The sequence below is a fragment of the Serratia ureilytica genome (assembly GCF_013375155.1).
Lineage (GTDB): Bacteria > Pseudomonadota > Gammaproteobacteria > Enterobacterales > Enterobacteriaceae > Serratia > Serratia ureilytica.
The window spans coordinates 57,240-167,364 of record NZ_JABXOF010000013.1 but is presented as its reverse complement, the minus strand read 5'-3'; the positions used below and the strand labels follow the sequence as shown (position 1 = coordinate 167,364).

The 110,125-nt window shown below is 59.9% G+C and carries 114 protein-coding genes and 1 tRNA gene (2 of these 115 only partly in view); 81 read left to right on the top strand and 34 right to left on the bottom strand.

The features are described 5' to 3' along the window. Positions 1-107 carry the 5' portion of an ion channel protein gene (locus HWW83_RS22485; protein ID WP_101453272.1) on the bottom strand. It extends 1,141 nt beyond the left edge of the window, so the window shows 107 of its 1,248 coding nt (coding positions 1-107); its start codon is at positions 105-107; its stop codon lies beyond the left edge, outside the window. A 310-nt stretch (positions 108-417) separates the two neighbouring features. On the opposite strand from HWW83_RS22485, the gene glk reads away from it, so the two are divergent. Further along, positions 418-1,380, top strand: a complete 963-nt coding sequence (gene glk / locus HWW83_RS22480; RefSeq protein ID WP_042785139.1) for a glucokinase — start codon at positions 418-420, stop codon at positions 1,378-1,380. Between the two features lie 70 nt (positions 1,381-1,450). Here glk and HWW83_RS22475 read toward each other — a convergent pair whose 3' ends face one another. Next, the gene (locus HWW83_RS22475; RefSeq protein ID WP_033643939.1) at positions 1,451-2,680 is read right to left on the bottom strand and encodes an L-lactate MFS transporter; all 1,230 of its coding nucleotides are present in this window, start codon (positions 2,678-2,680) and stop codon (positions 1,451-1,453) included. A gap of 396 nt (positions 2,681-3,076) precedes the next feature. Between HWW83_RS22475 and HWW83_RS22470 the strand changes: the two genes are divergently transcribed. Next, positions 3,077-3,409: a DUF2502 domain-containing protein gene (locus tag HWW83_RS22470; RefSeq protein ID WP_033643938.1), complete on the top strand. Its 333-nt coding sequence runs from the start codon at positions 3,077-3,079 to the stop codon at positions 3,407-3,409. 4 nt (positions 3,410-3,413) lie between these two features. Here the strand turns inward: HWW83_RS22470 and HWW83_RS22465 are convergent, their stop codons facing one another. From HWW83_RS22465 to HWW83_RS22455, 3 genes are all read right to left on the bottom strand, one after another. Beyond that, positions 3,414-4,148, bottom strand: a complete 735-nt coding sequence (locus HWW83_RS22465; RefSeq protein ID WP_025303751.1) for a LytR/AlgR family response regulator transcription factor — start codon at positions 4,146-4,148, stop codon at positions 3,414-3,416. Continuing rightward, on the bottom strand, positions 4,145-5,836 hold the full coding sequence (locus HWW83_RS22460; RefSeq protein WP_025303750.1) for a sensor histidine kinase: 1,692 nt from the start codon (positions 5,834-5,836) through the stop codon (positions 4,145-4,147). Before HWW83_RS22460 ends, HWW83_RS22465 begins: the two co-directional genes overlap by 4 nt. A 92-nt stretch (positions 5,837-5,928) precedes the next feature. After that, the gene (locus HWW83_RS22455; protein ID WP_042785138.1) at positions 5,929-7,173 is read right to left on the bottom strand and encodes a DUF1479 domain-containing protein; all 1,245 of its coding nucleotides are present in this window, start codon (positions 7,171-7,173) and stop codon (positions 5,929-5,931) included. Between the two features lie 168 nt (positions 7,174-7,341). Here HWW83_RS22455 and HWW83_RS22450 point away from each other — a divergent pair, with 168 nt between their 5' ends. From HWW83_RS22450 to HWW83_RS22440, 3 genes are all read left to right on the top strand, one after another. Continuing rightward, a complete protein-coding gene (locus HWW83_RS22450) occupies positions 7,342-7,881 on the top strand; it encodes a GNAT family N-acetyltransferase (protein WP_033643935.1) in 540 nt (179 codons plus the stop codon). A gap of 119 nt (positions 7,882-8,000) precedes the next feature. Then, positions 8,001-9,230 (top strand): alanine transaminase, encoded by a 1,230-nt coding sequence (gene alaC, locus HWW83_RS22445; protein WP_033643934.1) that lies wholly within the window; start codon positions 8,001-8,003, stop codon positions 9,228-9,230. Between the two features lie 111 nt (positions 9,231-9,341). After that, complete coding sequence (locus HWW83_RS22440; RefSeq protein WP_033643933.1) at positions 9,342-9,866, top strand: cytochrome b; 525 nt, start codon at positions 9,342-9,344, stop codon at positions 9,864-9,866. A 58-nt stretch (positions 9,867-9,924) separates the two neighbouring features. Here HWW83_RS22440 and ypdK read toward each other — a convergent pair whose 3' ends face one another. From ypdK to HWW83_RS22425, 3 genes are all read right to left on the bottom strand, one after another. After that, positions 9,925-9,999, bottom strand: coding sequence for a membrane protein YpdK (gene ypdK / locus HWW83_RS22435; protein WP_099782600.1), 75 nt, complete (start codon positions 9,997-9,999; stop codon positions 9,925-9,927). A 558-nt stretch (positions 10,000-10,557) separates the two neighbouring features. Then, the gene (locus HWW83_RS22430) at positions 10,558-10,995 is read right to left on the bottom strand and encodes a type II toxin-antitoxin system HicB family antitoxin (RefSeq protein WP_033651988.1); all 438 of its coding nucleotides are present in this window, start codon (positions 10,993-10,995) and stop codon (positions 10,558-10,560) included. Positions 10,996-11,078: 83 nt separating this feature from the next. Continuing rightward, positions 11,079-11,531 carry a DUF805 domain-containing protein gene (locus HWW83_RS22425; protein WP_033643931.1) on the bottom strand — a complete coding sequence of 151 codons (453 nt, stop codon included), beginning with the start codon at positions 11,529-11,531 and terminating at the stop codon, positions 11,079-11,081. A gap of 279 nt (positions 11,532-11,810) precedes the next feature. Between HWW83_RS22425 and mltB the strand changes: the two genes are divergently transcribed. Beyond that, the gene (gene mltB / locus HWW83_RS22420; RefSeq protein ID WP_046687577.1) at positions 11,811-12,899 is read left to right on the top strand and encodes a lytic murein transglycosylase B; all 1,089 of its coding nucleotides are present in this window, start codon (positions 11,811-11,813) and stop codon (positions 12,897-12,899) included. Between the two features lie 57 nt (positions 12,900-12,956). Here the strand turns inward: mltB and HWW83_RS22415 are convergent, their stop codons facing one another. Beyond that, positions 12,957-14,108, bottom strand: a complete 1,152-nt coding sequence (locus HWW83_RS22415; protein ID WP_033632458.1) for a porin — start codon at positions 14,106-14,108, stop codon at positions 12,957-12,959. 397 nt (positions 14,109-14,505) lie between these two features. Here HWW83_RS22415 and HWW83_RS22410 point away from each other — a divergent pair, with 397 nt between their 5' ends. Genes HWW83_RS22410 through HWW83_RS22400 form a run of 3 tightly spaced genes read left to right on the top strand, consistent with a single transcriptional unit; the run spans position 14,506 to position 16,072 of the window. After that, on the top strand, positions 14,506-14,796 hold the full coding sequence (locus tag HWW83_RS22410) for a hypothetical protein (protein WP_033643929.1): 291 nt from the start codon (positions 14,506-14,508) through the stop codon (positions 14,794-14,796). A 46-nt stretch (positions 14,797-14,842) separates the two neighbouring features. Further along, positions 14,843-15,766, top strand: coding sequence for a DMT family transporter (locus HWW83_RS22405; RefSeq protein WP_046687576.1), 924 nt, complete (start codon positions 14,843-14,845; stop codon positions 15,764-15,766). Between the two features lie 3 nt (positions 15,767-15,769). Continuing rightward, positions 15,770-16,072: a hypothetical protein gene (locus HWW83_RS22400; protein ID WP_042785132.1), complete on the top strand. Its 303-nt coding sequence runs from the start codon at positions 15,770-15,772 to the stop codon at positions 16,070-16,072. A gap of 11 nt (positions 16,073-16,083) precedes the next feature. Here the strand turns inward: HWW83_RS22400 and dsdC are convergent, their stop codons facing one another. From dsdC to HWW83_RS22385, 3 genes are all read right to left on the bottom strand, one after another. Then, the gene (gene dsdC, locus HWW83_RS22395) at positions 16,084-17,013 is read right to left on the bottom strand and encodes a DNA-binding transcriptional regulator DsdC (RefSeq protein ID WP_033651984.1); all 930 of its coding nucleotides are present in this window, start codon (positions 17,011-17,013) and stop codon (positions 16,084-16,086) included. A gap of 451 nt (positions 17,014-17,464) precedes the next feature. Continuing rightward, entirely contained in the window at positions 17,465-17,716 is a 252-nt protein-coding gene (locus tag HWW83_RS22390) for a CsbD family protein (protein WP_033643925.1), read from the bottom strand. Between the two features lie 134 nt (positions 17,717-17,850). Continuing rightward, the gene (locus HWW83_RS22385; protein WP_046687575.1) at positions 17,851-19,347 is read right to left on the bottom strand and encodes a PAS domain S-box protein; all 1,497 of its coding nucleotides are present in this window, start codon (positions 19,345-19,347) and stop codon (positions 17,851-17,853) included. Positions 19,348-19,574: 227 nt separating this feature from the next. On the opposite strand from HWW83_RS22385, the gene HWW83_RS22380 reads away from it, so the two are divergent. The 4 genes from HWW83_RS22380 to HWW83_RS22365 all read left to right on the top strand — a co-directional run bounded on the left by HWW83_RS22380 (position 19,575) and on the right by HWW83_RS22365 (position 22,533). After that, positions 19,575-20,546, top strand: a complete 972-nt coding sequence (locus tag HWW83_RS22380) for a YrzE family protein (RefSeq protein ID WP_046687574.1) — start codon at positions 19,575-19,577, stop codon at positions 20,544-20,546. A 1-nt stretch (position 20,547) separates the two neighbouring features. Beyond that, positions 20,548-20,769: a hypothetical protein gene (locus HWW83_RS22375; protein WP_033643922.1), complete on the top strand. Its 222-nt coding sequence runs from the start codon at positions 20,548-20,550 to the stop codon at positions 20,767-20,769. A gap of 701 nt (positions 20,770-21,470) precedes the next feature. After that, a complete protein-coding gene (locus HWW83_RS22370) occupies positions 21,471-22,271 on the top strand; it encodes a helix-turn-helix domain-containing protein (RefSeq protein ID WP_089197288.1) in 801 nt (266 codons plus the stop codon). A gap of 19 nt (positions 22,272-22,290) precedes the next feature. Then, a complete protein-coding gene (locus HWW83_RS22365) occupies positions 22,291-22,533 on the top strand; it encodes a hypothetical protein (protein ID WP_089192084.1) in 243 nt (80 codons plus the stop codon). Between the two features lie 71 nt (positions 22,534-22,604). Here the strand turns inward: HWW83_RS22365 and HWW83_RS22360 are convergent. Both HWW83_RS22360 and HWW83_RS22355 read right to left on the bottom strand, forming a co-directional pair. After that, positions 22,605-22,679: transfer RNA gene (locus tag HWW83_RS22360), tRNA-Arg, on the bottom strand. A gap of 129 nt (positions 22,680-22,808) precedes the next feature. Continuing rightward, on the bottom strand, positions 22,809-23,735 hold the full coding sequence (locus HWW83_RS22355) for a formate/nitrite transporter family protein (RefSeq protein ID WP_046687571.1): 927 nt from the start codon (positions 23,733-23,735) through the stop codon (positions 22,809-22,811). A 229-nt stretch (positions 23,736-23,964) separates the two neighbouring features. Between HWW83_RS22355 and ccmA the strand changes: the two genes are divergently transcribed. The 10 genes from ccmA (at position 23,965) to mlaA (ending at position 31,818) form a co-directional block, all read left to right on the top strand. Further along, on the top strand, positions 23,965-24,597 hold the full coding sequence (ccmA, locus tag HWW83_RS22350; protein WP_047574213.1) for a cytochrome c biogenesis heme-transporting ATPase CcmA: 633 nt from the start codon (positions 23,965-23,967) through the stop codon (positions 24,595-24,597). Beyond that, positions 24,597-25,256 (top strand): heme exporter protein CcmB, encoded by a 660-nt coding sequence (ccmB, locus tag HWW83_RS22345; protein WP_025303731.1) that lies wholly within the window; start codon positions 24,597-24,599, stop codon positions 25,254-25,256. Before ccmA ends, ccmB begins: the two co-directional genes overlap by 1 nt. 120 nt (positions 25,257-25,376) lie before the next feature. Further along, positions 25,377-26,114, top strand: coding sequence for a heme ABC transporter permease (locus tag HWW83_RS22340; RefSeq protein ID WP_042785127.1), 738 nt, complete (start codon positions 25,377-25,379; stop codon positions 26,112-26,114). Next, the gene (ccmD, locus tag HWW83_RS22335) at positions 26,111-26,347 is read left to right on the top strand and encodes a heme exporter protein CcmD (protein WP_033651976.1); all 237 of its coding nucleotides are present in this window, start codon (positions 26,111-26,113) and stop codon (positions 26,345-26,347) included. The genes HWW83_RS22340 and ccmD overlap by 4 nt, the downstream gene beginning before the upstream one ends. Beyond that, on the top strand, positions 26,344-26,838 hold the full coding sequence (gene ccmE / locus HWW83_RS22330; protein ID WP_004936264.1) for a cytochrome c maturation protein CcmE: 495 nt from the start codon (positions 26,344-26,346) through the stop codon (positions 26,836-26,838). Before ccmD ends, ccmE begins: the two co-directional genes overlap by 4 nt. After that, positions 26,835-28,805: a heme lyase CcmF/NrfE family subunit gene (locus HWW83_RS22325; protein WP_033632468.1), complete on the top strand. Its 1,971-nt coding sequence runs from the start codon at positions 26,835-26,837 to the stop codon at positions 28,803-28,805. The genes ccmE and HWW83_RS22325 overlap by 4 nt, the downstream gene beginning before the upstream one ends. Beyond that, on the top strand, positions 28,802-29,353 hold the full coding sequence (locus HWW83_RS22320) for a DsbE family thiol:disulfide interchange protein (protein ID WP_015378623.1): 552 nt from the start codon (positions 28,802-28,804) through the stop codon (positions 29,351-29,353). The genes HWW83_RS22325 and HWW83_RS22320 overlap by 4 nt, the downstream gene beginning before the upstream one ends. After that, the gene (locus HWW83_RS22315; protein WP_176589559.1) at positions 29,350-29,817 is read left to right on the top strand and encodes a cytochrome c-type biogenesis protein; all 468 of its coding nucleotides are present in this window, start codon (positions 29,350-29,352) and stop codon (positions 29,815-29,817) included. Before HWW83_RS22320 ends, HWW83_RS22315 begins: the two co-directional genes overlap by 4 nt. Next, a complete protein-coding gene (gene ccmI, locus HWW83_RS22310; protein ID WP_176589558.1) occupies positions 29,817-31,031 on the top strand; it encodes a c-type cytochrome biogenesis protein CcmI in 1,215 nt (404 codons plus the stop codon). The genes HWW83_RS22315 and ccmI overlap by 1 nt, the downstream gene beginning before the upstream one ends. Positions 31,032-31,059: 28 nt before the next feature. After that, the gene (mlaA, locus tag HWW83_RS22305; protein WP_033643913.1) at positions 31,060-31,818 is read left to right on the top strand and encodes a phospholipid-binding lipoprotein MlaA; all 759 of its coding nucleotides are present in this window, start codon (positions 31,060-31,062) and stop codon (positions 31,816-31,818) included. Positions 31,819-31,933: 115 nt separating this feature from the next. Here the strand turns inward: mlaA and fadL are convergent, their stop codons facing one another. Beyond that, positions 31,934-33,256, bottom strand: coding sequence for a long-chain fatty acid transporter FadL (gene fadL / locus HWW83_RS22300; RefSeq protein WP_129992807.1), 1,323 nt, complete (start codon positions 33,254-33,256; stop codon positions 31,934-31,936). Positions 33,257-33,661: 405 nt separating this feature from the next. Here fadL and HWW83_RS22295 point away from each other — a divergent pair, with 405 nt between their 5' ends. The 4 genes from HWW83_RS22295 (at position 33,662) to sixA (ending at position 38,501) form a co-directional block, all read left to right on the top strand. Then, the gene (locus HWW83_RS22295) at positions 33,662-33,958 is read left to right on the top strand and encodes a YfcZ/YiiS family protein (RefSeq protein ID WP_072145088.1); all 297 of its coding nucleotides are present in this window, start codon (positions 33,662-33,664) and stop codon (positions 33,956-33,958) included. A 195-nt stretch (positions 33,959-34,153) separates the two neighbouring features. Continuing rightward, positions 34,154-35,464: an acetyl-CoA C-acyltransferase FadI gene (gene fadI / locus HWW83_RS22290; protein WP_176589557.1), complete on the top strand. Its 1,311-nt coding sequence runs from the start codon at positions 34,154-34,156 to the stop codon at positions 35,462-35,464. After that, complete coding sequence (gene fadJ / locus HWW83_RS22285) at positions 35,464-37,629, top strand: fatty acid oxidation complex subunit alpha FadJ (protein WP_176589562.1); 2,166 nt, start codon at positions 35,464-35,466, stop codon at positions 37,627-37,629. The genes fadI and fadJ overlap by 1 nt, the downstream gene beginning before the upstream one ends. Positions 37,630-38,018: 389 nt before the next feature. Beyond that, positions 38,019-38,501, top strand: coding sequence for a phosphohistidine phosphatase SixA (gene sixA, locus HWW83_RS22280; protein WP_004936230.1), 483 nt, complete (start codon positions 38,019-38,021; stop codon positions 38,499-38,501). 69 nt (positions 38,502-38,570) lie between these two features. Here the strand turns inward: sixA and smrB are convergent, their stop codons facing one another. Further along, positions 38,571-39,101 (bottom strand): endonuclease SmrB, encoded by a 531-nt coding sequence (gene smrB / locus HWW83_RS22275; RefSeq protein WP_025303720.1) that lies wholly within the window; start codon positions 39,099-39,101, stop codon positions 38,571-38,573. A 170-nt stretch (positions 39,102-39,271) separates the two neighbouring features. Between smrB and prmB the strand changes: the two genes are divergently transcribed. From prmB to HWW83_RS22245, 6 genes are all read left to right on the top strand, one after another. Further along, positions 39,272-40,204 carry a 50S ribosomal protein L3 N(5)-glutamine methyltransferase gene (gene prmB / locus HWW83_RS22270; RefSeq protein ID WP_025160157.1) on the top strand — a complete coding sequence of 311 codons (933 nt, stop codon included), beginning with the start codon at positions 39,272-39,274 and terminating at the stop codon, positions 40,202-40,204. 65 nt (positions 40,205-40,269) lie between these two features. Beyond that, positions 40,270-41,355, top strand: coding sequence for a chorismate synthase (aroC, locus tag HWW83_RS22265; RefSeq protein ID WP_033643909.1), 1,086 nt, complete (start codon positions 40,270-40,272; stop codon positions 41,353-41,355). Between the two features lie 5 nt (positions 41,356-41,360). Continuing rightward, entirely contained in the window at positions 41,361-42,188 is an 828-nt protein-coding gene (gene mepA, locus HWW83_RS22260; RefSeq protein ID WP_025303719.1) for a penicillin-insensitive murein endopeptidase, read from the top strand. 3 nt (positions 42,189-42,191) lie between these two features. After that, on the top strand, positions 42,192-42,998 hold the full coding sequence (locus HWW83_RS22255) for a sulfite exporter TauE/SafE family protein (protein ID WP_047025284.1): 807 nt from the start codon (positions 42,192-42,194) through the stop codon (positions 42,996-42,998). Between the two features lie 91 nt (positions 42,999-43,089). Beyond that, positions 43,090-43,647 carry an elongation factor P hydroxylase gene (locus tag HWW83_RS22250; protein WP_033651970.1) on the top strand — a complete coding sequence of 186 codons (558 nt, stop codon included), beginning with the start codon at positions 43,090-43,092 and terminating at the stop codon, positions 43,645-43,647. A 32-nt stretch (positions 43,648-43,679) separates the two neighbouring features. Further along, entirely contained in the window at positions 43,680-43,961 is a 282-nt protein-coding gene (locus HWW83_RS22245) for a YfcL family protein (protein WP_033643907.1), read from the top strand. 40 nt (positions 43,962-44,001) lie between these two features. Here HWW83_RS22245 and mnmC read toward each other — a convergent pair whose 3' ends face one another. After that, a complete protein-coding gene (gene mnmC / locus HWW83_RS22240) occupies positions 44,002-46,023 on the bottom strand; it encodes a bifunctional tRNA (5-methylaminomethyl-2-thiouridine)(34)-methyltransferase MnmC2/FAD-dependent 5-carboxymethylaminomethyl-2-thiouridine(34) oxidoreductase MnmC1 (RefSeq protein ID WP_069100406.1) in 2,022 nt (673 codons plus the stop codon). Positions 46,024-46,193: 170 nt separating this feature from the next. Here mnmC and fabB point away from each other — a divergent pair, with 170 nt between their 5' ends. Both fabB and HWW83_RS22230 read left to right on the top strand, forming a co-directional pair. After that, positions 46,194-47,414, top strand: a complete 1,221-nt coding sequence (gene fabB, locus HWW83_RS22235) for a beta-ketoacyl-ACP synthase I (protein WP_016926857.1) — start codon at positions 46,194-46,196, stop codon at positions 47,412-47,414. Between the two features lie 212 nt (positions 47,415-47,626). After that, a complete protein-coding gene (locus HWW83_RS22230; protein ID WP_004936201.1) occupies positions 47,627-47,848 on the top strand; it encodes a putative periplasmic lipoprotein in 222 nt (73 codons plus the stop codon). A gap of 51 nt (positions 47,849-47,899) precedes the next feature. Here the strand turns inward: HWW83_RS22230 and apbE are convergent, their stop codons facing one another. Continuing rightward, positions 47,900-48,931 (bottom strand): FAD:protein FMN transferase ApbE, encoded by a 1,032-nt coding sequence (apbE, locus tag HWW83_RS22225; RefSeq protein ID WP_042785119.1) that lies wholly within the window; start codon positions 48,929-48,931, stop codon positions 47,900-47,902. Positions 48,932-49,083: 152 nt separating this feature from the next. Between apbE and HWW83_RS22220 the strand changes: the two genes are divergently transcribed. Next, positions 49,084-50,196 (top strand): SLC13 family permease, encoded by a 1,113-nt coding sequence (locus tag HWW83_RS22220; RefSeq protein ID WP_033643905.1) that lies wholly within the window; start codon positions 49,084-49,086, stop codon positions 50,194-50,196. On the opposite strand, the gene pepT is transcribed toward HWW83_RS22220, so the two are convergent. Then, positions 50,193-51,440, bottom strand: coding sequence for a peptidase T (gene pepT, locus HWW83_RS22215; RefSeq protein WP_042785118.1), 1,248 nt, complete (start codon positions 51,438-51,440; stop codon positions 50,193-50,195). The two genes, HWW83_RS22220 and pepT, sit on opposite strands and share 4 nt — an antisense overlap. A 217-nt stretch (positions 51,441-51,657) precedes the next feature. Here pepT and HWW83_RS22210 point away from each other — a divergent pair, with 217 nt between their 5' ends. Continuing rightward, complete coding sequence (locus tag HWW83_RS22210; RefSeq protein WP_170852918.1) at positions 51,658-52,554, top strand: endonuclease/exonuclease/phosphatase family protein; 897 nt, start codon at positions 51,658-51,660, stop codon at positions 52,552-52,554. 27 nt (positions 52,555-52,581) lie between these two features. Here the strand turns inward: HWW83_RS22210 and pdxR (HWW83_RS22205) are convergent, their stop codons facing one another. Next, a complete protein-coding gene (gene pdxR, locus HWW83_RS22205; protein ID WP_170852917.1) occupies positions 52,582-54,015 on the bottom strand; it encodes a MocR-like pyridoxine biosynthesis transcription factor PdxR in 1,434 nt (477 codons plus the stop codon). Between the two features lie 93 nt (positions 54,016-54,108). Here pdxR (HWW83_RS22205) and HWW83_RS22200 point away from each other — a divergent pair, with 93 nt between their 5' ends. Then, positions 54,109-54,564 carry a rhodanese-like domain-containing protein gene (locus tag HWW83_RS22200; RefSeq protein WP_176589556.1) on the top strand — a complete coding sequence of 152 codons (456 nt, stop codon included), beginning with the start codon at positions 54,109-54,111 and terminating at the stop codon, positions 54,562-54,564. Positions 54,565-54,568: 4 nt separating this feature from the next. On the opposite strand, the gene flk is transcribed toward HWW83_RS22200, so the two are convergent. Then, complete coding sequence (gene flk, locus HWW83_RS22195) at positions 54,569-55,597, bottom strand: flagella biosynthesis regulator Flk (protein ID WP_089197272.1); 1,029 nt, start codon at positions 55,595-55,597, stop codon at positions 54,569-54,571. A 205-nt stretch (positions 55,598-55,802) separates the two neighbouring features. Here flk and HWW83_RS22190 point away from each other — a divergent pair, with 205 nt between their 5' ends. The 4 genes from HWW83_RS22190 to HWW83_RS22175 are packed head-to-tail and all read left to right on the top strand — an operon-like array spanning position 55,803 to position 59,457. Further along, positions 55,803-56,165, top strand: a complete 363-nt coding sequence (locus HWW83_RS22190; protein ID WP_033639760.1) for a hypothetical protein — start codon at positions 55,803-55,805, stop codon at positions 56,163-56,165. A 49-nt stretch (positions 56,166-56,214) separates the two neighbouring features. Beyond that, positions 56,215-58,251 carry a protein-disulfide reductase DsbD family protein gene (locus tag HWW83_RS22185; RefSeq protein ID WP_033643900.1) on the top strand — a complete coding sequence of 679 codons (2,037 nt, stop codon included), beginning with the start codon at positions 56,215-56,217 and terminating at the stop codon, positions 58,249-58,251. Beyond that, complete coding sequence (locus HWW83_RS22180) at positions 58,248-58,964, top strand: DsbA family protein (protein WP_116286719.1); 717 nt, start codon at positions 58,248-58,250, stop codon at positions 58,962-58,964. Before HWW83_RS22185 ends, HWW83_RS22180 begins: the two co-directional genes overlap by 4 nt. Further along, positions 58,957-59,457, top strand: coding sequence for a protein disulfide oxidoreductase (locus HWW83_RS22175; RefSeq protein WP_176589555.1), 501 nt, complete (start codon positions 58,957-58,959; stop codon positions 59,455-59,457). Before HWW83_RS22180 ends, HWW83_RS22175 begins: the two co-directional genes overlap by 8 nt. On the opposite strand, the gene pdxR (HWW83_RS22170) is transcribed toward HWW83_RS22175, so the two are convergent. Continuing rightward, positions 59,454-60,920: a MocR-like pyridoxine biosynthesis transcription factor PdxR gene (gene pdxR, locus HWW83_RS22170; RefSeq protein ID WP_176589554.1), complete on the bottom strand. Its 1,467-nt coding sequence runs from the start codon at positions 60,918-60,920 to the stop codon at positions 59,454-59,456. The genes HWW83_RS22175 and pdxR (HWW83_RS22170) overlap by 4 nt on opposite strands. A gap of 172 nt (positions 60,921-61,092) precedes the next feature. Between pdxR (HWW83_RS22170) and HWW83_RS22165 the strand changes: the two genes are divergently transcribed. Then, a complete protein-coding gene (locus HWW83_RS22165) occupies positions 61,093-62,088 on the top strand; it encodes a DMT family transporter (protein WP_176589553.1) in 996 nt (331 codons plus the stop codon). Positions 62,089-62,244: 156 nt separating this feature from the next. Further along, entirely contained in the window at positions 62,245-62,874 is a 630-nt protein-coding gene (locus tag HWW83_RS22160) for a CatB-related O-acetyltransferase (protein WP_176589552.1), read from the top strand. Between the two features lie 34 nt (positions 62,875-62,908). On the opposite strand, the gene HWW83_RS22155 is transcribed toward HWW83_RS22160, so the two are convergent. The 3 genes from HWW83_RS22155 to HWW83_RS22145 are packed head-to-tail and all read right to left on the bottom strand — an operon-like array spanning position 62,909 to position 65,865. Continuing rightward, positions 62,909-64,426, bottom strand: coding sequence for a tripartite tricarboxylate transporter permease (locus HWW83_RS22155; protein ID WP_033643892.1), 1,518 nt, complete (start codon positions 64,424-64,426; stop codon positions 62,909-62,911). Positions 64,427-64,437: 11 nt separating this feature from the next. After that, positions 64,438-64,869, bottom strand: a complete 432-nt coding sequence (locus HWW83_RS22150) for a tripartite tricarboxylate transporter TctB family protein (RefSeq protein ID WP_122016661.1) — start codon at positions 64,867-64,869, stop codon at positions 64,438-64,440. A 15-nt stretch (positions 64,870-64,884) separates the two neighbouring features. Further along, positions 64,885-65,865: a Bug family tripartite tricarboxylate transporter substrate binding protein gene (locus HWW83_RS22145; protein ID WP_122016662.1), complete on the bottom strand. Its 981-nt coding sequence runs from the start codon at positions 65,863-65,865 to the stop codon at positions 64,885-64,887. Between the two features lie 274 nt (positions 65,866-66,139). Here HWW83_RS22145 and HWW83_RS22140 point away from each other — a divergent pair, with 274 nt between their 5' ends. The 3 genes from HWW83_RS22140 (at position 66,140) to HWW83_RS22130 (ending at position 68,716) form a co-directional block, all read left to right on the top strand. Continuing rightward, entirely contained in the window at positions 66,140-66,469 is a 330-nt protein-coding gene (locus tag HWW83_RS22140; protein WP_046687556.1) for a hypothetical protein, read from the top strand. Positions 66,470-66,636: 167 nt separating this feature from the next. After that, the gene (gene tctD / locus HWW83_RS22135) at positions 66,637-67,311 is read left to right on the top strand and encodes a transcriptional regulator TctD (RefSeq protein WP_033643888.1); all 675 of its coding nucleotides are present in this window, start codon (positions 66,637-66,639) and stop codon (positions 67,309-67,311) included. Beyond that, positions 67,298-68,716 (top strand): sensor histidine kinase, encoded by a 1,419-nt coding sequence (locus HWW83_RS22130; protein WP_033651954.1) that lies wholly within the window; start codon positions 67,298-67,300, stop codon positions 68,714-68,716. The genes tctD and HWW83_RS22130 overlap by 14 nt, the downstream gene beginning before the upstream one ends. Here HWW83_RS22130 and HWW83_RS22125 read toward each other — a convergent pair. Further along, positions 68,713-69,633, bottom strand: coding sequence for a DMT family transporter (locus HWW83_RS22125; protein WP_033651953.1), 921 nt, complete (start codon positions 69,631-69,633; stop codon positions 68,713-68,715). The two genes, HWW83_RS22130 and HWW83_RS22125, sit on opposite strands and share 4 nt — an antisense overlap. Positions 69,634-69,750: 117 nt before the next feature. Between HWW83_RS22125 and HWW83_RS22120 the strand changes: the two genes are divergently transcribed. The 15 genes from HWW83_RS22120 to hisP all read left to right on the top strand — a co-directional run bounded on the left by HWW83_RS22120 (position 69,751) and on the right by hisP (position 84,071). After that, complete coding sequence (locus tag HWW83_RS22120) at positions 69,751-70,524, top strand: AraC family transcriptional regulator (RefSeq protein WP_033643885.1); 774 nt, start codon at positions 69,751-69,753, stop codon at positions 70,522-70,524. 53 nt (positions 70,525-70,577) lie between these two features. Continuing rightward, positions 70,578-71,699, top strand: coding sequence for a 4-phosphoerythronate dehydrogenase PdxB (gene pdxB / locus HWW83_RS22115; RefSeq protein WP_033651952.1), 1,122 nt, complete (start codon positions 70,578-70,580; stop codon positions 71,697-71,699). Positions 71,700-71,809: 110 nt separating this feature from the next. After that, positions 71,810-72,820: an aspartate-semialdehyde dehydrogenase gene (locus tag HWW83_RS22110; RefSeq protein WP_033643883.1), complete on the top strand. Its 1,011-nt coding sequence runs from the start codon at positions 71,810-71,812 to the stop codon at positions 72,818-72,820. Further along, entirely contained in the window at positions 72,820-73,641 is an 822-nt protein-coding gene (truA, locus tag HWW83_RS22105) for a tRNA pseudouridine(38-40) synthase TruA (protein ID WP_046687554.1), read from the top strand. The genes HWW83_RS22110 and truA overlap by 1 nt, the downstream gene beginning before the upstream one ends. 78 nt (positions 73,642-73,719) lie before the next feature. After that, the gene (locus HWW83_RS22100) at positions 73,720-74,382 is read left to right on the top strand and encodes a DedA family protein (protein WP_004936130.1); all 663 of its coding nucleotides are present in this window, start codon (positions 73,720-73,722) and stop codon (positions 74,380-74,382) included. 232 nt (positions 74,383-74,614) lie between these two features. Then, positions 74,615-75,523, top strand: coding sequence for an acetyl-CoA carboxylase, carboxyltransferase subunit beta (accD, locus tag HWW83_RS22095; protein WP_033643880.1), 909 nt, complete (start codon positions 74,615-74,617; stop codon positions 75,521-75,523). 191 nt (positions 75,524-75,714) lie between these two features. Then, positions 75,715-76,980 (top strand): bifunctional tetrahydrofolate synthase/dihydrofolate synthase, encoded by a 1,266-nt coding sequence (gene folC, locus HWW83_RS22090; RefSeq protein WP_060660430.1) that lies wholly within the window; start codon positions 75,715-75,717, stop codon positions 76,978-76,980. After that, entirely contained in the window at positions 76,981-77,733 is a 753-nt protein-coding gene (gene dedD / locus HWW83_RS22085; protein ID WP_033643878.1) for a cell division protein DedD, read from the top strand. It abuts the gene before it with no gap. Positions 77,734-77,967: 234 nt separating this feature from the next. After that, positions 77,968-78,468, top strand: a complete 501-nt coding sequence (cvpA, locus tag HWW83_RS22080) for a colicin V production protein (RefSeq protein WP_004936119.1) — start codon at positions 77,968-77,970, stop codon at positions 78,466-78,468. 21 nt (positions 78,469-78,489) lie between these two features. Further along, positions 78,490-80,007 (top strand): amidophosphoribosyltransferase, encoded by a 1,518-nt coding sequence (gene purF / locus HWW83_RS22075; RefSeq protein ID WP_033632500.1) that lies wholly within the window; start codon positions 78,490-78,492, stop codon positions 80,005-80,007. Between the two features lie 139 nt (positions 80,008-80,146). After that, entirely contained in the window at positions 80,147-80,719 is a 573-nt protein-coding gene (locus tag HWW83_RS22070) for a UbiX family flavin prenyltransferase (RefSeq protein WP_033643877.1), read from the top strand. 304 nt (positions 80,720-81,023) lie between these two features. Then, the gene (gene hisJ / locus HWW83_RS22065; protein WP_033643876.1) at positions 81,024-81,806 is read left to right on the top strand and encodes a histidine ABC transporter substrate-binding protein HisJ; all 783 of its coding nucleotides are present in this window, start codon (positions 81,024-81,026) and stop codon (positions 81,804-81,806) included. An 82-nt stretch (positions 81,807-81,888) separates the two neighbouring features. After that, positions 81,889-82,575, top strand: coding sequence for a histidine ABC transporter permease HisQ (locus HWW83_RS22060; protein WP_033635345.1), 687 nt, complete (start codon positions 81,889-81,891; stop codon positions 82,573-82,575). Further along, positions 82,572-83,276, top strand: a complete 705-nt coding sequence (locus HWW83_RS22055) for an ABC transporter permease (RefSeq protein ID WP_033643875.1) — start codon at positions 82,572-82,574, stop codon at positions 83,274-83,276. Before HWW83_RS22060 ends, HWW83_RS22055 begins: the two co-directional genes overlap by 4 nt. Positions 83,277-83,297: 21 nt before the next feature. After that, a complete protein-coding gene (gene hisP / locus HWW83_RS22050; RefSeq protein WP_004936098.1) occupies positions 83,298-84,071 on the top strand; it encodes a histidine ABC transporter ATP-binding protein HisP in 774 nt (257 codons plus the stop codon). 7 nt (positions 84,072-84,078) lie between these two features. Here the strand turns inward: hisP and HWW83_RS22045 are convergent, their stop codons facing one another. From HWW83_RS22045 to yfcG, 3 genes are all read right to left on the bottom strand, one after another. Next, positions 84,079-84,993 carry a TIGR01777 family oxidoreductase gene (locus HWW83_RS22045; RefSeq protein ID WP_176589551.1) on the bottom strand — a complete coding sequence of 305 codons (915 nt, stop codon included), beginning with the start codon at positions 84,991-84,993 and terminating at the stop codon, positions 84,079-84,081. A 16-nt stretch (positions 84,994-85,009) separates the two neighbouring features. Continuing rightward, positions 85,010-85,381, bottom strand: a complete 372-nt coding sequence (folX, locus tag HWW83_RS22040; protein ID WP_025303682.1) for a dihydroneopterin triphosphate 2'-epimerase — start codon at positions 85,379-85,381, stop codon at positions 85,010-85,012. 111 nt (positions 85,382-85,492) lie between these two features. Continuing rightward, a complete protein-coding gene (yfcG, locus tag HWW83_RS22035; RefSeq protein WP_016926886.1) occupies positions 85,493-86,122 on the bottom strand; it encodes a GSH-dependent disulfide bond oxidoreductase in 630 nt (209 codons plus the stop codon). A gap of 233 nt (positions 86,123-86,355) precedes the next feature. Between yfcG and yfcE the strand changes: the two genes are divergently transcribed. After that, positions 86,356-86,907 carry a phosphodiesterase gene (gene yfcE / locus HWW83_RS22030; protein ID WP_122004445.1) on the top strand — a complete coding sequence of 184 codons (552 nt, stop codon included), beginning with the start codon at positions 86,356-86,358 and terminating at the stop codon, positions 86,905-86,907. A 100-nt stretch (positions 86,908-87,007) separates the two neighbouring features. Beyond that, positions 87,008-87,553, top strand: coding sequence for an NUDIX hydrolase YfcD (yfcD, locus tag HWW83_RS22025; RefSeq protein WP_004936086.1), 546 nt, complete (start codon positions 87,008-87,010; stop codon positions 87,551-87,553). A gap of 53 nt (positions 87,554-87,606) precedes the next feature. Here yfcD and HWW83_RS22020 read toward each other — a convergent pair whose 3' ends face one another. Beyond that, positions 87,607-88,626, bottom strand: a complete 1,020-nt coding sequence (locus HWW83_RS22020; protein ID WP_176589550.1) for a LacI family DNA-binding transcriptional regulator — start codon at positions 88,624-88,626, stop codon at positions 87,607-87,609. Positions 88,627-88,936: 310 nt separating this feature from the next. Here HWW83_RS22020 and HWW83_RS22015 point away from each other — a divergent pair, with 310 nt between their 5' ends. The 7 genes from HWW83_RS22015 to HWW83_RS21985 all read left to right on the top strand — a co-directional run bounded on the left by HWW83_RS22015 (position 88,937) and on the right by HWW83_RS21985 (position 94,209). After that, positions 88,937-89,380, top strand: a complete 444-nt coding sequence (locus tag HWW83_RS22015) for a PTS sugar transporter subunit IIA (RefSeq protein WP_099782589.1) — start codon at positions 88,937-88,939, stop codon at positions 89,378-89,380. A gap of 92 nt (positions 89,381-89,472) precedes the next feature. Further along, positions 89,473-89,754, top strand: coding sequence for a PTS sugar transporter subunit IIB (locus HWW83_RS22010; protein ID WP_025303676.1), 282 nt, complete (start codon positions 89,473-89,475; stop codon positions 89,752-89,754). 23 nt (positions 89,755-89,777) lie between these two features. Then, on the top strand, positions 89,778-91,157 hold the full coding sequence (locus HWW83_RS22005; protein WP_163966032.1) for a PTS ascorbate transporter subunit IIC: 1,380 nt from the start codon (positions 89,778-89,780) through the stop codon (positions 91,155-91,157). Positions 91,158-91,170: 13 nt separating this feature from the next. Next, a complete protein-coding gene (locus HWW83_RS22000; RefSeq protein ID WP_033643868.1) occupies positions 91,171-92,022 on the top strand; it encodes a transketolase in 852 nt (283 codons plus the stop codon). After that, on the top strand, positions 92,015-92,974 hold the full coding sequence (locus tag HWW83_RS21995; RefSeq protein ID WP_042785104.1) for a transketolase family protein: 960 nt from the start codon (positions 92,015-92,017) through the stop codon (positions 92,972-92,974). Before HWW83_RS22000 ends, HWW83_RS21995 begins: the two co-directional genes overlap by 8 nt. A 222-nt stretch (positions 92,975-93,196) precedes the next feature. Next, positions 93,197-93,673 (top strand): putative T6SS immunity periplasmic lipoprotein, encoded by a 477-nt coding sequence (locus tag HWW83_RS21990; protein WP_332108119.1) that lies wholly within the window; start codon positions 93,197-93,199, stop codon positions 93,671-93,673. A gap of 89 nt (positions 93,674-93,762) precedes the next feature. Continuing rightward, on the top strand, positions 93,763-94,209 hold the full coding sequence (locus HWW83_RS21985) for a hypothetical protein (protein ID WP_046687549.1): 447 nt from the start codon (positions 93,763-93,765) through the stop codon (positions 94,207-94,209). A 111-nt stretch (positions 94,210-94,320) separates the two neighbouring features. Here the strand turns inward: HWW83_RS21985 and pta are convergent, their stop codons facing one another. Together pta and ackA are read right to left on the bottom strand one after the other, a co-directional pair. Further along, positions 94,321-96,480, bottom strand: a complete 2,160-nt coding sequence (pta, locus tag HWW83_RS21980) for a phosphate acetyltransferase (RefSeq protein WP_004936066.1) — start codon at positions 96,478-96,480, stop codon at positions 94,321-94,323. A gap of 74 nt (positions 96,481-96,554) precedes the next feature. Continuing rightward, entirely contained in the window at positions 96,555-97,757 is a 1,203-nt protein-coding gene (gene ackA / locus HWW83_RS21975; RefSeq protein ID WP_004936063.1) for an acetate kinase, read from the bottom strand. A 358-nt stretch (positions 97,758-98,115) separates the two neighbouring features. Between ackA and yfbV the strand changes: the two genes are divergently transcribed. From yfbV to HWW83_RS21955, 4 genes are all read left to right on the top strand, one after another. Next, positions 98,116-98,571: a terminus macrodomain insulation protein YfbV gene (gene yfbV, locus HWW83_RS21970; RefSeq protein ID WP_004936061.1), complete on the top strand. Its 456-nt coding sequence runs from the start codon at positions 98,116-98,118 to the stop codon at positions 98,569-98,571. 142 nt (positions 98,572-98,713) lie between these two features. Then, entirely contained in the window at positions 98,714-99,208 is a 495-nt protein-coding gene (locus HWW83_RS21965; RefSeq protein WP_033643864.1) for a YfbU family protein, read from the top strand. A 17-nt stretch (positions 99,209-99,225) separates the two neighbouring features. Then, positions 99,226-99,882, top strand: coding sequence for a sugar phosphatase (locus tag HWW83_RS21960; RefSeq protein WP_033643863.1), 657 nt, complete (start codon positions 99,226-99,228; stop codon positions 99,880-99,882). A gap of 97 nt (positions 99,883-99,979) precedes the next feature. Next, complete coding sequence (locus tag HWW83_RS21955) at positions 99,980-101,812, top strand: SLC13 family permease (protein ID WP_033643862.1); 1,833 nt, start codon at positions 99,980-99,982, stop codon at positions 101,810-101,812. 27 nt (positions 101,813-101,839) lie between these two features. Here HWW83_RS21955 and yfbR read toward each other — a convergent pair whose 3' ends face one another. Both yfbR and HWW83_RS21945 read right to left on the bottom strand, forming a co-directional pair. Continuing rightward, the gene (yfbR, locus tag HWW83_RS21950) at positions 101,840-102,439 is read right to left on the bottom strand and encodes a 5'-deoxynucleotidase (protein ID WP_015378582.1); all 600 of its coding nucleotides are present in this window, start codon (positions 102,437-102,439) and stop codon (positions 101,840-101,842) included. 107 nt (positions 102,440-102,546) lie between these two features. After that, positions 102,547-103,761 (bottom strand): pyridoxal phosphate-dependent aminotransferase, encoded by a 1,215-nt coding sequence (locus HWW83_RS21945; protein ID WP_019453720.1) that lies wholly within the window; start codon positions 103,759-103,761, stop codon positions 102,547-102,549. Between the two features lie 856 nt (positions 103,762-104,617). Here HWW83_RS21945 and lrhA point away from each other — a divergent pair. From lrhA to nuoF, 6 genes are all read left to right on the top strand, one after another. Next, the gene (gene lrhA / locus HWW83_RS21940; RefSeq protein WP_033643860.1) at positions 104,618-105,562 is read left to right on the top strand and encodes a transcriptional regulator LrhA; all 945 of its coding nucleotides are present in this window, start codon (positions 104,618-104,620) and stop codon (positions 105,560-105,562) included. 707 nt (positions 105,563-106,269) lie between these two features. Next, complete coding sequence (nuoA, locus tag HWW83_RS21935) at positions 106,270-106,707, top strand: NADH-quinone oxidoreductase subunit NuoA (RefSeq protein ID WP_004936040.1); 438 nt, start codon at positions 106,270-106,272, stop codon at positions 106,705-106,707. A 15-nt stretch (positions 106,708-106,722) separates the two neighbouring features. After that, positions 106,723-107,397: a NuoB/complex I 20 kDa subunit family protein gene (locus tag HWW83_RS21930; protein WP_004936039.1), complete on the top strand. Its 675-nt coding sequence runs from the start codon at positions 106,723-106,725 to the stop codon at positions 107,395-107,397. Between the two features lie 96 nt (positions 107,398-107,493). Next, positions 107,494-109,290, top strand: coding sequence for an NADH-quinone oxidoreductase subunit C/D (nuoC, locus tag HWW83_RS21925; RefSeq protein WP_033651942.1), 1,797 nt, complete (start codon positions 107,494-107,496; stop codon positions 109,288-109,290). Between the two features lie 2 nt (positions 109,291-109,292). After that, positions 109,293-109,844 (top strand): NADH-quinone oxidoreductase subunit NuoE, encoded by a 552-nt coding sequence (gene nuoE / locus HWW83_RS21920; protein ID WP_015378580.1) that lies wholly within the window; start codon positions 109,293-109,295, stop codon positions 109,842-109,844. Beyond that, positions 109,841-110,125, top strand: the beginning of a protein-coding gene (gene nuoF / locus HWW83_RS21915) for an NADH-quinone oxidoreductase subunit NuoF (RefSeq protein WP_015378579.1). The gene runs 1,062 nt beyond the window's last position; only the first 285 of its 1,347 coding nucleotides appear in the window; its start codon is at positions 109,841-109,843; its stop codon lies off the right edge, out of view. The genes nuoE and nuoF overlap by 4 nt, the downstream gene beginning before the upstream one ends.

Below are 110,125 nucleotides of genomic sequence, written 5' to 3'. Positions count from 1 at the left end.
GCGGCGGCGATTTTCATCACCAACAACAGCACCAGACTGGAGGCGGAACCGATAATCAGCGCAGGCAAAGCAAAGGCCAACATGGCATTGGCGCGCGGATGCAGCATGGATAATCCCTTGTCGATGCCTCCCGGCAGGGCAGGGAGAGCGGGTGGTTGGACAGTGGCCACAGCTTGCCAGACTATCGGCGCGCAGGCACGCATTGATATTGCCCGGCGTCGATGACGGTTAACAGTCGCCGAGGGGCGTTTTTTGCCGCAATTTGTTTCAAAGCGCGGCGTCGCGGGCCAGCTGAAACGTTTTTTGTGATCCGGATCGCTATTGGGGTGCAGATACGAGGCGGGTGATTGTTGTTTTCGCAGCAGGATTTTACAGTGTGGGCAGCTTTTTATTTTTCATTTTGCGGAGACGAAATCAATGACCTATGCCCTCGTAGGTGATGTTGGCGGCACCAATGCCCGCCTGGCGTTGTGCACTGTTGCGACGGGTGAGATTACCCAGGCGAAAACCTATTCCGGCCTGGAGTTCGACAGCCTGGAGGCGGTGATCCGCCACTATCTGAAAGCGTGCGATATCGAGGTGCAGGACGCCTGTATCGCGATCGCCTGCCCGGTGACGGAAGACTGGGTTGCGATGACCAACCACAGCTGGGCGTTCTCTATCAAAGAAATGAAGGCCAACCTGGGGTTGAGTCATCTGGAAGTGATCAACGATTTCACCGCCGTCTCGATGGCGATCCCGATGCTCTCGTCGGACGACGTGCTGCAGTTTGGCGGCGGCGATGCGCAGCCGGGCAAACCGATCGCGGTGTACGGCGCCGGCACTGGGCTGGGTGTTGCCCACCTGGTGCAGGTCGATCGCCGCTGGGTCAGCCTGCCGGGCGAGGGCGGCCATGTCGATTTCGCACCGAACAGCGAAGAAGAAGACATTATTCTGGAGGTGCTGCGCGGTGAAGTGGGGCACGTTTCCGCCGAGCGCGTGCTGTCCGGGCCGGGCCTGGTCAACCTGTATCGCGCCATCGTCAAGGCAGACAACCGCCTGCCGGAGAAACTGGAGCCGAAGGACATTACCGAGCGGGCGCTGGCCGACAGCTGCATCGACTGCCGCCGTGCGCTGTCGCTGTTTTGCGTGATCATGGGGCGCTTCGGCGGCAACCTGGCGCTGAATCTGGGCACCTTTGGCGGCGTGTACATCGCCGGCGGCATCGTGCCGCGCTTTATGGAATTCTTCAAGGCCTCGGGCTTCCGCGCCGCCTTCGAAGATAAAGGGCGTTTCCGTGACTATGTGCGAGACATTCCGGTGTTCATGATAACCCATGGCCAACCGGGTCTGCTGGGAGCCGGCGCGCATCTGCGCCAGACGCTGGGCATGCAGCTGTAAGCAACGCGGCGGCACGATAAAAAAAGGGGCGCAACCCGCAGGTTGCGCCCCTTGTCGTTTTCGCGGGGTATCAGGCTTTGGCCAGCTCTGCCGCCTGTGCCGTTTCTTCGCTTTCCACTTCCACGGCTTTCGGCGCTTTGATGAACAGCGTAATCAGCAAGGAGGCGGCGGACAGGACGCCAATCACCATGAAGGTGGCGTGGAAGCCGCCGAAGTATTTGGCGACGAACGAACCGGCCAGCGCGCCCAGGCCGAAGCCCTGGTAGATGATGCCGTAGTTCTTGCTGTGGTTTTTCAGACCGAAGAAGTCGCCGACAATCGCCGGGAACACGGTGATGTTGCCGCCGAAGCAGAAGGCCACCGCGCCGACGCAGATGAAGAACAGCGTGTGGTTCAGGGTCATGAAGCTCAGGGCGACAATCGCCAGCACGGTAACCAGCATGGTGAAGCTGATGACGCGCATACGGCCCACTTTATCGGACAGCGTCCCCAGGATGATGCGGCCGGCGGTGTTGAAGATGGCGACGGCGGACACGGTGTTGGCGGCGGTGGCCAAGTCCATCCCGGCCAGTTGAACGCCCATGTCTTTCACGATGCCAATCAGATACAGACCGCTCATGCAGGCGGCAAAGAAGATGGTGAACAGCAGGTAGGCTTCTTTGGTGGCCAGCATCTGGCGCACGCTGAAGTCGTTGCCCAGACCGTTGGCGCCTGGCTGTGCGGCGTTGGTCGCCAGCACCGGCTCTTTCAGCAGCAGGGAGCCGACGACGATCAGGCCCATCACGATGGCACCCCAGTAGAAGAAGGCACCGGAAACGCCGACGTCGGCGATCAGGGCGGCATTGACGTATTTGAACAGCAGGCTGCCGCTGCCGAAGGCGCCGACGGAGATGCCGGAAATCAGGCCTTTGTTGGCAGGGAACCATTTGATCAGGTTGGACAGGGTGGAGATGTAGGCGATACCGACCGCAAAGCCCACCACCACGCCGGCCAGCAGGTAGATCATGTCGAGAGAGCTGACGTGGGCGCTGGCGATAAGGCCCAGGCCGACCAGGATGCCGGAGCACAGCGTCAGGTTGCGGATGCCGAAGCGTTCTTGCAGCTTACCGGCGAACAGCGTGGCGAAGGCCAGGAAGAAGCTGGTGATGGAGAAGGTGGTGGCGACGTCCGCCAGCCCCCAGTGGAACTTGTCGACCAGCGGCTGGTTGAACAGGCTCCAGGTGTAGATGGTGCCCAGACCCATCTGACAGATGATGGTGCCGAGAACGATTAAGCTGCGATTTGCCGGTTTGGTGTTCATGGCCGGTCTCCTTCCTGTGTGTGCGTTGCCGGGCGTGAGCCGTTGGCTGAAATTTGCGGGGTGAATCAGCGTTCCCGCGGTATGGGCTTATTATATGGCCGGCCCCTGCGGCGGGCGGCGGATCGGGAATGAGTTGCACGACGGAAGGAATGAAATGCATTTTATGCGGCGTGAGTTGCCGTTTTTGCGCCTGAAAGCCCGTGAAATGCCGGGGGTGACACGTGATCTACATCAAAGATATCAACGATTTATTGTTAATCGCCGGTGAACGATTGTGGTGGAATTGTGAAGGATGCGTCTGAAAGGCGTAAATCGGCATTGCGCCTATAGAGCGGCGGTGAGCGCGGGGCTATGTTATCTGCGATCGGACAAGGTCCGCTCTGCAGGAGCCATGAAATGAAAAAAACGCTGTTGTTACTGGCTGCGCTGCTGGCGCTGCCGCTGGCGAGCCAGGCCGACGTCTCCATCGGCGTGAACGTGCCTGGCCTGTCGTTGCATATCGGCGATCGCGACAATCGCGGCCATTACTGGGACGGCTATCGCTGGCGCGATCCGCGCTGGTGGGCCGATCACCGCCGGTATGAACGCCCGCGCGGGTACTATTACGGCCCGCCGCCCCGGGTGATTTACTACGGGCCGCCACGGCGCGACTGGCGCGACCGGCCGCATTACCGCATGCCGCCACCGCCGCCGCCGGGGTATTACTACCGTCCGGGCCCGCGCTGGTAAGCGCTTACAGGCGCATCAGCTTGCGGAACTCTTTCACCTTGCTGCGGCTGACCGGTACTTCAAACTCGAGATCGCTCAGCCGCAGAATGTAGGTATTGTTGAACCAGGGCACGATCTCGCGGATCTTCGCCAGGTTAACGCAGTAAGAGCGGTGGCAGCGGAAGAAATGCTCTTCCGGCAGCCGGCCGTAAAACTCGGTGATGTTCATCGGCATCACGAACTCTTCCCGGCGGGTATAGACCCGCGTCACCTTTTCATCGGCGGCGGCGTAATAGATGTCGTTGATGTCGGTAACGATGATCCGCTCGTCTTTGATCAGGTTGATGCTGTGGCTGCCGCGGCTCGGCGCGCTGGCCGGCTCCGTCGCGCCGGCGGGACGATGATGCAGCGCCTCCAGCTTTTGCAGCATGGTGACGATGCGCGCCTCGTGATAGGGCTTGAGGATATAGTCGAACGCTTCGATCTCGAACGCTTCCACCGCGTGCTCTTTATAGGCGGTGATGAACACGATAGACGGGCGATGCGCGAATTTGCTGATGTTTTGCGCCAGCAACACGCCGTCCAGCGACGGGATGTTGATGTCGAGGAAAATGGCGTCGACCTGGTGGGTCTGCAGGTATTTGAGGACGTCGAGGCCATCTTCGAAGGTGGCGACGATATCGATATTGCTGTGTTTCTTGATCAGGTAGCTGAGTTCTTCCTGCGCGAGGAATTCGTCTTCCACGATAATGGCTTTCATGAGGCCTCCCCGACCGGCGGCGCGCTCGGCTCCTGATGCAGCTTGCCGCCGTTTTTGCTGATGTAGAACGCGATTTCGGTGCCCGGCTCCAGGCGGCGGATATGCAGCCCTTCACCGTACAACAGCGACACGCGGTGGTGTACGTTGAGCAGGCCGATATTGTGGCCCGGCATCTCGTTGCGCGCCACCCGATCGATGGTTTCCTGATTGATGCCGTGGCCGGTATCCTTCACCGATATTTTCACCCGGTCGCCCTGATCTTTCACTGCGATCACCACTACCCCTTTGCCCTTGCAGGGCTGGATGCCGTGCACGATGGCGTTCTCCACCAGCGGCTGGATCAGCAGGCTCGGAATGCGCACCGAGACGTCGTCGTCGATGTCGTAAATCACCGTCAGCTTGGCGCCGAAACGCGCCTGTTCGATGGCGATGTAATCCTGGATCTGATGCAGTTCCTTGCGGATATCGATCAGTTCGTCGTTCAGCTCCAGGTTGTAGCGCAGGTAGCGCGACAGGTTGATGATCAGCTGGCGCGCGGTGTCCGGATTCAGGCGGATGGAGGAAGAGATGGCGTTCAGCGCGTTGAACAGGAAGTGCGGGTTAATCTTGCTCTGCAGCGCGCGCATTTCGGCTTTATCCGCCATCTGGCGCAGGTGCTCGATGCGCGAAACCTCCATCTGGGTGGAGATGATCTGCGACAGCCCGACCGCCATCACTTTCAGCGTGTTGGTGATCTGGTGAGCGTGGCAGTAGTAAATTTTCAGCGCGCCGGTCACTTCACCTTTTTCCCACAGCGGCACCACCAGCTGCGAATGGATCTGCGGCGCGGCCGGGTTTTCCAGGTTGTTTTTGATGATGATTTTGCCGTGGCGAATGCTTTCGCGAGTGACGCGGCTCAGCCCTTCGCGGCCGATCGGGTAGGCTTCGCGCCCTACGCCGACGTAAGCCAGCACCTGATGGGTATCGGTGATCGCCACCGCGTCGGCGCGGATATCCTGGCGGATGATATCGCAGATGGTGGCCAGCGATTCGCTGTTGATGTTGCGGAAATAGGGCAGCGTCTTGTGGGCGATATCCAGCGCCAGCTTGGCCTGGCGCGCGGCGATCACTTCTTTCTCATCCTCGACGCTCTGCACCAGCAGCACGATCAGGCCGATGCACACCGTGCCGAGGATCATCGGCAGGGCGATCTGCGACACGATGTCCAGCCCGAGCTCGGTCGGCTTGGCCCACAGCACGATCAGCAGCATGGTGAGGGATTCGCACAGCATGCCGCCGACGATGCCGGCGCGCCAGCGCTGCTCTTTTTTGACCTTGAGGTTGATGTAACCGGCGCTGATGCCGGCGATGATGCTGGTGATAAGGCAGGGCACCGAGGTGATGCCGCCGATGTCGATCAGATAACGGTGCACCCCGGCGATGATGCCGGTGACGATCCCCACCCAGGGGCCGAACAGGATGCCGCCGGCCATGATGGCGATGACGCGCACGTTGACCAGCGAGCCCTCAACGTTGATGCCGGAGTAGGTGCTGAACAGCGCGAACAGCGAGAAGATTGCCGTGACGATGCCGAGCTCAAGCGGCGTATGGTCTTCTTTTTGCAGCAGTTGGCGGAACAGCCGGGTGCGGGTCAGGAAAAACAGACAGATCAACATCAGCGCGGCGCGATCAAACACCGCCAACAGCATTTCAAAAAAAGGGTGCACGACGGGTTCTCGCTGCGGCCTACGGATGACGGCAGTATACCACAGCGAGAGAGGCCCGTGGCTGGGGGCGGCGGTCAGCGCATCCCGAGCTGCGCTTTGCCCAGCGGCGTCAGCAGCTCGACGGTGGCGCGGCCCTCGAAATCGACCTCGAAATCGTCGGGGGCGAAGTCCGGCGGCGTTCTGCCGTCGATAAAGCTCGGCAGCTGGCGCTGCAGATAGGCGTCGTTTTTCTCGCAGCCCGGCGCGGCGGCGATGTACATCACGTTGCTGTCGAACTCGCCGTTATGTTCGTTCTCCACCGCGTGGATCACATCGCAGTGCCAAAAGACCGTGTCGCCCGGCTCCAGATCGGGAATAGGGGAAATCCCGCTTAATAAAAGGGGATGCCATTTTTCCGAGATCGACAGCGCGCGACCCGGCGCCGCATCGCACAGATCGTCATCGGCGACGTCGTCCTGCAGCGCGCGCAGCAGCACATAGGCCATGGCGTTGGCGATTGGCACCAGGTTCAGCGTGCCGGCGTTGGTGCGCTGCGGCGTCAGCGCCGTCCAGCCCTGGAAGGTGCGGAACATCGAGCAGACCGCCGGAGAGGCTATCTCGCGCACTTCGGTGCGGCCGTCGGCGGCGAAGGGATCGTACTGCTGCCAGTCGCCGGAGAAGACGTGGCGATACACATAGCGGAAGTTCTCGTCCAGCCAGCGCTCGATGGTGCCGCTGTCGACGTGCGGCGACAGGCCCAGCGACGAGGAGTTCGGCGGGCGGCGGCGGGTGCGATCGGCGTAGGTGGCGACGCGAGTCGGATCGAAATGCTGTTTGCCGTTGCTTTCGGTGGCCCACAGGCTGTTGAGGAACACCTGCACCGCATGCATGCGCGCGTCCTGCCGCGCTTCAACCTGCGGTTTTGACCAATAGATGCCGTAGATCTGTGGCTTGCTGGCGGCCAGCTTGCCGAAATAGTTGTCTTCGGCGGCGTTCTTCAATCGCTCGACGAAGTTGTTGCGATCGAGGTAATCGCCGATTTCGCGGTTCCAGCCCTCGGCTTTGGCGCGCGGAAACACCCCGCGAATGGCGCAGGCGCCGCGCTGTTTGATCAGCGCTTTTTGTTGTTCAGTGACGCGCTGCTGCAGGATATCTTCCGCGTCAATTTGCGGCACCGGGTTGTGGCCGGCGGCCAGTTCGCGGCGAATCTGTTCGACCTGGCCGCGGATGTTCTCTTCCAGCGCCTGGAATACGTCGCGATAGTTGGGCAATGCCTGGCGCAGCTGACGCTTGACGTTAACGATCGCCTGCGGAATATCGTCGATGACTAAAGAGGCCATGGTGTTCTCCTGATGCCGCGTGGGTAACGGCGGCGGGCAGTTGTAGGGAATCGGGCAAGACGTTATGGTTTTGTGGTTTTAACGTAAATGATTATCGGCAACCAATCGGGGAAAATAAAGAGATATCTTTCATTCGTAAGTTCCTCTTTTTCGTTTTTCGGAGATTTTATGAAGCTGGTCACTGAACGTCTGCAGTTACAGTCGATAACCGCCGAGGATTGGCCGCTGTTTCTGCGCCTGTACCAAGATCCCGAGGTGATCCGTTACATCTCCGATCCGCGCAGCGAAGCGGAGATCCGCGCACGGTTCGAGGAGCGCCTGCCGGTCTGGGACAAACACGGCGACCAGTGGCTGTGCCTGGTGATGCGTGAGAAGCACAGCGGAGAGGCGGTGGGCATTACCGGCTTTCGCCCGCACTGGGCGCCGTATCGGCAGGCGGAAGTGGGATATGGGAGTTTGCCTTCCGGGCAGGGCAAGGGCTATGGCAAGGAGTCGCTGCGGGCGGTGCTGGATTTTGCGGTGAACGCCTGCGGTTTTCACAAGCTGACCGCCACCGTAACCGCCGGTAACGTCGCCTCGCGCGGCCTGCTGGAGTCGTGTGGTTTCCAGCTGGAGGGCACGCTGCGCGACAACTACCGTCTGGCGGATCAGTGGTGCGACGACTGGCTGTTCGGGCTGCTGGCGGCGGAGTTTCAGAGCGCTAAATAAAAATATCGCGCAGGGTATCGACAAGCTCGTCGGCGCTGCGCTATGTTCGATATTCGGTCAGTTCGCTGGCCAGCGTCGCTCGGACGGTCCGGGCGCTAACGTCTATCGAGGAATCTCCTATGGCTGATAACAGTCCACAGCGCCGTTTCACGCGCATTGAACGCCTTCCCCCTTACGTATTCAACATCACCGCCGAACTGAAGATGGCCGCACGCCGTCGCGGCGAGGATATTATCGACTTCAGCATGGGTAACCCCGACGGCCCGACGCCGCCGCACATCGTGGAAAAACTGTGCGCCGTCGCCCAGCGCGACGACACCCACGGTTATTCCACCTCGCGCGGCATTCCGCGCCTGCGCCGCGCCATTTCGCGCTGGTATGCCGATCGTTATCAGGTGGATATCGATCCGGAAAGCGAAGCCATCGTCACTATCGGTTCGAAAGAGGGGCTGGCGCACCTGATGCTGGCGACCCTCGATCACGGCGATACCGTGCTGGTGCCGAACCCCAGTTACCCGATCCACATTTACGGCGCGGTGATCGCCGGCGCTCAGGTGCGCTCGGTGCCGCTGGTGGACGGCGTGGATTTCTTCGGTGAGCTGGAGCGCGCCATTCGCGAAACCATTCCGCGCCCGAAAATGATGATCCTCGGCTTCCCGTCCAACCCGACAGCCCAGTGCGTGGAGCTGGATTTCTTCGAGCGGGTGGTGGCGCTGGCCAAGCAGTACAACGTGCTGGTGATCCACGATCTGGCCTATGCCGATATCGTCTATGACGGCTGGAAAGCGCCGTCGATCATGCAGGTGCCGGGGGCGAAAGACATTGCGGTGGAGTTCTTCACCCTGTCGAAAAGCTACAACATGGCCGGCTGGCGCATCGGTTTCATGGTCGGCAATCCCGAACTGGTCAGCGCGTTGGCGCGCATCAAGAGCTATCACGACTACGGGACCTTTACGCCGCTGCAGGTGGCGGCCATCGCCGCGCTGGAAGGCGATCAGCAGTGCGTGCGCGATATCGCCGAACAGTATCGGCAGCGCCGCAATGTGTTGGTGAAAGGGCTGCATGAGGCCGGCTGGATGGTGGAAAACCCGAAGGCGTCGATGTACGTCTGGGCGAAAATTCCCGAACCTTATGCCCATCTCGGTTCGCTGGAGTTCGCCAAACGCCTGTTGGCGGAAGCCAAGGTTTGCGTTTCGCCGGGCATCGGCTTCGGTGACTATGGCGATACCCATGTGCGCTTCGCGCTGATCGAAAATCAGGACCGTATTCGCCAGGCGGTGCGCGGCATCAAGGCCATGTTCCGCGCGGACGGGTTGCTGATGCCGGGCAAAGGCGGCGGCGCCAAATAATCCTGTCAGGCCGGACGTTTGTCCGGCCTTATTTTTTCCCGTCCCAAGGTTTTCTTCATTATTTCCCCATTATGCTCGACTACGCTGAATTTTATTTTTTGGATAGAGTGTATGAGCAACCGCTACGCGCGATCGCAAATTGTTTTACATTGGTTGACGCTGCTGATGGTGATCCTCACCTACGCGGCGATGTTGCTGAAGGATTCGGTGCCGGAGGCGTGGGCGCCGCTGGTCAAAAATCTGCACTTTAATTTTGGGGCTTCGGTTTTTGCCCTGATGCTGATTCGGCTGGCGGTGCGCACCCTCCACGCGACGCCGCCGACCACGCCGCCGCTGGAGGAATGGCAGGAAGTGGGCGCCAAGATCTTCCATTGGCTGCTGTACGTGGTATTCCTGATGTTGCCGCTGCTGGGCGTGTTAACCCTGGCCTACGGCGGGAAATCGTGGACTTTACTGGGGTGGCCGGTACCGCAATGGGTGACGCCGGATCCGGTGATGCGCAAGCTGGTTAAAACGGTTCATGAGACGCTGGCGAATATCGGCTACTTTATCATTGGCGCGCATGCGCTGGCGGCGCTGTATCACCACTACCTGCGCAAGGACGACACCCTGCGCCGCATGATGCCGGGCAAATAACGGCGAACGACGGAAACGACAAAGGGACGCTCGCGCGTCCCTTTGGCTGTGTTCCCGGTCAGGCAACCATCAACATGAAGGTGCCAACCCAGGCAACCAGCATGAATGACACGCCCATCAAAAAATATTTCACTGAACAACTCCTGTCTGGAGTCCTCGCCAGCAATGATCCCGATTGTTGTGCTGAGTGTTTTATGGGCAACCTGTTTGTCGGGCGGGTTCTTCCAAACGAAAGAACAACGTCCTCGCGCGCGGGTTGTCCGGTTGTCGCGCCTCATGCTCCGTGAGGTAAAATCCGAACCGCGACAGGATCGGCGCTAATGTACTCTCAATACTGGTCTGATTTCAATACTGTGTTTTTGATCACAATTTTTGGCTGTTTTTTGAACAGGGTGCGCTGTTTTATAACGCTTTTTATCGGCGGGCGACAGGAACTAGCCCGCCGTGGCGGGCTGTAAAATAAGGGATGAAGCAATGCAGCGGCAGGCGCTCAGGCGACGGCGTTGATGCCGGTCGCCAGAATGACCCAAAAAACGAGACAAGACAGCAGAATAACGGCCCAAATATGACGGCGACTCCACTCCATTTTTAGCCTTCGTTGTTGCGACAGAGGATTAGGTAACGATCACATCGGCGCGAATGGAGGAAAATTTAGCCCCTGCGGGTAATATTTTGCTTACCTGTTGCTAACTTATTGGCAAACTTCACTTATTGTCACGCGCACGTCGTAGCCCAACAGATACAGCGCCTGCTCCAACGCTTCCACCTTCGAGGCGTAACCGATATCCAGCAACCGCTCCATTTGCCCGCCGTTGAAACCCAGCTTGCGCGCCAGCGCCGCTTTACCGGTGTTTTTGCGCAGCATGGCGTTGTGCAGTTCGATTTTCAGCGCCACCAGCGCCGGCAGGTGTACCCTCAACTCATCGGCTTGCAGAGGAGAAGGGGCGGGCAGAGGCAAACCTTCATCCATCGTGGCGGCGATGGCGGCCAACAGGCTTTCCTGCGCCTCCAGTTCGATGTCTTCGCGTTTATAGCAGGCGGTTTGCCACTCGGGGAAGTCGCGAAAACCGATCTGCCAGGCGTCGCTGTCGCGATCGAAGGCGTAATGGGCGAAGTAATGGCTGAACATGGCGATCCCTGATTAAAACCTGAATGAGGCGCTATTGTGACGGCACGGCCGGCGGATAGCCATAGCCTTGAGCGGAATGGCGCTCAATCGGTCTGTTCACGCGGCTTGCGTCGCAGCCCGTCGGGCGGCAACAGCAGGGCGCAGACCATGACTGCCAGACTGAACAGCGGCAGCCAGCGCGCTACCGGGCCGGGGGAGTAGTTGTTGAGCACCGAGCAAACATAGCACGCTACGGCCAACGCCCAACCGGGCAGGCCGATATCGTTGAGTCGGAATGCGGTTTTGGCCATGAACCACGTGACCAGGCCGAAACAGAACAATGCCCACACCATAATGCACAGCAGATACAGCAGCACCGAGACGAATTCGGCGCCGTCGCCGTGCGCGTGGGCGCGAAAATGGTTTTTATCCAGATAGGTCGACAGAAACGACAGCAGCACGATACCGATGGCGAAGATCGCCAGCGAGAAAATAAACGGTTTGCGCGAGATGCGCCCACGGTACAGGTCTTTGGCGAGTTGTCCGAGAGATTCCATCACAGTCCATTGTCGTGATCATTGCGGCGATAGCCGGGTGGCAAGCAGTCGGGCATTTTATCGGGGCAAACGTGGGCGTCAAGGTGATAACTTTTCTCATTTAGTTGCGGTTGAGATTCAGCGCGGCCGCACCGGGCGTTCTTTGCCCGTGCAAAACGTCACAATTTGGCACGTTTGGCTACCTGACGCGGTCATTGGCGGCATAATCCTGTTTGTTCGCGTTGAACAATGCATTAACATAACTCCCACTTATCTCTTGCATGGCTATATGGATATCCGATGCGTCACCTGGTTGCGCTTTTACCGCTGATTACCTTGCTTGCTGCCTGTAGCAGCACGCCGAAACCCAGTACCACCGCTACGCCGCAGAGCACCCCGGTAAAGGGCGGCTTTTTGCTGAGCCCGGCGCACAGCGGCGCGCCGCTGGGTGGGGATTTCGCCAATAACCCGAATACCGCGCGCTTTATCGAGAAGATGGTGCAGGAACACGGTTTTGACCGGCAGCAGCTGCACGACGTGCTGGCGCAGGCTCGGCGATTGGATTCGGTGCTGCGGCTGATGGACAGGCAGGCGCCGACGCCGTCTACCCAGGGGCCAACCGGGCCGAATGGCTCCTGGCTGCGCTACCGCAACAAGTTCATCACCCCGGATAACGTGCAAAACGGCGTAGTGTTCTGGAATCAATATCAGGATGCGCTGCAGCGCGCCTGGCAGGTGTACGGCGTGCCGCCGGAGATTATCGTGGGGATTATCGGCGTGGAAACCCGTTGGGGCCGCGTAATGGGTAAAACCCGCATTATCGATGCGCTGGCGACGCTGGCCTTCGACTACCCGCGCCGCGCCGATTACTTCGCCGGTGAGCTGGAAACCTTCCTGCTGATGTCGCGCACCGAAGGCGACGATCCGCTCGAGTTGCGCGGCTCCTTCGCCGGTGCGATGGGCTACGGGCAGTTCATGCCTTCTTCCTTCAAAAGCTATGCGGTCGATTTCAACGGCGATGGGCATATCAACCTGTGGGATCCGGTCGATGCCATCGGCAGCGTGGCCAATTACTTCAAAGCGCACGGCTGGTCCAAAGGCGAGCCGGTCGCCATTCAGGCCAACGGCCAGGCGCCGGGGTTGGAAAACGGCTTCAAGACGCGCTACTCGGTCGCCGCGCTGGCCGAAGCCGGCCTGAGCCCGCAGGGTTCGCTTGGTGATAACCAAGAGGCCAGCCTGCTGCGGCTGGATGTCGGCACCGGCTACCAGTATTGGTACGGTCTGCCGAACTTCTACGTTATCACCCGCTATAACCACAGCACCCATTACGCCATGGCGGTATGGCAACTGGGCGAAGCGGTCGGGCGCTCGGCGCGCGGCGGCTTCTGACGCTGCGTCAATAAACGAAAAAGGCCGCTTGCGCGGCCTTTTTTGCATTCTGAGCAATCAGAAATCGTAGCGCAGACGCACCACGGTCATATCGCCGAGGTTGTCGGTGCTCGATGTCAGCACGTGCTCCACGTCAACGCGGAAACCGTAGTCAAACTGTACGGTCACCCCGAGGCCGTTATCGATGCGCTGGTAGTTGCGGCCGGTGATGTATTCCAGGCGGTCGCCCATGAAGTACGGCATCACCGATTTCACCGCGTACTGACCTACCGGCACGGTATAACCGGCCAGGTATTCGATACCCCACGCATCGCCGGCGAAGTAATTATTGACGTCGGCTTTCTTGGTGGTCAGGAAGTCGTTGTAGTAACCGCCGCCGAAGGTCAGGGTCCAGTTGTCCGGTTTCCAGCTGATGGCGGTGCCGAAAATGTTCTGATCGTAGCTTTTGCTGCCGCTGGTGGACGGGTTGCGCATTTCGGCGCGGGTGTAGTTCCAGGCGGTGCCCCAGGTCAGATCCGGTGTAATGTGGTAATCCACGCCCAGAGAGCCGCCGCCTTTGCGCTTGTAGCGCAGGCCGTTGCCCGGCAGGTAGTCGCTGTCGCTGAACAGGTACGAAGCGTAAACGTCCGCATCGCCGAAGCGGTTCTTGTACTTCAGCATTTTGCGTGAACGGTAAGAGCCGTCGTAGTCGCCGTTAATGCCGTTGCCCGGCGCCTGGGCCAGCATGTCGTAGTCCCAGATATCGGTCTTGGCGCCCACCACGTCATAATAAACGCTGTTCTGCTGACCGAAGGTCATCTGGCCCCAGGTGTTGCTTTTCAGGCCGGTGTACAGCATGCGACGGCTGGTGTTTCTTGCGCCGTCGGCATAGTGATGATCCCAGTCAAACAGCGCCGGAATGTTCACGCCCAGCTCGTAGTAGCTGATCCAGCTGATATCGTCGAACAGATAGTAGTCCGCCGCGAAACGGAAGCGGGTGCCGCCGTCGAAGCCGTTACGCTTGTACGAGCCCTTGTCACCGTCGCCCGTCATGTTGTTGAACTGCGGACGAATACTGCCGCCAACGGTGAAGTTCAGGCGGCTGAGCGGATCGCCGGCCTGTGGATCTTGCTTCAGCAGGGTGATTTCCGCCTGAGCGGCGAACGACGCGCTGCCGATCGCCAGACCCAGCGCCACCGCTTGAGTCATTACGCGCAATTTCATTGCCATGTGTTATCCCTGTTTTAGGTATGACCGCCCTCATCAGCGCCGCCATGCCGATGTTTTGCGCAGAAAGCTGCGTTTTTGCGCATTTTGACGGTTTTTTTTGGTGTTTTAGCGGCGGGCGGCATTTGTAGCATAAACGGTGAAATAAATAATTACTTTTCTTGCTAATTATTGGCCGGTTTTTGACCATTTCGTGCGGTGAAAGTGGCCGCTCTGCCTCTCTCTCCACTCGGATGAATTCATTTAACGCCAAGGTTTATATTTTTCATTTGTCAGTCACCAACCCCAGCCTGTAATTTCAGCCATGCAAGAGATAATTAATTCCAGCCTGTCACCGCCGTATTAACGTGAGGCATTTTTGCGTAATCGGTTGGCAGGAATAAGCGATTGGGAGGTCGCCATGAGAAACCTGTTAATGTTGTTGGTGGGGCTGTTTTCATTACCGGCGATGGCGGCGGAGTCGCACGTCTGCCATTCTCAAGCTTATGATTATGCAGAGGTTAGTAAGCTAAGGTTGTCTGACGACACTCTGTTTTTCTGCCGCGGCGTGGGGCGCCTGACGATCCCGGAATTGGCGCGAAAAGGCTGGAAGGTGATTCACCTGGCGCAGCAAACTGAATATACCGACTCCGTCGACAGCGATGGCGAAGTTATTAAGCTTTATCAGGAAATCGTGGTGTATAAAGAATAACGCGACGGCAGCCTGTGATTATTTCAACGGCGGCGGGAACCCTATTATGAATGCAAGAATCGGTATCGACGGCAGGGCTGCCGCCGCCATGGTGATGCTATGCGCCATTTGGGGAATGCAGCAGGTGGCGATCAAGGCCGCCGAGCCGGATGTGTCGGCGGTGCTGCAAATTGCCATTCGCTCTGGTCTTGCCGCGCTGGGGGTTTACCTGCTGGCGCGCTGCCGCGGCGAGTGCTTCACCTGGGATCGCGCCACGCTGAGCGCCGGTTTGAGCGTAGGGGCATTGTTCGCGCTGGAGTTCTTTTTTGTCTCCGAAGGGCTGCGCTATACCAGCGCTTCGCATATGGCGGTGTTTTTGTATACCGCGCCGCTGTTTTCCGCTCTCGGCCTGCATTTTCTGATTCGCCAGGAACGCCTGTCGTCGGTGCAGTGGCTTGGCATGCTCATCGCCTTTGGCGGCGTGGTGTTGGCCATATCGGGCATGGCTGAGGGCAGCGGCGCTGCAGCTCGGTTGAAGGGCGATCTCTACGGTCTGCTGGCGGGGATCGCCTGGGGCGGTTCTACGCTGGTGATCCGTACCACGCGTCTGGCGGAGTGCCCGGCTAAACAGACGCTGCTGTTCCAGTTGACGGGCGCCTGCGTGCTGCTGTCGTTGCTGGCGATAGCGTCGGGCAATTTGCACGTCGTTCTGAGCCGGGTGGCCTGGAGCAGCCTGCTGTTCCAAACGGTGATCGTGTCGTTTTTCAGTTACCTGATCTGGTTTTCACTGTTGCGTCGTTATCAGGCGTCCTCGCTGGGCATTCTCACCTTTATGACGCCGGTATTCGGCATCCTGGCCGGCGTCGTCATGCTCGGCGAGCCGCTGCAAATTGAGTTTGTATTGGGTGCCGTGCTGATCGTGCTGGGGTTAATCGTGGTGAGTTGTTCATATCTTATTTATTTTGACCGTAGGGTGGCACCAAAAATATAAATTATGGATGTTGATGTACAGAATTACCAAATAAGCTGCGAAAGCCAATTCATTATTCAGATGCAAATATCCCGCTATGCCTGGGGCGTGCCGTTGATTACGCTCAGCGATAACGGTGACTTTACCGTGATAAGAAGCCGAGGTTGGTCGAAATTGGCTAACGGGATGCCGCTGGAGGTTTATTACTTTGCCAATAATTCCCTGCTGACCTGGGATAAAAATCGCAAATATATCTCTTATTCAAAGGCCGGCCGGCTCTATGCCTGCGCGTTGCATTTTTCTTATTCTCCCAAAGTATGGCGATAACCCTCTGGCCATCAGACCAGAGGGGATATTTTCATGATCCACTGCTTAAACGCGAGGATCTTCGGCCACTGCCGCTCGGAGATGGTCGAGGTAAAATAGCAGTGTTCGCAGGGCACGGTCATATCGGCGAACGGAATGATCAGCTCGCCGCTTTTGATCCAGTCCTGCACCAGATTAAGCCGCCCCATGGCGACGCCAAGGTGCCGCGTAGCGGCCAGCACCGCGAGATCGGAACGGTCGAACTCCATACTTTTACTGTCGGTATCCAGCCCCAGCGCAAAGTGTTGTGACCAGGTTTGCCACTCATCTTCGCCGGAGTTGTAGCGATCGTGCAGCAGCGTACAGTGAGCCAGGTTTTCCGGCGCATCATACAGATTGTGTGCGGCGGCGTACTGCGGCGTGCAGATCGGCACCATCGATTCCTGCATAAAGGCTTCTTCCAGATGCCGCCCCGAGCGCAGTTTGCCGAAGTACATCGCCAGATCCACGCCGCGGTTGGCCAGGTTGATGATTTCCTGCCCGGTCAGAATGTTGAGGTGAATGGTGGGGTGCTGGGCGATAAAATCGCCGATGCGCGGCAGCAGCAGACATTGCACCAGGGACGGGTGCGAGTAGAGGGTCAAGGTCCCCGTCAACTCGCGATTTTTGATGTCCAGGATTTCCTGATTCAAGGTGTTGAAGGAGCTGTCCAGCGCCCATTGCATGCGCTCGCCCTCCGGCGTCAGCGTAATTCTGCGATGAAAGCGTTGGAATAGCAGAAACCCCAATTCCTTTTCGAGCAAATTAATGCGGTGGCTCACGGCGCTGGGGGTGATCGACAATTCTTGTGCCGCCAGCGCAAAAGATAAATGACGGGCGACGCATTCGAAAGTATGCAGCCTGGAAAATTGATAGCTGGTCAGCGGGGTCGCCCGCTGCGAATGTTTTTTACTGGGGAACATGCTATTTCTCCGTGCGCATAATCCGGCAATATTAACATTTAATGGTGCGGAGGATAAACCCAGCCTGATTGATATATTCGGTTTTTATGCCGAGGGATTTCGTTATGTTGAGGGTAAATTAACTTACTGGCATAACACGCGGAAATAACAGACACAGGGGGCGTTGACTGAGAGGCGATGATAATCAGCAATAGGACGAATATAATAAAAGAGGTGCCGTTAAGCAGCGAGTAAAGGCGGTGTGCGACAGCCTGAACGATAAAGGCTCATGTTCCATGCGGGATAGAATGGTTTCGCCATAATAATCCGTGGCATGGCGACGCAGAGCATGCGTTAAGCCCGGATGCCAACGAGAGGGAGGCAGCAATCCCCCGCCTGGCAAAGAACCGTGCCCGGTGGCTGCCCACCGGACACGGCATTCAGGGAAAAGTGGTTTGCTCGTCGGCGCCCATCAACGGCGACGCAGCAGCAGGCCGGCCAACAGACCTGCGCCGGCAACGAGTGCCAACGCGGCGAGGGGATTTTTCTTCATCATGCTGCCGGCGCAGCTCAGGGCGTCGCCGTATTTTTCTTGCAGCGCGCCCACTGCCTGGCGCGTGACGCCTTCGGCCTGCCAACGTTCGTTGCCGCTGACGTCGCCCGCGATTTCCTGCGCTTTGCCCGCCACTTTTTCCATCATGCCATTGGCTTTTTCGCTGTTCATTATGATGCGCTCCTTAGGTTCGATCCGTTTGGCGTTCGCACAGGGCGAAAGCCTGCATTTGCACCGCCATGTTATGCACTTCACTCGGTGCTCATAAGGGGCGTTTGCATCGGTATGGCTAGTGCATTTGCAGGCTACTTGCCATTCATCGAGGCTGGTCCGCCGGTAAACAGCCCGCGTTCTCTGGCCCATACGATGGCTTCGCTGCGGCTGTGCACGCCGAGTTTGGAATAGACCGTCGCGACATGATTGCGAATGGTGTTGAGCGCCAGATTGAGGCGCGCCGCGATTTTCTTGTCCGGCAGTCCCTCGCAGATCAAACCCAGCACATCGCGCTCGCGCGGGGTGAGATCGTTGGCGGCAAACCCGGTCTGGTTGGACCGATTGATGCTTTTCACATTAGCCAGTTTTTCGATCAGGGTTTGGCTAAACCACGAGGCGTCCTGCATCACTTCCTCGATGGCGTTCACCAGCTCCAGCTCCGAGCGCTTGCGTTCGGTAATGTCCATGAGCACCAACAGATAGCAGGGCGCATTATGGATGCTGACGGCATCCGCCGAGGCCACGCAGTCGATTAACTCGCTCCCTTTCTTGCGCACCCGGATGTCCATCCCTTCGACATTGCCGGTTTTTTCCAGGGCGGCAAACAAACGGCTGCCCGCCTCGGGATCGTCAAAAACCGGGATCTCGTCGACCGATTTGCCGACCAAGGCTTCGGCGTCGCATTCGATGGCGCGGACGAAGGCTTCGTTAACATCCAGCACGCGCCGCCCGTCTGCGGTGCACACCAGCGTTGGCACCGGGCTCAGGCGGAAAGATTTGGCGAACCGCTCTTCACTTTCTCGCAGCGCCGATTCAGCCTGGCGCCGGGGTTCGAGATCGGTAAACGTGAACAGCATGCAGTCGTCTTCATTGATGTCCAACGGTTGACCGGCAACCACCACCAGCTTGCTGCCTCCATCGGGCAGTTTCAGCTCGGCCTCCATCTGCGGAATGGTGGCGCCTTCCCCCAGGCGCTGCACGGCCAGCTCTTTATGCTCGGCCTGTTGCAGGACGTCCAGTTCATAAACCGAACGCCCCAAGACCTGTTCACGTTGGTAACCGGTCATATCAAGGAACCCTTGATTGACCTTGACGTAGCGCAGATCGCTGAGCCGACAGATGACCGCCGGCGCCGGATTGGCGTTAAAGGTTTTTTCAAAGCGCTGTTCGGCGCTGGCCCACTCCGTCGCGTCGCTCATGATCAGCGCCAGCAGCTCCGGCTGCCCCTGCGGATCGGTGACGATCAGGCTCCGCAGGCGGTGCACCCAGAAACTGTCCGGATCGTCGACCTGGCGAACTTCCACCACCACATCGGTGAAGGTCTCGCCATCGGCAACCCGGTTCAAAGGGTACTGCTCCAAAGCCAGCGGATGGTTGTTGCGATAGCGCAGGGCAAAACGCGCCGCGTACTCGCCGGCATTGGCCCCCAGGGCTTGCTGGTGGCTCACGCCATGCATGGCTAACGCGGCCTCGTTGGCCCATAGCAGGGTTTGATCGGTATCCGTCAGGATCACGCCGTCGGACAAGCCGGAGATGATTTGCTGCAGGTGGCCGCGGTTGGTTTCGCTGGCCAAGACGGATTGGCTCATGTGTTCTCCGCTAGACAGAAGGGGAGCGGCCTCTCTAGGGGCCGCGGGTTACGCTACTCGCTGAGCAGCTTAGTGCATAACGTGCGTATTCGCAGGGTGTGAATGCACCAGGCGTTCTGGTGCAAATGAACCGGGACGGCCGATGATGTCGCGCGGCAGACTGAATTTGTCTGCGCGGTTTTCTGCCGTGCGTGCAATCACTTGTCCAGAAAATATAAGGAACAACGATGACCACTGTCTATGAATCAAATCGCTTTGCGTTTCAGGTGTCATGGGGCTCGATATTGGCCGGGAGTGCCGTGGCGCTGGTGACTTATCTGATATTCAGCGTGCTGGGGACGGCGATCGGCGCCCAGGCCGTGGATATGATGCAAAAGGGCAACCCGCTGAGCGGATTTGGCACCAGCACCGGGATCTGGCTGCTGGTTTCAACGCTGGCGTCGTTGGCCGCAGGCGCGTTCGTCGCCGGCCGCACCGCGCCGAATCGCGGCGGCTTGCATGGCCTGTTGAGCTGGGCGATCACCACCTTGCTGACCACCTGGTTGATGGTGTCGCTGGCAAGCGGCGTGGTGGGGCTGGCTGGCAACGCGGTTGGCAAAGGGCTCTCGCTGGCGGGCAGCGGCCTGGCGGCGGCGGCGCCAAGCGTGGGCGACAGCCTGAAGCAACAGTTGGATAAAAATGGCATCAGCCTGGACTGGGGAAACCTGGAAAGCCAGTTGAACGCAACGCTTAAGCAGACCGGTAAGCCGGAGCTGGATCCGGCTCGGTTGGAGCAGAAAGCCAATCGGGCGGCCGCCGACGGCAAACAGTCGGCCGTGGATGCTGCGGCCGATCCGGCGCAGGCTGCCACCGAGCTTAAGCAGTGGTTCGAGCGCGTTAAGCAGTCCGGTGAGCCGACGTTGAGCGCCGCCGATAAGGACGCGCTGGTGAATATTGTTGCGGCGCGTACCGGCAAGAGCCGTGATGAAGCGAGCCAAATCGTCGATAACTACGCCCAGGCTTATCAGCAGGCGGTGCAGAAGGTGGAAAAACTCAAGGCCGAGGCCGAGCAGAAAGCGCGTGAAGCGGCTGATGAAGCGGCCAAGCAACTCTCTCGCGCCGCGTGGGGCTCACTGCTGATACTGCTGCTGGGCGCTGCGTTGAGCGCCGGCGTGGGGCGAATTGCCGAGTCAACCCGCCGTACCGTCACGGTGAGTTGAGATGGGCAAAAACCTGTCGTGCATCTCGCTGAATTATCGAAAAGTGGCGGGAGCGTCTGCGCCCGTACTGGTCATCGATTTTTGCAACGAGAACAACGAGCGCTACACCTTGCGCTATAACTTGCCGCCGGATACCCCGGAACGGACCGAGCGACGGGTGTCCTTGCTGCTGTATCTGTTGCGTAAGCACAGAGCGGCAGAGATCGACAACCTGACGGACTAATCCGCTCATTGGATGAAAAGCCCAGCTTTGCGTGCTGGGCTTTTTTTTTTGAGGAGCGGGCGGTTACGGTAACAAACTATGGCGCGTATCGGCTTGGCGCTTGACGGCGGAGAGGCTGGCGCGGTGCGGGAGCATCAATGCCCCCGGGACGGGAAGGCAATATATGACCTCTAACATGATTTGTTGATGCATCCGCTTTTTCTGTGCAGGGAAAGATAAAAAAGAAACTCACTGTTGCGACATGTGATTATTAAGCCTGATGTTCAGGCTTTGCGTTTATTCCTCTCAGCTTCCTTAGCCACGGCTCAGGCTTTACCCATTAGCTGCAATAAGTGTTATCAACAATCAAGGCTATAAAATGCGATTTCATTTCTGATGATGAAATTCCTATTCGGCCATGCAATTGATGCGATAAAAAACACTTTAAGATAAAAAAATTAACAGAAAGTGTGATTCTCACTGGCGGCGCAAGTGCTCCTTCAATAGATGCACTTTGTGTCGTTAAATTTTGTTTTTCGATTTTCTTGTGGGTGGATTTATATAACATGATCATTTTCAGTTATTTATATAATGACCTCTCGGAGGGTGTGAGAATAAAAAGAAGAGGGCGTGATTTTTTAGGATTAATCTTAATGACTTAATTTCTTCGCTTAACGATTTTAATGAAAAGGATACGACTTTTATAAATGCAAGGAGCGCACATGGATTACAGAAGAGATATTCTTTTACAAGTATTGGAGTATATGGAAAAGAATATTGTGGAGGGGCTTTCGGTTGAGAAGGTTTCAATTATCTCGGGTTACTCTAAATGGCATTTACAGCGGTTGTTTAAGCATTATTTTGGCATTACGCTCGGGACGTATATCAGGAATAGAAAGCTGAGCCGATCGGCTGTCTTGCTCAAACAGCATCAAGGGAACATATTGGATGTCGCCTTGGCATCGGGGTTTGCCTCTCAGCAATGCTACACCCGGGCATTCAAACGTTTCTTTGGCGAAACGCCCAACAGCTTTAGAAACAGCCGGGGATGGGATTTTTCCACGCAGATCCCCCCGTACGGCAACGATAATAAACCCTATTTCTATCATACGGTCATGCCGGATGACATCGAGATGCTGAAGCATTACAAAACATTAATTTTCCATTCTATAAGGAAATACAGAGATGCCAATGATATTGCGCAGACTAATGAGAAACGGCTAAGCAAAAATTGGGGGGCATATAATGTAGAGAAAAGCAGGGGGAATAAATGCCATGCCAACGGCAAGGATCAGGCGGTTTTTCACTCCATCTTCAACTTCTATATCCCAATGGGCAAATATATTGTTATTCCCTTTATGGGCGAGTTGCCTGAGTACGTTAATTTTTTTGAGGGGATATATGACGCTTACTTGCCGGCTATCAACGTCAAAATGAGGGAGAGCTTCTTTATCGAGCTATATAGAGATGAAAATTCAAACAGTAAAGTTATCAATGTCGATATACTTATTCCTGTGACGTAGTGATGGAAAAGGAGACGTCATGAATAGAGAAAATCGCCCCGAGTCGAGGAATAAACGGCACCACGCACTCCTGCTACTGTATTTAAGGCTGTCTGCCTTTGGCCGAATCATCGTCGCCGGTTTAGGGAAACGGGCCATTCAATTCACGCTGGCATTCATTCTGTTCATGTTTTCAGGAAATGCGATGGCCAATAATCGGGAACATCAGCCAATCGCGTTGGCAGGAATGACCTGGATGGCGTGCCTGCACCCGCAGGGATGAAATTAGGGCTGAACAAGGGATTGAAGCAGGGTCCGCGGGCGGTCGATGCGCATTGGCTCGATAAGGAAAAATGGCGTCCCCGACTGGAATCGAACCAGTAACTAGCCCTTAGGAGGGGCTTGTTATATCCGTTTAACTACGGGGACGCTGCGGACCGGCAACCGAAGCTGCCGGGGCATTATACCTTTTTTTACCCGCAGAATAAGCGCTTAGCGGCGCGTTTGCTCAATACCTCGCCAGTTCGCGCCGAAATTTCCTTGGCTAACCGACGGCGATCACGGTTTTTCCCCGCCGTGGCGCCGTTTTTCCTCTTGCAGGCGCGCCGCCTTATTTTTGGCGCTCAAATCGTTGCGGATTTGCGCGTGGCTTATCAGCGCAAAGATAAAAGTGCCGCCGATGATGTTGCCCGCCAGCGTCGGCAGGGCGAACGGATAAACGAATGCTTGCCATTCCATCGCGCCGTTGAACACCAGATACAGGATCTCCACCGAGCCGACCACGATATGCGTCAAATCGCAAATCGCCACCAGGTAGGTCATCAACACGATCACCCAGATTTTCGCCGCGCCGGCGGCCGGGAACATCCATACCATGGTGGCGATGATCCAGCCGGCCAGGATGCCGTTGGCGAACATTTCTCCCGGCGTATGGCGCATCACCTCTTCGCCCAGACTGATGAAGGCGCGGCGCGTTTCGGCGTCGAACAGCGGCATATGGGTAAACGCCAGTGCCGCCAGCGCGGTGCCGATCAGATTGCCGAGCAGCACCACGCCCCACAGGCGCAGTAGGATAAGCAGGTTGCGCGGCGTGGGCTTATGCATGATCGGCAACACCGCCGTGACGGTGTTTTCGGTAAACAGCTGCTGGCGCGCCATAATGACAATGATAAAACCGAAGGTGTAGCCGAGGTTCTCAATGAAAAAGCGGCTGGGATCGTCCGGCAAGCGGGCGTGGAAAATGCCTTTCGCCGCCAGCGAGGCGCCCATCGACAGCCCGGCGGCGATCGCCGACCACAGCAGCGCCAGCCCGTCGCGCTCTAGCTCTTTTTCGCCTTCCATCCGGATCTGCTCATGCACCGCTGCCGCGCGCGAAGGCAAATTTTCTTCCCTGACTTCGATTTCGCGTTTGCCCTGTTCCTGCTCTTCGCTCTCTACCTGCATTGTCTCATCCGGCTCGTGCTCCTGGCGTGGCTGTTCGTTCATGCTGTCGCTCCTGCTCAATAAGGGTGAGTTCACGTCATTAAGCGTAGTTGCCCGGTCTAAATGCGGCGAAATACAGAAAAAGGTAACAAGAGTTAAAATCCGCCGATTTTTTCCACGCATTCTTGATCCTGCTCGCCATATTGGCCCCTCGGCGCGCCCGCCGCAGGCTGCGTGCGGGGAAAGGCTTATGCTATGATTCGCTATCCCAAAGAAAAATATGAGTTCCCTGATGCTGGAAGCCAAAAGTCTGAGTTGCGTGCGCGATGAGCGCATCCTGTTTAGCGAGCTAAGCTTTTCAGTTCAGCCGGGCGATATCATTCAGGTAGAAGGGCCGAACGGCGCGGGCAAGACCAGTTTGCTGCGCATCCTCGCCGGTCTGGCGCGGCCGGACGGCGGTGAGGTGTGCTGGCGCGGGCGCAACACGTTGCGCGATCGCGCGGCGTATCAGCAAGATTTGCTGTTTATCGGCCATCAACCGGGCATCAAAGCCGTATTGACACCCTTTGAAAATCTGCAGTTTTATCAGGCGGTGCGCGGCGCGGTCGAGCATCAGGCCATCTGGCGCGCGCTGGAGCAGGTGGGGTTGGTGGGGTACGAAGATCTGCCGGTGGCGCAGCTTTCGGCCGGGCAACAGCGGCGGGTGGCGCTGGCGCGATTGTGGCTCAGCGCGGCGCCGCTGTGGATCCTCGATGAACCCTTGACGGCAATCGATAAACAGGGCGTGGCCGAGTTGATTAGCCTTTTTGAACAACATGCGCAGCGGGGCGGCATGGTATTGTTGACCACGCATCAGGATTTGGCCGGCGTCAGCCAAACGGTGGGCAAAATTCGTTTGGCGGAACACGACGCGGGGAGTTTGTGATGTTTTTGACTCTGGTGCGTCGCGAATTGAAGATCGCCTGCCGTAAAGGGTCGGAGATCGTCAACCCACTGTGGTTTTTCCTGATTGTGATCACGCTGTTCCCGCTGGGGATTGGCCCTGAACCGCAGCTGCTGGCGCGCATTGCGCCGGGCATCGTGTGGGTGGCGGCGCTGCTGGCTTCGCTGCTGTCGCTGGAGCGGCTGTTTCGCGACGACTTTCTCGACGGTTCGCTGGAGCAGCTGTTGCTGCTGCCGACGCCGCTGCCGATGACGGTGCTGGGCAAAGTGTGTGCTCACTGGGTTGTGACGGGATTGCCGCTGCTGATCCTGTCGCCGCTGGTGGCGCTGCTGCTGTCGCTTGATATGCAAACCTGGCTGGCGGTGGCGGGTACGCTGCTGCTCGGCACGCCGACGCTGAGTCTGATCGGCGCTATCGGCGTGGGGCTGACCGTCGGCCTGCGCAAAGGGGGCGTGCTGCTCAGCCTGCTGGTGCTGCCGCTGTATATCCCGGTGCTGATCTTCGCCACCGGCGCGATCGACGCCGCCTCGATGGGCATGCCGATCGACGGTTATCTGGCGATACTCGGCGCGATGCTGGCGGGCAGCGTGACATTGGCGCCGTTTGCCACCGCGGCGGCGCTGCGAGTGAGCGTGCACTAGCTAACGTATTGAATGAACAGACGGGGCAAGGCCGACAAGAGCGTACCCCGCAGAAGATTTTCGCCGTTTCGAACGCTCGGAGCGGCCGACGCATAAAAATTACCGTGAGCACTGACGACAATGTGGAAATGGTTACATCAACTGGCGCGGCCCGAACGGCTGTATCACGTCTGCGGCCGCTTTATCCCCTGGCTGGGGCTGGCGGCGGCGGCCTGCCTGCTGCTCGGCTGGGCATGGGGCTTTGGCTTCGCGCCGAAGGATTATCAGCAGGGCGACAGCTTCCGCATCATTTATATTCATGTGCCGGCGGCCATGTGGTCGATGGGCATCTACGCCTCGATGGCGGTGGCGGCGTTTATCGGCCTGGTGTGGCAGATGAAAATGTCCGATACCGTGGTGGCGGCGATGGCGCCGATCGGCGCGGTGTTCACCTTTATCGCGCTGGTGACCGGCTCCGCCTGGGGTAAGCCGATGTGGGGCACCTGGTGGGTATGGGACGCGCGGCTGACCTCCGAGCTGGTGCTGCTGTTCCTCTATATGGGCGTTATCGCGCTGTATAACGCTTTTGAAGACCGCCGCCTGGCGGGCCGGGCCGCCGGGATTCTGGTGCTGGTAGGCGTGGTGAATATCCCGATCATCCATTTCTCTGTCGAATGGTGGAACACGCTGCATCAGGGGTCGACCAACATGCAGCAATCCATTGCGCCCAGCATGCGCACCCCGCTGCGCTGGGCGATCCTCGGTTACCTGCTGTTGTTCATTACGCTGACGCTGATGCGCCTGCGCAATCTGATCCTGTTCCAGGAGCGCCAGCGCCCGTGGGTCGCCGGGCTGGTGAATAAGGAGCGTCAGTCATGAATGCCGCGTTCGATTCCTGGCCGGCGTTTTTCGCCATGGGCGGTTATGCCTTCTATGTCTGGCTGGCGGTTGCCGTCACGCTGATTTCGCTGTTGGGGCTGGTGGCGCACACCGTCTGGCAGCGGCGGCTATTGCTCGCCGAGATCGGCCGCCGTCAGGCGCGCGAGCGGCGCATTCGCCATGCGCAACAATCAAAACAAAAATCCGCCGCACCGCGGGAGAAATCATTGTGAATCCACGTCGTAAAAGCCGCCTTTATCTGGCGATCGTTGTGCTGATCGGCATCGCGCTGACCGCAACCCTGATGCTGTACGCGCTGCGCTCCAACATCGATCTGTTCTACACCCCGGGTGAAATCCTGCAGGGCAAGGGCGAAAACCATGAGAAGCCCGAGGTCGGCCAGCGGTTGCGCATCGGCGGCATGGTGATGCCCGGCTCGGTGAAACGCGATCCCAATACGCTGCAGGTCAGCTTCAAGATTTACGATGCGCGCGGCGCGATCGGCGTGACCTACACCGGCATTCTGCCGGACCTGTTCCGCGAAGGGCAGGGCGTGGTGGCGCAGGGCGTGCTGGGCGAGGGCAACGTGGTCAACGCGCGCGAAGTGCTGGCCAAGCACGACGAAAAATACACCCCGCCGGAAGTGGCCGACGCGATGAAAGAGAATCACAAAGGGCCGGCGGAAGCGTATAACGCGCCGCAGGCGGAGGGCGCCAAGTCATGATGCCGGAACTGGGCAGTTTTCTGCTGTGCCTGGCGCTGGCGATCGCGCTGCTGCTGAGCATTTACCCGCAGTGGGGCGCGGCGCGGCAGGACAGCCGCATGATGGCGGTGGCCCGCCCGCTGACCTACGGCATGTTCGCCGCGATTGCGCTGGCGTTCCTGTGCCTGGTGCATGCCTTCGTGGTCAATGACTTTACCGTCGCCTACGTGGCCACCAACTCCAATACCCAACTGCCGGTGTATTACCGCATCGCCGCCACCTGGGGGGCGCACGAAGGTTCGCTGCTGCTGTGGGTGCTGCTGCTGAGCTGCTGGTCGCTGGCGGTGGCGTTGTGCAGCCGGGCGATGCCACAGGACGCGGTGGCGCGGGTGTTGTCGGTGATGGGCATGATCACCGCCGGCTTCCTGCTGTTCATCATCATGACCTCCAACCCGTTCACCCGCACGCTGCCTAACTTCCCGATCGACGGCAGCGATCTCAACCCGCTGCTGCAGGATATCGGCCTGATCTTCCACCCGCCGCTGCTGTACATGGGCTATGTCGGCTTCTCGGTCGCCTTCGCGTTCGCCATCGCCTCGCTGATGGCCGGCCGGCTCGACACCGCCTGGGCGCGCTGGTCGCGCCCGTGGACCACCGCCGCCTGGGTGTTCCTCACGCTGGGCATCGTGCTCGGATCGGCCTGGGCCTACTATGAGCTGGGCTGGGGCGGTTGGTGGTTCTGGGATCCGGTGGAGAACGCTTCCTTTATGCCGTGGCTGGCCGGCACCGCGCTGATGCATTCGCTGGCGGTGACCGAGAAACGCGGCACGTTCAAAGCCTGGACGGTGTTGCTGGCGATCACCGCTTTCTCGCTGTGCCTGCTGGGCACCTTCCTGGTGCGCTCCGGCGTGCTGGTCTCGGTGCACTCCTTCGCCTCCGATCCGGCGCGCGGCATGTTTATTCTCGCCTATCTGGTGATCGTCATCGGCGGTTCGCTGCTGCTGTACGCGGTCAAGGGCGGCCAGGTGCGCAGCCGGGTGCAGCACGAGACCTTCTCGCGCGAGACCTTCCTGCTGGGCAACAACGTGCTGCTGATCGCCGCCATGCTGGTGGTGCTGTTGGGCACGCTGCTGCCGTTGGTGCACAAACAGTTGGGGCTGGGCAGCATTTCGATCGGCGAGCCGTTCTTCAACACCATGTTCACCTGGCTGATGGCGCCGCTGGCGCTGCTGTTGGGCATCGGGCCGCTGGTGCGCTGGCGCCGCGATGAGCCGGGCAAGCTTTGGCGCCGCCTCGGCGTGGCGCTGCTGGTGACGCTGGTGCTGTCGATTCTGCTGCCGTGGCTGTTGCAGGACAGCATCGCCGGCATGACGGTGGTGGGCCTGATTATGGCGCTGTGGGTGATCATCCTGACGCTGATGGAGCTGCATGAGCGCGCCACCCATCGTCACGGTTTCTGGCGCGGCCTGCGGCAGCTGTCCCGCAGCCACTGGGGCATGGTGCTCGGCCACCTCGGCGTGGCGGTGACGGTGATCGGCATCGCCTTCAGCCAGAACTACAGCGTGGAGCGCGACGTGCGGATGAAGGCCGGCGACAGCGTGGATATCCACAACTATCACTTCGTGTTCCGCGACGTGCACGACATTCGCGGCCCGAACTACAGCGGCGGCGTCGGCATCATCGACGTCACGCGCAACGGCAAGCCGGAGGCGACGCTGCACGCGGAGAAACGCTACTACAGCGTGGCGCGCAGCATGATGACCGAGGCGGCGATCGACGGCGGGTTCAGCCGCGATCTGTACGCGGCGCTGGGCGAGGAGCTGGAAGACGGATCCTGGGCGGTGCGTCTGTATTACAAACCCTTCGTGCGCTGGATCTGGTTCGGCGGCGTCTTTATGGCGATCGGCGGCCTGCTGTGCATTCTCGATCCGCGTTATCGCATGAGCAAAAAGCTCAAGCGCGAAGGCAAGCTGGAGGCGCAATCATGAAGCGTAAGCTGCTGTTTATCCCGTTGGTACTCTTCCTGCTGCTGGTGGCGGCGCTGATGGTGCAGCTGACGCGCAACGCCGGCGGCGAAGATCCGACCATGCTGGAATCGGCGCTGATCGGCAAACCGGTGCCGACCTTCAGGCTGGAATCGCTGGATCAGCCCGGCAAAACCTACGATCAGGCGGTGCTGCGCGACGGCAAGCCGATCTTGCTCAACGTCTGGGCCACCTGGTGCCCGACCTGCCGCGCGGAACACCAGTATCTCAATACGCTGGCGGCGCGCGGCGTGCGGGTGGTTGGCCTGAACTATAAAGACGATCGCGCCAAGGCGGTGACCTGGCTCAATTCCCTCGGCAATCCCTACGCCCTCAGCCTGTACGACGGCGACGGCATGCTGGGGTTGGATCTCGGGGTGTACGGTGCGCCCGAGACCTTCCTTATCGACGGCCAGGGGATTATCCGCTATCGCCACGCCGGCGACATGAATGAGCGGGTCTGGCAGCAGGAAGTGCTGCCGCTGTATAAAAAGTACGGGGGTGAGGCATGAGGCTGATTGTCCTGCTGTGCGCCGCGCTGCTGAGCTGGAGCGCCGCCGCGGCGATTGATACCTATCGCTTCAACTCCGTCGAGCAGGAGCAGCAGTATCGCGAGTTGACCGAACAGCTTCGCTGCCCGAAATGCCAAAACAACAGCATTGCCGATTCCAACGCCATCATCGCCGCCGACATGCGCACCAAGGTGTACGAGCTGATGATGCAGGGACAAAACAAACAGCAGATCATCGATTACATGGTGGCGCGTTATGGCAATTTCGTCACCTACGAACCGCCGGTAACGCCGGCGACGCTGATCTTGTGGATCGGCCCGCTGCTGTTCGTGCTGATAGGCGGGGCGGTGGTGATCCTGCGCACCCGTCGCCGGCCCGATGCGGCGGTGGACGATGAATTCTCCGAACGGGAACGGCAGCGCCTGGCGGCGTTGTTGCAAGAGACTGACAGGAAGAAACCCTAATGGCTTTTTGGCTGATTATTTGCGTGTTGCTGGCCGGCGCCGCCGCGTTGCTGGTGGTGCCGGCGATGCGCCGCGGCAAGCAGAGCGCCGCTACGCGCGATGTGCTGAACAAGGCGTTCTATCAGGATCGCCTCAGCGAACTGGAGCAGGACGAGCAGCAGGGCGTGGTGGCCGAGCGCCCGGAGCTGGTTAAAGAGCTGCAACAGAACCTGTTGAACGACATCCCCGTCGAACAGGCAGAGCAGGCGAAACCGATCAACCGTTGGGCGTTAGTGCCGGGCGTGCTGTTATTGCTGGCGGTGACCGTTGGCTTTTATCTGAAAACCGGCGGGTTGGCGCAGGTGCTGGATTGGCGTCTGGTGCAGGCGCAAATGCCGGAATTGCGTGAGCGCGTCGCCAATGAGCGCGCCAAACCGCTGAGCATGGAAGAGATCGCTCGCCTCGGGCTGGGGCTGCGCACCGAGCTGCAGCAGGACGATCGCAATATCAATGACTGGATGATGCTGGGGCGCGTCGGCATGGCGTTGAACAACGCCACCACCGCCACGCAGGCATTTGCTCATGCCTATCAATTGGATCCGAATAGTCTGGAAGTGCGGCTCGGCTATGCCGAGGTCTTGACGCGATCCAACGATCCGGAGGATAACAAGCAGGCGACGCAGCTGTTGCGGCGCATGATCGCGGAAAATCACAGCGATCCGCGGGTGCTCAGCCTGTTGGCGTTCAACGCTTTCGAACAGGGCGATTTCAAACAGGCGATCGGCGCCTGGCAAGTGATGCTGCAGCTGCTGCCGGCCAACGATCCGCGCGCGGAAGTGATAAAGCGCAGTATTGCACAAGCAAAAGCCCAGGCCGGCGGAGAAACTGTTAAACTGAATGTGACTGTTTCACTGTCACCGCAGGCGGCGAAAGCCATGCCGCCGCAGGGGACGCTGGTTATCTCGGTGACCGACGGCGTCAGCCCGGTGCCGGTCGCGGTAAAACAATTGCCGCTGAGCCGTTTTCCGCTGTCTTTCTCTCTGGACGACAGCAACGCCATGATGCCCGAGCGTCTACTCTCGGCACAGCATCAGGTGCAGGTGCGTGTGCGCCTCTCACAGGACGGATTGGCCACGCCGCAGCCGGGGGACTGGTTCGGCGAAAGCTCGCTGCAGACATTCAGCGGCAAAGAGCAGGTTAGCGTTCAGATAAACAAGCAGGTCCCTGAAAAATAAGACCGAACGTGTTTTTATGGAGAAAAATATGAACTTTCGCCTGACTGGGGTGGCATTCGCAGCGGCATTACTGGTGGGCTGTGCCAGCGCGCCAGACAATGAGCCGCAAGGGCGTTCCGATCCTCTGGAAGGATTTAACCGGACGATGTTCGACTTCAACTACAACGTCCTGGATCCTTATATCCTGCGTCCGGTCGCGGTGGCCTGGCGTGACTACGTGCCGATGCCGGCGCGTAACGGCATCAGCAACTTCACCTCCAACCTGGAAGAGCCGGCCAGCATGGTCAACGCCTTCCTGAAGGGCGATCCTTACCGCGGGATGATCCACTTCAACCGTTTCTTCCTGAACACCCTGCTCGGGATGGGCGGCCTGATCGACGTGGCCGGCATGGCCAACCCGAAACTGGCGCGCGAAGAGCCGAACCGTTTCGGCAGCACGTTGGGGCATTACGATGTGGGCTACGGTCCGTACGTGATGCTGCCGGGCTACGGCAGCTTTACCCTGCGTGAAGACGGCGGCGACTTTGCGGATACGCTGTATCCGATGCTGAGCTACCTGACTTTCTGGATGTCGGCGGGCAAATGGGTGGTCGAGGGTATCGAAACTCGCGCTCAACTGCTGGATTCCGACGGCCTGCTGCGCAACTCCTCCGATCCTTATGTCATGGTGCGCGAAGCTTACTTCCAGCGCCACGACTTCATCGCCAACGGCGGTTCGCTCAAGCCGGAAGAGAACCCGAACGCCAAGGCGATTCAGGGCGATCTGGACGAAATCGACTCGCAGTAACCGCCGCCTTATGCCCATGAAAACCCGCCGTCTGGCGGGTTTTTTTACGCCCGTGCGAGCGACAGGCAAAGAAAAAGCGCCCCGCAGGGCGCTTTGGCATCCATCTCAAGCGAGATTAGAAGCGGTAGTTGAAGTTGGCGCCGTACAGCCAGGCCTTGCCTTCGGAGGTGAAGGTGTAAGGACCTTCATTGATGGTGACTTTCTGGCCGTGCATGTAGGACACGCCGACGTCAACCGAGGCGTCTTTGTTGAACGCATAGGTAGTACCGGCACTCAGCCAGAAACGGTCCTGATCGGGAATGGAGATCGAACGGTTTTGGGCAGGCACCGGGCTGTCATCGAAGGCGATACCGGTACGGAAGGTCCAGTTATCGTCGTAGAAGTAGGTGGTGCCGAGCGCGATGCGGTAAGCGTCTTTGAAGCCTTCATGCTTCTGGAACAGCGTCTGGCCGTTGTTGCCGGTGGCTTTCAGCTCTTGGAACTGGCTCCAACTGGTGTAGGCCAGGCTGTAGTGGATAGCCCACTGCGGCGCCACTTTGTTGTAGCCGGACAGCTCCCACATTTCCGGCAGATGCAGACTCAGAGAACCCGGAATGGTGGTGCCGTTGGTACCCCACGGAAGGCCTTGAGAGGCCAGCAGCGGGTTGAAGGCTGAAGGCAGGCTGCTCTTGTAATCGCCGTCGAAGTCGATTTTGACTTCAGAGCGATAGGTGAAGCCGTAACGGTTGTTTTCATCCACTTCGTAGAGAATACCGGCGTTCCAGCCGAAGCCCCATTCGTCGCCTTTCAGGTGAGAAATTTGGGTATCTGCCGGGATCTGCGAAACCGGGCCGGCCAACTGTGGCGGCAATTTGCCTGAACCGGCGATCAATTTTGGCAGATCGCCGGCGTAACGCTCGAGTTTAGCCTTGGCGTAGACGGCGTCAAAACCCAGACCGAAGCTGAAGTTTTTGTTCAGGCGATAAGCGCCGCTCAGGTTCAGGTTCAGGGTTTCCAGATCGGTTTTGCCGCCCATGGAGCCCGCCGCATAACCGTTGTTGTATTCGGTCGCCAAACCGAAGTTGCTGGTGACCGAGCCGCCTACGGCGAATTGATCGTTAATCGGGTGAACATAATGCAGGTTCGGCACCCAAGCGGTCGGCGCGATGTTTTTCGCATCCAGACTGGCGCGGGAAGGTGAGGTACCGGAAATATCTACGTCCGGATCGATGAAGACTGCGCCGAAAGAGAGTTCCGGGCGGGTATACATCATCAGCAACGCCGGGTTGCGGCTTGCGGAGGCCGCCGTATCCGCCATGGCGCCTTCGCCAGAATACGAACGTCCTAAACCAGCTGATGAGAACTCATTCAGCTGGAATCCTGCGGCAGACACGTTTGAAGAAATAATTGCCACTGCAGCTGCGAGAGCTGATTTAGTCAATAGGTTTTTCTGGCTCATGACCAAAACCTCATTATGTGTTTATTATTTAAACTATTGTTACACGAAGTAACAAGGAGCGCGGGATTGTAGGGTCCGTTATCGTTCAGACAAATCAGACCAGTGGCTGAAGTATAGGTCTGACCTGTGAAAATGTTGCAAGTTTGTTTTTGAAATATTTCCACTCTGATATCAAAAAAGAGATCTGCTTAACAAAAAGACAGTGGTAAATAACAAAATTCTTACCATTTCTTAGCAGGCGCTCATTTTTATTTGTGATTTCCATCACTTAAAACACCCAGTAAAAGTAAGTGCTAGTGATTGCCGGCTTGGGAGCGTAAAATACCCACAGAATTTCGTGGCTTTGCGCCGGTGAATAAAACGGCAATTTGGGCTGATAACAGAGGCCCTTGAGGAGAACCAACCATGTCAGATGCAATTAATAAATGCAGCGCCCAGGAAACCGCCGCGTGTTGCTGCGTGGATGTCGGCACCGTGATGGATAACACCGATTGCACCGCATCCTACAGCCAGGTGTTCAGCAATCAACAAGATGCGGAGGCGATGCTGGCGGCCCTGAGCGAAAAGGCGCGCGCGGTCGAATCCGATCCCTGTGACATCAGCAGTAGCATTAAACCGGTTGACGGCGGCGTACAATTGGAAGCCGATTTTACCTTCGCCTGCCAGGCGGAAACCCTGATCTTCCAGCTCGGCCTGCGTTAATCCCCGCTTTACCCCGGCGCCGCCTGCTGCGCGCCGGGGATTTCCTTCCCTGCCTCGTTCCCGATAGAAAGTGCGCCTGCTCGCAGTTTTGATCTCTGCCGGTTTGCCAAATGTAACCGTTTGGTTAACAATGACCTCATCAGGTCAGACCTCTTTCTGCCCATTGCGCTGACGTTATTTTCTTCAGGAGCATTTATGAGTAAGGCACTGCCGTTGGTGACCCGTCATGGTGACCGCATTGCGATTGTGAATGGACTGCGTACCCCCTTTGCCAAACAGGCGACCGCCTATCACGGCATTCCGGCGGTGGATTTAGGGAAAACGGCGGTGAGCGAGCTGTTGGCGCGCAGTGGTATCGATCCGCAGCTTATCGAACAGCTGGTGTTCGGCCAGGTGGTGCAAATGCCCGAGGCGCCGAACATCGCGCGTGAAATCGTGCTCGGCACCGGCATGAGCGTCCATACTGACGCCTACAGCGTGTCGCGCGCCTGCGCCACCAGCTTCCAGGCGATCGCTAACGTGGCGGAGAGCATCATGGCCGGCAGCATCAGCGTCGGCATCGCCGGCGGGGCGGATTCGTCTTCCGTCTTGCCGATCGGCGTCAGCAAGGCGCTGGCACGCACGCTGGTGGACGTCAACAAGGCGCGCACGCTGTCGCAGCGTCTCAAACTGTTCAGCCGGCTGAAATTCCGCGATCTGATGCCGGTGCCGCCGGCGGTGGCGGAGTATTCCACCGGCTTGCGCATGGGCGATACCGCCGAACAGATGGCGAAAAGCCACGGCATCACCCGTGAAGCGCAGGATGCGCTGGCGCACCGTTCGCATGAGCTGGCGGCCAGGGCCTGGCAGGAGGGGTGGCTGCGCGATGAGGTGATGACCGCCTACGTGCCGCCGTACCGCGCACAGCTTTCTGAAGACAACAACATCCGCAAAGACTCCAGCCTGGCTTCCTACGCCAAGCTGAAACCGGCGTTCGATCGCAAGCACGGCAGCGTCACCGCGGCCAACAGCACACCGTTGACCGACGGCGCGGCGGCGGTATTGATGATGAGCGAATCGCGCGCCAAAGAGCTGGGGCTGCAGCCGCTGGGCTATTTGCGCAGCTTTGCCTTCGCCGCCATCGACGTGTGGGAAGACATGCTGCTGGGGCCCTCCTACGCCACGCCGCTGGCGCTGGATCGCGCCGGCATCGGTCTGGCCGATCTGACGCTCATCGACATGCATGAAGCCTTCGCCGCGCAAACGCTGGCCAACCTGAAGATGTTCGCCAGCGAAGCGTTCGCCCGCGAGAAGCTTGGCCGCAGCCAGGCGATCGGCGAGGTGGACATGGCAAAATTCAACGTCCTGGGCGGTTCCATCGCCTATGGCCACCCGTTCGCCGCCACCGGCGCGCGCATGATCACCCAGACGCTGCGCGAGCTGAAACGCCGCGGTGGCGGGCTGGGTCTGACCACCGCCTGCGCCGCCGGCGGGTTAGGGGCCGCGATGATCGTGGAGGTGGAATGATGAGTGCCGAAAATGCATTGCACGAACAGCGTGCCAAACCGTCGGCCTTTCAACTGACGATCCGCCCCGACAACATCGGGGTGATCACCATCGACGTGCCGGGCGACAAGGTCAATACGCTCAAGGCCGAGTTCGTCGAACAGGTTAACGACGTGCTGATCCGCGCGCAGCAGCATACTGCGCTGGAAGGGCTGGTGATCGTTTCCGGCAAGCCGGACTCGTTTATCGCCGGCGCTGATATCACCATGATCGCCGCCTGCACCAGCGCCAAAGAGGCGGAAACGCTGGCCAAGAAAGGGCAGAGCACGCTGGCGCAGATCGCCGCCTTCCCGGTACCGGTGGTGGCGGCCATCCACGGCGCCTGCCTGGGCGGCGGGCTGGAATTGGCGCTGGCCTGCCACGGCCGCGTCTGTTCGCTGGATGACAAAACCGCGCTCGGTCTGCCGGAAGTGCAGCTGGGCCTGCTGCCGGGCTCCGGTGGCACTCAGCGCCTGCCGCGCCTGATAGGCGCCGCCAAGGCGCTGGACATGATCCTGACCGGCAAGCACATTCGCGCCCGCCAGGCGTTGCGCATGGGGCTGGTGGACGACGCCGTGCCGCAATCGATTTTGCTGCAGACCGCCATCGAGCGGGTGAAACAGGGCTGGAAGCATCAGCGCGAGCTGCCGTGGCAGGATCGTCTGCTCAACGGCCCGCTGGGCAGAAATCTGCTGTTCAGCATCGTGCGCAAGAAAACGTTGGCGAAAACGCACGGCAACTACCCGGCGGCGGAGCGCATCATTCAGGTGGTGCGCACCGGGCTGGATCACGGCAGCGCCAGCGGCTATGAAGCCGAAGCGCGCGCCTTTGGCGAGCTGGCGATGACGCCGCAATCGGCGGCGCTGCGCAGCCTGTTCTTCGCTTCCACCGCGCTGAAAAAAGAGCGGGGCGGCGATGCTCAGCCGCGCGCCTTGCATCGCGTCGGCATTCTCGGCGGCGGCCTGATGGGTGGCGGCATCGCCTGCGTCACCGCCACGCGCGGCGGTTTGCCGGTTCGCATCAAAGACATCAATGAAACTGGCATCAATCATGCGCTGAAATACAGTTGGGACGTGCTCGGCAAGCGGGTGCGCAGCAAGCGCATGCGCCCGGCGGAACGGCAAAAACAGATGATGCTGATCTCCGGCTCTACCGATTACACCGGCTTCGAGCAGGTGGATATCGTGGTCGAGGCGGTGTTTGAGGATCTGGCGCTGAAGCAGAAGATGGTGGCCGAGGTCGAAGCGAACTGCGCGCCGCATACCGTGTTCGCCTCCAATACTTCCTCGCTGCCTATCGGTCAAATCGCCGAACAGGCCCAGCGGCCGCAGCAGGTGATCGGTCTGCACTACTTCAGCCCGGTGGACAAAATGCCGCTGGTGGAAGTGATCCCGCACGCTGGCACAAGCGAAGAGACTATCGCGACCACCGTGGCGCTGGCGCACAAGCAGGGCAAGACCGCCATCGTGGTGGGCGACAGCGCCGGTTTTTATGTCAACCGCATCCTGGCGCCGTACATCAACGAAGCGGCGCGCTGCCTGCTGGAAGGCGAGCCCATTGAATCGCTGGACAAAGCGCTGGTGGACTTCGGCTTCCCGGTCGGCCCCATCACCCTGTTGGACGAAGTGGGCATCGACGTCGGCACCAAGATCATTCCGGTGCTGGTCGAGGCGCTGGGGCCGCGCTTCGCCGCGCCTGCCGCGTTCGATGCGGTGCTGAAGGACGGGCGCAAAGGGCGCAAGAACGGCCGCGGCTTCTATCTTTACCCGAGCGAGGGGCAGCAGCGTCAGCGGCGTAAGCGCGCGGACACCTCATTGTATACGTTGCTCGGCGTCACGCCGAAGGCGCATATGCTGCCGGCGACCATTGCCCAGCGCTGCGTGATGATGATGCTGAACGAAGCGGCGCGCTGTCTGGATGAAGGCGTGATCCGCAGCGCGCGCGACGGCGACATCGGTGCGGTATTCGGCATCGGTTTCCCGCCGTTCCTTGGCGGCCCGTTCCGCTATATGGATGAACTCGGCGCCGAGAAAGTGGTGAAAACGCTGAACTACCTGCGTCAGCAGCACGGCGAGCACTTCGCGCCGTGCGAACGCCTGCAGCACATGGCGCAGCAGGGCGAACGTTTTTACCCGCTGGGGAGTTGAACGCAGGGCGGCCCGATTTGCACTATAGTTGCAACAGGGTCGCGTTGTGATCGCCATCACTCCTTGCGACAGCGTCAGCCCGTGAGGCTGTACAGCAAGGCTGCGGCAGCGGTAAGTTAGCTTGAGCGCCATCAATAATTTTCATGGCGAAAAGGTTAAAATTTAACCCGTTGAATTGATTGTTCTATGAGCAATCGAGGTTTGCCCGGGGAGGATTGCTGTAAAAAACAGCATTTTCTTTACGCAAACTTTCAGGCAAAATGCCCGGCCGCCATAAAGAGACGGCGCGTTATCGTTTTAAAGCTTTGGCTTTAGGGTTGTAAAACTCGGCGGTACAGCACGCACGGCGTTTCTGTATAGCGTTACTTTGTCAACAACAGCGGTGCAATATGCAAGTTTTGATTATGCGTCACGGAGAGGCGGCGCTCGAGGCAGCCAGCGATGCGGTAAGGCCCCTTACCCTGTGCGGCCGCGACGAGTCCCGTCAGATGGCGGCCTGGTTGAACACCAAGTCTGTGGATATTGAACGCGTGCTGGTCAGCCCCTATCTGCGGGCCGAACAGACGCTGGCGACGGTGCGTGAAGCCTTGACGCTGCCGGAGGGCGAAGAAGTGCTGCCCGAACTGACGCCGGGCGGGAACGCCGAACAAGTCGGCAGCTATCTTCAGGCGCTGGCGATGCAAGGGGTGAGCTCGGTGCTGATCGTGTCGCACCTGCCGCTGGTGGGGTATCTGGTGGCGGAACTGTGTCCGGGCGAGTGCCCGCCGATGTTCGCGACCTCGGCGATCGCCAACGTCGATCTGCCGGCGGACGGCAGCTACGGCAAATTTGAATGGCAGGTCAGCCCGTCGCAGGTGATGGCCAAAGTGTGAGCCGCGGATGCGGTGCGGAATAAACTCAGGGCGATGTCTGACATCGCCCTGAGTCGTTTCTGCGGGAGGCTATTCTGCCAGCTCCACCAACAGCAGGACGGCGGCGTTGCCGCCCCATTCCTTCGGCGCCTGATGGAACGCCAGCACGTCGGGATGCTGCGCCAGCCACAGCGGCGTTTGCTGTTTGAGAATGTGTTTGCCGTGCCCGTGCATCACGCAGGCGCAGTGCACATGCTCGCGTTTGCAGGCGGCGATCAGCGCCCCCAATTCCTGCTTGGCCTGCAGCTGAGTCAGGCCGTGCAAATCAAGAAACAGCTCCGGCGAATAATCGCCGCGTCGCAGCTTCTTCAGCTCATACGGGCTGCTGCCGGGGCGCACGTAGCGCGTCGGGCCTTCCTCTTCCAGCTGCGGCTGATATTCATCTGAAAAATAATAGCTGGCATCGACCTGCTCCTGCAGCAGCCGCTGCGGCGCGACCTGTTTGACCTTGAGCTTCGGCGGGCGGTGGACGATGGTGTCCTGGCGCAGCTTTTTTGCGCCCGCCACCGACTCTCTGAAGAGCTGTTGTTCGTCTTTGCTCAGAGGGGGCTTGTTCTTCATGCTTCATTCACCGGAAATCGTTTATTTCGCTAGTTTACCTTGTGAATGAGCGCTGTCGACGCAAAACTCGGGCCAGAGTGAAAAGCGCGAGGGGCGCGCGTGATTTGTCGCGGGCTTCATGGCAAACTATGCGGCTAAATCATGAAACACAGCGCCTGCCGGAGGGCAAATTGGACAAAATTTTCGTCGACGAAGCAGTGAACGAACTGCACACCATTCAAGATATGCTGCGCTGGACGGTAAGCCGTTTCAACGCCGCCAATATCTATTATGGTCACGGAACCGACAATCCGTGGGACGAAGCGGTGCAATTGGTGCTGCCAAGCCTGTTTCTGCCGTTGGACATTCCGGAGGACATGCATACCGCTCGTCTGACTTCCAGCGAGCGCCATCGCATCGTTGAGCGCGTGATCCGCCGCGTCAACGAGCGTATCCCGGTCGCCTACCTGACCAACAAGGCCTGGTTCTGCGGCATGGAATTCTACGTCGACGAACGCGTGCTGGTGCCGCGCTCGCCGATCGGCGAGTTGATCAACGATCGTTTCAGCGCGCTGATCCCGCACCCGCCGCGCCATATTCTCGACATGTGCACCGGCAGCGGCTGCATCGCCATCGCCTGTGGCTACGCTTTCCCGGAAGCGGAAGTGGACGCGGTGGACATCTCCAGCGAAGTGCTGGCGGTGACCGAGCGCAATATTCAGGCGCACGGCGTCGAGCACCAGGTGATCCCGATCCGTTCCGATCTGTTCCGCGACGTTCCCGCGATCCAGTACGATCTGATCGTCACCAACCCGCCGTACGTCGATGCGGAAGACATGTCGGATCTGCCGCAGGAGTTCCGCTTTGAGCCGGAACTGGGGCTGGCGGCGGGCAGCGACGGCCTGAAGCTGGTGCGCCGCATCCTGGCCTGCGCGCCGGACTACCTGACCGACGACGGCGTGCTGATTTGTGAAGTGGGCAACAGCATGGTACATCTGATGGAACAATATCCGGACATTCCGTTCACCTGGCTGGAATTCGAAAACGGCGGCGACGGCGTGTTCATGCTGACCAAACAGCAGCTGGTGGATTGCAAGGATCACTTCAGCCTCTATCGCAGCTAAGCCGCATTTCCAAGGCCCGCATGGCGGGCCTCATAACGATAAAAGACTAACGGTAAGGAGCCGTGATGGCAGGAAACAGTATTGGGCAGATTTTCCGCGTCACCACCTTCGGTGAATCTCACGGGGTGGCGCTGGGTTGTATCGTCGACGGCGTGCCGCCCGGCATCCCGCTCACCGAAGCCGATTTGCAACACGATCTGGACCGCCGTCGTCCGGGCACCTCGCGTTACACCACCCAGCGTCGCGAACCGGATCAGGTGCGCATTCTCTCCGGCGTATTCGAAGGCGTGACCACCGGCACCAGCATCGGTCTGATCATTGAAAACACCGATCAGCGCTCGCAAGACTACAGCGCCATCAAAGACGTGTTCCGTCCCGGGCATGCCGACTACACCTACGAACAGAAATACGGTCTGCGCGACTATCGCGGCGGCGGCCGCTCTTCGGCGCGTGAAACCGCCATGCGCGTCGCGGCGGGCGCTATCGCCAAGAAATACCTGCAGCAGAAGTTCGGCGTGCAGGTGCGCGGCTATCTGGCGCAGATCGGCGACGTGACCTGCGAGCTGAAAGACTGGGATCAGGTCGAACAGAACCCGTTCTTCTGCCCGGATCCGGACAAGCTGGAAGCGCTGGACGAACTGATGCGCGCGCTGAAAAAAGAGGGTGACTCCATCGGCGCCAAGGTCAGCGTGATTGCGGAAAACGTGCCGGTTGGCCTGGGCGAGCCGGTGTTTGACCGCCTCGATGCCGATCTGGCGCACGCGCTGATGAGCATCAACGCGGTGAAAGGCGTGGAGATCGGCGACGGATTCGCCGTGGTGACCAAACGCGGCAGCGAAAACCGCGATGAAATCACCCCGGAAGGCTTCCAAAGCAACCATGCTGGCGGCATTCTCGGCGGCATCAGCAGCGGCCAACCGGTGATCGCGCATCTGGCGCTGAAGCCAACCTCCAGCATCATGGTGCCGGGCCGCACCATCAATCGCCACGGGGAAGCGGTGGAAATGGTGACCCGCGGTCGCCACGATCCGTGCGTGGGCATCCGCGCCGTACCGATCGCCGAAGCGATGATGGCGATCGTGTTGATGGATCACCTGCTGCGCCAGCGTGCGCAAAACGGTGATGTGGTTTCCGACGTGCCTCGCTGGTAATCGCCATGAAAAACTGGATGTTGGGCCTGGTGGCCCTGACGGCCTCCGCTTCCGCCATGGCGCTGACGCCGTGGCAGAAAATCGACCATCCGGTGGCCGGCGCGCCGCAGGCGGTGGGCGGTTTCGCCAACGGCTGCATCATCGGCGCGCAGCCGTTGCCGCTGAATTCACCGGACTATCAGGTGATGCGTACCGACCAGCGCCGCTATTTCGGCCATCCGGATCTGCTGGCGTTCATACAGCGTCTCAGCAGCAAAGCGAACCAGAAAGCGCTGGGCACGGTGCTGATCGGCGACATGGCGATGCCGGCCGGCGGGCGCTTCAGCAGCGGCCACGCCAGCCACCAGTCTGGGCTCGACGTCGACATCTGGCTGCAGCTGCCGCGCCAACGCTGGAGCGCGCAGCAATTGCTCAAGCCGCAGCCGATCGACCTGGTGTCGGGCGACGGCAAACAGGTGGTGGCGAGCCAATGGCAACCGCAGATTGAGTCGCTGATCAAACTGGCGGCGCAGGATGCGGACGTGACGCGCATCTTCGTCAACCCGGCGATCAAGCAGCGTCTGTGCCTGGACGCCGGCGCCGATCGCGCCTGGCTGCATAAGGTGCGGCCGTGGTTCGGCCACCGTGCGCACATGCACGTGCGTCTGCGTTGTCCGGCCGGCAGCCTGGAGTGCCAGGAGCAGGATACGCCGCCGCCGGGCGATGGCTGCGGCGCCGAACTGGCGAGCTGGTTCGTACCGCATCAGCCGAACGCGAAGCCGGGCAAACCCGTGCCGCCGCCGTTACCGCCTACCTGTCAGGCATTGCTGGATCACCATTTCTCAGCGGAATAACACATGGACTGGTTCGTCATTGGCCCCGAGATGCTCGGGGTGTTGTTTGCGGTAGCGCTGCTGGCGGGGTTTATCGACTCCATCGCCGGCGGCGGCGGATTACTGACGGTGCCGGCCTTGCTGGCAGTGGGGGTTCCTCCGGCGCAGGCGCTGGCGACCAATAAGCTGCAGTCGGTCGGCGGCTCTTTCTCCGCCAGTCTGTACTTCATTCGTCGGCGAGCGGTGAACCTCAACGACCAGAAGCTGACGATTTTTCTGACGCTGATCGGCTCGATCGCCGGTGCGATTCTGGTGCAGCACATGCGCGCCGATTTGCTGCGGCAGATGTTGCCGCTGCTGGTGATCGGCATTGGTCTCTATTTCTTGTTGATGCCGCGACTGGGTGAGGAAGATCGTCAACGCCGCCTCGGCGCCTTGCCGTTCGGGCTGGTAGCCGGCGGTTGCGTCGGGTTTTACGACGGTTTCTTCGGCCCCGGCGCCGGCTCATTCTACGCGCTGGCCTACGTGACGCTGTGCGGTTTCAACCTCGCCAAGTCTACGGCGCACGCCAAAGTGCTGAACTTTACCTCCAACGTCGGCGGGTTGGCGCTGTTCATCATCGGCGGCAAGGTGGTGTGGAGCATCGGTCTGGTGATGCTGGTGGGGCAGGTGCTGGGGGCGCGTTTGGGCGCGCACATGGTGCTGACCCGTGGCCAGAAATTGATTCGGCCGATGATCGTGATCGTCTCGCTGGTGATGAGCCTCAAGCTGCTGTACGACAATCACGGCGCAGAGATTCAGCAGTGGCTGTCCGCCTTCGTGCACGGCTGACGATGAAAATGGGCGCCGTTTATGCGCCCGTATCCCCCCGCCGGTTATCGGGTATAATGGCCTCTTTATTTTTGTGGTTATAGAGTTTTTTATGTCAGACACGCAGACCCGCCATCATTATGAGCAGTTGATCGAGATCTTCAATCGCTGCTTCAGCGATGACTACAACACCCGCCTGGTGAAGGGCGACGACGAACCGATCTACCTGCCGGCCGACGACGAATTGCCGTATCACCGCATCGTGTTCGCCCACGGTTTCTACGCCAGCGGCCTGCACGAAATTTCGCACTGGTGCATCGCCGGTGAAGCGCGCCGCCAACTGGTGGACTTCGGTTACTGGTATTGCCCGGACGGGCGCGACGCGCAAACCCAGAGTGAATTCGAAGCGGTGGAGATCAAACCGCAGGCGCTGGAATGGATGTTCTGCGTGGCGGCCGGTTTCCCGTTCAACGTCAGCTGCGACAACCTGAACGGCGATTGCGAACCGGATCGCATCGCGTTCCAACGCAAGGTGCGCGCCCGGGTATTGGCGCTGCTGGAGCAGGGAATACCCACAAGGCCTGCGCGCTTTATTCAGGCGTTGCAATCGTTCTACAATACGCCACCGTTGGCGGCCGAGCACTTTCCGTATCCGGAAGATCTCAACTGACGCCACAGCCCGTTATTTAATGAGGAAATTTGATGATCGCAGAATTTGAAGCGCGCATTTTGGCGCTGATTGATGACATGGTAGAGCACGCCAGCGATGATGAACTGTTTGCCGGTGGCTACCTGCGCGGTCATCTGACGCTGGCGGTGGCCGAGGCGGAAGAGCAGGGCGAACACACCGCCGAAGCGCTGAAAGCGCGGGTGGAGGAGAGCCTGCACAAAGCGATCGCCGCCGGGGAACTCTCGCCGCCGGATCAGATCCTGGTGCGCGGCATGTGGGAAAACCTCTATCAGGCTGCAGCCCCTGCCGCCTGATCGTCATGCCGGGGCGCGTCGCCGCGCCCCTCAAGGTTGATTAAACCGCACGTCCTTTCAGCAATTTCCGCACCCACATCCGATTCGGATTCAACGCCGCCAGCAGGCGCGCATCACCCGGCAACGGTTCGCCGAACAGCTGCGCCGCCAAAATTTCCGCCGCCAACGGCGCCGAGCACAAGCCGCGCGAGCCTAACCCGCCGATAGCGAACAGACCGGGATAGACCGGCGCATCGGCGACGGTTTCGCCGCGTTGGTTCTGCCGCTGCAAATCCTGATACTGTGCCAGCGTGGCCTGATAGTCCGGCAGCGCGCCGACCATCGGCAAATGATCGCGGGTGGCGCTGCGCACGCCGCAGCGCGCCTGATGAGCGCTGACGTCCACCTGCTGCGGCCAGGACTGCTCCGGTAGACAGCGCAGCAGGCGCTCGCGGTTCTCCTGTTGCTCCTGCTCGCGGTAGTCGGTGGCGATGTCGCCGCGCTGGTAGCTGGCGCCAATGCAGTGGTGGCCGTTGTTGGCATTAACCGGCGTCAGGTAGCCGTCGTAACACAATACCTGTTTCAATTGACCGAGGGCCGGCGAGCTTGGGATATGCGACACCTGCCCGCGTACCGAATACAGCGGCAGGGCTTCCGTCGGCGCCAGTTCGGCCAACCGATGGCCGTTGGCCAGGATCACCGTCGCATGGCATCGGCTGTCGCCGTTGGCGAAATCGATGCGCCAGCCGTTTTCTTCCTGCGTCAGCCTCTGTGCATCGTGCCGGTAGTGGCAGACCAAGCCCTGACGCTGCGCCAGCGCGATAGCGCCGCGCGTCAGCTCGGCCGGGCAGAGCCAGCCGCCTAGCGGGTAGGTGATGCCGCCAAAGCCGGTATCAACACCGCACCGTTCGCTGAGCGTCTCGCGGTCGGCCGCCATCGCCAAGGCCTGCGGCCAGTCGGTTTTCAGCATATTGGCGATCTTGGCGCCGCTCTTTTCGTCATAGGCCAACTGGCTGACGCCGCACCACTGGTGATCAAAGGCGACGCCTTGTTGCAACAGGGCATCGTACTGGCGGCGGGCGAAGGGAAACGCGGCGCTGAAAAAGCTCTCCAGCGCGTCGCCGCTGCCGTTCAGCAAAGGATAAATCGCGCCCTGGCGGTTGCCGGATGCGCCCTCGGCCGCCTGCTCATCGGCGCAGTACAGCGTGACGGTGGCGCCGCGGCGCAGCAAGGCCAGCGCGGTGAGCGCGCTGGCGACGCCGCCGCCGATCAGGGCGATGTCGGCGGTGTTGTCCGCCGCCGGGCGTCGATACCAGGGCGCCGGATGTGCAGCGGGCTGCGCATCGGCCGGGAGCTCGCCGGCGAGCATCTCACGCTTTTGGCCGAAGCCTTTGCAGCGGTTGACCTGAAAACCGGCCTGTTGCAAGCCGCGGCGCACGAAGCCGGCGGCGGTAAAGGTGGCGAAGCTGCCTCCCGGCCGGGCGAAGCGCGCCATGGCGGCGAACAGTTGATCGGTCCACATGTCGGGGTTTTTTGCCGGCGCGAAACCGTCGAGGAACCAGGCATCCACCTGGTTATTCATGCTGGCGTCAAACTGCGGCAGCAGATCGTTGACGTCGCCGAACCACAGATCGAGCGTAATGCGGCCTTCGGCTAACAGCAGGCGATGGCAACCCGGCAACGGCAGCGGCCACTGGGCGCGCAGCTCGTCGGCATAAGGCGCCAACTCCGGCCAGCGTGCATGCGCCGCCGCCAGGTCAGCCTGCTGCAGGGGGAATTTTTCGAAGCTGATAAAGTGCAGGCGCTGCAGCGTCGCGTCCGGCTCGGCTTGACGGAAGCCGGCGAAGGCCTGCCACAGCGTGAGGAAATTGAGCCCGGTGCCGAACCCGGTTTCCGCCACGACAAACAGCGAACGCGGATGGGCGGCGAAACGTTGCGGCAGCCGATTGCCGTGCAGGAAGACGTAGCGAGTTTCTTCCAGCCCATCCTGATTGGAAAAATAGACGTCATCAAACTGTTTCGAAACAGGTGTACCCTGTTCGTTCCAGGTTAGCGTTGCGGTTTGGATGGGGGCGTGGTTCACGGTCAATGGCTCGAAATTCAAGGGATGCCGCGAATTCTAACGGCGCTGGCGCCCCGGCGCAAACTGGACAACAATAAAGCTGAAAAACGCTGATCGGACTTGTTCGGCTTACATCTGTACGCTAAAGTGCGATGCAAAATCCCGTAGGTAAATAGTGGAAGAGGTATTGAATGAAACGTGCAGTGATTACTGGCCTGGGAGTTGTCTCCAGCATTGGTAATAACCAGCAGGAGGTCCTGGCAAGCCTGCAGGAAGGACGTTCTGGGATCACTTTCTCCCAGGAGCTGAAAGATTCCGGCATGCGTAGTCACGTATGGGGGCAAGTTAAGCTCGACACTACCGGCCTGATCGACCGCAAGGCGGTGCGTTTCATGAGCGACGCTTCCATTTATGCCTTCCTGGCGATGCAAGAAGCGATCGCGTCTTCCGGCCTGAAGGAAGAAGAGTATCAAAACAACCCGCGCGTGGGCCTGATCGCCGGTTCCGGCGGCGGTTCTCCGCGCTTCCAGGTGTTCGGCGCCGATGCGATGCGCAGCCCGCGCGGCCTGAAAGCGGTTGGCCCGTACGTGGTGACCAAGGCCATGGCTTCCGGCGTTTCCGCCTGCCTGGCAACGCCGTTCAAAATCCACGGCGTGAACTACTCCATCAGCTCCGCTTGCGCCACCTCCGCGCACTGCATCGGCAACGCGGTTGAGCAAATCCAGCTGGGCAAACAGGACATCGTGTTCGCCGGCGGCGGCGAAGAGCTGTGCTGGGAAATGGCCTGCGAGTTCGATGCGATGGGCGCGCTGTCCACCAAATACAACGACACGCCGGAAAAAGCGTCCCGCACCTATGACGCCGATCGTGACGGTTTCGTCATCGCCGGCGGCGGCGGCATGGTGGTGGTTGAAGAGCTGGAGCACGCGCTGGCGCGCGGCGCGCACATCTATGCGGAAATCGTCGGCTACGGCGCGACTTCCGACGGCGCCGACATGGTTGCCCCTTCGGGCGAAGGCGCAGTGCGCTGCATGAAGATGGCGATGCAGGATCTGGATGCGCCGATCGATTACATCAACGTGCACGGCACCTCTACGCCGGTAGGCGACGTGAAAGAGCTGGGTGCCATTCGTGAAGTGTTCGGCGATAATACCCCGGCTATCTCCTCCACCAAGGCGATGACCGGCCACTCGCTGGGCGCTGCGGGCGTGCAGGAAGCGATCTACAGCCTGCTGATGCTGGAGCACGGCTTTATCGCACCGAGCATCAACATCGAAACCCTGGATGAACAGGCGGCCGGCATGAACATCGTGACTCAGCCGACCCAGCGCGAGCTGACCACCGTGATGTCCAACAGCTTCGGCTTCGGCGGTACCAACGCCACGCTGGTGATGCGCAAACTGGCGAAATAATCCCGCCGGCGCGTCATTCCGCCAAAAAGCCCGCGTTTTCGCGGGCTTTTTACTGCCCGAAGCCCACCGGCCGGGCGCTCGGAGTTTTCCCAAATCACATCCCCTGACACATCATTACCTCGCCATTACACGCGTTGGGCATACAATAGCCAGGTAGCGTGATTATCGCTCGGCGTAGCTTTCTAAAGTGATCGAACATTGAGGCAAGAAGTATGAAAAAGTTAATTGCGGTTGGGTTACTGTCGGCCGTGTTGGCCGGATGCGCCACCGATTCTCCCTGCGTGCCGGTCTACGATGACCAGGGGCGTCTGGTGCACACCAACACCTGTATGAAGGGCACCACTCAGGATAACTGGGAAACCGCGGGCGCGATCGCCGGCGGTGCGGCGGCGGTTGCCGGTCTGACCCTCGGTATCATCGCGCTGACCAAGTGATCGGCGCGGAACAGGAATAAGCCCGGCCATTGCGCGCCGGGCTTTTTTATCTCACTGCACTAAAAATGCTTTGAACTGCGGCGTCATCACGGCGCTGAAACCGTCGTCGGTTTTGCTGATCAGGTAGACCGCCAGCCCTTTCTCTTCTGCGAGCTGCAACGCTTTCTCCGGGCCCAGCACCATCAAGCCGGTATCCCAGCCGTCGGCCTCGAGTGCGGTCGGGGCGATCACCGTGGCGGAAACCAGTCGGTGGTTTATCGGCCTGCCGGTGGTCGGATCGATGACATGGGAGTAACGCTGGCCGTTTTGTTCGAAGTAGTTGCGGTAGCTGCCGGCGGTGCTGATGCCGTAACCGTGCAGATCCACCAGCGCCTGCACCGCATTTTCACGATCGGTCGGCTTTTGGATCGCCACCCGCCAGGGTTTGCCCTGGCCGTTGACGCCGCGTGAAGAGACCGCGCCGCCTACCGACACCAGGTAGTTGGTAATGCCGTGACGGTTCATCAGGCGCACCAGCTCATCGGCGCCATAGCCTTCGCCCAGCGTCGAGAGATCGACATACATGCCCGGCAGATCTTTTTGCAGCCACTCCCCGCGATTGTCGCTGATCAGCTTCAGGTGCTGCAGGCCGATGTTCTGCTTCGCCGCGTCGATCTGCGCCTGTTCCGGCACCTTGACCGGATGCTTGTCTGGGCCGAACCCCCACAGGTTCACCAGTGGGCCGACGGTGATGTCCATGGCGCCGCCGGTATCGCGGCCGATGCGTTGTGCCATCAATACGATGTCCGCCATGCCGCGCGGGATAGGCTGCGGCTCGAGGCTGGCGCTGCGGTTAAACCGCGACAGCACCGAATCGGCGCGGTAGGTAGAGATATCGTCGTTGGCCCGTTCGAGCACCGTGTCGATCTGCCGCTGCAGCTCTTGTTTGCCGATCGCGACGTCACCGCTGACCTTAACGCTGTAGAAGGTGCCCATGGTCTTGCCGTCGATATCGATTTGCGGGCGAGAGGCGGAATCGTCGCAGGCGACGAGCAGGGCGCATAAGGCGCTGAGCAACGCCCCTTTGGCGAGCAGGGAAGCCATAACATGTCCTTTGAAACCGTGAAAGCCGCTACAAATAAAGTAAAGCGCGGCAAATGAAAAGCGGATAAAGGTAAAATAGCATTTTGCTGGCGCTGAAGCCGCGTCTGAGCTAACGTCTGCCCATTCTTTTCGGTGAGGTTCACACTGCCGCTATGAGTTCAACCGCCATTTCTCGGCTTATCCACCCCTTTGTCAAAGATCGCTTCTTGCATGCATTGCTGCTGGCCGGCGTGGCGATGTTCGCTTTTCATCCGCAACCGCTGTCGGCGCTGGGTGGTTTCATCGACGGCCGTACCCTCATCACCCTGTTGGGGCTGATGCTGCTGACCAAAGGGGTGGAGGTCAGCGGCTACTTCGATTTTGTCGGCCGCAAGATTATCAACCGCTTGCACAGCGAACGGCGGCTGGCGCTGTTCCTGGTGTTTTCCGCCGCGCTGCTGTCGTCGTTTCTGACCAACGATGTGGCGCTGTTTATCGTCATTCCGCTCACCATCACGCTAAAAAAGCTGTCGGCGCTGCCGGTTGGCCGCTTGATCATCTTCCAGGCGCTGGCGGTGAACGCCGGTTCGTTGCTGACGCCGATCGGCAACCCGCAAAATATCCTGCTGTGGAGCCGCTCCGGCCTCTCTTTCCTCGGTTTCATCGGCCAGATGGCGCCGTTTGGCGCCGCAATGATGTTGAGCCTGCTGGCGCTGACCTGGTTCAGCTTCCCGGCGCGCGACATCGTGAAAACGCCGAATACCGAGGGGTATCCCTACCAGCGGCCGTTGTTGCTGAGCTGTGTAGGGCTGTATGCGGTTTTCCTGCTGTGTCTCGATTTCGATCTGCCGTTGTACGGGCTGCTGGCGGTGTTCGCCGGTTTCTTGCTGCTGGCGCGCCGAGTGCTGTTGCAGATCGACTGGAGTCTGATTTTCGTGTTCGCCGCCATGTTCATCGATGTCGGCCTGTTTACCCGTTTGCCGCCGCTTCAGCCGGCGTTCGCCGCCATCGCCGGGCTGAGCGAGGGGAGCGTGTATGCGTTGGGCGTCGGGCTGTCGCAGATCGTCAGCAACGTGCCGGCCACCATACTGTTGCTCAACTATGTGCCCTCGAGCGCTCAGTTGGCCTATGCGGTCAACGCCGGCGGCTTCGGGTTGGCGATCGGATCGCTCGCCAACCTGATTGCGCTGCGCATGGCGGGGGAGCGCAAGATCTGGTTGCGCTTCCACTATTATTCGCTGCCGCTGTTGGTATGGGCCGCGTTGCTCGGCTGGGTGATGAGCTAAGCCGGTTGGCCGCTTTGTCGCGCGGCCAGCAGGCAAATGCTGCGGGTCACCTGATAGGATTTCACGAAGGCGCTGACGGGTAAAAACTCGAAGCGCGAGTGGAAGTTATGCGCGCCGGTGAAGTAATTGGGCGTCAGGATGCCACGGCTGGAGAGCGCCGCGCCGTCGGTGCCGCCGCGCATCGGGATCACCTTCGGCGGGATGCCGTGGGCGGCGAGGGCGCCGAAGATCAGATCGATGGCGCGCCGGTCCTCGCCGATGGCGTTGCTGATGTTGCTGTAGATGTCGCTGACGCTGCAGCTGACGTTGGCCCGCGGATAGTTGGCCGCCACCTGGCGCACGGTCTCCTCAAGGCGGGCTTTGCGTGCCTCGAACGCCGCGCGATCGAAGTCGCGAATCGACACCTTCAGCGTCGCCTGATTGGCGTTGGCGGCCAGATCGGTGAACCAGAAATAGCCCTCGCGCCCTTCGGTGTGCTCCGGAGTATCCTGCACATCGAATCGGTTAATGATGTCGTTGGCGATGCGTATCGGGTTGATTAATACGTTTTTCGCCGACATCGGGTGGGCGGTCACCCCCTCGATGCGGATCTCCGCCGCCGCCGCGTTGAAATTCTCGTACACCACTTCACCCAGTTCGCAGCAGTCGATGGTGTAGGCGAAATCGACGGGGAAACGCTGCAGATCCAGCGCCTTGGCGCCGCGCAGGCCGATTTCTTCGTCCGGCACGAACGCCACTACGATATCACCGTGGCGATCGGCCGCGGTCAGGTTGGCCAGCAGCGTCATCACCACGGTGACCGCCGCCTTATTGTCGGCGCCCAGCACGCTGGTGCCGTCGCTGAACAGGATCTCTTCGTTCCGGTAGGGCAGGATCTCCGGATGCTCGGCGGTACGCAGCCAGATGTCTTGCTCGGCATTCAGGCATAAATCCTCGCCGGTGAAGCGCAGGCGCTGCGGGCGAATCTCGGGCGACAGGCCGACGTCCACGGTGTCGATATGCGTGATGAAGCCGATGCGCGGCGCGCCGGGTTGGGTGCCGGGCTTGCGGGCGGTCACGGTGGCGTGCTCGTCGATTTGAACGTCGGCCAGGCCGAGCCGGCGCAGCTCGTCCGCCAACAGTTGCGCCATCTCATGCTGCCCCGGCGTGCTGGGCAGGGCGGTTGCGGCGGCGTCGCTCTGGCTGGTCACCGCCAGATAGCGGAAGAAACGTTCGGTAAGCTGTTCGGCAATCGGGCTGGTCATCGGAACTCCTCGCGGTTGGCAATCTACCGGTTTTAAAACGAAATCAGCCGATTGTCCAACGGCGCAATGCGTAAACCGCCAGAATGCGAAGCATCGCGCAGAAACGAAAAATAGCGGTGCAACTAGGAAATAGTCGCAGGTTTCTGCGGCAAAATCGGTGTTAGCTGTGGGCCGGGAAGCGCCCGCATAACACTTATCTGTCCCTCAAGGAGAATTCATGCACACCGGTCACGCTTTGCTCATCACCTTACTGTCCCTGGGCATCTCTCACAGCGCCTGGTCGTCCGCCGATACCGGGCACGCCAACAGCAACGCCAACAGCCGCGAGGTGGCCAGCGCGTTGGGCGGCCTGAATAACAAAACCTACGAGCTGGAACAGGCGCCGAAGATCCGCGTCGCCAGCTTCAATATCGCCGCCGGCAAGGTCAGCGACATGACCGCTATCGCCAAGGCGATTCGCGCGATGAACGTCGACGTGGTGGCGCTGCAGGAGGTGGATAAACTCACCGCCCGCAGCGGGCGGGTCGATCAGGCGGCGGAACTGGCGAAGCTGACCGGCATGCAGGCGGTGTTCGGCCGGGCGATCGATTTCGACGGCGGTGAATACGGCCTGGCGTTTCTCTCGAAGTATCCGCTGCACGACGCCGTGATCTATCCGTTGCCGTCCGGCCAGCGCGAGCAGCGCATCGCCTTCAGCGCCAAGGTCGATGTGCCGGAGTTCCCGACGCCGATCACCCTGTTCAACACCCACCTCGATACCAAGGAAGATCCGACGATGCGTCTGGATCAGGTGCGGGAGCTGAACGATCGCACCATCGAAGTGCGTGGCATCAAACTGCTGTTCGGCGACATGAACGACGTGCCGGGCAGCGTCACTTGGCTGGAGCTAAGCCGCTATTGGAACGACATCATGCCCAATGGGCAAGATGGCCGCAGCTGGCCGGCGGAAAACGCCGAAATCAAGGTGGATTACATCTTTAGCGGCAATGCGCAGCGTTGGCATCTGGACAGCCTGACGGTGCCGAACGCCAGCGGCGATTGGAACGGCGTGCACTGGCCGGCGGTGAGCGATCATCTGCCGCTGGTGGCGGAGATGCGCCTGACCGAGCAATAAGTCGGCCGGCGTCTCTCCGGGGCAGGGCTAAGCCGCGGCGATCCGCGCCAGCCGCTCGACGGCGCTGCGGATCTCGCCCGGCGTCAGGGCCGAAAAACCCAGCAGCCAGCCGTCGCGCTGGGCCTGAACCGTTTGGTATTGCGCCGTTAACCCGGGCGTAAGGACGCCGAGCCGCCGCGCCTGTTGGCTGAGCGCCGCCTCCCGGCCGGGCGGCAGCCAAACGCTGAGCTGCAGGCCGCCGGCGGCGGGAGCGGCCGTGGCGAAGTGGCTCAGCTTTTCGCTCACTTCCGTCAGCAGCACATCGCGCCGGCTGTGGTAGAGCTGGCGCATGTAACGAATATGCGCGGCGAAGTGCCCCTGGCGAATGAACTCGGCGGTCACCGCCTGCATCAATTGCGCGCTGTGGCCGTCATAGACCGTGCGTGCGGTGACGAAGGGGGCGACCAGCGCGGGCGGCACGATCAGGTACGCCAGCCGCAGCGAAGGGAACAACGATTTGGAGAAGGTGCCGAGATAGAGCACCCGGCCATGGCGATCCAGGCCTTGCATCGCCGGAATCGGCAGCCCGTCGTAGTGAAACTCGCTGTCGTAATCGTCCTCAATGATCCAGGCCTGTTGCCGCTCCGCCTGCGCCAGCAACGCTAAGCGGCGTGCCAGGCTGAGGGCCGCGCCGGTCGGGTATTGGTGCGAGGGCGTCAGATAAATCAAACGCGGATCGGGCAAGGAAGGTTCTGCTCGCAGGCCATCGCCGTCTACCGCCACCGGCGTCAGCGTGGCGCCGGCGCTGATAAAGGCGTTTCTCGCCCCGGCGTAACCCGGCTCTTCCATCCAGACGCTGTCGCCGCTGTCCAACAGTAAGGTGGCGATCATTTGCAGCGCCTGCTGCGAACTGGTCAGCACGATAACCTGGCTCGCATCGCAGACTACGCCACGCGTTTGGTTGACGTGGGTGGCAATGGCTTCGCGCAGCGGCAGATAGCCTTGCGGATCGCCGTAGCGCAGCAGGCTTTCCCCCTGCAGGCGCAGGCGTTGAGCGGTCAACTGCTTCCACAGGGCCAGCGGAAACGCGCGCAGGTCCGGCGAGCCGGCTGCGAAGGCCTGAGGATGCTGCGGATCGCGGCAGCCGCCGGTGTGCACGATCTGTTGGCCGCGCAGCGAAAGGCGCGGCATGGCGGTGCGGGTCGCCGGCGGCGGCGATTTGGCGATGCGGATAGCCACAAATGTGCCCTGGCCGACGCGGCGCTGCAAATACCCCTCCGCCTCCAACTGGCCGTAGGCTGCTTCGACGGTCACCCTTGAGAGGTTCAGATCCCCAGCCAGCACTCGGCTGGAGGGCAGCCGTTGCCCAACGCTCAATGCGCCGTGGTGGATGGCCTGCCGCAATGCCGCACACAGACGATCGCGCAGCGTGCCGATGGCCTGGGGCGATTGCTGAAACAGCGTGATCAGCGTGTGCCGCATAATGGGTCTTATCATGAGTAAAAAATGGGTATCAATCATAAGACCAAAATCGGGCACTATTGTCATCTGTCTTGATCAACGGGAGTGAGTGATATGTCGAAAGAATCCTTGGTGCTGGCCTTTCCGCCGGCAGCGCCGGAAGAGAGCCTGGCCTATCTGGCGGCCAAGCTGAGCCGCTATGCGGATGCCTGGGACGTGGCGGAAGATTTGCGCAATGGCGTGGACGGGATGGTGGTGATCGACACCCGTGCGGAGGCGCTGTACGCCGCCGGGCATATCCCCGGCGCGCTCAGCTTGCCGCATCGCCTGATGGATGAAGCCGGCACGGCGCACCTGGATCGCCAAAAGGTGTATGTGACCTACTGCGACGGCATCGGCTGCAACGGTTCCACCAAAGGCGCCTACAAGCTGGCGAAGTTGGGGTTTAGGGTGAAAGAGTTGATTGGCGGGCTGGATTTCTGGCTGCGCGACGGCCATCCGTTGGCCATCGGCGAACTGCCGGGGTCACTGCGCTCCCGGGCGGCCGCAGCGGACTGCGGCTGCACCTGAGGCGTTAAAACACCAGCGCCAGCACGACGGCCAGCGTCAACAGCAGCAGGATCAGCGCCACGGCGGGCTTGCTCAGCGCTTTTTGCAGCGGCAGAGGCAGGGCGGCGATCAGCGGGTTGAGCAGCGGCTGCGGTTCGACAGGGGGGCTGGCGATCGGCTGCGCCTGGCCGGCTTTCTCCAGACGGCGGGCAAACAGCTGATGAATGGCGTCGCTCATTTGCGGATGCGTCAGCGGCGCGTTGGCGCCGCAGTTGAAGCGCGTCTGGCAATAGTCGTTCATCTGCTGCAGTTCTTGCTCATCCGCCGGCTGTTTGAGCGCCGCCAGCAGGTTGTTCAGCGTTGGCGCGTTCTGCGGGCTGAGCGCCACCTTCACCTGTAAAAACTGGTTCAGCAGCTGGAAGTGGCGCGCCGGCAGCGGATCGTTGGTTTTCACGCCCACCAGATCGAACAGCGTTTGCCAAATTTTAGCCGGCGCTTCACCGGTCGCGGCGCTGAGTTTGGTGACCTGCTGCTGCAGGCTTTGATGCTCTGCGGGCAGCAGCGGGCGATCGCTGGTGGCGGTTTGCTGCGGTTGGGGAATGGTCAGGCCGCCGGTCTGCAACAGATTCAGCACCTGCTGCAGCTGCGGTGGGCTTAGCTGGCTCAACACCGTATGGCCGAACCGTTGACGAATAAAGTCACTGACCGCCTGGCGATTATTGCCCTGCGGCAGCAACTCGGCCAGCTGTTGCAGCAGTTGGCGCCCGGCATGGTTTTGCTGCGCCTGCGTCAGGCGCGTTTGCAGCAGCTGTTCCGCCGGTTGAAAATGGCGCGCCAGCAGTTCGCCGCCTTTGTCGGCGCCGAGATCGTGACGCAGAGACGCCCAGATCTCCGCCGATTTTACCGGGCTGAGCGTCATGATTTTCACGATCAGTTTTTCCAGCGTTGTGCGCTGCGCCGGAGAGAGGGGTTGATCGTCAGTGGCCGCCGTTTTGCCCGGGGAAGGGGGGCGCTCGCCGGCGATTGGGGTGCCCGGCCCACTCAAAGGTTGCATATCACCAGTCCTTCGCTGTGTATCCCCGCAGTGTGCCTGGAGGAGAGAATCGTCATTGTACCCGGCGAAAAGCGCAGGCTTACCCTCTATGATACCTGTAATTCGCCGCCATCAATACCGCCGCTCAGACATTTCTTTACCGACAAAACGTTGCTAATCGCGTCTGCGCCGCTAAGATAACCCCAGATCTGAACATGAGGATGGCATGGTTAAACGGCAGCGGATTGCAAAATGGTTTTTATGCCTGGCTTGCCTGGTGGTGCTGACGTGCATGACCCAGCGCATGGCGGGCCTGCATGCGCTGCAGCAAACGCTGGGGATCCCGGCCGCTACCGCCGTTCAGTCCAGTGATGCCGCCGCCGAAGCGCAGCCGACGCCCTGTGAACTGAGCGCCAAATCATTGCTGGCCGCGCCGCCGGTAATGTTCGAAACCGTGCTGTTCGGGCTGGGTCTGCTGCTGGCGCTGTTGGCGCCGACCATTGCCGCGCGTCTGCGCATTCCTCCTCCTCGCGCCATTTCTCCGCCCACCCTCAGGGTGCACCTTCGATTATGCGTCTTCCGTGAATGAGTTAATCGCCCGTTTTTCGCGGTGAATTAATCATTTATGGAGAATTAACATGTTGAAAATTATCAGGCTGGCCTGCGCTTGCCTGTTTATGCTGTGGCTGCCCGCCTTGCAGGCGGCGGACAGCGGCTGGCTGCAAAATCCGGCCAACGATCATGCCAAGGTGCGGCTGCGCGCCGACACGTCACAGCCGGGAGAGACCCGTCTGCTGCTGTCGGTCGAGCTGCAAAAAGGCTGGAAAACTTACTGGCGTTCCCCGGGTGAAGGCGGCATCGCGCCGGCTATCGTCTGGCAAGGCCACCCACCGCCGGCGACCTGGCACTGGCCGACGCCGCAGCGTTTCGAGGTGGCCGGCATTTCCACCCAAGGCTATCACGATCGGGTCACGCTGCCGATCGTGATGCCAGGCCCGGTATCCGGCCCGCTGGCGGGCACCCTGACGTTGTCCACCTGCAGCAATGTCTGCATTCTGACCGACTACCCGTTCAGTCTGGATCTGACGACGCCGAACGATCCGCAGTTTAATCACGACTTCGCGCAGGCGATGGGGCAAGTGCCGATCGCCGCCGGGTTGACGGATAACGTCAAGGCCGGGTATCGCAGCGGCGAGCTGCAGATTGCCGCCGAACGCGCCGGCGGTTGGCAGCGGCCCGCGCTGTTCTTCGACACGCTGGCGGATGCCGATCTCGGCAAGCCGCAGGTTGAAACCGACGGCGATCAGCTGCTGGCGCGAGTGCCGGTCAGTGATGGCTGGGGAGAGGCGGCGCCGGATCTGCGCGGCAAAACGCTGACGCTGGTGATCGACGACGGCGGCATGGCGCAGCAGATTACGCTGCCGATTGGCGATCCGCTGGCCGCGCCGGCCGGTGCGGCGTTCCCGTTATGGCAGGCGGTATTGATGGCGCTGGCGGGCGGGTTGATCCTCAATCTGATGCCGTGCGTCCTGCCGGTGTTGGGCATCAAGCTCGGTTCCATCCTGCAGGTGGAGCGGCGCGATCGGCGCAGCGTACGGCTGCAGTTCCTGGCGTCGTCGCTGGGTATTGTCGCCTCGTTTATGGCGTTGGCCCTGCTGATGACGCTGCTGCGGCTCGGCAACCACGCGCTCGGCTGGGGCATTCAGTTCCAGAATCCGTGGTTTATCGGCTTTATGGTGCTGGTGACGCTGCTGTTCAGCGCCAACCTGTTCGGCCTGTTTCATCTGCGCCTCTCGTCCGATCTGAATACCTCGCTGGCGACCCATAACGGGCACGGTCTGAGCGGCCATTTCTGGCAGGGCGCGTTCGCCACGCTGCTGGCGACGCCGTGCTCGGCGCCGTTTCTCGGCACGGCGGTGGCCTTCGCGCTGGCGGCGTCGTTGCCGGTGCTGTGGGGCATGTTCATCGCGCTCGGCATCGGCATGAGCCTGCCGTGGCTGCTGATCGCCGCCTGGCCGTCGCTGGCGCTGCGGTTGCCGCGTCCCGGCCGCTGGATGAATACCGTCAAGCTGGCGATGGGGTTGTTGATGCTGGCGTCGTCGCTGTGGTTGCTGAGTCTGCTGAGCAATCATATCGGCGTGCAGGCTACGCTGTGGCTGGGGGGGTTGGCGCTGCTGGCACTGCTGCTGGCGGTGTGGCGCCGGCAGGGGGCACGGTTGGCGGCCAAGCTGGCGGCGGGCACGTTGGTGCTGGCGGGCGCCGTCTTGCTGGCCGGCTCGCTGACCGCCGGTCTGTGGCACCAGCCGTTGCAGGATCGGGTGCAGTGGCAACCGCTGAGCGAACAGGCGATCGCCGAGGCGCTGGCGCAACATAAACGGGTGTTCGTCGACGTCACCGCCGACTGGTGCGTGACCTGTAAAGCCAACAAATTCAATGTGCTGCTACGCGATGACGTACAGCGGGCGTTGAGCGCCGATGACGTGGTCGCGCTGCGCGGCGACTGGAGCCGCCCGTCGGCCGACATCAGCGCCTTCCTGCAAAAGCGCGGCAGCGTCGCCGTGCCTTTCAACCAAATCTATGGCCCCGGCAGCCCGGACGGCGAGGTGTTATCCCCGCTGTTGACCCGTGACGCCGTGCTGCAAACGCTTTCCCATGCCAAAGGAACCGAACAATGAAAAAGCTACTGATTTTACTGATGATCATCGCCGCCCCGGTGTGGGCCGCCGAGCCTTTCACCCCGGCGCAAGAGGCGCGTATCAAAGAGATGATCCGCGAAACGCTGGTGTCCAACCCGGACATTCTGGCGCAGGCGGTGGACGCCTGGCAGCAGCAAACCGCAGGCCAGCAAATCAGCCAGGCTATCAAGCAGAATGCCAAAACGCTGTATCAGGATCCGGCCAGCCCGCGCCTCGGCGCCGCCAACGCCAAACTGACGCTGGTGACCTTTACCGACTATAACTGCCCGTACTGCAAGCGGTTTGATCCGATGCTGGAGAAAATCGTCAAGCAATACCCGGATGTGGCGCTGGTGGTGAAGCTGTTGCCGTTCAAGGGCGAAAGTTCGGTCAGTTCGGCGCGCGTGGCGCTCACCACCTGGCAGCAGCACCCGGAGCAATTCTGGGCCTTGCATCAGCGGCTGATGGCGAAAAAGGGCTTCCACGACAAGGCCAGCATCGCCGCCGCGCAGGAGAAAACCGGCGTCAAGACGGTGGCGCCGAGCGAACAGAGCATGACCACGCTGCGCACCAATATGGCGTTGGCGGAACAACTGGGCGTACAAGGGACGCCGGCGACGCTGATCGGCGATCGGATGCTGCCGGGGGCGGTGTCCTATGAAGAGCTGGAAACGATGGTGAAGCAGCAGCTGGCGAAGGCCAACCATGGCTAAGCTCAAGCGCTGGGGGCGCGAGTTGCTGCTGCTGGCGCTGATCGCACTGGCGGTGATCACGGTGATGGATTGGCTGAACGCGCCGCAGGCGCCGCCGGCCTTCGATGCCCAGACGCTGACCACGTTGGACGGCGAGCGCGTGTCGTTGGCGCAGCTCAGTCATGAGCGGCCGCTGCTGGTTTACTTCTGGGCCAGCTGGTGCGGCGTTTGTCGTTTCACCACGCCGGACGTCGCCCGTTTGCAGGCGGCGGGCGGCAACGTGCTGACCGTCGCGCTGCGATCGGGCGACGATACCCAGGTGAAACAGTGGCTGGTGCGCAAACGGCTGGCGCTGCCGGTGGTCAACGATCCGGCCGGTACGCTGTCGGCGCAGTGGCAGATTGGCGTGACGCCGACCTTCGTGGTGGTCTCGCAGGGCAAGGTGGTGCAGAGCACCACCGGCTGGACCAGCTACTGGGGGATGAAGCTGCGGCTGTGGTGGGCCGCCGTCTAACCGGCGTTTTTCTCTGCTATCACTTCCTCAATCGCCCGGCTAAGCCGGGCGATACCTTCTTCAATCTGCGGCGGCGAGTTGGCGGCGAAGTTTAGCCGCAGACTGTGCGCGCCCAGCTGTTCCTGGGCATAAAAGCATTCGCCGCGCGCGAAAGTGACGCCGTGCCGCCAGGCTACCGGCATCAGCTCGGTGGTGGTCACCGTCGCGGGCAGCGTCAGCCAGATAAACAAGCCGCCTTGCGGCGTTTCGAAACGGCACCCCGGCGGCAACCGCCGTTGCAACGCGTCGAGCATCACTTCCAGATGCAGGCGATAGACGCGCCCGGCGCGGCGCAGCTGCTTGTCGTAACGGCCGACGGTGACAAACGCGTCCAGCGCCCGCTGGATCAGGCTGGAACTGGTGAAGCTGTCAACGTGCTTGCGCCGCGCGAAGCGCTGATAGTGCTCGCTGTCCGCCACCAGATAGCCGATGCGCATGCTGGGCAGCAGCATCTTGGAGAAGGTGCTGACGTAGATCACCGCGCCCGGTTGCGCCAGCGCGCGCAGAGACGGCAGCTGTTTGCCCTGATAACGCAGATCGCCGACGAAGTCATCTTCCAGGATCACCACGCCGGCCTGTTGGGCGATCGCCAGCAGGCGTCGCCGCCGCGCCTCGCTCAGGCAGCGGCCGGTCGGGTTGTGGAAATTGGGGATGGTGTAGATCAGTTTGGGGCGGTGGCGTTCCAGCAACTCGGGCAATCGTTCGACCAGCATGCCGTGGCGATCGCCCGGCACGGTGACGATATTGATGCGGTGCTGGCGCAGCAGGCCCAGCGCTTCGGCGTAGGTCGGTTCTTCGACGATCACCGTATCGCCCGGCGCCAGCAGGCTTTGCACCACCAGGCTGATGGCATGCTGCGAGCCGTTGGTGATCAGCACCTGTTCCGCCTGCGTGGGGATGCCCTGCGCGCTGAGAATGCGGCTCAGCGTATCGCGCAGCGGGTAGTAGCCGCAGTATTCGCCGTAGCTGAAGGCCTCTTCCGCATGGCGGCTGAGCACCGACAGCAGCACTTTGCGAAACGCCTCCAGCGGAAACACCTTAGGGCTGCCGACGCCGGCGGCGAAGTTGATCAGCCTCTCCGGCAGCGGGGCGTCGGCATAGCCGTCCAGCCGCGAGGTGAGGGTGGTGAAGCTCTCCAGCGGGAAGGGGGCATCGCTGGTCGGCCGGGCCGGGCGCGTTTGCGCCTGCGGGTGCGCAACATAGGCGCCGCTGCCGCGTCGCTGATGCAAAAAGCCCTTGGCCGCCAGTTCGGCATAGGCGTTATCCACCGTCAAACGGCTGACCGCCAATTCGGCCGCCAGCGTGCGCGTTGAGGGCAGCTTGTCGCCATCCACGAACACGCCGGTGAGGATGGCGCGCCGCAGCGCTTCTTCGATCTGTAAATAGAGCGGAACGTCCTGCTCGCGATCTAACGGAATGTGCATGCGAAATTGGCCCGGTTAGGGAGAGAGCTTTTTACTATACCCCATGTCAACAGGGCTTCAAGCGCAGAAAAGTGGCCTGCATGACAAGGCCGAAAAGTGGCTATAGTGGGAAAATATGGCCGCGTTACACTGTGCGCCTGAGCATTTATGTCGCCATTTTCCCGAGGATCTCATGTCATTACCGTCAGGCGTTTCCGCCCGGCCTTTGCTGCCCGGCGTGCGTCTCTTTCAGGGCAGCCGCCAGGGTTACGTCATCGCCATTATCAGCGCCATGCTGCTGGCCTTTACCGCCATCATCATCCGCGCGCTGACCGAATACTATCACCTGCCGACCTTCGTGCTGGCGTTCTGGCGCGCGGCGCTGGTGGCGCTGGTGCTGTTGCCGCTGCTGTTGATGGTGAAACCGCAGTGGGCGCGCCTGCGGCGTGAACAGGTATTGTTCTATGCGCTTTACGGGCTGCTGCTGGCGCTGTTCAACAGCCTGTGGACGCTGTCGGTGGCGCTGAACGGCGCATCGGTGGCGACCATTCTGACCTACTGTTCGGTGGGCTTTACCGTGTTCCTCGGCTGGGTGATGTACAGCGAACGCCTGACGCTGCGCCAACTGCTGGTGATCGCCATCAGCCTGGGCGGTTGTTTCCTGGTCAGCAACGGCGACAGCATGGGCAACCAGCACTTCGATTTGTTGGGGCTGCTGGTGGGGATGCTGTCGGGCATCGGCTATACCCTGTATACCCTCGGCGGGCGGGTGGCCAGCGAACGGGGCTATCCGGTGTGGAACACCATTTTGTACGTTTTCGGTTTTTCGGCGCTGTATCAGCTGGTGTTCAACGCGGCGCTGACGGCGTTCCCGCTGGCGGCGTTCCACGGCATGGCCGGCGATCTGTGGTTCCTGTCGCACGGCGCGCAGGGCATTCAGTGGAGCGGCTGGCTGTTGCTGCTGGCGCTGGCCGCCGGGCCGACGCTGTTGGGCTTCGGGTTGTATAACATCAGCCTGAAAACGCTGCCGCTGGCCGTAGCCAACCTGATCCTGTCGTTGGAGCTGGTTTTCACCGCGGTGATCGCCTATTTCCTGCTGGGGGAAAACATGAATCAGCTGCAGCTGCTGGGCAGCGCGTTGGTCATGGGTGGGGTGCTGCTGTTGAAAAGCAAGACCGCCGAGGCGTGATCGGTTACCATTTCGCCTCGCAAGAGAGGCGGTAATCATGAATAACCCGAGATTGAAACGAGCGCTTATCGCTTGAATGGCCGTGTTGAGTGAACGACAATACGGCCACAGACATTCCGTTCCGTGGCTTTTATTCCCGTAACAAGAGAATACGCCATGTCCGAAAAACACTGGTCCAACACCGAACTGCTGCATCAGACGGTGACTAACCCGAATATTATCGTCAAAGGCACCCACAGCTACTACAGCGACTGCTGGGATAACGGTTTCGAACGCTCGGTGGTGCGCTATCTGCACGGCGACGCGGTCAGCCGGCAATGGCAGCCGCTGGGCGAAATAGATCGCCTGCTGATCGGCGACTATGTCTGCATCGCGGCCGAAGCGGTGATCCTGATGGGGGGCAATCACACCCATCGCATCGACTGGTTGAGCCTGTACCCGTTTATGGCAACCATCAAACAGGCGTACCGCCCCAAAGGCGATACCCGGCTGGGTGACGGTTGCTGGATTGGCATGCGGGCGATGTTGATGCCAGGGGTATCGATAGGCGAAGGGGCGATCGTCGCCGCCGGCAGCGTGGTGACCGGCGACGTTGAACCTTATGCCATCGTCGGCGGCAATCCGGCGAGGTTTATCCGTTGGCGATTCGCGCCGGAAGTTATCGCGCGCTTGCTCGCCTTGCGCCTCTATGACTTGTCCGAGGCGGACTTTGCGGTGATTCAGCCCCTGCTCGCCGATGACGATATCGGGGCGCTGGAAAGGGGAATTGCGGCCTTGCGCCGTTAAACACAACGGGCGGGAAATTCCCGCCCGTTACGCGTTACTCGGCCTTGGCCTCGGCCGCCGGATGGCGGCGTTTGCGCATCAGGCGCAGCAGCGGCGGCAGCGCCAGCACCGCGACCGCCAGCACCAGCAGCGTTTGCGCGATGCTGCTGCTCCACAGGATGCCGAATTCACCGTTGCTGATCGACAGCGCGCGACGCAGATTCTGCTCCAGCATCTCACCCAGCACGAAGCCCAGAATCAGCGGCGACATCGGGAAGTGCATTTTGCGCAGGATGTAGCCGAACACGCCCAACCCGACCATCAGCAGCAGGTCGAAGGTGGTGCTGTGCACCGCATAAACCCCCACCGCCGATACCGCGGCGATCGCCGGCACCAGGAACCACAGCGGGATGGTCAGCATGCGGGTGAACAGGCCAACCAGCGGCAGGTTCATGATCAGCAAGATGACGTTAGCGATCAGCAGCGCGGCGATCAGTCCCCAGACGATATCCGGTTGTTCGGTAAACATCGCCGGACCGGGGGTGATGTTATACAGCGTCAGCGCCCCCATCATCACCGCCGTGGTGCCGGATCCCGGCACCCCCAGCGTCAGCATCGGAATGAACGAACCGCAGGCCGAGGCGTTGTTGGCCGCTTCCGGCGCCGCTACGCCGCGGATGTCGCCTTTGCCGAAGGTGTCGCTGTTGCCGCTGATTTTCTTCTCGGTCATGTAGGTCAGCGCGCTGGCGATGGTGGCGCCGGCGCCCGGCAGAATGCCGACGAAGAAGCCGATCACCGACGAGCGCAGGGTAGGGCCTGCGCATTGCGCCGCCTCTTTGCGGTTGAACAGCAACCGGCCGGTTTTACGCACCAGCTTTTGCCCGGCGCTGGTGCTTTCCAGCATCAGCAGGATCTCGCTGACCGAGAACAGGCCGATCACCACCACGATAAACTGCACGCCGTCGGAGAGGTGTACGCTGTCAAAGGTAAAGCGGTAAACGCCGGTGTTGGCGTCGACGCCCACCGTCGCCAGCCCCAGGCCGATCAGCGCCGCCAGCAGGGATTTCAGCGGGTTTTGGCTCATCATGCTGCCGAGGCAGGCGATGGCGAACACCATCAGGGCAAAATACTCCGCCGGGCCGAAGGCCAGCGACCAGCGGGCCAGCAGCGGCGCGAACAGAATAATGCCGCCGATGGCGATCATCGAGCCGACGAACGAGCTGACCGCCGAGATGGACAGCGCCACGCCGGCGCGCCCCTGCTGCGCCATCGGGTAGCCGTCCAGCGCGGTCATGATCGCCGCCGCATCGCCCGGCACGTTGAGCAGAATCGACGAGATGCGCCCGCCGTATTCGCAGCCGATATACACCGTCGCCAGCAGGATCAGCGCCGATTCGGCCGGCAGTTTGAGGGCGAACGCCAGCGGCAGCAGGATCGCCACGCCGTTGATCGGCCCGAGGCCCGGCAGCAGGCCGACGATGGTGCCGACGAAGCAGCCGATCAGGGCGATAATCAGGTTTTGCGGCACCAGCGCCACTTCAAACCCTTGGGTCAAATACATCCAGGTATCCATCATCGCTCCCGTTAGCTCAGCCAGGCGCCGAGCGGCAGTGTGACATCGAGAAGTTGGTCAAAGGCGTAGTACAACGCTGCGCCCATGATGACGCCGGAGAGGGCCGCCGCCGGCAGGCTGGCCTGAAACAGCAGGCCGATGCTGAACGTCAGCAGCGCGGTCGCCAGCGGAAAGCCGAGCCATTCAAACCCCCAGGCATACAGCACCAGGGTGATCACCAGCACCAGCAGCCGCTGCATCACCTTGTGGTGCGGCCATTCCACCGCCTGCGGGCGGCGCAGCAACAGCAGCGCCGCGCACAGCGCCATCAGGCTGAGGATCGCCAGCGGGAACGGGCGCGGCCCCAGCGGTTCATAGCTGTATTCGCTCTGGATGCCCCAGCCGATGAACAGCCCGCCGATACACAGCAGCAGCCAAAAGCCGGCAAAAATACGATCGCTCATGGTTTTCCCCTGCGGTTATTTGGCCAGGCCGAACACTTTCGCCTGCTCACGGTATTGGGCAACCTGATTCTTCACGTAGGCGTCCAGCTCTTTGCCGGTCAGGTTGAATTCGAACAGGCCGCGCAGATCGCGTTGCTGCTTGAATTCATCGGTCGCCATCATTTTCTGGAAGGTGTCGCTCCACCACTGATACTCTTCATCGCTAACTTTCGGCCCAACGTAGAAGCCGCGAATGATCGGCCACACCAGGCTGTACCCTTGCTCTTTGGCGGTCGGAATGTCGGCCAACTGGCCCGGCAAACGTTGCTCGGCATACACCGCCAGCACGCGGATCTTGTCGCCCTGCAGGTAAGGCACCATCTCGCTCAGGTCACCGGAAACAGCCTGAATATGGTTGCCCAGCAGTGCGGTGACCGGCTCGCCGCCGCCTTCGAACGCCACGTAGCGCATCTTGCGCGGATCCACGCCGACTTCGCGCGCCAGCAGCGCGGTTTTCATCCAGTCCTGGCTGCCGATAGAGGCGCCGGCGCCGAACACCACGCTGTTGGGATCTTTTTGGAAGGCGTCCATCAGGTCTTTCAGGGTTTTGTAAGGCGAGTCGGCGCGTACCGCGATCATGCCGTAGTCGGTTCCGACTGCCGCCAGCCATTTCACGTCGTCCACGTTATAGCGGCCGAACTTGCCCTGGGCCAGATTGAGCAGCGAGCCGCCGGAAAAGGCCACCACGGTGCCGAACTCCGCCGGGCGCTGCGCGACGATGGCGTTGTAGGCCACCGCGCCGACGCCGCCGGGCATATAGGTGACGCGCATCGGTTTATCAATGGCCTTGGTGTCCTGCAGCGATACCTGAATCAGTTTGCAGGTCAGATCGAAGCCGCCGCCGGGTTTGGCCGGCGCAATGCATTCGGTGCGTTTGGGCGCTTCCACGGCAAAGGCCTGAGAGACCGCCAGCAACAGGGCGGCGGCGGTAAAGGTGCGGGTCATTATTTTTTTCATTGTGACTTACCCTCGGTATTGTCTGATGGTGAATCCCGCCGAATGCGGTTGCGGAATTGTTAAAACAACAACCTTTCATTTACCTTTCAGTGGCCGGAAAAGTTTCCAGTCTGTGATTAGGGTCTCTTGTCGCGAGCGAACGGTGGGTGCGCTAACATAGAATGGGCGCAGAGAACAGTGCGCAAAACCGGCCAAAACCCTGCGTAATGTCAGGATTGCCGATAGTCGTTCGCGTTAAAATCATCTGTAATAAAATGAATAGAGATGCAGTGATATGTTTTCGTTAGGGAAATTGTTTGGCGGCAGGGACAGCGCCAAGGTATGTGCGATTAAACGGTTGCCAGAGGTCTACGCCGAGATGGCGGGAGAAGCCGGGCAGTGTCGTTTGAAGCGCTTGCGCCCTGAGATTGGCGTATTTGAGTTGCATTTCGTCAACGCCGACGGTGAAAAGTATGCTTGCCAGATGACCGCCTGTGTGACCGGCATCGATCTGGTGTTTGCCGCCAACAACCGCTCCGTGCTGGTTTCTTCGCCGTTTACCGCCGACAAGCTGCGTCCGGTGTTGGATCTTGCTCTCGCCGATAGCCCCATCACGCTGATCTGAGGCGTCACACGAGCGCGCCCCAGTACGCATAATTGTGTGCCAGCTCCCAAAACTGGCGGCGCGGCGCTCTTTTATCCCCTTATTTTCCATGCCATTCTCTGTTATCGACCTGTTAACAGACGCCGCATCGATGTCTGGTTGTTCAGGTAAATCAATGGAATGGGAACATGCGACTGTTATTGGTTGAAGATCACCCCGAGCTGTCTCACTGGTTGCAAAAGGCGCTGACCGGCGCCGGATTTGCCGTCGACGTCGCGCCGGACGGCGTGGCCGCCGACCACCTGTTGCTTAATGAACGCTATGCGCTGGCGGTGCTGGATGTGGCGTTGCCGCGTCTGAACGGTCTCGATTTGCTGGCGCGCTTGCGCAAGCGCGGGCAGGATCTGCCGGTGCTGTTGCTGACGGCGCGCACCGACGTGACCGACCGGGTGAAAGGCCTGAATCTGGGGGCGGACGACTACCTGACCAAACCGTTCGAACTGGACGAGCTGGAGGCGCGCATTCGGGCGTTGCTGCGCCGCAGTGTCGGCGCCGCGCAGCCGGCGTTGCAATACGGCGCGTTGACCTATCATGACGAAGGTTATTTCCTGCTGGAGAGCAAACCGCTGGCGCTGACGCCGCGCGAGCTGGCGGTGCTGACCGCGCTGATGCACCGGCGCGGCCGCCCGGTGGCCAAGCAGCAGCTGTTTGAGCAGGTGTTTACGCTGTCTGACGAGGCCAATCCAGAGAGCATCGAGCTTTACGTACACCGTTTGCGGAAAAAGCTGCAGGGCAGCGACGTGGCGATCGTCACGCTGCGCGGTCTGGGCTACAGCCTGGAACTGTGCAATGCGGTGGTTTAACGCGCCGCGTTCGCTGTTTTATCAACTGCTGCTGTTTTTTGGCCTGCCGCTGCTGGCGCTGGGCGGCATCTCTATCTACACCCACTACTTCAGCGCCATGAGCGCCGCCACCCTGGCCTACGACCGCACGCTGCTGGCGTCGGCGCGCACCGTGGCGGAGCGGCTGGTGGTGCGCGAAGGCAAGCTGGCGGTCGATGTGCCTTATGTGGTGCTCGACAGCTTCGAGCGCAACATGAACGATCAGCTCTATTACGAGGTGATCTCGCCGCAGGGGAAAAGCATCTCGGGCTATGACGACTTGCCGTCGTTGCCGCCCCACATTCCACGCTCCACCCTCTATCCGGCATTGGTGCATTTCTACGATGCGGAATACCTCGGCCGGCCGATCCGTGTGGCGGCGCTGTTTCAACCGGTCAACGAGTCGGGCGTGAGCGGCATGGCGACCATTCTGGTGGCGGAAACCCTGGAATCGCGTCGTTACCTGGCGCGGCAGATGATGATCGCGGCGCTGTTGAGCCAGGGCACGGTGGTGGTGTTGACCCTGATCCTGGCGTTCGCGCTGCTCAAGCGGGTGTTGAAGCCGATGCGTAAACTCTCCGGCATCATGCTGCGGCGCGATCCGGGCGAACTGACGCCTTTGCCGCGGGTTCTTCCCTGGTCGGAGATGCAGCCGCTGCTGGTGGCCTTTAATCGTTACATCGAACGGCTGCGGCTGATGGTGGCGCGTCAGGAACGCTTCAGCGCCGACGCCTCTCACCAGCTGCGCACCCCGCTGGCGGTGCTGAAGACCCAGGTCGGGGTGGCGCTGGCCAGCGATCGGCCGCAGCAGTGGCGCGAAAGTCTGCAGGCGATGAGCGCGACGCTGGATAACACCGTGGCGCTCACCGACCGTCTGCTGCACCTCTCGCGCCTGAAAGCCAGCGAGCACAGCGCCGATCGGAAGCTGCAGCCGGTCAATTTGGCGCAGGTGCTGCGCGACGCCTGTTTCTCTCGCTTGCCGCAGGCGCGCAGCAAACAGATCGATCTCGGTTTCGAGGGTGAAGCGGCATGTCAGGTCGCGGGGGAGCCGCTGCTGTTGGCCGAGCTGTGTGCCAATCTGCTGGACAACGCGCTGAAATACACGCCGCGTCAGGGCGTGGTGACCGCCCGCCTTACGCGGGACAAGGCTACGGGGGAAGGGGTGCTGGAGATAGAAGACAGCGGCCCGGGCATCGCCTTGCAGGACAAGGCGTTGGCGCTGCAGCCGTTTCATCGTTTGGACAACGTGGGCGATCAGCCGGGCGCCGGTTTGGGATTGGCGTTGGTGAAGGACATCACCGCGTATCACGGCACCCGCCCGGAGCTGTTGAGCTCCGCCGCGCTGGGCGGCCTGTTGGTGCGGGTGCGTTTCAGGTTGCTGGCTTAGGCCTGTTCTTTGCAGGAATCTGCGCCTGCCGCCGGGGCTTTGGCTTTACGCGTCAGCGGCGTGCGCAGCCGCTGCGACAGGATCACGCCCAGCAGGGTGATGCCGCCGCCGATCAGATGGTAACCGTGCAATTGCTCATGCAGGAACAGCACTGCGATAGCGGCGGTAAACACCGGCGCCAGGTTCATGAAGATCGAGGTGGTGTTGGCGCCCAGGCGCAGGACGCCCTGGATCCACAGGTACGGCGCGATGATCGAGGCCGGAATGCCGGCGAACAGCACCAGCGGCAGGTTATGGCCGTTCAAGCCAACATCCTGCGCCATCAGGAAATTCGGCAGCAGCAACAGCACGCCGAACAGGATCTGCACGTAGAGCGATTGCCAGTTCGGCAGCGCGATGGCCCAGCGTTTGGTCAACACGCCATACAGCGCGTAAGAGGCGGTGGCGAGCAGCATCATCAATTCCCCTTTGCCGATACCGTGCTGCAACAGCGCGCCGGGCTGACCGCCGCTGACCAGCCAGATCAAACCGCAGAAGGAGAGAATGCTGCCGAGCAGCACGCCGACGGTCGGCGCAATGCGCAGCAGTACGATGCTGATCAGGATGGTCAGCAGTGGGATCAGCGACACGATGATGCCCATAAACAGCGCGCTGACGCTGTGCGCCGCGTAATAGGCCAGGCTTTGATACAGCACCATGCCGAGCAAGCCGAGGATCATCAGCTTCCACCAGTTGGCGCGCACCTGCGCCCAGTTGCGAAGCACGCCCGGCAGCACAAACGGCGTCAGGGCGATCAGCGCCAGCAGCCAGCGGTAGAGCGAGATGGCTGCCGGATCGATGGCGGTGGCGGAGAGTTTGCTGACGACGGCGTTAATCGACCAAATCAGCACGGCCAGCAGGGGGAAAAGCATATTCATGACAATTATTCTCAATAGCGTCCAACATGCTGGCTAGTCTACGCGTGTCCGGTTTATCATATATAACGATATTCAGACAAAAATCGGCGTAAATAAGACAAATCACGAGACGAAACCATGCCAGAAATCCGCCATTTCCCCGAGTCGCTGATCCCGGCGCCAAACCCGGTGCAGTTTCGTTGCGAGGAGTTCAACGTCCGCACCGAATTCCAGCCGCACAGCCATACCTGGGGCCAATTGATGTGGGTCAAAGCCGGGGTGATGGTGCTGCGCATCGGCGGGCAGCGCTTTCTGGCGCCGCCGGAGTACGTGCTGTGGACGCCGGCGGGCATCGAACACTCCTGTTACAACCAGCGGCTGGCGCAGTGCCGCATGGTGGACATCGCGCCGGCGCTGTGCGCCGGCATGCCGGCCGATCCTTGCCTGGTCAATGTGACGCCGATCTTTCGCGCCATCGCCGAGGATTTCTATGCGCGTAAACAGTACATTCCGCAGGCGGAGGCGGATTTGCGCCTCTGCCAGGTGCTGATCGACCAACTGCATCTGTCGCCGCGCCAGCAAACCTATCTGCCGTCGTCGGACGACAAGTTTTTGGCGCCGGTGCTGGAAGCGCTGGAACATTGCCCGGCGGACAACACTTCGCTGGCGACGTGGGCGAAGCGGGTATACACCACCGAGCGCACGCTGTCTCGCCGCTGCCAGCAGGATTTGGGCATGCCGTTCAGCGAATGGCGCCAGCGCCTGCGGTTCCTGCACGCCGTGTCGCTGCTCGAACAGGGCAAAACCGTGCAGGACGTGGCGCTGGAGGTCGGTTACAGCTCCGCGTCGGCCTTTATCGTCATGTTCCAGCAGATCGCCGGCACCACCCCTGAGCGCTTTCGCCGTGCCTGATTCAGTGGCACACTATTTCGCAGACAAATAGCCGTAAACCGTCGGAGAACGCAGTGAAAATTCTGGTTGATGAAAATATGCCGTATGCGGCCGAGCTGTTCAGCCGCCTGGGCGACGTGCGGGCGGTGCCGGGGCGTCCGATCCCGCTTGAGGCGCTGGCGGATGCCGACGCGCTGATGGTGCGTTCGGTCACCAAGGTCAATGAAGCCTTGTTGGCCGGCAGCCGCATCGGCTTTGTCGGCACCGCTACCGCCGGCACCGATCACGTCGATGACGCCTGGCTGCAACGGCAGGGCATCGGGTTTTCCGCCGCGCCGGGCTGCAACGCCATCGCGGTGGTCGAGTATGTGTTCTCCGCATTGATGCTGCTGGCCGAGCGCGATGGCTTCCAATTGCGGGATAAAACCGTCGGCATCGTCGGCGTGGGCAACGTCGGTTCGCGTCTGGACGCGCGCCTCAAAGCGCTGGGCGTGCGCACGCTACTGTGCGATCCACCGCGCGCCGATCGCGGCGACGCCGGGGAATTCTGGCCACTGGAGAAATTGGTGGCCGAGGCCGACGTGCTGACCTTCCATACGCCGCTGAATAAATCCGGCCCGTATCATTCATTGCACCTGGCGGACGCCGAGCTGCTGGCGGCGTTGCCGGACAATCGCATTCTGATCAACGCCTGCCGTGGGCCGGTGGTGGATAACGCCGCGTTGCTGCAGGCGCTGGAAAAAGGCAAAAAGCTGAGCACGGTGCTGGACGTGTGGGAACCGGAGCCGGATCTCGCCTTGCCGCTGTTGGCGCGGGTGGATATCGGCACCGCGCACATCGCCGGGTATACGCTGGAAGGCAAGGCGCGCGGCACCACCCAGGTGTTCGAAGCGTTCAGCCGCCATCTGGGGCAGCCGCAACAGGTGGCGCTGGCCTCGCTGCTGCCGGTGCCGGAGTTCAGCCAGATCCGTCTCAACGGCCCGCTGGATGAAGCGCGGTTAAAACGATTGATGCACTTGGTGTATGATGTGCGCCGCGATGATGCGCCGCTGCGCAAAGTCGCCGGGCAACCGGGCGAGTTCGATCGCCTGCGCAAGCACTACCAGGAACGCCGCGAGTGGTCTTCGCTGGCCGTGCAATGCGATGACAGCGCCAGCGCCGAGCTGCTCGGCAAGTTGGGCTTCAGCATCGCGTAGCGCGTAAGGTTGTCTTAAGCCAACGCCGCTACAGTGAGCGGCAAAGATTATCGGGCGGTGACTGCACTGCCCGTCTGCTTTTATGAATGAAATACTCTGGAGAAAACCCAATGTCTGACGGCTGGAATATCGCGCTGCTCGGCGCCACTGGCGCGGTAGGTGAAGCGTTGCTGGAATTGTTGCAGGAACGCCAGTTCCCGGTGGGTGAGCTCTATCCTCTGGCAAGCGAACGCAGCGCGGGCGCCAATGTGCGCTTCAACGGCAAGTCTCTTCTGGTGCAAAACGCCGAAGAGTTCGATTGGTCGCAGGCGCAGCTGGCCTTCTTCGTCGCCGGCAGCGACGCTTCAGCGCGCTATGCCGAAGAGGCCGGCAACATGGGCTGTCTGGTGATCGACACTAGCGGCCTGTTCGCCATGGAACCGGATGTGCCGCTGGTGGTGCCTGGCGTTAACCCGCAGGTGCTGGCGGATTACCGCAACCGCAACATCGTCGCGGTGGCCGACAGCATGGTCAGCCAACTGCTGACGGCGATCAAACCGCTGACCGAACAGGCGGGGCTGTCGCGCCTGCACGTCACGACGCTGATGTCGGTATCCTCGCGTGGCAAGGCGGCGGTGGACGATCTGGCCGGCCAGAGCGCGCGGCTGTTGAACGGCATCCCGGCCGAAGAAGGCGTTTTCACTAAACAGCTGGCGTTTAATATGCTGCCGCTTGTCGCCGACGAGCAGGGCAGCGTGCGCGAAGAGCGCCTGATCGTCGATCAGGTGCGCAAGGTGCTGCAGGACGAAGGGTTGCCGATTTCGGTGAGCTGCATCCAGTCGCCGGTGTTTTATGGCCACGCCCAGGTCGTGCATCTGGAAGCGCTGCGTCCGCTGTCCGCCGAAGAGGCGCGCAGCGAGCTTGAAGAGGTCGAAGACGTTCAACTGAGTGAAGAGGATGATTACCCGACTCAGGTCACCGAAGCTTCCGGCAGCGATGCGCTCAGTATCGGGTGTCTGCGCAACGATTACGGCATCCCCGAGCTGTTGCAGTTCTGGACGGTGGCGGACAACGTCCGCTTCGGCGGCGCGTTGATGGCGATCGAAACCGCCGAGCGTCTGGTGCAGGAGCAGATGTACTGATGTCTGAGGTGGTCTCGCCCGCTCAGCCGACGCTGAAGGTAGCGCTGGGCATCGAATATGACGGCAGCCATTACTACGGCTGGCAGCGGCAGCAAGAAGTGGCCAGCGTGCAGGAACGGCTGGAGCAGGCGTTGAGCAAGGTGGCGGATGCGCCGATCAACGTGCTGTGCGCCGGGCGCACCGACGCCGGGGTGCACGCCACCGGGCAGGTGGTGCACTTCGAAACCACCGCGCGCCGCAAGGACGCCGCCTGGACGATGGGCGTCAACACCCATTTGCCGCCGGACATCGCGGTGCGCTGGGTGAGCCCCGTCGCCGATGATTTTCACGCGCGTTTCAGCGCCACCGCGCGCCGTTACCGCTATATTATTTTCAACCATCGCTACCGGCCGGCGGTGTTGCAACAGGGGGTGACGCATTTTTATCACCCGCTGGACGCGGACCGCATGCATCGGGCGGCGCAGGCATTGCTGGGCGAGAACGACTTTACCTCGTTTCGCGCGGTGCAATGCCAGTCGCGCACCCCGTGGCGCTGCGTAAAACACGTTAAGGTTACGCGCTACGGCGAATATATTGTGGTAGATATCAAGGCGAATGCCTTCGTGCATCACATGGTTCGCAACATCGTCGGCAGCCTGATGGAGATCGGCTGCGGCAATCAGGATGAGAACTGGATGGCCGAGCTGCTGGCGCTGAAGGATCGCAATCTGGCGGCGGCGACGGCGCGAGCCGAGGGGCTGTATCTGGTTTCCGTGGACTATCCCGACCACTTTGGCATCCCGCGGCCGCCGATGGGGCCGCTGTTTTTACCCGACGATTAAACGCCGGCACGCCTGAAAGCGTCGCTCCCTTGTGCTTCTGCCGGGTGATTGAAACGCCCGGTATCAATGAGAGAATTTATGGACATCATCAAGTTTATTATTGATTTCATTCTGCATATTGATGTGCACCTGGCCGAACTGGTCGCACAATACGGCATGTGGGTCTACGCTATTCTGTTCCTGATCCTGTTTTGCGAGACCGGTTTGGTGGTGACGCCGTTCCTGCCGGGGGATTCTTTGCTGTTCGTCGCCGGCGCGCTGGCGGCGTTGCCGACCAACGATCTGAACGTGCACACCATGGTGGCGTTGATGGCCGTGGCGGCGATCATCGGCGATGCGGTGAACTACACTATCGGGCGGTTGTTCGGCGAGAAGCTGTTCAGCAACCCGAATTCGAAAATCTTCCGCCGCAGCTACCTGGATAAAACGCATCAGTTTTATGAGAAGCACGGCGGGAAAACGATTATTCTGGCGCGATTCGTGCCGATCGTGCGTACTTTTGCGCCGTTCGTCGCCGGCATGGGGCATATGTCCTATCGCCACTTCGCCGCCTACAACGTGATTGGCGCACTGGTTTGGGTGCTGCTCTTCACTTATGCTGGCTACCTGTTCGGCGATCTGCCGGTGGTGCAGGAGAACCTGAAACTGCTGATCGTCGGGATCATCATCGTTTCGATTCTGCCGGGCGTGATTGAAATTTGGCGCCACAAGCGCGCCGCCGCCCGCCAGCAAAAACAATAAAAACATCGCTCAACCTGTCGGTTCGACCAGTTTTTTGTCCACAGCGTCGGGCCGATATGGTTTAATGAGCGACATTATGGTCTGTTCCTGCGAACAACCCTGAAGCCGATGCCTCGGTCGCGCGCTTGCCGCGCGGCGAACGGGCATTTTTTCATTGGGGGTGTTTTCAGGGGGATTGTTAAAGCATGAACAGCGGACTGGCGTGTGCCAGGTTCAAACAGAAAGGTCATCGATGAGCTGGATTGAACGAATTCTTAACAAGAGCAATATCACACAAACCCGTAAGGCGAGCATTCCTGAAGGGGTCTGGACCAAATGCGACAGCTGCGGCCAGGTTCTCTACCGCGCCGAGCTGGAGCGTAATCTGGAAGTGTGTCCGAAGTGCGACCACCATATGCGTATGAGCGCGCGCGCGCGTCTGCATACCCTGCTGGATGAAGGCAGCGAAGTGGAGCTGGGCAGCGATCTGGAGCCGAAAGACGTTCTGAAATTCAAGGATTCCAAGCGCTATAAAGATCGTCTGGTCGCCGCACAGAAAGCGACCGGCGAGAAAGATGCGCTGGTGGTGATGAAGGGCACGCTGTACGGCATGCCGATCGTCGCGGCGTCCTTTGAATTCGCCTTCATCGGCGGTTCGATGTCTTCCGTGGTTGGCGCGCGTTTCGTGCGTGCGGTTGAGCAGGCGCTGGAGGACAACTGTCCGCTGGTGTGCTTCTCCGCCAGCGGCGGCGCGCGCATGCAGGAGGCGCTGATGTCGCTGATGCAGATGGCGAAAACCAGCGCGGCGTTGGCCAAAATGCAGGAGCGCGGCTTGCCGTACATCTCCGTGCTGACCGACCCGACCATGGGCGGCGTCTCCGCCAGCCTGGCGATGCTGGGCGACATCAACATCGCCGAGCCGAAAGCGCTGATCGGCTTTGCCGGCCCGCGCGTGATCGAGCAGACCGTGCGCGAGAAACTGCCGCCGGGCTTCCAGCGCAGCGAGTTCCTGATCGAAAAAGGCGCGATCGATATGATCGTTCGCCGCCCGGAAATGCGCCAAACGCTGGCGAGCATTCTGTCCAAGCTGACCAACCAGCCGCAGCCGCATTTCGATGAGGCCGCGCCGGTCATTGAGCCGGAGCAGCAGGCCGACGCCTGAGGCAAAGACGGATCCCGCCCGGGTTCAGCCGCCACTTTGTGGCTAAGTGACGGCTGATGCCCGTTCCCTGCCGGCCGCGGCCTATGACGTTGCGGTTTGCAGGTGGGCGGCAGTGACGAAGCGCATCGCCTTTACCGCGGTGAGGGTGGTGCCCTGATGGATTAATGAACCCAAGTTCAGTGATGGGACTCATGCAAAACCACCAAATTCCCCAAGCCACGTCGCCATTGAGCTCGTGGCTTTACTATCTGGAACGTCTGCACAGCCAGGCGATCGAACTCGGCCTCGAGCGCGTACAGCGCGTCGCGGCGCACCTGGACTTACTGACCCCCGCTCCCACGGTGTTCACCGTTGCCGGCACTAACGGCAAAGGCACGACCTGTCGCACCCTTGAAGCCATTCTGCTGGCCGCTGGCCTGCGCGTCGGCGTTTACAGCTCACCGCATCTGGTGCGCTACACCGAGCGCGTGCGCATTCAGGGGGAAGAGCTGAGCGAAGCGGAGCACAGCCGCTCGTTTGCCACCATTGAAGCCGACCGCGGCGAAACGTCGTTGACCTATTTCGAATTCGGCACCCTGTCGGCGCTGCAGCTGTTCAAACAGGCGCGGCTGGACGTGGTGATCCTGGAGGTCGGCCTGGGCGGGCGCCTCGACGCCACCAACATCGTCGATCCGAGCGTGGCGGTGATCACCAGCATCGCGCTCGATCACACCGACTGGCTGGGCAACGATCGCGAAAGCATCGGCCGTGAAAAGGCCGGCATTTTCCGCAGCGGCAAGCCGGCGGTAGTGGGCGAACCCGACATGCCGGACAGCATTCGCCAGGTCGCCGAAACGCTGGGCGCGCCGCTGTATCGCCGCGGTGAAGCCTGGAGCTTCAGCGAGCAGGGCGATCGCTGGCAGTGGCAGGGCGGCGACACGCTGCTGACCGATCTGCCGACGCCGAACGTGCCGCTGGCCAACGCCGCTACCGCGCTGGCGGCGCTGAACTGTTCCCCGCTGGAAATCGACGAGCGCGCGATCTTCACCGGGCTGCAGCAGGCGACGCTGCCGGGGCGTTTCCAGATCGTGCGGCGGGAGCCGATGCTGATCCTCGATGTGGCGCACAACCCGCACGCCGCCGGCTATCTCGCCGGGCGTCTGGCCAAGCTGCCGCGCGACGGCGGCAAGGTGCGCGCGGTGGTGGGCATGCTGTCGGACAAGGACATCGCCGGTACGCTGGCCTGCCTGAGCGAGCAGGTGGATGAATGGTACTGCGCACCGCTCGACGGCCCGCGCGGCGCCAGCGTCGAACTGCTGGCGCAACATCTGGCGGAACCGCGACGCTTTAATGATGTCGAAACTGCCTGGCGGCAGGCTATGCAGGATGCTGATAAACAGGATATTGTGATCGTCTGTGGATCGTTCCACACCGTTGCGCAGGTGATGGCGGCGTCAGACGAGATGCGGGGAGTGTGAGTGGCGAGTAAATTTCAGAACCGACTGGTCGGAACCGTGATTCTGGTGGCGCTGGGGGTGATCATCCTACCAGGGTTGCTGGACGGCAAAAAGAAGCATTACGAGGATGAATTCGCGGCCATTCCTTTGGTGCCGAAGGCGGGCGACGTCGAAGAGAACGACGTGTTGCCGCCGGTGACGCAGCCGTTGCCGGCGCAGCCGCCGGAAGGGGCGGGGGCGCTGGTCGAGCAGCAGGCGGCTAACGAAGCGGCGGCGCAACAGGCGGTGCGACAGAATGCTCAGCAACCGACGCAGGTGGCGCCGCCGCCGGTCGAGACGCGTCCTCAGCCGGTGCAGCAGCAGCCTAAGCCGAAACCGGTGGAAACCAAACCGGTAGAGGTGAAACCGAAACCGGCGCCGCAGCCGAAGCCGGTGGAAGTGAAACCGACGCCTAAGCCGGAACCGAAACCTGAACCGACGCCGAAGCCTGAGCCGGCACCGCAGCCGAAACCGGCGGAAGAAAAAGCGCCGGCCGGGCAAGCCTATGTCGTGCAGCTCGGGGCGTTGAAGAATGCCGCCAAGGCGAACGAGATTGTCGCTTCGCTGCGTCTTTCGGGCTATCGCGCCTTCACTGTGCCGTCAACGCCGGTGCAAGGGCAGATCACCCGCATCTACGTCGGCCCGGATGCTTCCAAGCAGAAGCTGCAGGCGGCATTGCCGTCGCTGAACTCGATCAGCGGGCTGAGCGGGCAGGTGAAGCCGTACGGTCGTTAAACCCCGCAGGGGCGCAGCAGGATACGCCCCTGAATTAAGGAGTGGTGGAGAGATCTCGAGAGAAACCGCGCCTTTTACAGGCGAAATCACCTATGTAGGCGCGGCGATTGGGAATTTTTTAATCGCCGCTTTTTATTTGTAACGTGGTAGGAAATCCCCTACGCAAACGTTTTCTTTTTCTGTTAGAATTCGCCGCGAATTGGATGCAGGGGCGATTCATCATTGGAATAGTTCATGGTCTGGATTGATTACGTCATTATAGCGGTGATTGGATTTTCGGCTCTGGTGAGCCTGATCCGAGGGTTTGTTCGCGAAGCATTGTCACTTGTGACATGGGGATGTGCGTTTTTTGTTGCCAGCCATTTCTACTCTTACCTTGCGGTCTATTTCACTCGTTTTGAAGATGAACTGGTGCGAAACGGCATCGCGATCGCGATTTTGTTCATCGCGACCCTGATCGTAGGGGCTATTGTTAACTATGTGATTAGCTCACTGGTAGAGAAAACCGGGCTGTCGGGCACCGACAGGGTGCTGGGCATCTGCTTCGGCGCATTGCGCGGCGTGTTGATCGTTGCGGCGATCCTGTTCTTCCTGGATACCTTTACCGGCTTTTCACAAAGTGCCGACTGGAAACAGTCGCAGCTGATTCCCCAGTTCAGTTACGTCATCAGGTGGTTCTTTGACTACCTGCAGAGCACGTCGAGTTTCTTGCCGACCCAATTGCCGGGGCGGTAGCGCTGATGAGGAAAAGACAACATGTGCGGTATTGTCGGTATCGCCGGTTTTATGCCGGTAAACCAGTCGATTTATGATGCGCTGACGGTGCTTCAGCACCGTGGCCAAGATGCCGCAGGCATCGTCACCATTGACGCCCACAACGGGTTCCGTTTGCGCAAAGCCAACGGCCTGGTGAAGGATGTGTTTGAGGCGCGCCATATGCAACGCTTGCAGGGCAACATGGGCATTGGCCATGTGCGTTACCCGACGGCCGGCAGCTCGAGCGCTTCTGAGGCCCAGCCTTTCTACGTCAACTCGCCGTTCGGCATTACGCTGGCCCACAACGGCAACCTGACCAACGCCCATGAGCTGCGCCAAAAGCTGTTCGAAAGCGGCCGCCGCCATGTCAACACCACCTCCGACTCGGAAATCCTGCTGAACGTGCTGGCCAGCGAGCTGGATCGCTTCCCGCATTATCCGCTGGAGGCCGACAACATCTTTACCGCGGTCGCCGCCATGCATCAGCAACTGCGCGGCGCTTACGCCTGCGTGGCGATGATTATCGGCCACGGCCTGCTGGCGTTCCGCGACCCGTACGGCATTCGTCCGCTGGTGATCGGCAAACGCACGCTGGAAGATGGCCGCAGCGAGTATATGGTGGCTTCCGAGAGCGTGGCGCTGGATACCCTGGGCTTTGAATTCCTGCGCGACGTGGCGCCGGGCGAAGCGGTGTACATCACCACCAAAGGCCAGCTGTTCACCCGCCAGTGCGCAGAGAATCCGAAAACCAATCCGTGCCTGTTCGAATACGTCTATTTCGCGCGCCCGGACTCCTTTATGGACAAGATCTCGGTCTACAGCGCCCGCGTGCGCATGGGCCAGAAGCTGGGCGAGAAGATTGCCCGCGAATGGGAAGATCTGGACATCGACGTGGTGATCCCGATTCCGGAAACCTCCTGCGACATCGCGCTGGAGATCGCGCGCATTCTCGACAAACCCTACCGCCAGGGCTTTGTGAAGAACCGCTACGTCGGCCGCACCTTCATCATGCCGGGCCAGCAGGCGCGTCGTCAGTCGGTGCGCCGCAAGCTGAACGCCAACCGCGCCGAGTTCCGCGACAAGAACGTGCTGCTGGTGGATGATTCCATCGTGCGCGGCACGACCTCAGAGCAGATCGTCGAGATGGCGCGCGAAGCGGGCGCCAAGCGCGTGTACCTGGCTTCCGCCGCGCCGGAAGTGCGTTTCCCTAACGTCTACGGCATCGACATGCCGAGCGCCAACGAACTGATCGCCCACGGGCGCGAAGTGGATGAAATCCGCCAAATCATCGGCGCCGATGGGCTGATCTTCCAGGACCTCGACGATCTGATCGAAGCGGTGCGTGAAGAAAACCCGGACATCACCCAGTTCGAATGCTCGGTATTCAACGGCATCTACGTGACCAAAGACGTCGATCAAAGCTATCTGGAATACCTGGAGTCGCTGCGCAACGACGACGCCAAGGCGCTGCGGGGACAAACCGAAGCGGAAAATCTGGAACTGCATAACGAAGGCTAACCGCCTGTGTTGATCCATCAGGGGGCATCGTCGCGTCTGCGGCGGTGCGCCTTGCTCCTGTGAACTTGCTTATCCCTCGCCATTGCGGCAAAGTCTGCCTGATCTTATTTTTTACTTTTTACGGCAGAGGCCATTCTTCATGAAACGACTCATCATCGGCATTTCCGGCGCCAGCGGCGCGATCTACGGCGTGCGCCTGTTGCAGGTCTTGCGCGACGTCGCAGAGGTGGAAACCCATCTGGTGATGAGCAACGCTGCAAGGCAGACGCTGGCGCTGGAAACGCCGTACAGTCTGCGTGAAGTGCAGGCGCTGGCCGATGTGGTTCACGATGCGCGCGATATCGCCGCCGCCATCTCTTCCGGTTCCTTCAAAACCCTGGGCATGGCGATTTTGCCTTGTTCAGTCAAAACGCTGTCCGGCATCGTCAACAGCTACAGCGACGGACTGCTGACCCGCGCCGCCGACGTGGTGCTGAAAGAACGCCGCCGCCTGGTATTGTGCGTGCGTGAAACGCCGTTGCACCTTGGGCACCTGCGGCTGATGACGCAGGCGGTGGAAATGGGCGCGGTGATCATGCCCCCGGTGCCGGCGTTTTATCACCAGCCGAAAAGCGTGGAAGACATCATCGATCAGACCGTCAATCGGGTGATCGATCAGTTTGATATCGAATTGCCGGCCGATCTGTTCACCCGTTGGCAGGGTGCTGATTAACATTTTCATCCCCAAATTGGTACATTTGTGCAACACCGCACTGAATTAGGGCTGCGCATGCACCATAATGATCCCACTTCATCACGTTCACTGTTTCATGGCGCCGTCCTGTCGCGGCTGCCAGTGGCGCGGCCCCGAGCGGCCGATTTAATTTTGCGGTTATCGTCCCAGGAAACAGTATTGTGAAGGCCGGAGCCGTTCCCTCCGCCCGTAGCACCTAATGTGGCACGATTACTGCAAATTGATTTGGTGGGGAAAAGTAATGCCCGTAGTGGCATCAAAAAAATCAATTTGAGGGTAATTTATGAAAAAGCTGGTTAAGGTTCTTCCTTTAGTCTTGGCTTTGGCGGCCGCAAACAGCGCATTCGCCGCTATCCCATCGACATTGAAGATTGGCACCGATCCGACTTACGCGCCGTTTGAATCCAAAAATGCCAAAGGCGAGCTGGTCGGCTTCGATATCGATTTGGCCAAAGAGCTGTGCAAACGCATAAATACCCAATGCACCTTCGTGGAGAGCGACTTTGACGCGCTGATCCCATCCCTCAAGGCGAAAAAGATCGACGCTATCATCTCTTCGCTGTCCATCACCGAAAAACGCCAGCAGGAAATCGCCTTTACCGACAAGCTGTATGCCGCCAACGCCCGCCTGATCGCGCCGAAGGGGTCTAAGCTGTTGCCTACCGTGGATGCGTTGAAAGGCAAGAGCGTGGGCGTGCTGCAGGGCACGACCCAGGAAGCCTACGCCAACGCCATGTGGCAGCCGAAGGGCGTCACCGTGGTGCCTTATCAGAACCAGGATCTGGTCTACGCCGATCTGGCCTCCGGGCGCATCGACGCCGCCTTCCAGGATGAAGTGGCGGGCAGCGATGGCTTCCTGAAACAGCCGCCGGGCAAAGACTATGCGTTCGCCGGCGAATCGGTGAAGGATGACAAATTCTTTGGCGTCGGCACCGGCATGGGGCTGCGCAAAACCGATACCGAGCTGAAAGCGGCGCTGGACAAAGCCTTCGCCGAGATGCGCAAAGACGGCACCTACGATAAATACGCGAAAAAGTACTTCGACTTCGACGTCTACGGCGGCTAATCCGCTAACCGTTCCATGCTGTGACTGCGGGGCCGGTGCGCCGGCTCCGATGGTTCGGATCCTAGACGACAGGGTGAAGTAGATGCTGCAAGGCTATTCCCAACTGATTTTCGAGGGGGCTCTGGTGACGCTGGAGTTGGCCCTCAGTTCCGTATTGTTGGCGGTGGTGATCGGGTTGATCGGCGCCGGCGGCAAACTCTCCCACAACCCCCTTATTTCCGGCCTGTTCGGCGCTTACACCACGCTGATCCGCGGCGTGCCCGATCTGGTGCTGATGCTGCTGATTTTTTATGGCCTGCAAATCGCTTTGAACAACATCACCACGCTGCTCGGTTTCTCGCAGATCGATATCGACCCGCTCGGCGCCGGCATCATTACCCTCGGCTTTATTTACGGCGCGTACTTTACCGAAACCTTCCGCGGCGCCTACTTGGCGGTGCCGAAAGGGCAGATTGAGGCGGCGACGGCCTACGGCTTCAGCGGCGCGCAGATCTTTCGGCGCATTTTGTTCCCGGCGATGATGCGCTTCGCCTTGCCGGGCATCGGCAACAACTGGCAGGTGATCCTGAAGGCGACGGCGCTGGTGTCTATCCTTGGCCTGAACGACGTGGTGAAAGCCACGCAGTTGGCGGGGAAAGGCACCTATCAGCCGTTCTTCTTCGCCATCGTAGCCGGCGTGGTTTACCTGATTTTCACTACCGTTTCCAACGGCGTGCTGTTGTGGCTTGAACGGCGTTACTCACTGGGCGTCAAGAGGGCCGAGCTATGATCGAGATTTTGCAACAGTATTGGCAGTCGCTGCTGTGGAGCGACGGCTACCGTTTCACCGGCGTGGCGGTCACGCTGTGGCTGCTGATCGCCTCCGTGGTGATGGGCGGGCTGCTGGCGATCCCGATGGCGGTGGCGCGCGTCTCTTCCCTGCGCTGGGTGCGTTTCCCGGTGTGGCTCTACACCTACGTGTTTCGCGGCACGCCGCTGTACGTGCAGTTGCTGGTGTTCTACTCCGGCATGTACAGCCTGGAAATCGTGCGCGGCAGCGAGTTTCTCAACGCGTTTTTCCGCAGCGGGCTCAACTGCACCATCCTGGCGCTGACGCTCAACACCTGCGCGTATACCACCGAGATCTTCGCCGGGGCGATCCGCTCGGTGCCGCACGGTGAAATCGAGGCCGCCAACGCCTACGGTTTCTCGCGCTTCAAGATGTATCGCTGCATCATTTTGCCTTCGGCGCTGCGCACCGCGCTGCCGGCCTACAGCAACGAAGTGATCCTGATGCTGCACTCCACCGCGCTGGCGTTTACCGCCACCGTGCCGGATCTGCTGAAGATTGCGCGCGACATCAATGCCGCGACCTATCAGCCGTTTTACGCTTTCGGCATTGCGGCGGTGTTGTACCTGATCATCTCCTACGTGTTAATCAGCCTGTTCCGCAAAGCTGAAAAACGCTGGATGGCACACGTTAGTCACTGATAAATGACGGGAAGAAAAACCATGTCTGAGAATAAATTAGCCGTCACGGAACTGCACAAACGCTATGGCGATCACGAGGTGCTGAAGGGCGTCTCGCTGGCGGCCAACGCCGGGGATGTGATCAGCATCATCGGCTCCTCCGGCTCCGGCAAAAGCACCTTTCTGCGCTGCATCAACTTCCTCGAGAAGCCGAGCGAAGGCTCGATCAGCCTGAACAACGAAGATATTCGCATGGTGCGCGACAAGGACGGCCAGCTGAAGGTATTCGACAAGAAGCAGCTGCAGCTGCTGCGTACCCGCCTGACCATGGTGTTCCAGCATTTTAACCTGTGGAGCCATATGACGGTGCTGGAGAACGTGATGGAGGCGCCGGTGCAGGTGCTGGGGCTGAGCAAGGCCGACGCGCACGAGCGCGCGGTGCGCTACCTGGATAAAGTGGGCATCGACGAGCGGGCGCGCGGCAAGTACCCGGTGCACCTGTCGGGCGGCCAGCAGCAGCGCGTCTCCATTGCCCGCGCATTGGCGATGGAGCCGGAAGTGCTGCTGTTTGACGAACCGACGTCGGCGCTGGATCCCGAGTTGGTGGGCGAGGTGCTGCGCATCATGCAGAAGCTGGCGGAGGAGGGAAAAACCATGGTGGTGGTGACGCACGAAATGGAATTTGCGCGCCACGTTTCGAACCACGTGATCTTCCTGCACAAAGGGTTGATCGAAGAGCAGGGCCCGCCTGCCGAGCTGTTCGGCAATCCCAAAAGCCCGCGCCTGCAGCAGTTCCTGTCCGGCGCGTTGAAGTAACCTCAGATCAGCGGGCTTCGGCCCGCTGATTGACAACGTCATCCAATGCCTGTTCCAGCTCCAGATAACGGAAGTGGAAACCGGCCTCTTCCAGGCGCTTCGGCACCGCCCGCTGGCCGCCGAGCACCAGCACCGCCGCTTCCCCCATCAACAGCCGCATGACGAACGCCGGCACCCGCAGAAACGCCGGGCGATCGAGCACGTTGGCCAATTGGGCGGCGAATTGCTCGTTGTGCACCGGGTAGGGAGCGACCATGTTGAACGGGCCGGTCAGGGTGGCGTGATCCAGCAGATAAATAATGCCGTTGACCATGTCTTCGAGGTGGATCCACGGCAGGTATTGGCGACCGTCGCCGATCGGGCCGCCGAGCCCGAAGCGGAACGGCGGCAGCATTTTGGCCAGCGCGCCGCCCTGTGGCGCCAGCACCACACCGGTGCGCAGCAGGCAGACGCGGGTGGCGTCGCTTTGCGCCTGCAGCGCCAGCGCTTCCCAGCGTTGACACAGCTGGTGGGTGAATTCGTCGTGCGGCGGCTCCTCTTCGGTCACCACCGCCTGCCCCTGATCGCCGTAGTAGCCGACGGCGGAACCGGAAATCAGCACGCCGGGGGGCGTGCTGCCGGCCTTGATCAGCTTCGCCAAGCGTTCGGTCAGATCCCAGCGGCTGCGGCACAGCCGCTCTTTCTGCTGCGCGCTCCAGCGCTTGTCGGCGATAGGTTCGCCGGCCAGGTTGATCACCGCGTCGAATTCATCCAGCGATTGCCGGTCGTCCAGCGTTCGCCAATAGCTCGGCCGGTCGCCCAGCCGGGCTCGGGCTCGCCGTTCGTCTCGGGTCAGCACCGTAATGTGGTGAGAAAGCGCCAGCAGTCTTGCCGTCAGGCTGCAGCCTATCAATCCCGTTGCGCCGGTGATCAGGATCCGCATGGTCGACCTCCCTGAATTAGTCCCGGCGGTAGCTCATGGTCATGGAAACCGAGTCGGCGTAGCGCAGGGCCAGAAGTTTATCTATCTCCACTTCAGCATAGGTCACCCAGGCGTGTTCTTTTACGATATCGAGCACATCCTGCGTTAATTTTTCCAGCAACGCGAAACGGTTATCTTCCACATGGCGGATGATCGCTTTGGTGATGGTGCGGTAGTTGAGCGCATCGGCGATATCTTCGCTGTTGCGCGCCTTGTCCGCCGGGTAGTGGATCACCACGTTGATCAGGACGTCCTGTCGGTTGTTGATTTCCTCTTCCTTGATACCGATGAACGTGCGCAGCCGCAGATTTTTAATGCGAATAACGGCGTCGGGTTGACTGAAAGACATCAGAGATTCTCCATAGGTCTGATTATTAGCGTTCAGAATACACGGAAAGTAGGGAAATGATAACGCAGGGACAATGTGACTCCCCGGCCGACGGGGAGTCGGGGGAGGCACTTAGGCTTGTTCGGCCAGTTTGTAGGCGCGCTCGGTCGCCGGGCGATTGCTGATGCGCTCGAACCAGTTGCGCACCGCCGGGTAATCCGCCAGATCGATGCGCTGGCGCGGATGCGACACGACCCACGGGTAGGTGGCGATATCGGCGATGCTGTAGTTATCGCCGCCCAGGTACGGGTGTTTTTGCAGTTCAGCTTCCAGCACGCCGTACAGCCGCTTGGTCTCCAGATGGTAACGCTCGATGGCGTAAGGCACCGGCTGCGGCGCGTAGTGGTTAAAGTGGTGATTCTGCCCGAGCATCGGCCCGAATCCGGCCACTTGCCAGAACAGCCACTGCAGGGTAGCGGCGCGTTCGCGCAGGCCCTTGCTCAGCAGCTTGCCGGTCTTCTCCGCCAGATACAGCAGGATTTCCCCGGATTCGAACAGGCTGATCGGCGCGCCGCCGTCCACCGGTTGCTGATCGACGATCGCCGGGATTTTGTTGTTGGGAGAAATGCTCAGAAAGTCCGGTTTGAACTGCTCGCCGGCGCTGATGTTTACGCGATGGATACGGTAGGGTAAGCCGACCTCTTCCAAAAACAAGGTGATCTTGTGACCATTGGGAGTAGGCGCGTAATACAGGTCAATCATGTTGCCTCCTGCGGTAAGGTGATCTGTAATTCATTACACGTTGCTGCGGTCTTCGCCGCGCACAAAGGTATATCAGAGATCCAACAATAGCAGCTAAGGATAGCAGGCTATGTGGGATTCGTCCGATGCTATCTGCGCAGTTGGATCACAATTCTCCACCGGGGCGGGCGGCGGTTTGCCGCACGGCGCCGGCGCGGTAAAATGGCGCTTATTTCCCTCTATAGGACAAGGTTATGAAGCTGATGTTCGCCTCGGATATCCACGGTTCGCTGCCGGCGACCGAACGCGTGCTGGAATTGTTCGCACAACACGGCGCCGACTGGTTGATTCTTCTGGGTGATTTGCTGAATCACGGCCCGCGCAACGCGCTGCCCGCCGGGTATCAGCCCTCTCAGGTTGCCGAACGATTGAATCGCTATAGCGACAAGATCATCGCCGTTCGCGGCAATTGCGACAGCGAGGTCGATCAGATGCTGCTGACGTTTCCCATCGAGGCGCCCTGGCAACAGGTTTTACTGCAAAAAAGACGATTGTTTTTGACCCACGGTCACCTTTATCATCCCTCGGCACTGCCGCCGTTATCCTGCGGTGACGTCTTGGCCTATGGCCATACGCATCTGCCGCAGGCGGAGCGGCAGGGTGAGATCTATTGCTTCAATCCGGGCTCGGTCAGCATCCCGAAAGGGGGCTTTCCCGCCAGCTACGGCATGTTGGAAAGCGGCACTTTGCGCGTGCTGACGCTCGACGACGGCAAGGTCGTCGCGGAGGTGGCGTTAACACGCTAAACGCACTAATTTATACACACACAATAAAAATCTTTGAAAAACACTCATTGATTAACCAGCGCGCGGGATTGCATCGCGCCAAAATAGAAGGTTTTAGAGGATGGCGGAACAGGGTCAGGCTGCAGATACCGAGTGGGTTGATATCGTCGACGAGCAAAACGAGGTGATTGCTCAATCCAGTCGTCAACAGATGCGGGCGGAGCGGCTGCGTCATCGTGCTACCTATATTGTGGTGCATGATGGGATGGGAAAAATTCTGGTGCAGCGTCGCACCGAGATCAAGGACTTCTACCCGGGCTGGCTGGACGCGACGGCGGGCGGCGTAGTGCAAAGCGGTGAAAACGTGCTGGATTCGGCGCGCCGCGAGGCGGAAGAGGAGCTGGGCATCGCCGGCGTGCCTTTCGCCGAGCACGGTCTGTTCTACTTCGAGGAAGAGCAGTGCCGGGTGTGGGGGGCGCTGTTCAGCTGCGTATCGCACGGGCCGTTCGCGCTGCAGGAAGAAGAAGTGGCCGAGGTGTGCTGGCTGACGCCGGAAGAGATCACCGCCCGTTGCGACGAGTTTACCCCGGATTCGCTGAAGGCGCTGTCGCTGTGGCTGACGCGCAACAATGAACAGGATTACGGCAAGCCGCTCGACAATCACTGAGCCGCCTGCGCATGGAAAAGCCGGTCATCGACCGGCTTTTTTTATGGGCGGATTCAGCAGCTGTCGCGGCGGCACAGCGTGGCGGGCAGGGAGCCTGGCGGCTGCGAGGGATGCTCGTTCAGCCGCGCCAACAGCGCCTGGCCGGCCTGAATGCCGATGTCGCGATGCGGAATGGTCATGGTGGTCAGCGGCGGCTGGCACACCCGGCTGAACTCGCTGTTGCCGAAGCCCACCACCGCCAGATTATCCGGCACCTTGATGCGCCGCCGCTGGCATTCATACAGTACGCCGCCCGCCAGTTCGTCCGACGCGCACACCAGCGCGTCCAGCTCCGGCCAGGCCAGCAAGAATTCCGGCAGCTGCTGCGCGCCGGTGCTGAAGCTGGCGGGCTGCGCGGCGTTGATGACCCGATGCGGCGACATATGGTTGCGCAGCAGCGCCTTGTGCCAGCCCTGCAGGTGCTGCTGGAAAATCCACTGCTCCTGATTGGCGCACAGCAGCCCGACATTCTGGTAACCGCTGGCGATCACCGTTTGCGTCAGCTGATACATGGCCGCCACGTAATCGATGCCGATGCTCATGTCGATCGGATCGGCGCGTACGGCACCGATCTCCACCACCGGAATGTTGGCGGCGATCAACGCGTTGCGGGCATTTTGCGAATGCTCGACGCTGAGCAGCACCGCCGCCGCCAGGTTGTAAGAGAGCAGCGTCTCCAGCAGTTTCTCCTCGCGTTCCAGGTGGTGCTGCGACTCCGCCAGCATGATGTGATAGCCGGCGGGCTGCAGCACTTTCTGCAGGCCGGCGAACATCTCGGCGCAGCCGGATTCGGACAGGCTGGGCACCACCATGGCGATGGTGTAGGACGAGGCCGAGGCCAGCGAGCTGGCGGCCAGGTTGGGCAGATAGCCCAGCTCGTTTACCGCCGCGTCTATCTTCTCGCGCAGTTTGTCCGAAACCTGTTCCGGCGTGCGCAGCGCGCGCGACACCGTCATGGTGCCGACGCCCGCCAGTTGCGCTACGTCAGCCAACGTCACCCTGCCTGTGCTGCGGCGTTTTTTACCGATCGACATGCCTAATCCCGACTGAAATGCGCGCGCGGCGCATAAAGATTGTGATGGTGGGAAGCCGACGGCGCGGCTTCGACGATCCCAGTATGCGGCACATTCTACCCCGTAACCCGGAAGAGCGAGAAAAAATTGTGGTTAACGCCGCGCCGCGGCATGGCGTTTTGATAGCGCTATCACAGTTCTGCATGATAGCGCTTTGGTAGCGCTATCTTTGTGATGCCAATCACTGTGCAGCCGAGAGGGGTTGATTAAAGTTTTACCGTCGTCGGTGAATTAATCACCGGCCGAAACCATCAACGCTTGGGAGGGTAACGTGCTGAAAGAATGGCTGACCGCCGACCATATACAGCTGTGCAAACGGGTGGAGGACTGGCGCCAGGCGGTAACGCTGAGCGCGCAACCGCTGCTGCAACGCGGCGTGATTACGCCGAATTACCTGACGGCCATCTTTCATCAGCAGGAGCAGCTTGGCCCCTACTTCGTCCTGGCGCCGGGCATCGCCATGCCGCACGCGCGGCCGGAGCAGGGCGCCAACGCGCTGGGGCTGTCGCTGTTGAAGATCCACCAGGGCGTGAATTTTCATTCTGCGGATAACGATCCGGTTCAGGTGGTGGTGATGCTTTCCGCACCCGACGGCAACAGTCACATTGAAATGATTTCGCAGTTGGCGGAATTATTTTCCGATAACACGGCGATGGAGGCGTTATTTCACGCCACAGACAAACGGCAAATTGAGGATATTATCGCCCGCTATTAACGTTTAATCACCAGGAACATTATTAATGCCCATAACGTCGGGAATATTCCCGGCGGCGCTACCCTACACGCTAAATTCAACAGGTGGATATCATGAAAATCATGGCGATTTGCGGTTCAGGTCTCGGCAGCAGCTTTATGGTGGAAATGAACATTAAAAAGGTGCTGAAAAAGATGGGGGTGGAGGCCGAGGTCGAACACTCCGATCTGTCGTCCGCCACTCCCGGCGCCGCCGACGTGTTCGTGATGGCGAAAGACATCGCCGACAGCGCCAGCGTACCGGCCGAGCAGCTGGTGGTGATCAGCAACATCATCGACATTAATGAGCTGGAAGCCAAGCTGCGCGCTTACTTCGAAGCCCACTCAATCATCTGAATAAAACGATTGGCGAGGTGGATATGTTTATCCAGGAAACGCTTAAGTTTGTGGTGGATATATTAAAGGTGCCTTCGGTACTGGTCGGGCTTATTGCGCTGATCGGTTTGCTGGCGCAAAAGAAATCGTTTTCCGACGTGGTGAAAGGCACGGTAAAAACCATTCTCGGCTTTATCGTTTTGGGCGGCGGCGCCACGGTATTGGTCGGATCGCTCAATCCGCTGGGCGGCATGTTCGAACACGCGTTTAATATTCAGGGCATCATTCCGAATAACGAAGCCATCGTCTCCATCGCGCTGGAGAAATACGGCGCTTCCACCGCGCTGATCATGGCGTTCGGCATGGTGGCGAATATCGTGGTGGCGCGCTTTACCCGATTGAAATACATCTTCCTCACCGGCCACCACACCTTCTACATGGCCTGCATGATCGGCATCATCCTGACGGTGGCGGGCTTCGAGGGCGTACAGTTGGTCTTCACCGGCGCGCTGACCCTGGGGTTGGTGATGGCGTTCTTCCCGGCGATCGCCCAGCGCTATATGCACCGCATCACCGGCAACGACGATATCGCCTTCGGCCACTTCGGCACCCTGGGCTATGTGCTGTCCGGTTGGATCGGCTCGAAAGTGGGGAAAAACTCGCGCTCGACCGAAGAGATGAACCTGCCGAAAAACCTCAGTTTTCTGCGCGACAGCTCCATTTCGATCTCGATGACCATGATCGTCATCTACCTGATCCTGGCGATCTGCGCCGGGCGGGCCTATGTGGAAAGCGAGCTCAGCGGCGGCCAGAACTACCTGGTGTATTCGATTATCCAGGCCATCACCTTCGCCGCCGGGGTATTCATCATCCTGCAGGGCGTGCGCTTGATTCTGGCAGAGATCGTGCCGGCGTTCACCGGCTTCTCGGAAAAACTGGTGCCTAACGCGCGGCCGGCGCTGGATTGCCCGGTGGTTTACCCCTATGCCCCCAACGCGGTGCTGATCGGCTTCCTGTTCAGCTTCCTCGGCGGGTTGGCCGGGCTGTTCCTGCTGGGGCAACTGAAGATGGTGTTGATCCTGCCCGGCGTAGTGCCGCATTTCTTCACTGGCGCTACCGCCGGGGTGTTCGGCAACGCCACCGGCGGGCGGCGCGGTGCGATGCTGGGCGCTTTCGCCAACGGTCTGCTGATCACCTTCCTGCCGGTGCTGCTGTTGCCGGTACTGGGGGCGCTGGGCTTTGCCAACACCACCTTCTCCGACGCCGACTTCGGCGCGATCGGCATCCTGCTGGGCAACATGGCGCGCTTTATGTCGAAAGAGATGATCATGCTGGCGATTGTCGCCGTGTTTGCGCTGCTGGTGGCGCATAACTTCCTGGGAAAACGCAAAGGCGCGCCGGCCGCTGACCGCGTCGAGAAATAATGAGGGCAGAGTGATGAACGACACAACGAGCGAAACGGAAATTGAAGAGCTGCGCGCCCTGGCGCGCGCCATCCGCCTGGAAACATTGAAGGCGTTGACCGGGCTGGGGTTCGGCCACTACGGCGGCTGCATGTCGGTGGTCGAGACGCTGGCGGTATTGTACGGCGGCGTGATGCGCATCGATCCGGCGGATCCGGACTGGCCGGAGCGCGATGACTTCGTGCTGTCGAAGGGGCACGCCGGCCCGGCGCTGTACAGCACGCTGGCGATCAAGGGCTACTTCCCGCTGGCGGAGTTGCAAACCCTCAATCAGAACGGCACGCGCCTGCCGAGCCATCCGGACCGGCTGCGCACGCGCGGCGTGGACGCCACTACCGGCTCGCTGGGGCAGGGCGTGTCGATCGCCGCCGGCATGGCGCTGTCCCATCGGCTGGCGGGACGCCGCAATCGGGTGTTCAGCATCCTCGGCGACGGTGAACTGAACGAAGGGCAGTGCTGGGAGGCGTTCCAGTTTATCGCCCACCACAATCTGAACAACCTGACGCTGTTTATCGATTACAACAAACAGCAGCTGGACGGCGCGCTGGACGAGGTGATCCAACCGTTCGATCTGGCCGCCAAGTTCCGCGCTTTCGGCTTTGAGGTGCAGACCATCAAGGGCGACGACATTGCGGCGCTGCTGGCGGCGGTGAGGCCGGCGCGCGGCGGAGAACAGCGGCCGCTGGCGATCGTGCTCGACAGCATCAAGGGACAGGGGGTGACCTATTTGGAAAACCTGTCGAACTCACACCACCTGCGCCTGACGCCGGACGTGCAGCAGGAGATTGAAAAAGCCATCGCCGAACTGGAGGCCGCCCATGTTTAACGTAGTGACGCAGTTGGAAAACGACGCCGTCGAAATGCGCAAAGTCTATGCCGGCGCGGTGCGGCGGCAGATTGAAGCGGGCGCGCCGATCATCGCGCTGGAGGCGGATCTGATGAGCTCCATGGCGATGGACGGCGTGCATAAGGATCACCCGCAGCACGTGATTAACTGCGGCATCATGGAGGCTAACGTGATCGGCGTCGCCGCCGGGCTGTCGCTGACCGGCCGGGTGCCGTTCGTGCACACCTTTACCGCCTTCGCCAGCCGCCGCTGTTTCGATCAGCTGTTCATGTCGCTGGATTATCAGCGCAACAACGTCAAGGTGATCGCTTCCGACGCCGGGGTGAGCGCCTGCCACAACGGCGGCACCCACATGTCGTTCGAGGATATGGGCATCGTGCGCGGGCTGGCGCACTCGGTGGTGCTGGAAGTGACTGACGCCACCATGTTCGCCGACATTCTGCGCCAGCTGATGGATCTGCGCGGCTTCTACTGGGTGCGCACCATCCGCAAGCAGGCGACGCGCATCTACCAGGACGGCTCGCGCTTTACCATCGGCAAGGGCAACCTGCTGCGCGACGGCGACGATATCACGTTGATCGCCAACGGCATCATGGTGGCGGAGGCGCTGAAGGCGGCGGAGATGCTGGCGCGGCAGGGCGTCAGCGCGGCGGTGATCGATATGTTCACCCTCAAGCCTATTGACCGTGAACTGATCAAAACCTACGCGGCCAAGACCGGACGCATCGTCACCTGTGAAAACCACAGCATTCATAACGGGCTGGGGTCGGCGGTGGCGGAGGTATTGGCGGAGGAATGCCCGACGCCGATGCGGCGCGTGGGGGTGAAGGAGCGTTACGGCCAGGTGGGCACCCAGGCGTTTTTACAGCAGGAGTACGGCCTGACCGCCGAGCACATTCTGGAGGCTGCCGGGCAGTTGCTGCAAAAGTAGTTTTTGAGTCAATAACAACTGCTGTAACGAATGAGGCTCAGTGCTCTGGAGAAAGCATATACCTTCCGACCCGGAATTTGAGTCATGACTCACGTATTATTAACTGATAAGCCCCTTAGGGGGCTTTTTGTTTTCGGTGAATATAGGTGGCCAATGCTTGGGTAAAAAGAGATAATAAAAATAGATTAATAAATACAATGAGTTATATTCATGGAGTGAATAGTGATAACAGCAAGAGGCTCATTCAGAAGGCTGACGCTAGGCGAGATCACGCTATCCCGCTCTCTCTATACCCTCATCATGATGATGTTGCTCAGTGGTTGTATGCTTGAAAAGCAACGTTTTTACACTGCGGATATTACGCTACGGGGAAATGATCTCTGTTTCTCTTTACCGCAAACCGACCCAACACAGAGTGGCAGGGTCAGTCTGGTCAGTATCGCTATTGAACACCGGTTGGGTAGCCAAACGCATGAACTCTGGCGTAGGACCATTCTACCGCCGAAGCCCGTTGAGACGATTACGCCCGGCCAATGTATCCCATACTCGTTCAAGGCATTTGAGAGCAATGTGCCCTACACCGTGGCAATCAGTACCGTAGATCCTCAGGATGCAGATTCCAAACGTTTCTGGCAGCGCAGTTTCTCGCTGAAAATCAGTGACGGCCAGATTTCGCAGGTTATTGCCAGCGCGAAGTAATAAAGCCAGAGAAGGGATGAATGAGATGACTGGGGCAGCAATGTGTGTGAAGCGGGGTGATTGGTATAACGCTTGAGAAGGAATTGATTATGCAACTCGGCATGGTTACTAAATGGGCTCATCGGCTATTGACGACGGTTTTGTTGGTTATTGTCGTTGGCTTTGCGGGGTATTGGTATGCCACCCGCGATACTTATGACGATAAGCTCTACAGCAAAAAGCAGTTGACCGACGAGATTTGGCTCTATGTCACCGAGTATCAGAATGCGGGGGCCACCGACACGGATGTGTATCGTTACTATTTGAACGGAAGCCTGGATGGCGACCCTATCAACGTGCTGAGTCAAAGCGCGCCAATTTTGACGGCGGATCGGGCTGATGCAACTATCCGCGGCGAGGGCAACCGCGTCACCATCAATTTTTCCGGGAAGGTGTATTCCTTTACGAATTCGGCATTTTTCTATGCCACGAACAGCCAAATCCCCATCATGCCTACCATTGATTTTTCTGCACGGGGCGTCAGCGCCTGGCGATGATGGTGGGTGCTGCGGATTTGGCGGGTATTGTCTAAAACAGCATCATCACCAAGAATATCAGGCATAAAAAAGCCAGTCAGGATTACCTGACTGGCTTTTTTTAACGGTTTATTACGCCTTGGCGGCGGCAGCGTCAGCCTGGGAAGACTGGATCGCCGTCAGCGCGACGGTGTAGACGATATCGTCAACCAGTGCGCCGCGCGACAGGTCGTTCACCGGCTTGCGCATGCCTTGCAGCATCGGGCCGATGGAAACCAGGTCAGCGGAGCGCTGTACCGCTTTGTAGGTGGTGTTGCCGGTGTTCAAATCCGGGAAGATGAACACGGTCGCCTGGCCGGCCACCGGTGAGTTCGGCGCCTTGGACTTGGCAACGTCGGCCATGATGGCGGCGTCGTACTGCAGCGGGCCGTCGATGATCAGATCCGGGCGTTTTTCCTGCGCCAGACGGGTCGCTTCGCGCACTTTCTCTACGTCGCTGCCCGCACCGGAGTTGCCGGTGGAGTAGGAGATCATCGCCACGCGCGGCTCGATGCCGAAGGCCGCGGCGGAATCCGCAGACTGGATGGCGATTTCAGACAGCTGCTCGGCGGTCGGATCCGGGTTGATCGCGCAGTCGCCGTAGACCAGTACCTGGTCAGGCAGCAGCATGAAGAACACGGAGGAGACCAGCGAGCTGCCCGGTGCGGTTTTGATCAGCTGCAACGGCGGACGGATGGTGTTGGCGGTGGTGTGAACCGCACCGGAGACCAGGCCGTCGACTTCGCCTTGTTCCAGCATCAGGGTGCCGAGCACCACGTTGTCTTCCAGCTGCTCGCGCGCGACCACTTCGGTCATGCCCTTGCTCTTGCGCAGCTCAACCAGACGTGGCACGTAGTTTTCACGCACGGCGACCGGATCGACGATTTCGATGCCTTTGCCCAGCTCAACGCCTTGCGCTGCCGCGACGCGCTGGATCTCGTCCGGGTTGCCGAGCAGCACGCATTCCGCGATGCCGCGTTCGGCGCAGATGGCCGCCGCTTTCACGGTGCGCGGCTCGTCGCCTTCCGGCAGCACGATGCGCTTGCCGGCTTTACGCGCCAGCTCGGTCAGTTCGTAACGGAACGCCGGTGGAGACAGGCGGCGTGAACGCTCAGAGGTAGCGGTCAGCGAGTCGATCCACTCGGTGCTGATGTGGCTGGCCACGTAGTTCTGCACTTTCTCGATGCGCTGGTGGTCGTCCGCCGGCACTTCGAGGTTGAAGCTCTGCAGGCTCAGCGAGGTTTGCCAGGTGTTGGTGTCAACCATGAACACCGGCAGGCCGGTCTGGAAGGCGCGTTCGCACAGCTTCTTGATCGGCTCGTCGATGGCGTAGCCGCCGGTCAGCAGGATGGCACCGATTTCCACGCCGTTCATCGCCGCCAGGCAGGCGGAGACCAGCACGTCAGGGCGGTCTGCGGAGGTCACCAGCAGGGAGCCAGGGCGGAAGTGTTCCAGCATGTGCGGGATGCTGCGCGCACAGAAAGTCACGGACTTCACGCGGCGGGTCATGATGTCGCCTTCGTTGACCACGCGGGCCTTCAGGTGGCGAGCCATGTCGATGGCGCGGGTGGCGATCAGATCGAAACTCCACGGCACGCAGCCCAGAACCGGCAGCGGGCTGTTGGCGAACAGCTGTGCAGGATCGACGTGGGCGATGCTGGCCTTGGTGGAGTCGTCGAAGATTTCGGACAGGTCAGGACGGGTGCGGCCCTGATCGTCGACCGGCGCGTTCAGCTTGTTGATGATCACGCCGGTGATGTTTTTGTTCTTGCTGCCGCCGAAGCTGGTGCGCGCCAGTTCGATGCGCTCTTTCAGCTGCGCCGGGGAGTCGTTGCCCAGCGCCAGCACGAAGACGATCTCGGCGTTCAGGGTTTTGGCGATCTCGTAGTTCAGCGCGTTGGCGAACTGATGCTTGCGGGTCGGCACCAGGCCTTCGATCAGCACCACTTCCGCGTCTTTGGTGTTCTCGTGGTAACGAGCCACGATCTCTTCCATCAGCACGTCTTGCTGGTTGGAGCTCAGCAGGCCCTCAACGTAGTCCATGCGCAGCGGTTCGGCCGCCGGAATGGTGGAGTTGCTGCGGATGATGGTGGTGGTCTGGTCGAGTGCGTTGTCGCCGGTGCGCGGTTGAGCGATAGGTTTGAACACGCTCAGACGAACGCCTTTTTGCTCCATGGAGCGGATGACACCCAGGCTGACGCTGGTCAGGCCGACGCTGGTGCCGGTGGGGATCAACATAATAGTACGTGACACAGAATAGTCCTCTTCACGATTAACATGAGGCTAAAACAACACCGTCAGCCTGGGCTGACGGTGTTTTGAGAGCATTACGCGGTCAGGCGGGATGCGTCCTGCGCGATGACCAACTCTTCGTTGGTCGGGATCACCAGCGCCAGGCGGCTGCCGTCTTTGGTGATGGCGCCGGATTTGCCGAAGCGAGCGGCCATGTTGCGGTCGTGGTCGATTTCGAAGCCCAGCAGGCCCAGTTTGTTCAGGGTCAGCTCACGCACCATGCCGGCGTTCTCGCCGATGCCGCCGGTGAAGATCACCGCGTCCAGACGGCCTTCCATCAGCGCGCTGTAGGCGCCGACGTATTTGGCCAGACGGTGGCAGAACACGTCCATGGCGCGTTTGGCGTCGGCTTTGCTGTCGTAGTTGTCTTCAACGTAACGGCAGTCGCTGGTGACTTCGGTCAGGCCCAGCAGGCCGGATTCTTTGGTCAGCATCTTGTTGATCTGGTCAACGCTCATGCCCAGAGAATCGTGCAGGTGGAAGATGATAGCCGGATCGATGTCACCGCTGCGGGTGCCCATCACCAGGCCTTCCAGCGGGGTCAGACCCATGGAGGTGTCAACGCACTGGCCGTTACGCACTGCGGTGACGGAGCCGCCGTTGCCCAGGTGGCAAGTGATCACGTTCACTTCTTCTACCGGCTTGTTCAGCATCTTCGCGGCTTCTTGAGTCACGTAGAAGTGGCTGGTGCCGTGTGCGCCGTAGCGGCGAACGCCGTGGTCGCGGTACAGGCTGTACGGCAGGGCGTACAGGTAAGATTCTTCCGGCATGGTCTGGTGGAACGCGGTGTCGAACACGGCAACGTTCTTGTCAGCCAGGTGAGGGAAGGATTTCAGCGCTTCCGCGATGCCGATCAGGTGAGCTGGGTTGTGCAGTGGTGCAAACGGCACGGAATCTTTGATACCCTGCAGAACTTCGTCGTTGATCACGGCGGAAGCGGTAAACTTCTCGCCGCCGTGCACGATGCGGTGGCCGATAGCGGTCAGCTGCGCAGAAAGCTCTGGTTTTTGTGCCAGAATAGTATTAACAATGAAGTTCAGCGCTTCGCTGTGTGCAGCGCCGGCCCCCAGGGCAGCTTCGTGTTTGGCGCCGTCCATTTTCCACTTGATGCGAGCTTCAGGCAGGTGGAAACACTCGGCCAAACCGGAGAGGAATTCGTCGCCGTTAACGGCATCGATGATGGCGAATTTCAGAGAAGAACTGCCGCAGTTAAGAACCAGTACTAGCTTACTCGACATGGAAGTACCTACTTAAATAGTCGTGTTGTTAAAAGAAAATCGAACACACGTGGTGAATTAATCGTCAATCAGACAACAAGCGTAGCGCATAGTGCCGATGACATTTATGATTAACATCATGTGAAGTGCACAAATCACAGGATGATGGAAAAACCGATGATTTCTCTGCGGTTTAAATAATCTTGATTTTTATAGGGCTAAAAGTTGACAAAATTTACGTCATCTTCTACCGGCCACAAGGCCGGCTTAGGATACCGATAGCCCGGTGCAAACACAAAATAAATTTAAAGCTTCAAATTTTTTAGTATGGGCTCTGGCAGCACGCTTTTAGTTTCTTTACGTGACGTTGAGGTACGCAATGACGAGCAAACCGTCCGGTTCCGTAAGCTGGTTTCAGGTCTTCCAGCGCGGGCAGCATTATATGAAAACCTGGCCGTCAGACAAACGTCTGGCACCGGTCTTTCCGGAGAACCGCGTTGCGCGTGCCACCCGTTTCGCTATCCGTTTCATGCCGCCGTTGGCGATTTTCACGCTGACCTGGCAGATCGCGCTGGGCGGCCAGCTCGGCCCGGCGATCGCCACCGCGCTGTTTGCCTGCAGCCTGCCGATGCAGGGCTTGTGGTGGCTGGGGCGCCGTTCTGTTACGCCGCTGCCGCCGACGCTGCTGCAATGGTTCCATGAGGTGCGCAACAAGCTGACGGAAGCCGGGCAGGCGGTGGCGCCGCTCGAGGGCACGCCCACCTATCAGACGTTGGCCGATCTGCTTAAGCGCGCCTTCAAGCAGTTGGATAAAACCTTCCTCGACGATCTGTAAATGAAAAAGGCCGCGCTGATGCGGCCTTTCTCGTCAAAGCGCCAATAACCCCGGTTTAAATCAAAGAACGGTCGAGTTGTGATTTCCTGCGTTCTTGCGCTGTGCGATGCTCCCGCCATCATACAGAAATGAGGAAATCCTGATGGAAATGACCCATGCCCAGCGCCTGATCCTGTCGAATCAGTACAAGATGATGACGCTACTCGATCCGGACAACAGCGATCGTTATCGCCGGTTGCAAACCATCGTCGAACGCGGCTTCGGCTTGCAAATGCGCGAGCTGGATCGTGACTTTGGTGAACTGAGCGAAGAGGTATGCCGCACCATCATCAACGTGATGGAGATGCACCATGCGCTGCAGGTTTCCTGGGGCAATCTGAAAGAGAAACAGGGGCTGGACGAGCGCCGCCTGGCGTTTCTCGGCTTCGACGCCGCCACCGAGGCGCGCTACCTGAGCTATGTGCGTTTCCTGGTCAACACCGAGGGGCGCTATACTCACTTCGATTCCGGCAGCCACGGTTTCAACGCCCAGACCAAAATGTGGGAAAAATACCAGCGTATGCTGGCGATCTGGCTGGCCTGCCCGCGCCAGTATCACTTGAGCGCCGTTGAGATAGCGCAAATCATCAATGCTTGATTAAAAAGAGGTTTTCTGTGGAGTGTAAGGGTTTTCTGTTCGATCTTGATGGCACCCTGGTGGATTCGCTGCCGGCGGTAGAGCGCGCCTGGACGCACTGGGCCGAGCGTCGCGGCGTCGATCCGCAAGCGGTGCTGGACTTCATTCACGGTAAACAGGCCATTACTTCTCTGCGCCACTTTATGCCGGGTGAAAGCGAAGCGGAAATTCAGCGCGAGTTCCAACTGCTGGAGCAGGTGGAAGCGCAGGATACCGAAGGCGTTCGCGCGCTGCCGGGCGCCATCGCGTTGTTGGAGCGCCTGAACGCGCTCGGCATCCCTTGGGCGATCGTCACCTCCGGTTCGGTGCCGGTGGCCGGCGCTCGCCGCCAGGCCGGCGGTTTGCCGCAGCCGGCGGTGTTCATCACCGCCGAGCAGGTTAAACACGGCAAGCCTCAGCCCGATGCCTACCTGCTGGGTGCCGAACGTCTGGGGCTGGCGCCGCACGAGTGCGTGGTGGTTGAAGACGCGCCGGCCGGCATTCTTTCGGGGCTGGCGGCGGGCTGCCAGGTGATTGCGGTCAACGCCCCGGCCGACGCGCCGAAGCTGGAGCAGGTTGACCTGCGGCTGGATTCGCTGGCGCAGATCGCCGTTGATAAAACGGCGCAGGGCGCGATCGTTCGCCTACTGGCCTGAGTGGCATTATCTTCACCCTAATTGATTAGACCCCGCCTTTGCGGGGTTTTTTTATGCTATTTTTTAAGCCCTTGGACATTTGCCGGATGAGGCCGTTTTGAACAGCGAATTACTGTGGGTGCTGAGTTTACTGCTGATTGCCATCGTGCTGTTTACCACCAACAAGCTGCGCATGGACGTGGTGGCGCTGTTGGTGATCATCGCCTTCGTGCTGAGCGGCACGCTCAGCCTGCAGGAGGCGACGGTCGGGTTCAGCGATCCCAACGTGATTCTGATCGCCGCGCTGTTCGTGATCGGCGAAGGGTTGGTACGCACCGGGGTGGCCTATCAGGTGGGCGACTGGTTGGTGAAAGTGGCCGGCAGCAGCGAAACCAAAATGTTGATGCTGCTGATGGTGACGGTCGCCGGGCTGGGGGCATTTATGAGCTCGACCGGCGTGGTGGCGATCTTTATCCCGGTGGTGCTCAGCGTGACGGCCAGAATGAAGATCGCGCCGGGGCGGCTGATGATGCCGCTCAGCTTTGCCGGGCTTATCAGCGGCATGATGACGTTGGTGGCCACGCCACCCAATATGGTGGTCAACAGCGAGCTGGTGCGCGAAGGCATCCATGGTTTCGGTTTCTTCAGCGTGACGCCGATCGGCCTGGTGGTGCTGGCGCTGGGGGTCGGCTACATGCTGATCGCCCGGCGTTGGCTGGGCAGCGGTGACACGGGCAAAGCCGGCGACGGCTGGCAGCGCCGCACCTTCCGCGATCTGATCCGCGATTACAGACTGACCGGCCGCGCGCGGCGGCTGGCTGTCCGCAGCGCTTCGCCGCTGATTGGGCGTTCGCTGGATGAACTGCACCTGCGTGCGCGCTACGGCGCCAACGTGGTGGGCATCGAACGCTGGAAACGCTTTCGGCGGGTGATGGTCAGCGCCTCCGGCAGCACCGAGCTGCGCGAGGGCGACGTCCTCTTGATCGACATGTCGGACAGCCAGATCGATCTGCGCGAATTCTGCGGCGAACAGCGGCTGGAGCCGATGGTGCTGCGCGGCGATTACTTCTCGGAACAGTCGCGCAACGTCGGCATGGCGGAGGTCTCGCTGATCCCTGACTCGGCGCTGCTGGGCAAAAGCCTGCGCGAAGCGGCGTTCCGCAGCCGCTACGATCTGAACGTGGTGGGCATCCGCCGCCACGGCGAGACGCTCGGCGGCAAACTGGTGGACGAGCCGCTGGAGCTGGGCGACATTTTGCTGGTGATCGGCGACTGGAAGGCGATCCGTCAACTGCAGGCCAAAACCCATGACTTTATCGTGCTCAACTTGCCGGCCGAAGTGGACGAAGTGGCGCCGGCCATCACACAGGCGCCGCACGCGCTGTTTTGCCTGGCGTTGATGGTGGCGATGATGCTGACCGACGAAATCCCCAACCCGATCGCGGCGCTGATCGCCTGTTTGCTGATGGGCAAATTCCGCTGTATCGACATGGAGAGCGCTTATAAATCGATCCATTGGCCGAGCATCATTTTGATCGTCGGCATGATGCCGTTCGCGCAGGCGCTGCAAAAGACCGGCGGGGTCAGTCTGATCGTCAGCGGGCTGATGGATGTCGCCGGCGGGGCGGGGCCGCGCGTGATGCTGCTATGCCTGTTCGTCTTGTGCGCGACTATCGGGCTGTTTATTTCCAACACCGCGACGGCGGTGCTGATGGCGCCGATCGCCATCGCCGCCGCGCGCGAAATGGGCGTCTCGCCATACCCGTTCGCGATGATTATCGCCATCGCCGCGTCCGCCGCCTTTATGACGCCGGTCTCTTCACCGGTCAACACGCTGGTGCTGGGGCCGGGCAATTACAAGTTCGGCGATTTCGTGCGTCTCGGCGTGCCGTTCACCCTGCTGGTGATGGCGGTCAGCGTGATTGTGGTGCCGTGGCTCTATGGTTTTTAACGGCGCAGCGAGGCTGCGCCGGCGGGGTTACAGCGAACTGTCGAGGCTGATTTCGTCCAGCGACAGGCTGAAGCTGGGAATGAACACTTCCATGAAGTAGTCCATCTCCGGGCTGCGGCGCTGTTCCAGGGTTTTATCCAGCCTCGCCTTGGCCAGGGTGAATTCGTTGTTGCCGGCAGACAGCTCTTCCAGGCATTTCAGGTAGGCGCACAGCGCGTCAGCCTGCTTCACCACCTGCTTTTCATCTTCGCTGTAATAATGCTCATCGAGAATGGTGCGAAAATCGTTGCGCAGCTCCGCCGGGATCATGTCCAGCAGCTTTTGCTGGGCGATCTTTTCGATCTTCTTGTACTCATGGGCGATCTGCGGATTGTAGTATTTGATCGGCGTCGGCATGTCGCCGGTGATCACTTCGCTGGCGTCATGGTACATCGCCAACAGCGCAACGCGGTCGGCGTTGAGGTTGCCGTTGAATTTGCGGTTCTTGATCACCGCCAACGCGTGGGCGACAAAGGCCACCTGCAGACTGTGTTCGGAGACGTTCTCGGTGCGCACGTTGCGCATCAGCGGCCAGCGGTTGATCAGTTTCAGGCGGGACAGATGGGCGAAGAAATGGCTCTGACTCATGGTGCTCTCTTTAACGGCAAGTGAGGGCCCCATTGTGAAGCAGTGTCGGCGAATTTTGCAACCGGGCTGTGAGGGAAGGGCGCAGCGAGGCGCTGCGCCCCTGATGATTATTGGTGATAGCCTTCCAGGAAGCGGCCCAGCTTGCCGACCGCCATTTCCAGTTCGTCTACGCGCGGCAGGGTGACGATGCGCACGTGATCGGGGTAAGGCCAGTTGAACGCGGAGCCCTGCACCAGCAGCACTTTTTCCTGCAGCAACAGATCCAGCACCAGTTTCTGGTCGTCGTGGATGTTGAAGCGTTTGGCATCGATGCGCGGGAACATGTACAACGCGCCCTGCGGCTTCACGCAAGAGACGCCCGGGATGTCGTTGAGCAATTCCCAGGTGCGGTTGCGCTGTTCGTACAGGCGGCCGCCGGGCTGAATGAATTCGCTGATGCTCTGATAACCGCCCAGCGCGGTCTGAATCGCGTGCTGCATCGGCACGTTGGCGCACAGGCGCATCGAAGCCAGCATCTCCAGCCCTTCGATATAGCCTTTGGCGTGCTTTTTCGGCCCGTTCAGCACCATCCAGCCCTGGCGGAAACCCGCCACGCGGTAGGTCTTCGACAGGCCGTTGAAGGTCACGGTCAGCAGATCCGGCGCCAGCGCGGCGATCGAGTGGTGCTCTGCTTCGTCGTACAGGATCTTGTCGTAGATCTCGTCGGCGAAGATGATCAGGTTGTGTTGACGGGCGATCTCGACGATCTGCTCAAGCAGCGCTTTGCTGTAGACCGCACCGGTCGGGTTGTTCGGGTTGATGATCACGATGCCGCGGGTGCGCGGGGTGATCTTGCTGATGATGTCGTCCAGATCCGGGAACCAGCCGGCCTGCTCATCGCACAGGTAATGTACGGCCTTGCCGCCGGACAGCGACACTGCGGCGGTCCACAGCGGATAGTCCGGCGCCGGCACCAGCATTTCGTCGCCGCTGTTGAGCAGCGCCTGCATGGACTGAACGATCAGCTCGGAGACGCCGTTGCCAATGTAGATATCCTCAACGGTCACGTCACGCATGTTGCGCGCCTGATAGTGCTGCATGATCGCTTTACGCGCCGAGAAGAGGCCTTTGGAATCGGAGTAGCCTTGCGCCGTGGGCAGATTGCGGATCACGTCGACCAGGATTTCGTCCGGGGCGTCGAAGCCGAACGGGGCAGGGTTGCCGATGTTCAGTTTCAGGACTTTATTGCCTTCTTCTTCAAGACGTTTAGCTTCTTTAAGCACCGGGCCGCGAATGTCATAGCAGACGTTGTCCAGTTTGCTGGATTTCTCAATGGGGGACATAAAAAGTTGAGCCTTTTGCTGGGATAGGGGCGCTCCTACCGTGGGACGCCGCAACCCGCCCAATGTACTCCTGGCGTAGTTGCTTTTGAAGGGTTTTGCACGCCTTTGGTGCAAATGCATGTCGTAACGGGGGATTTTAGTTATGATAAGCAAAGGTAAAGTTATTTTTTGGTTCATAATTTCATGAACTATAATTTTACTAGGGTTTTGTTCTGTGAAATCGAGCGTCGTTCAACGCGACGCGCTGGCGTCAGCGCTTGGGTGTGGAGAACTGATAAGCCATAAGGGAGAATGGTTTTCAGTAACTGTAAAGGAACGATAATACCGGAGTTGTCTGATAGCGGGTTGTCAGATGACACACCACACTAAGAAAAATGGCATATTTACATAAGCTTTACTTTATATTTTATCTTAAGCATTGTTTATGTGGTTATGAGAATATTATTTAAAGTAAAAATCTTACTGATTGAATTTATTAAATTCATTGCGTGGTGACACGAAGTCGGTGCCGTTAATTATTTATATTTCTTGCTCGTAAATGCAGTCTGAACGCCAGTTGATAAGGGTTATCAGTAGCACGAATGGAGTGGAAATTAGGCAGTATGAATGAGTAAAATCTCAGGCCCGGTGGGGGTTTTCCCCGTATGCCGGCATTTAGTCCCCCGCGTTCTATAAGCAGCATCGATAGATCGCATTTCAAAAAGCGATAGAGGTAACGAATCATAAGTAATTTTTTTGCCCTCCACTTATGAGTGGGGTACTGTCATAACAGGCTCCGTCCTTTTTCAACGGCGTCTGAGAAACACACCAGGGTAGTAGTTCGTAAATTAGAATTTAAAAAAGTGAAGAATACACTATGACAACTGCAAATCGTCCGATACTTAATCTCGACCTCGATCTGCTAAGAACCTTTGTTGCGGTTGCTGATTTGAATACTTTCGCAGCGGCGGCTGTCGCCGTTTGCCGTACTCAATCAGCCGTCAGCCAACAAATGCAGCGATTAGAGCAACTGGTCGGCAAAGAACTGTTTGCCCGCCATGGGCGCAACAAACTTCTGACTGAGCATGGTATTCAGCTTCTCGGTTATGCCAGAAAAATCCTGCGCTTTAACGATGAAGCCTGTACCTCTCTGATGTACAACAATATTAAAGGTGTTCTGACCATCGGCGCTTCCGACGACACCGCCGATACCATTCTGCCTTTCCTGCTGAACCGCGTAACCGCCATCTATCCGAAGCTGGCTATTGACGTGCGCGTGAAGCGCAGCACGACGATGGTCGATCTGCTGGAAGAGGGCGAGATCGATCTGGCGGTGACCACGGCCGATCCCGAAGGGCATCCGCACATCGTGCTGCGCACGTCGCCGACGTTGTGGTACTGCGCCGCCGATTACCATTACCAGGCCGGCGAGCCGATCCCGCTGGTGGTGATGGACGAGCCAAGCCCGTTCCGTTCGCTGGCGATCAAGCAGTTGGACGAAGCCGGCATCCCGTGGCGCATCGCCTACGTCGCTTCCACGCTGTCCGCGGTGCGGGCGGCTTGCAAGGCCGGCCTGGGCGTGACCGCGCGGCCGATCGAGATGATGAGCCCTGACCTGCGGGTGCTGGGCGCGGCGGAAGGTTTGCCGCCGTTGCCGGATACCCAGTATGCGCTGTGCAAAAACGCGCAGTGCAGCAACGAGCTGGCGATGGCCATCTTTAGCGCGATGCAGGGCGGCAATGACGGCTATGGCTTCAACGGCGCGGAAGGCGGTCTCCAGAGCGATCAGGATGACGCCAGCCTGGTGGACGAAGAAGAATAACGCTGCGGCGCGATATCTGATGAAAACCTCTGCTTCGGCGGAGGTTTTTTTTGTCCTTTTTTTACCTAAAATTGTATTTATATGTGTTTGGTTTGTTTTTTTAATTGAGTTGGATGTTTTGTTAACTTTTAAGCGTTACTGAAAAGAGAGTTTGGCCGGGTTTAATACGCTAAGTTCGTTTTTTGAGCAATAAGATTGAATGGGTTAAAGGCATGGTAATAGCATGGTTATTTTGTTAGCTTATAGCGGCCGTTTTTGCGGCTCAATTTGAGGAAAATTGTTAAAGGGCCACACTTTTTTTGAGGATTTATGCTGAAAACGTGTCCTGGATCAAAAAAATACCCCTAGGTAGTGAGTGGAAGAACAGGGAATTCCTGAGACAATGGTATAGTAAAACTGAAATGTGCATGTTGGTTTATATCTATCTGTTTCTACACAAAAATTAACTGACACGATTTAGCCTGTCCCTGGCGCATCAAATGTTAATCAAATGATACGTATGTAAACTAGTGTGTAGATACTTTTGTCAAAGTTGACAAAAGGTTATAGAAAGGAGTAAAAAGCCCACAGAAAAACGCTGCCTAACTCGCTGTAAAAGCAGTTTGTTTGTGTGGTTATTTATCCTTCCCTTAAATCGATGTGGCGCACTAACTGCCGGTGACAAGAGCAGTGCGATCGACGCCACTTTTGATGAGTAAGCATAGAGTATGTCAACAACCACTGAAGTTATCGCTCATCACTGGGCGCTCGCCGTATTTCTCGTTGTGGCTATCGGGCTCTGCGGCTTAATGCTGCTGGGCGCGTTCTTCTTGGGCGGGAGAGCCCGGGCGCGCGCCAAACACACCCCGTTTGAATCAGGCATCGACTCGGTCGGCACGGCGCGCATGCGTTTGTCCGCCAAGTTCTACCTGGTGGCCATGTTCTTCGTTATTTTCGACGTTGAAGCCTTATACCTGTATGCCTGGTCGGTCTCGATTCGCGAGAGCGGCTGGGTAGGCTTTATCGAAGCCGCCATTTTCATTTTGGTGCTATTGGCCGGTCTGGTTTATCTGGTGCGCATCGGCGCGTTGGATTGGACTCCGGCGCGTTCCCAACGCCGCAGCAAACCGAGCACGATCACTAACACCAACAGTCATCCGCAGTAACAGCGAGGCATTAAGATGGACTATACGCTCACCCGCATAGACCCGAACGGTGAGAACGACCGTTATCCCCTGCAAAAACAGGAGATCGTCGCCGATCCCCTGGAACAACAGGTCCACCGCACGGTTTACATGGGTAAACTCGAGCATGCGCTGCATGACATGGTGAACTGGGGGCGTAAAAACTCTATTTGGCCGTATAACTTCGGCCTTTCGTGCTGTTACGTGGAGATGGTGACGTCGTTTACCGCCGTTCACGACGTGGCGCGTTTCGGTGCGGAAGTGTTGCGCGCCTCCCCGCGTCAGGCTGACCTGATGGTGGTGGCCGGCACCTGCTTCACCAAGATGGCCCCGGTTATCCAACGCCTGTACGAGCAGATGCTGGAGCCCAAGTGGGTGATCTCGATGGGCGCTTGCGCCAACTCCGGCGGCATGTACGACATCTATTCCGTGGTGCAGGGCGTGGACAAGTTCCTGCCGGTCGACGTGTACATTCCCGGCTGCCCACCGCGTCCGGAAGCCTACATGCAAGCGCTGATGCTGCTGCAGGAATCCATCGGCAAAGAACGTCGCCCACTGTCGTGGGTTGTCGGCGATCAGGGCGTTTACCGCGCCAATATGCAGTCTGAAAGAGAGCGTAAACACGGCGAGCGCATCGCGGTGACCAACCTCCGGACGCCTGACGAGATTTAAGACGTTCATTTAACGTCCATCTTAGTGCGCTATTGGTTAACACAGCGAAAAGTGAAACTTGCGGCGAATAACCCTTTAGTGTGGTGAAAAAAAATTATGACAGATTTGACGACGCACGACGCCTTGCCTGCCTGGCAGACCCGAGATCACCTTGACGACCCGGTGATCGGCGAACTGCGCAACCGTTTTGGGCCGGAAGCCTTTACTGTTCAGGCCACCCGCACCGGCATGCCCGTGGTATGGGTTAAACCTGACCAGTTACTGGAAGTAATGACGTTCCTGAGAAAACAGCCGAAGCCGTATGTCATGCTGTTCGATCTGCATGGCGTGGACGAACGTCTTCGCACCCACCGCGACGGCCTGCCCGCTGCGGATTTCTCCGTTTTCTACCATCTGATTTCCATCGAGCGCAACCGCGACATCATGCTGAAGGTGGCGCTGTCTGAAAAAGACCTGCACGTGCCGACGGCCACCAAGGTGTTCCCAAACGCCAACTGGTATGAGCGCGAGACCTGGGAAATGTTCGGCATCACCTTCGACGGCCACCCGCACCTGTCGCGCATCATGATGCCGCAGACCTGGGAAGGGCACCCGCTGCGCAAGGACTACCCGGCGCGCGCCACCGAATTCGATCCTTTCGTGTTGACCAAGCAGAAAGAAGATCTGGAGATGGAAGCGCTGACCTTCAAGCCGGAAGACTGGGGCATGAAGCGCGGCACCGAGAACGAAGACTTCATGTTCCTCAACCTCGGCCCGAACCACCCGTCTGCGCACGGTGCGTTCCGCATCATTCTGCAGCTGGACGGCGAAGAGATCGTCGACTGCGTGCCGGATATCGGTTATCACCACCGCGGCGCCGAGAAGATGGGCGAGCGTCAATCCTGGCACAGCTACATTCCGTACACCGACCGCATCGAATACCTCGGCGGCTGCGTGAACGAAATGCCTTACGTGCTGGCGGTTGAAAAGCTGGCCGGCATCAAGGTGCCGGAGCGCGTTGACACCATTCGCGTGATGCTGTCCGAACTGTTCCGCATCAACAGCCACCTGCTGTACATCTCCACCTTCATTCAGGACGTCGGCGCGATGACCCCGGTGTTCTTCGCCTTTACCGACCGCCAGAAGATCTACGATCTGGTGGAAGCGATCACCGGCTTCCGTATGCACCCGGCCTGGTTCCGTATCGGCGGCGTCGCGCACGATCTGCCGCGCGGCTGGGATCGCCTGCTGCGTGAATTCCTCGAATGGATGCCGAAGCGTCTGGATTCCTACGTGAAAGCGGCGCTGAAGAACAGCATTCTGAAAGGCCGTTCCATCGGCGTCGCGTCTTACAACGCCAAAGAAGCGCTGGAATGGGGCGTGACCGGTGCCGGTCTGCGCGCCACCGGCGTCGAGTTCGACGTGCGTAAATGGCGCCCGTACTCCGGCTACGAGAACTTCGACTTCGAAGTGCCGGTCGGCGACGGCAACAGTGACTGCTACACCCGCGTGATGCTGAAGGTGGAAGAGCTGCGCCAGAGCCTGCGCATCCTCGAACAGTGCCTGAACAATATGCCGGAAGGCCCGTTCAAGGCCGATCACCCGCTGACCACGCCACCGCCGAAAGAGCGCACGCTGCAGCACATTGAAACGCTGATCACCCACTTCCTGCAGGTTTCCTGGGGCCCGGTGATGCCAGCCAACGAATCATTCCAGATGATTGAAGCCACCAAAGGGATCAACAGCTACTACCTGACCAGCGACGGCAGCACCATGAGCTACCGCACCCGGGTACGTACGCCGAGCTTTGCGCACCTGCAGCAGATCCCATCGGTCATCCGAGGCAGCCTGGTTTCCGACCTGATCGTCTATCTGGGTAGTATCGATTTTGTAATGTCAGATGTGGACCGCTAACTATGCATGATCAAAAAGACAATCACGCAGTCAACGATGCGCTCGAGCCCATCAATGCAGCCGCTCCTCAGAGCGGCGTTGATGCATTTGTACTGAGCGCGGAAGAACGTGATGCGATCGAGCACGAAAAGCACCATTACGAGGATCCGCGCGCCGCTTCCATCGAAGCACTGAAAATTGTGCAGAAGCAGCGCGGCTGGGTTCCGGACGGTGCGATTTACGCCATCGCGGAAGTGCTGGGCATCCCCGCCAGCGACGTAGAAGGCGTGGCCACGTTCTACAGCCAGATTTTCCGTCAGCCAGTAGGACGTCACGTGATCCGTTATTGTGACAGCGTTGTTTGTCACATCACCGGTTACCAGGGCATTCAGGCCGCTATCGAGAAGAAGCTGAACATCAAACCGGGTCAAACCACCTTTGATGGCCGCTTCACGCTGCTGCCGACCTGCTGTCTGGGCAACTGCGATAAAGGGCCGACCATGATGATTGATGACGACACGCACAGTCAGCTGAAGCCTGAAGATATCGAGACGCTACTGGAGCAGTATCAATGACCAAGCACATTGTACGCACTCCCGAAACGCATCCGCTGACCTGGCGTCTGCGCGATGACAAGCAGCCGCTGTGGCTGGACGAATACCGCAGCAAAAACGGCTATGCCGGCGCAGAGAAGGCCCTCAAAGGCCTGGCCCCGGACGAGATCGTCGGCCTGGTGAAAGATTCCGGGCTGAAGGGCCGCGGCGGCGCGGGCTTCTCCACCGGTTTGAAGTGGAGCCTGATGCCGAAGGACGAATCCATGAACATCCGTTACCTGCTGTGTAACGCCGATGAGATG

What these genes read in the sequence shown, in the direction of transcription:
- HWW83_RS22400 (WP_042785132.1), top strand. Translation starts at nt 15,770, where the DNA reads ATGGATGTTGATGTACAGAATTACCAAATAAGCTGCGAAAGCCAATTC.
- tctD (WP_033643888.1), top strand. Translation starts at nt 66,637, where the DNA reads ATGCGACTGTTATTGGTTGAAGATCACCCCGAGCTGTCTCACTGGTTG.
- folX (WP_025303682.1), bottom strand. Translation starts at nt 85,381, where the DNA reads ATGTCTTTCAGTCAACCCGACGCCGTTATTCGCATTAAAAATCTGCGG.
- pepT (WP_042785118.1), bottom strand. Translation starts at nt 51,440, where the DNA reads ATGACCAGCCCGATTGCCGAACAGCTTACCGAACGTTTCTTCCGCTAT.
- pdxR (WP_176589554.1), bottom strand. Translation starts at nt 60,920, where the DNA reads ATGCACATTCCGTTAGATCGCGAGCAGGACGTTCCGCTCTATTTACAG.
- aroC (WP_033643909.1), top strand. Translation starts at nt 40,270, where the DNA reads ATGGCAGGAAACAGTATTGGGCAGATTTTCCGCGTCACCACCTTCGGT.
- truA (WP_046687554.1), top strand. Translation starts at nt 72,820, where the DNA reads ATGTCTGAGGTGGTCTCGCCCGCTCAGCCGACGCTGAAGGTAGCGCTG.
- HWW83_RS22455 (WP_042785138.1), bottom strand. Translation starts at nt 7,173, where the DNA reads ATGGCCTCTTTAGTCATCGACGATATTCCGCAGGCGATCGTTAACGTC.
- HWW83_RS22410 (WP_033643929.1), top strand. Translation starts at nt 14,506, where the DNA reads ATGAGAAACCTGTTAATGTTGTTGGTGGGGCTGTTTTCATTACCGGCG.
- hisJ (WP_033643876.1), top strand. Translation starts at nt 81,024, where the DNA reads ATGAAAAAGCTGGTTAAGGTTCTTCCTTTAGTCTTGGCTTTGGCGGCC.
- HWW83_RS22250 (WP_033651970.1), top strand. Translation starts at nt 43,090, where the DNA reads ATGTCAGACACGCAGACCCGCCATCATTATGAGCAGTTGATCGAGATC.
- HWW83_RS22165 (WP_176589553.1), top strand. Translation starts at nt 61,093, where the DNA reads ATGTCATTACCGTCAGGCGTTTCCGCCCGGCCTTTGCTGCCCGGCGTG.
- HWW83_RS22010 (WP_025303676.1), top strand. Translation starts at nt 89,473, where the DNA reads ATGAAAATCATGGCGATTTGCGGTTCAGGTCTCGGCAGCAGCTTTATG.
- HWW83_RS22000 (WP_033643868.1), top strand. Translation starts at nt 91,171, where the DNA reads ATGAACGACACAACGAGCGAAACGGAAATTGAAGAGCTGCGCGCCCTG.
- accD (WP_033643880.1), top strand. Translation starts at nt 74,615, where the DNA reads ATGAGCTGGATTGAACGAATTCTTAACAAGAGCAATATCACACAAACC.
- nuoE (WP_015378580.1), top strand. Translation starts at nt 109,293, where the DNA reads ATGCATGATCAAAAAGACAATCACGCAGTCAACGATGCGCTCGAGCCC.
- HWW83_RS22160 (WP_176589552.1), top strand. Translation starts at nt 62,245, where the DNA reads ATGTCCGAAAAACACTGGTCCAACACCGAACTGCTGCATCAGACGGTG.
- HWW83_RS21965 (WP_033643864.1), top strand. Translation starts at nt 98,714, where the DNA reads ATGGAAATGACCCATGCCCAGCGCCTGATCCTGTCGAATCAGTACAAG.
- purF (WP_033632500.1), top strand. Translation starts at nt 78,490, where the DNA reads ATGTGCGGTATTGTCGGTATCGCCGGTTTTATGCCGGTAAACCAGTCG.
- HWW83_RS22340 (WP_042785127.1), top strand. Translation starts at nt 25,377, where the DNA reads ATGTGGAAATGGTTACATCAACTGGCGCGGCCCGAACGGCTGTATCAC.
- HWW83_RS22100 (WP_004936130.1), top strand. Translation starts at nt 73,720, where the DNA reads ATGGACATCATCAAGTTTATTATTGATTTCATTCTGCATATTGATGTG.
- ackA (WP_004936063.1), bottom strand. Translation starts at nt 97,757, where the DNA reads ATGTCGAGTAAGCTAGTACTGGTTCTTAACTGCGGCAGTTCTTCTCTG.
- mlaA (WP_033643913.1), top strand. Translation starts at nt 31,060, where the DNA reads ATGAACTTTCGCCTGACTGGGGTGGCATTCGCAGCGGCATTACTGGTG.
- HWW83_RS22470 (WP_033643938.1), top strand. Translation starts at nt 3,077, where the DNA reads ATGAAAAAAACGCTGTTGTTACTGGCTGCGCTGCTGGCGCTGCCGCTG.
- sixA (WP_004936230.1), top strand. Translation starts at nt 38,019, where the DNA reads ATGCAAGTTTTGATTATGCGTCACGGAGAGGCGGCGCTCGAGGCAGCC.
- fabB (WP_016926857.1), top strand. Translation starts at nt 46,194, where the DNA reads ATGAAACGTGCAGTGATTACTGGCCTGGGAGTTGTCTCCAGCATTGGT.
- folC (WP_060660430.1), top strand. Translation starts at nt 75,715, where the DNA reads ATGCAAAACCACCAAATTCCCCAAGCCACGTCGCCATTGAGCTCGTGG.
- HWW83_RS22120 (WP_033643885.1), top strand. Translation starts at nt 69,751, where the DNA reads ATGCCAGAAATCCGCCATTTCCCCGAGTCGCTGATCCCGGCGCCAAAC.
- HWW83_RS22155 (WP_033643892.1), bottom strand. Translation starts at nt 64,426, where the DNA reads ATGGATACCTGGATGTATTTGACCCAAGGGTTTGAAGTGGCGCTGGTG.
- HWW83_RS22045 (WP_176589551.1), bottom strand. Translation starts at nt 84,993, where the DNA reads ATGCGGATCCTGATCACCGGCGCAACGGGATTGATAGGCTGCAGCCTG.
- HWW83_RS22140 (WP_046687556.1), top strand. Translation starts at nt 66,140, where the DNA reads ATGTTTTCGTTAGGGAAATTGTTTGGCGGCAGGGACAGCGCCAAGGTA.
- HWW83_RS22295 (WP_072145088.1), top strand. Translation starts at nt 33,662, where the DNA reads ATGTCAGATGCAATTAATAAATGCAGCGCCCAGGAAACCGCCGCGTGT.
- HWW83_RS21985 (WP_046687549.1), top strand. Translation starts at nt 93,763, where the DNA reads ATGCAACTCGGCATGGTTACTAAATGGGCTCATCGGCTATTGACGACG.
- ccmA (WP_047574213.1), top strand. Translation starts at nt 23,965, where the DNA reads ATGCTGGAAGCCAAAAGTCTGAGTTGCGTGCGCGATGAGCGCATCCTG.
- HWW83_RS22185 (WP_033643900.1), top strand. Translation starts at nt 56,215, where the DNA reads ATGTTGAAAATTATCAGGCTGGCCTGCGCTTGCCTGTTTATGCTGTGG.
- dsdC (WP_033651984.1), bottom strand. Translation starts at nt 17,013, where the DNA reads ATGTTCCCCAGTAAAAAACATTCGCAGCGGGCGACCCCGCTGACCAGC.
- HWW83_RS22465 (WP_025303751.1), bottom strand. Translation starts at nt 4,148, where the DNA reads ATGAAAGCCATTATCGTGGAAGACGAATTCCTCGCGCAGGAAGAACTC.
- HWW83_RS22070 (WP_033643877.1), top strand. Translation starts at nt 80,147, where the DNA reads ATGAAACGACTCATCATCGGCATTTCCGGCGCCAGCGGCGCGATCTAC.
- HWW83_RS22390 (WP_033643925.1), bottom strand. Translation starts at nt 17,716, where the DNA reads ATGAACAGCGAAAAAGCCAATGGCATGATGGAAAAAGTGGCGGGCAAA.
- HWW83_RS22370 (WP_089197288.1), top strand. Translation starts at nt 21,471, where the DNA reads ATGGATTACAGAAGAGATATTCTTTTACAAGTATTGGAGTATATGGAA.
- HWW83_RS22210 (WP_170852918.1), top strand. Translation starts at nt 51,658, where the DNA reads ATGCACACCGGTCACGCTTTGCTCATCACCTTACTGTCCCTGGGCATC.
- HWW83_RS21930 (WP_004936039.1), top strand. Translation starts at nt 106,723, where the DNA reads ATGGACTATACGCTCACCCGCATAGACCCGAACGGTGAGAACGACCGT.
- HWW83_RS22190 (WP_033639760.1), top strand. Translation starts at nt 55,803, where the DNA reads ATGGTTAAACGGCAGCGGATTGCAAAATGGTTTTTATGCCTGGCTTGC.
- HWW83_RS22365 (WP_089192084.1), top strand. Translation starts at nt 22,291, where the DNA reads ATGAATAGAGAAAATCGCCCCGAGTCGAGGAATAAACGGCACCACGCA.
- HWW83_RS22150 (WP_122016661.1), bottom strand. Translation starts at nt 64,869, where the DNA reads ATGAGCGATCGTATTTTTGCCGGCTTTTGGCTGCTGCTGTGTATCGGC.
- smrB (WP_025303720.1), bottom strand. Translation starts at nt 39,101, where the DNA reads ATGAAGAACAAGCCCCCTCTGAGCAAAGACGAACAACAGCTCTTCAGA.
- HWW83_RS21945 (WP_019453720.1), bottom strand. Translation starts at nt 103,761, where the DNA reads ATGTCCCCCATTGAGAAATCCAGCAAACTGGACAACGTCTGCTATGAC.
- HWW83_RS22460 (WP_025303750.1), bottom strand. Translation starts at nt 5,836, where the DNA reads ATGCTGTTGGCGGTGTTTGATCGCGCCGCGCTGATGTTGATCTGTCTG.
- HWW83_RS22315 (WP_176589559.1), top strand. Translation starts at nt 29,350, where the DNA reads ATGAGGCTGATTGTCCTGCTGTGCGCCGCGCTGCTGAGCTGGAGCGCC.
- nuoC (WP_033651942.1), top strand. Translation starts at nt 107,494, where the DNA reads ATGACAGATTTGACGACGCACGACGCCTTGCCTGCCTGGCAGACCCGA.
- HWW83_RS22450 (WP_033643935.1), top strand. Translation starts at nt 7,342, where the DNA reads ATGAAGCTGGTCACTGAACGTCTGCAGTTACAGTCGATAACCGCCGAG.
- HWW83_RS22320 (WP_015378623.1), top strand. Translation starts at nt 28,802, where the DNA reads ATGAAGCGTAAGCTGCTGTTTATCCCGTTGGTACTCTTCCTGCTGCTG.
- fadJ (WP_176589562.1), top strand. Translation starts at nt 35,464, where the DNA reads ATGAGTGCCGAAAATGCATTGCACGAACAGCGTGCCAAACCGTCGGCC.
- HWW83_RS22405 (WP_046687576.1), top strand. Translation starts at nt 14,843, where the DNA reads ATGAATGCAAGAATCGGTATCGACGGCAGGGCTGCCGCCGCCATGGTG.
- HWW83_RS22005 (WP_163966032.1), top strand. Translation starts at nt 89,778, where the DNA reads ATGTTTATCCAGGAAACGCTTAAGTTTGTGGTGGATATATTAAAGGTG.
- apbE (WP_042785119.1), bottom strand. Translation starts at nt 48,931, where the DNA reads ATGGCTTCCCTGCTCGCCAAAGGGGCGTTGCTCAGCGCCTTATGCGCC.
- HWW83_RS22440 (WP_033643933.1), top strand. Translation starts at nt 9,342, where the DNA reads ATGAGCAACCGCTACGCGCGATCGCAAATTGTTTTACATTGGTTGACG.
- HWW83_RS22375 (WP_033643922.1), top strand. Translation starts at nt 20,548, where the DNA reads ATGGGCAAAAACCTGTCGTGCATCTCGCTGAATTATCGAAAAGTGGCG.
- glk (WP_042785139.1), top strand. Translation starts at nt 418, where the DNA reads ATGACCTATGCCCTCGTAGGTGATGTTGGCGGCACCAATGCCCGCCTG.
- HWW83_RS22380 (WP_046687574.1), top strand. Translation starts at nt 19,575, where the DNA reads ATGACCACTGTCTATGAATCAAATCGCTTTGCGTTTCAGGTGTCATGG.
- yfbV (WP_004936061.1), top strand. Translation starts at nt 98,116, where the DNA reads ATGACGAGCAAACCGTCCGGTTCCGTAAGCTGGTTTCAGGTCTTCCAG.
- HWW83_RS22130 (WP_033651954.1), top strand. Translation starts at nt 67,298, where the DNA reads ATGCGGTGGTTTAACGCGCCGCGTTCGCTGTTTTATCAACTGCTGCTG.
- HWW83_RS22430 (WP_033651988.1), bottom strand. Translation starts at nt 10,995, where the DNA reads ATGTTCAGCCATTACTTCGCCCATTACGCCTTCGATCGCGACAGCGAC.
- HWW83_RS22200 (WP_176589556.1), top strand. Translation starts at nt 54,109, where the DNA reads ATGTCGAAAGAATCCTTGGTGCTGGCCTTTCCGCCGGCAGCGCCGGAA.
- HWW83_RS22020 (WP_176589550.1), bottom strand. Translation starts at nt 88,626, where the DNA reads ATGTCGATCGGTAAAAAACGCCGCAGCACAGGCAGGGTGACGTTGGCT.
- HWW83_RS22175 (WP_176589555.1), top strand. Translation starts at nt 58,957, where the DNA reads ATGGCTAAGCTCAAGCGCTGGGGGCGCGAGTTGCTGCTGCTGGCGCTG.
- HWW83_RS22110 (WP_033643883.1), top strand. Translation starts at nt 71,810, where the DNA reads ATGTCTGACGGCTGGAATATCGCGCTGCTCGGCGCCACTGGCGCGGTA.
- HWW83_RS22475 (WP_033643939.1), bottom strand. Translation starts at nt 2,680, where the DNA reads ATGAACACCAAACCGGCAAATCGCAGCTTAATCGTTCTCGGCACCATC.
- ccmB (WP_025303731.1), top strand. Translation starts at nt 24,597, where the DNA reads ATGTTTTTGACTCTGGTGCGTCGCGAATTGAAGATCGCCTGCCGTAAA.
- hisP (WP_004936098.1), top strand. Translation starts at nt 83,298, where the DNA reads ATGTCTGAGAATAAATTAGCCGTCACGGAACTGCACAAACGCTATGGC.
- HWW83_RS22255 (WP_047025284.1), top strand. Translation starts at nt 42,192, where the DNA reads ATGGACTGGTTCGTCATTGGCCCCGAGATGCTCGGGGTGTTGTTTGCG.
- yfbR (WP_015378582.1), bottom strand. Translation starts at nt 102,439, where the DNA reads ATGAGTCAGAGCCATTTCTTCGCCCATCTGTCCCGCCTGAAACTGATC.
- HWW83_RS22145 (WP_122016662.1), bottom strand. Translation starts at nt 65,865, where the DNA reads ATGAAAAAAATAATGACCCGCACCTTTACCGCCGCCGCCCTGTTGCTG.
- yfcG (WP_016926886.1), bottom strand. Translation starts at nt 86,122, where the DNA reads ATGATTGACCTGTATTACGCGCCTACTCCCAATGGTCACAAGATCACC.
- HWW83_RS22125 (WP_033651953.1), bottom strand. Translation starts at nt 69,633, where the DNA reads ATGAATATGCTTTTCCCCCTGCTGGCCGTGCTGATTTGGTCGATTAAC.
- ccmD (WP_033651976.1), top strand. Translation starts at nt 26,111, where the DNA reads ATGAATGCCGCGTTCGATTCCTGGCCGGCGTTTTTCGCCATGGGCGGT.
- HWW83_RS22245 (WP_033643907.1), top strand. Translation starts at nt 43,680, where the DNA reads ATGATCGCAGAATTTGAAGCGCGCATTTTGGCGCTGATTGATGACATG.
- HWW83_RS22415 (WP_033632458.1), bottom strand. Translation starts at nt 14,108, where the DNA reads ATGGCAATGAAATTGCGCGTAATGACTCAAGCGGTGGCGCTGGGTCTG.
- fadI (WP_176589557.1), top strand. Translation starts at nt 34,154, where the DNA reads ATGAGTAAGGCACTGCCGTTGGTGACCCGTCATGGTGACCGCATTGCG.
- alaC (WP_033643934.1), top strand. Translation starts at nt 8,001, where the DNA reads ATGGCTGATAACAGTCCACAGCGCCGTTTCACGCGCATTGAACGCCTT.
- HWW83_RS22180 (WP_116286719.1), top strand. Translation starts at nt 58,248, where the DNA reads ATGAAAAAGCTACTGATTTTACTGATGATCATCGCCGCCCCGGTGTGG.
- HWW83_RS22055 (WP_033643875.1), top strand. Translation starts at nt 82,572, where the DNA reads ATGATCGAGATTTTGCAACAGTATTGGCAGTCGCTGCTGTGGAGCGAC.
- HWW83_RS22355 (WP_046687571.1), bottom strand. Translation starts at nt 23,735, where the DNA reads ATGAACGAACAGCCACGCCAGGAGCACGAGCCGGATGAGACAATGCAG.
- ccmI (WP_176589558.1), top strand. Translation starts at nt 29,817, where the DNA reads ATGGCTTTTTGGCTGATTATTTGCGTGTTGCTGGCCGGCGCCGCCGCG.
- flk (WP_089197272.1), bottom strand. Translation starts at nt 55,597, where the DNA reads ATGCAACCTTTGAGTGGGCCGGGCACCCCAATCGCCGGCGAGCGCCCC.
- HWW83_RS22325 (WP_033632468.1), top strand. Translation starts at nt 26,835, where the DNA reads ATGATGCCGGAACTGGGCAGTTTTCTGCTGTGCCTGGCGCTGGCGATC.
- HWW83_RS21995 (WP_042785104.1), top strand. Translation starts at nt 92,015, where the DNA reads ATGTTTAACGTAGTGACGCAGTTGGAAAACGACGCCGTCGAAATGCGC.
- cvpA (WP_004936119.1), top strand. Translation starts at nt 77,968, where the DNA reads ATGGTCTGGATTGATTACGTCATTATAGCGGTGATTGGATTTTCGGCT.
- yfcD (WP_004936086.1), top strand. Translation starts at nt 87,008, where the DNA reads ATGGCGGAACAGGGTCAGGCTGCAGATACCGAGTGGGTTGATATCGTC.
- yfcE (WP_122004445.1), top strand. Translation starts at nt 86,356, where the DNA reads ATGAAGCTGATGTTCGCCTCGGATATCCACGGTTCGCTGCCGGCGACC.
- HWW83_RS22220 (WP_033643905.1), top strand. Translation starts at nt 49,084, where the DNA reads ATGAGTTCAACCGCCATTTCTCGGCTTATCCACCCCTTTGTCAAAGAT.
- pdxR (WP_170852917.1), bottom strand. Translation starts at nt 54,015, where the DNA reads ATGCGGCACACGCTGATCACGCTGTTTCAGCAATCGCCCCAGGCCATC.
- mltB (WP_046687577.1), top strand. Translation starts at nt 11,811, where the DNA reads ATGCGTCACCTGGTTGCGCTTTTACCGCTGATTACCTTGCTTGCTGCC.
- lrhA (WP_033643860.1), top strand. Translation starts at nt 104,618, where the DNA reads ATGACAACTGCAAATCGTCCGATACTTAATCTCGACCTCGATCTGCTA.
- HWW83_RS22425 (WP_033643931.1), bottom strand. Translation starts at nt 11,531, where the DNA reads ATGGAATCTCTCGGACAACTCGCCAAAGACCTGTACCGTGGGCGCATC.
- HWW83_RS22230 (WP_004936201.1), top strand. Translation starts at nt 47,627, where the DNA reads ATGAAAAAGTTAATTGCGGTTGGGTTACTGTCGGCCGTGTTGGCCGGA.
- mepA (WP_025303719.1), top strand. Translation starts at nt 41,361, where the DNA reads ATGAAAAACTGGATGTTGGGCCTGGTGGCCCTGACGGCCTCCGCTTCC.
- fadL (WP_129992807.1), bottom strand. Translation starts at nt 33,256, where the DNA reads ATGAGCCAGAAAAACCTATTGACTAAATCAGCTCTCGCAGCTGCAGTG.
- nuoA (WP_004936040.1), top strand. Translation starts at nt 106,270, where the DNA reads ATGTCAACAACCACTGAAGTTATCGCTCATCACTGGGCGCTCGCCGTA.
- HWW83_RS22060 (WP_033635345.1), top strand. Translation starts at nt 81,889, where the DNA reads ATGCTGCAAGGCTATTCCCAACTGATTTTCGAGGGGGCTCTGGTGACG.
- HWW83_RS22385 (WP_046687575.1), bottom strand. Translation starts at nt 19,347, where the DNA reads ATGAGCCAATCCGTCTTGGCCAGCGAAACCAACCGCGGCCACCTGCAG.